Origin of the sequence: Azospirillum lipoferum (genome assembly GCF_024170005.1) — a bacterium.
Classification (GTDB): domain Bacteria; phylum Pseudomonadota; class Alphaproteobacteria; order Azospirillales; family Azospirillaceae; genus Azospirillum; species Azospirillum lipoferum.
Genome location: NZ_JALJXJ010000003.1, coordinates 447,549 through 544,142, shown reverse-complemented (window position 1 = coordinate 544,142; position 96,594 = coordinate 447,549). Strand labels below are relative to the sequence as shown.

104 protein-coding genes, 1 tRNA gene and 1 rRNA gene (1 of these 106 cut by a window edge) are annotated in these 96,594 nt (G+C 67.9%); 66 read left to right on the top strand and 40 right to left on the bottom strand.

Translation table 11 applies throughout. The features are described 5' to 3' along the window. Together J2848_RS10090 and J2848_RS10085 are read right to left on the bottom strand one after the other, a co-directional pair. Positions 1-275, bottom strand: a 16S ribosomal RNA gene (locus J2848_RS10090); the annotation flags it as partial. Between the two features lie 320 nt (positions 276-595). Further along, the gene (locus tag J2848_RS10085) at positions 596-955 is read right to left on the bottom strand and encodes a hypothetical protein (protein ID WP_253568608.1); all 360 of its coding nucleotides are present in this window, start codon (positions 953-955) and stop codon (positions 596-598) included. Positions 956-1,004: 49 nt separating this feature from the next. Here J2848_RS10085 and J2848_RS10080 point away from each other — a divergent pair, with 49 nt between their 5' ends. Further along, positions 1,005-2,387, top strand: a complete 1,383-nt coding sequence (locus J2848_RS10080; protein WP_149229169.1) for a peptidoglycan DD-metalloendopeptidase family protein — start codon at positions 1,005-1,007, stop codon at positions 2,385-2,387. 44 nt (positions 2,388-2,431) lie between these two features. Here the strand turns inward: J2848_RS10080 and J2848_RS10075 are convergent, their stop codons facing one another. From J2848_RS10075 to J2848_RS10060, 4 genes are all read right to left on the bottom strand, one after another. Continuing rightward, the gene (locus J2848_RS10075; RefSeq protein ID WP_170306922.1) at positions 2,432-2,605 is read right to left on the bottom strand and encodes a hypothetical protein; all 174 of its coding nucleotides are present in this window, start codon (positions 2,603-2,605) and stop codon (positions 2,432-2,434) included. 87 nt (positions 2,606-2,692) lie between these two features. Beyond that, positions 2,693-3,652: a lipid II:glycine glycyltransferase FemX gene (locus J2848_RS10070; protein WP_149229170.1), complete on the bottom strand. Its 960-nt coding sequence runs from the start codon at positions 3,650-3,652 to the stop codon at positions 2,693-2,695. A 30-nt stretch (positions 3,653-3,682) separates the two neighbouring features. Further along, complete coding sequence (gene motA, locus J2848_RS10065) at positions 3,683-4,543, bottom strand: flagellar motor stator protein MotA (protein WP_149229171.1); 861 nt, start codon at positions 4,541-4,543, stop codon at positions 3,683-3,685. 376 nt (positions 4,544-4,919) lie between these two features. Further along, positions 4,920-5,306, bottom strand: a complete 387-nt coding sequence (locus J2848_RS10060) for a hypothetical protein (protein ID WP_149229172.1) — start codon at positions 5,304-5,306, stop codon at positions 4,920-4,922. A gap of 372 nt (positions 5,307-5,678) precedes the next feature. On the opposite strand from J2848_RS10060, the gene J2848_RS10055 reads away from it, so the two are divergent. Further along, entirely contained in the window at positions 5,679-6,254 is a 576-nt protein-coding gene (locus tag J2848_RS10055; protein ID WP_149229173.1) for a glutathione peroxidase, read from the top strand. A gap of 44 nt (positions 6,255-6,298) precedes the next feature. Here J2848_RS10055 and ccmB read toward each other — a convergent pair whose 3' ends face one another. Together ccmB and ccmA are read right to left on the bottom strand one after the other, a co-directional pair. Beyond that, positions 6,299-6,964 (bottom strand): heme exporter protein CcmB, encoded by a 666-nt coding sequence (gene ccmB / locus J2848_RS10050; protein ID WP_149229174.1) that lies wholly within the window; start codon positions 6,962-6,964, stop codon positions 6,299-6,301. After that, positions 6,961-7,653 carry a heme ABC exporter ATP-binding protein CcmA gene (gene ccmA, locus J2848_RS10045; RefSeq protein ID WP_149229175.1) on the bottom strand — a complete coding sequence of 231 codons (693 nt, stop codon included), beginning with the start codon at positions 7,651-7,653 and terminating at the stop codon, positions 6,961-6,963. Before ccmA ends, ccmB begins: the two co-directional genes overlap by 4 nt. A gap of 575 nt (positions 7,654-8,228) precedes the next feature. Here ccmA and J2848_RS10040 point away from each other — a divergent pair. From J2848_RS10040 to J2848_RS10020, 5 genes are all read left to right on the top strand, one after another. Next, on the top strand, positions 8,229-9,908 hold the full coding sequence (locus J2848_RS10040) for a putative transporter (RefSeq protein ID WP_246193574.1): 1,680 nt from the start codon (positions 8,229-8,231) through the stop codon (positions 9,906-9,908). A gap of 137 nt (positions 9,909-10,045) precedes the next feature. Beyond that, entirely contained in the window at positions 10,046-10,852 is an 807-nt protein-coding gene (locus J2848_RS10035; protein ID WP_149229176.1) for an ABC transporter ATP-binding protein, read from the top strand. 86 nt (positions 10,853-10,938) lie between these two features. Then, positions 10,939-11,793: a lysine/arginine/ornithine ABC transporter substrate-binding protein gene (locus tag J2848_RS10030; RefSeq protein WP_246193576.1), complete on the top strand. Its 855-nt coding sequence runs from the start codon at positions 10,939-10,941 to the stop codon at positions 11,791-11,793. A gap of 148 nt (positions 11,794-11,941) precedes the next feature. After that, positions 11,942-12,646: an ABC transporter permease gene (locus tag J2848_RS10025; protein WP_149229178.1), complete on the top strand. Its 705-nt coding sequence runs from the start codon at positions 11,942-11,944 to the stop codon at positions 12,644-12,646. A 4-nt stretch (positions 12,647-12,650) separates the two neighbouring features. Beyond that, positions 12,651-13,340, top strand: coding sequence for an ABC transporter permease (locus tag J2848_RS10020; RefSeq protein ID WP_109085124.1), 690 nt, complete (start codon positions 12,651-12,653; stop codon positions 13,338-13,340). A 68-nt stretch (positions 13,341-13,408) separates the two neighbouring features. Here J2848_RS10020 and J2848_RS10015 read toward each other — a convergent pair whose 3' ends face one another. Beyond that, positions 13,409-14,566, bottom strand: coding sequence for a penicillin-binding protein activator (locus J2848_RS10015; RefSeq protein WP_246193577.1), 1,158 nt, complete (start codon positions 14,564-14,566; stop codon positions 13,409-13,411). A gap of 104 nt (positions 14,567-14,670) precedes the next feature. On the opposite strand from J2848_RS10015, the gene rsmI reads away from it, so the two are divergent. The 4 genes from rsmI to gshB are packed head-to-tail and all read left to right on the top strand — an operon-like array spanning position 14,671 to position 17,813. Further along, complete coding sequence (gene rsmI / locus J2848_RS10010) at positions 14,671-15,591, top strand: 16S rRNA (cytidine(1402)-2'-O)-methyltransferase (RefSeq protein WP_246193578.1); 921 nt, start codon at positions 14,671-14,673, stop codon at positions 15,589-15,591. Then, positions 15,588-15,956, top strand: coding sequence for a YraN family protein (locus tag J2848_RS10005; protein ID WP_149229181.1), 369 nt, complete (start codon positions 15,588-15,590; stop codon positions 15,954-15,956). Before rsmI ends, J2848_RS10005 begins: the two co-directional genes overlap by 4 nt. Before the next feature lie 38 nt (positions 15,957-15,994). Beyond that, positions 15,995-16,837 (top strand): SirB1 family protein, encoded by an 843-nt coding sequence (locus J2848_RS10000; RefSeq protein WP_149229182.1) that lies wholly within the window; start codon positions 15,995-15,997, stop codon positions 16,835-16,837. Positions 16,838-16,865: 28 nt separating this feature from the next. Further along, positions 16,866-17,813: a glutathione synthase gene (gshB, locus tag J2848_RS09995; protein WP_149229183.1), complete on the top strand. Its 948-nt coding sequence runs from the start codon at positions 16,866-16,868 to the stop codon at positions 17,811-17,813. A gap of 40 nt (positions 17,814-17,853) precedes the next feature. Here the strand turns inward: gshB and J2848_RS09990 are convergent, their stop codons facing one another. Continuing rightward, positions 17,854-18,723 carry a LysR family transcriptional regulator gene (locus J2848_RS09990; protein WP_149229184.1) on the bottom strand — a complete coding sequence of 290 codons (870 nt, stop codon included), beginning with the start codon at positions 18,721-18,723 and terminating at the stop codon, positions 17,854-17,856. Positions 18,724-18,837: 114 nt separating this feature from the next. On the opposite strand from J2848_RS09990, the gene J2848_RS09985 reads away from it, so the two are divergent. The 3 genes from J2848_RS09985 to J2848_RS09975 all read left to right on the top strand — a co-directional run bounded on the left by J2848_RS09985 (position 18,838) and on the right by J2848_RS09975 (position 21,023). Continuing rightward, entirely contained in the window at positions 18,838-19,206 is a 369-nt protein-coding gene (locus J2848_RS09985; protein WP_149229185.1) for a cupin domain-containing protein, read from the top strand. A 118-nt stretch (positions 19,207-19,324) separates the two neighbouring features. Then, on the top strand, positions 19,325-20,323 hold the full coding sequence (gene trpS / locus J2848_RS09980; RefSeq protein ID WP_149229186.1) for a tryptophan--tRNA ligase: 999 nt from the start codon (positions 19,325-19,327) through the stop codon (positions 20,321-20,323). A gap of 13 nt (positions 20,324-20,336) precedes the next feature. Next, complete coding sequence (locus J2848_RS09975; protein WP_149229187.1) at positions 20,337-21,023, top strand: pyroglutamyl-peptidase I; 687 nt, start codon at positions 20,337-20,339, stop codon at positions 21,021-21,023. Positions 21,024-21,030: 7 nt separating this feature from the next. Here J2848_RS09975 and J2848_RS09970 read toward each other — a convergent pair whose 3' ends face one another. Next, the gene (locus J2848_RS09970) at positions 21,031-21,405 is read right to left on the bottom strand and encodes a MarR family winged helix-turn-helix transcriptional regulator (protein ID WP_149229188.1); all 375 of its coding nucleotides are present in this window, start codon (positions 21,403-21,405) and stop codon (positions 21,031-21,033) included. Between the two features lie 938 nt (positions 21,406-22,343). Between J2848_RS09970 and J2848_RS09965 the strand changes: the two genes are divergently transcribed. Further along, on the top strand, positions 22,344-23,885 hold the full coding sequence (locus tag J2848_RS09965; protein WP_246193580.1) for an alpha/beta fold hydrolase: 1,542 nt from the start codon (positions 22,344-22,346) through the stop codon (positions 23,883-23,885). A gap of 9 nt (positions 23,886-23,894) precedes the next feature. Here the strand turns inward: J2848_RS09965 and J2848_RS09960 are convergent, their stop codons facing one another. Next, positions 23,895-25,427, bottom strand: a complete 1,533-nt coding sequence (locus tag J2848_RS09960) for a YifB family Mg chelatase-like AAA ATPase (protein WP_149229189.1) — start codon at positions 25,425-25,427, stop codon at positions 23,895-23,897. A gap of 232 nt (positions 25,428-25,659) precedes the next feature. Here J2848_RS09960 and J2848_RS09955 point away from each other — a divergent pair, with 232 nt between their 5' ends. The 6 genes from J2848_RS09955 to J2848_RS09930 all read left to right on the top strand — a co-directional run bounded on the left by J2848_RS09955 (position 25,660) and on the right by J2848_RS09930 (position 29,764). Further along, a complete protein-coding gene (locus J2848_RS09955) occupies positions 25,660-26,064 on the top strand; it encodes a YeeE/YedE family protein (RefSeq protein ID WP_149229190.1) in 405 nt (134 codons plus the stop codon). A 10-nt stretch (positions 26,065-26,074) separates the two neighbouring features. After that, a complete protein-coding gene (locus J2848_RS09950) occupies positions 26,075-26,533 on the top strand; it encodes a DUF6691 family protein (RefSeq protein ID WP_149229191.1) in 459 nt (152 codons plus the stop codon). Positions 26,534-26,633: 100 nt separating this feature from the next. Next, positions 26,634-27,380 (top strand): creatininase family protein, encoded by a 747-nt coding sequence (locus J2848_RS09945; RefSeq protein ID WP_149229192.1) that lies wholly within the window; start codon positions 26,634-26,636, stop codon positions 27,378-27,380. A 154-nt stretch (positions 27,381-27,534) separates the two neighbouring features. Further along, a complete protein-coding gene (gene hrcA / locus J2848_RS09940; protein WP_085090505.1) occupies positions 27,535-28,575 on the top strand; it encodes a heat-inducible transcriptional repressor HrcA in 1,041 nt (346 codons plus the stop codon). Between the two features lie 56 nt (positions 28,576-28,631). Next, complete coding sequence (gene grpE / locus J2848_RS09935) at positions 28,632-29,243, top strand: nucleotide exchange factor GrpE (protein WP_149229193.1); 612 nt, start codon at positions 28,632-28,634, stop codon at positions 29,241-29,243. A gap of 155 nt (positions 29,244-29,398) precedes the next feature. Further along, the gene (locus J2848_RS09930) at positions 29,399-29,764 is read left to right on the top strand and encodes a response regulator (RefSeq protein ID WP_109048338.1); all 366 of its coding nucleotides are present in this window, start codon (positions 29,399-29,401) and stop codon (positions 29,762-29,764) included. Between the two features lies 1 nt (position 29,765). On the opposite strand, the gene J2848_RS09925 is transcribed toward J2848_RS09930, so the two are convergent. The 7 genes from J2848_RS09925 to J2848_RS09895 all read right to left on the bottom strand — a co-directional run bounded on the left by J2848_RS09925 (position 29,766) and on the right by J2848_RS09895 (position 35,350). Further along, positions 29,766-30,635 (bottom strand): DUF1848 domain-containing protein, encoded by an 870-nt coding sequence (locus J2848_RS09925; RefSeq protein WP_149229194.1) that lies wholly within the window; start codon positions 30,633-30,635, stop codon positions 29,766-29,768. Between the two features lie 66 nt (positions 30,636-30,701). Next, positions 30,702-31,259 (bottom strand): NifU family protein, encoded by a 558-nt coding sequence (locus tag J2848_RS09920; RefSeq protein WP_149229195.1) that lies wholly within the window; start codon positions 31,257-31,259, stop codon positions 30,702-30,704. Between the two features lie 183 nt (positions 31,260-31,442). Beyond that, positions 31,443-31,952 carry a universal stress protein gene (locus J2848_RS09915; RefSeq protein ID WP_149229196.1) on the bottom strand — a complete coding sequence of 170 codons (510 nt, stop codon included), beginning with the start codon at positions 31,950-31,952 and terminating at the stop codon, positions 31,443-31,445. A gap of 18 nt (positions 31,953-31,970) precedes the next feature. Then, positions 31,971-32,726, bottom strand: coding sequence for a TIGR02186 family protein (locus J2848_RS09910; protein ID WP_246193582.1), 756 nt, complete (start codon positions 32,724-32,726; stop codon positions 31,971-31,973). A gap of 11 nt (positions 32,727-32,737) precedes the next feature. Beyond that, positions 32,738-33,655, bottom strand: a complete 918-nt coding sequence (locus J2848_RS09905) for a sulfite exporter TauE/SafE family protein (protein ID WP_149229198.1) — start codon at positions 33,653-33,655, stop codon at positions 32,738-32,740. A gap of 182 nt (positions 33,656-33,837) precedes the next feature. Beyond that, the gene (locus J2848_RS09900; RefSeq protein ID WP_149229199.1) at positions 33,838-34,548 is read right to left on the bottom strand and encodes a hypothetical protein; all 711 of its coding nucleotides are present in this window, start codon (positions 34,546-34,548) and stop codon (positions 33,838-33,840) included. A gap of 145 nt (positions 34,549-34,693) precedes the next feature. Then, on the bottom strand, positions 34,694-35,350 hold the full coding sequence (locus J2848_RS09895) for a hypothetical protein (RefSeq protein WP_246193583.1): 657 nt from the start codon (positions 35,348-35,350) through the stop codon (positions 34,694-34,696). On the opposite strand from J2848_RS09895, the gene J2848_RS09890 reads away from it, so the two are divergent. Then, positions 35,343-35,822 (top strand): hypothetical protein, encoded by a 480-nt coding sequence (locus J2848_RS09890; RefSeq protein ID WP_149229200.1) that lies wholly within the window; start codon positions 35,343-35,345, stop codon positions 35,820-35,822. The two genes, J2848_RS09895 and J2848_RS09890, sit on opposite strands and share 8 nt — an antisense overlap. A gap of 91 nt (positions 35,823-35,913) precedes the next feature. Here the strand turns inward: J2848_RS09890 and J2848_RS09885 are convergent, their stop codons facing one another. Further along, complete coding sequence (locus J2848_RS09885; protein WP_149229201.1) at positions 35,914-36,909, bottom strand: adenosine kinase; 996 nt, start codon at positions 36,907-36,909, stop codon at positions 35,914-35,916. Between the two features lie 166 nt (positions 36,910-37,075). Here J2848_RS09885 and J2848_RS09880 point away from each other — a divergent pair, with 166 nt between their 5' ends. From J2848_RS09880 to J2848_RS09865, 4 genes are all read left to right on the top strand, one after another. Beyond that, positions 37,076-37,549 (top strand): winged helix-turn-helix transcriptional regulator, encoded by a 474-nt coding sequence (locus J2848_RS09880; protein ID WP_149229202.1) that lies wholly within the window; start codon positions 37,076-37,078, stop codon positions 37,547-37,549. Next, complete coding sequence (gene fabF, locus J2848_RS09875; protein ID WP_149229203.1) at positions 37,546-38,814, top strand: beta-ketoacyl-ACP synthase II; 1,269 nt, start codon at positions 37,546-37,548, stop codon at positions 38,812-38,814. The genes J2848_RS09880 and fabF overlap by 4 nt, the downstream gene beginning before the upstream one ends. A 129-nt stretch (positions 38,815-38,943) precedes the next feature. Beyond that, positions 38,944-39,639 (top strand): EI24 domain-containing protein, encoded by a 696-nt coding sequence (locus tag J2848_RS09870; RefSeq protein ID WP_149229204.1) that lies wholly within the window; start codon positions 38,944-38,946, stop codon positions 39,637-39,639. Positions 39,640-39,761: 122 nt separating this feature from the next. Next, on the top strand, positions 39,762-40,631 hold the full coding sequence (locus J2848_RS09865; protein WP_149229205.1) for a bactofilin family protein: 870 nt from the start codon (positions 39,762-39,764) through the stop codon (positions 40,629-40,631). 88 nt (positions 40,632-40,719) lie between these two features. Here J2848_RS09865 and nth read toward each other — a convergent pair whose 3' ends face one another. Continuing rightward, positions 40,720-41,355 (bottom strand): endonuclease III, encoded by a 636-nt coding sequence (nth, locus tag J2848_RS09860; RefSeq protein WP_149229206.1) that lies wholly within the window; start codon positions 41,353-41,355, stop codon positions 40,720-40,722. Positions 41,356-41,667: 312 nt separating this feature from the next. Here nth and J2848_RS09855 point away from each other — a divergent pair, with 312 nt between their 5' ends. After that, positions 41,668-42,144, top strand: a complete 477-nt coding sequence (locus tag J2848_RS09855) for a hypothetical protein (protein ID WP_149229207.1) — start codon at positions 41,668-41,670, stop codon at positions 42,142-42,144. A 53-nt stretch (positions 42,145-42,197) separates the two neighbouring features. Continuing rightward, positions 42,198-42,770, top strand: a complete 573-nt coding sequence (locus J2848_RS09850; RefSeq protein ID WP_149229208.1) for a DUF2244 domain-containing protein — start codon at positions 42,198-42,200, stop codon at positions 42,768-42,770. 6 nt (positions 42,771-42,776) lie between these two features. Here J2848_RS09850 and J2848_RS09845 read toward each other — a convergent pair whose 3' ends face one another. Both J2848_RS09845 and J2848_RS09840 read right to left on the bottom strand, forming a co-directional pair. Beyond that, positions 42,777-43,256, bottom strand: a complete 480-nt coding sequence (locus tag J2848_RS09845) for a low affinity iron permease family protein (protein WP_149229209.1) — start codon at positions 43,254-43,256, stop codon at positions 42,777-42,779. Between the two features lie 111 nt (positions 43,257-43,367). Next, positions 43,368-45,674 (bottom strand): mechanosensitive ion channel domain-containing protein, encoded by a 2,307-nt coding sequence (locus J2848_RS09840; protein WP_170306923.1) that lies wholly within the window; start codon positions 45,672-45,674, stop codon positions 43,368-43,370. Positions 45,675-45,928: 254 nt separating this feature from the next. On the opposite strand from J2848_RS09840, the gene J2848_RS09835 reads away from it, so the two are divergent. Beyond that, positions 45,929-46,654, top strand: a complete 726-nt coding sequence (locus J2848_RS09835) for a molybdopterin-dependent oxidoreductase (RefSeq protein WP_246193585.1) — start codon at positions 45,929-45,931, stop codon at positions 46,652-46,654. A gap of 62 nt (positions 46,655-46,716) precedes the next feature. On the opposite strand, the gene J2848_RS09830 is transcribed toward J2848_RS09835, so the two are convergent. Next, positions 46,717-47,688, bottom strand: a complete 972-nt coding sequence (locus J2848_RS09830; protein ID WP_149229211.1) for a GlxA family transcriptional regulator — start codon at positions 47,686-47,688, stop codon at positions 46,717-46,719. 83 nt (positions 47,689-47,771) lie between these two features. Between J2848_RS09830 and J2848_RS09825 the strand changes: the two genes are divergently transcribed. After that, on the top strand, positions 47,772-48,578 hold the full coding sequence (locus J2848_RS09825; protein WP_211103040.1) for a DJ-1/PfpI family protein: 807 nt from the start codon (positions 47,772-47,774) through the stop codon (positions 48,576-48,578). A gap of 91 nt (positions 48,579-48,669) precedes the next feature. Beyond that, positions 48,670-48,746: transfer RNA gene (locus J2848_RS09820), tRNA-Arg, on the top strand. Positions 48,747-48,773: 27 nt separating this feature from the next. Here J2848_RS09820 and ybaK read toward each other — a convergent pair. The 3 genes from ybaK to apaG all read right to left on the bottom strand — a co-directional run bounded on the left by ybaK (position 48,774) and on the right by apaG (position 50,801). After that, positions 48,774-49,256: a Cys-tRNA(Pro) deacylase gene (gene ybaK, locus J2848_RS09815; protein ID WP_211103041.1), complete on the bottom strand. Its 483-nt coding sequence runs from the start codon at positions 49,254-49,256 to the stop codon at positions 48,774-48,776. 93 nt (positions 49,257-49,349) lie between these two features. Next, positions 49,350-50,024: a GTP cyclohydrolase I FolE gene (folE, locus tag J2848_RS09810; RefSeq protein ID WP_253568605.1), complete on the bottom strand. Its 675-nt coding sequence runs from the start codon at positions 50,022-50,024 to the stop codon at positions 49,350-49,352. 384 nt (positions 50,025-50,408) lie between these two features. Beyond that, complete coding sequence (apaG, locus tag J2848_RS09805; protein ID WP_149229212.1) at positions 50,409-50,801, bottom strand: Co2+/Mg2+ efflux facilitator ApaG/CorD; 393 nt, start codon at positions 50,799-50,801, stop codon at positions 50,409-50,411. A 445-nt stretch (positions 50,802-51,246) separates the two neighbouring features. Here apaG and J2848_RS09800 point away from each other — a divergent pair, with 445 nt between their 5' ends. The 30 genes from J2848_RS09800 (at position 51,247) to J2848_RS09655 (ending at position 81,501) form a co-directional block, all read left to right on the top strand. Further along, a complete protein-coding gene (locus J2848_RS09800) occupies positions 51,247-51,942 on the top strand; it encodes a GNAT family N-acetyltransferase (RefSeq protein ID WP_149229213.1) in 696 nt (231 codons plus the stop codon). Between the two features lie 192 nt (positions 51,943-52,134). Beyond that, complete coding sequence (miaB, locus tag J2848_RS09795) at positions 52,135-53,529, top strand: tRNA (N6-isopentenyl adenosine(37)-C2)-methylthiotransferase MiaB (protein WP_149229214.1); 1,395 nt, start codon at positions 52,135-52,137, stop codon at positions 53,527-53,529. Beyond that, positions 53,526-54,620 carry a PhoH family protein gene (locus J2848_RS09790; RefSeq protein ID WP_170306924.1) on the top strand — a complete coding sequence of 365 codons (1,095 nt, stop codon included), beginning with the start codon at positions 53,526-53,528 and terminating at the stop codon, positions 54,618-54,620. The genes miaB and J2848_RS09790 overlap by 4 nt, the downstream gene beginning before the upstream one ends. Continuing rightward, entirely contained in the window at positions 54,617-55,123 is a 507-nt protein-coding gene (ybeY, locus tag J2848_RS09785) for an rRNA maturation RNase YbeY (protein WP_149229215.1), read from the top strand. The genes J2848_RS09790 and ybeY overlap by 4 nt, the downstream gene beginning before the upstream one ends. Further along, complete coding sequence (locus tag J2848_RS09780) at positions 55,120-56,076, top strand: hemolysin family protein (RefSeq protein WP_149229216.1); 957 nt, start codon at positions 55,120-55,122, stop codon at positions 56,074-56,076. Before ybeY ends, J2848_RS09780 begins: the two co-directional genes overlap by 4 nt. 142 nt (positions 56,077-56,218) lie before the next feature. Further along, positions 56,219-57,832 (top strand): apolipoprotein N-acyltransferase, encoded by a 1,614-nt coding sequence (gene lnt, locus J2848_RS09775; protein ID WP_246193587.1) that lies wholly within the window; start codon positions 56,219-56,221, stop codon positions 57,830-57,832. 130 nt (positions 57,833-57,962) lie between these two features. After that, positions 57,963-58,457, top strand: a complete 495-nt coding sequence (locus J2848_RS09770) for a helix-turn-helix domain-containing protein (protein ID WP_149229218.1) — start codon at positions 57,963-57,965, stop codon at positions 58,455-58,457. A 255-nt stretch (positions 58,458-58,712) separates the two neighbouring features. Next, positions 58,713-59,894: a methionine adenosyltransferase gene (gene metK, locus J2848_RS09765; RefSeq protein WP_301311583.1), complete on the top strand. Its 1,182-nt coding sequence runs from the start codon at positions 58,713-58,715 to the stop codon at positions 59,892-59,894. 149 nt (positions 59,895-60,043) lie between these two features. Next, positions 60,044-60,781: a tRNA (guanine(46)-N(7))-methyltransferase TrmB gene (trmB, locus tag J2848_RS09760; protein ID WP_149229220.1), complete on the top strand. Its 738-nt coding sequence runs from the start codon at positions 60,044-60,046 to the stop codon at positions 60,779-60,781. A 264-nt stretch (positions 60,782-61,045) separates the two neighbouring features. Beyond that, positions 61,046-61,546, top strand: a complete 501-nt coding sequence (rimP, locus tag J2848_RS09755; RefSeq protein WP_149229221.1) for a ribosome maturation factor RimP — start codon at positions 61,046-61,048, stop codon at positions 61,544-61,546. Between the two features lie 126 nt (positions 61,547-61,672). Beyond that, positions 61,673-63,244 (top strand): transcription termination factor NusA, encoded by a 1,572-nt coding sequence (nusA, locus tag J2848_RS09750; protein ID WP_149229222.1) that lies wholly within the window; start codon positions 61,673-61,675, stop codon positions 63,242-63,244. A 74-nt stretch (positions 63,245-63,318) separates the two neighbouring features. After that, positions 63,319-64,092 carry an RNA-binding protein gene (locus tag J2848_RS09745; RefSeq protein ID WP_149229223.1) on the top strand — a complete coding sequence of 258 codons (774 nt, stop codon included), beginning with the start codon at positions 63,319-63,321 and terminating at the stop codon, positions 64,090-64,092. A gap of 21 nt (positions 64,093-64,113) precedes the next feature. After that, complete coding sequence (gene infB, locus J2848_RS09740) at positions 64,114-66,996, top strand: translation initiation factor IF-2 (RefSeq protein WP_149229224.1); 2,883 nt, start codon at positions 64,114-64,116, stop codon at positions 66,994-66,996. A gap of 194 nt (positions 66,997-67,190) precedes the next feature. Continuing rightward, positions 67,191-67,778, top strand: coding sequence for a 30S ribosome-binding factor RbfA (rbfA, locus tag J2848_RS09735; RefSeq protein WP_149229225.1), 588 nt, complete (start codon positions 67,191-67,193; stop codon positions 67,776-67,778). Beyond that, positions 67,768-68,709, top strand: a complete 942-nt coding sequence (truB, locus tag J2848_RS09730) for a tRNA pseudouridine(55) synthase TruB (protein ID WP_149229226.1) — start codon at positions 67,768-67,770, stop codon at positions 68,707-68,709. Before rbfA ends, truB begins: the two co-directional genes overlap by 11 nt. A 14-nt stretch (positions 68,710-68,723) precedes the next feature. Next, positions 68,724-68,993 (top strand): 30S ribosomal protein S15, encoded by a 270-nt coding sequence (gene rpsO, locus J2848_RS09725; protein ID WP_014249210.1) that lies wholly within the window; start codon positions 68,724-68,726, stop codon positions 68,991-68,993. 362 nt (positions 68,994-69,355) lie between these two features. Beyond that, positions 69,356-71,467 carry a polyribonucleotide nucleotidyltransferase gene (pnp, locus tag J2848_RS09720; RefSeq protein ID WP_149229227.1) on the top strand — a complete coding sequence of 704 codons (2,112 nt, stop codon included), beginning with the start codon at positions 69,356-69,358 and terminating at the stop codon, positions 71,465-71,467. A gap of 122 nt (positions 71,468-71,589) precedes the next feature. Beyond that, on the top strand, positions 71,590-72,279 hold the full coding sequence (locus J2848_RS09715; RefSeq protein ID WP_149229228.1) for a helix-turn-helix transcriptional regulator: 690 nt from the start codon (positions 71,590-71,592) through the stop codon (positions 72,277-72,279). Positions 72,280-72,385: 106 nt separating this feature from the next. After that, positions 72,386-72,820 carry a VOC family protein gene (locus J2848_RS09710; protein WP_149229229.1) on the top strand — a complete coding sequence of 145 codons (435 nt, stop codon included), beginning with the start codon at positions 72,386-72,388 and terminating at the stop codon, positions 72,818-72,820. Beyond that, on the top strand, positions 72,817-73,287 hold the full coding sequence (locus J2848_RS09705) for an EVE domain-containing protein (RefSeq protein ID WP_149229230.1): 471 nt from the start codon (positions 72,817-72,819) through the stop codon (positions 73,285-73,287). Before J2848_RS09710 ends, J2848_RS09705 begins: the two co-directional genes overlap by 4 nt. 233 nt (positions 73,288-73,520) lie before the next feature. After that, positions 73,521-74,279, top strand: a complete 759-nt coding sequence (locus tag J2848_RS09700; RefSeq protein WP_149229231.1) for a heme ABC transporter permease — start codon at positions 73,521-73,523, stop codon at positions 74,277-74,279. Positions 74,280-74,284: 5 nt separating this feature from the next. After that, positions 74,285-74,530 carry a heme exporter protein CcmD gene (gene ccmD, locus J2848_RS09695; RefSeq protein ID WP_149229232.1) on the top strand — a complete coding sequence of 82 codons (246 nt, stop codon included), beginning with the start codon at positions 74,285-74,287 and terminating at the stop codon, positions 74,528-74,530. Further along, positions 74,527-74,991 carry a cytochrome c maturation protein CcmE gene (gene ccmE / locus J2848_RS09690; RefSeq protein ID WP_149229233.1) on the top strand — a complete coding sequence of 155 codons (465 nt, stop codon included), beginning with the start codon at positions 74,527-74,529 and terminating at the stop codon, positions 74,989-74,991. Before ccmD ends, ccmE begins: the two co-directional genes overlap by 4 nt. Before the next feature lie 7 nt (positions 74,992-74,998). Continuing rightward, positions 74,999-77,005 carry a heme lyase CcmF/NrfE family subunit gene (locus J2848_RS09685; protein ID WP_149229234.1) on the top strand — a complete coding sequence of 669 codons (2,007 nt, stop codon included), beginning with the start codon at positions 74,999-75,001 and terminating at the stop codon, positions 77,003-77,005. 13 nt (positions 77,006-77,018) lie between these two features. Further along, positions 77,019-77,573 carry a DsbE family thiol:disulfide interchange protein gene (locus J2848_RS09680; RefSeq protein ID WP_149229235.1) on the top strand — a complete coding sequence of 185 codons (555 nt, stop codon included), beginning with the start codon at positions 77,019-77,021 and terminating at the stop codon, positions 77,571-77,573. Continuing rightward, on the top strand, positions 77,573-78,046 hold the full coding sequence (locus tag J2848_RS09675) for a cytochrome c-type biogenesis protein (RefSeq protein WP_149229236.1): 474 nt from the start codon (positions 77,573-77,575) through the stop codon (positions 78,044-78,046). The genes J2848_RS09680 and J2848_RS09675 overlap by 1 nt, the downstream gene beginning before the upstream one ends. After that, positions 78,046-79,479, top strand: coding sequence for a c-type cytochrome biogenesis protein CcmI (ccmI, locus tag J2848_RS09670; RefSeq protein WP_149229237.1), 1,434 nt, complete (start codon positions 78,046-78,048; stop codon positions 79,477-79,479). Before J2848_RS09675 ends, ccmI begins: the two co-directional genes overlap by 1 nt. 50 nt (positions 79,480-79,529) lie before the next feature. Beyond that, positions 79,530-80,366: a shikimate 5-dehydrogenase gene (locus J2848_RS09665; RefSeq protein ID WP_149229238.1), complete on the top strand. Its 837-nt coding sequence runs from the start codon at positions 79,530-79,532 to the stop codon at positions 80,364-80,366. 136 nt (positions 80,367-80,502) lie between these two features. Continuing rightward, positions 80,503-81,078, top strand: coding sequence for a Smr/MutS family protein (locus J2848_RS09660; RefSeq protein WP_149229239.1), 576 nt, complete (start codon positions 80,503-80,505; stop codon positions 81,076-81,078). 24 nt (positions 81,079-81,102) lie between these two features. After that, entirely contained in the window at positions 81,103-81,501 is a 399-nt protein-coding gene (locus J2848_RS09655) for a helix-turn-helix domain-containing protein (RefSeq protein ID WP_149229240.1), read from the top strand. A 50-nt stretch (positions 81,502-81,551) separates the two neighbouring features. Here the strand turns inward: J2848_RS09655 and J2848_RS09650 are convergent, their stop codons facing one another. The 7 genes from J2848_RS09650 to hisB are packed head-to-tail and all read right to left on the bottom strand — an operon-like array spanning position 81,552 to position 85,729. Further along, positions 81,552-81,920, bottom strand: a complete 369-nt coding sequence (locus J2848_RS09650; protein WP_149229241.1) for a histidine triad nucleotide-binding protein — start codon at positions 81,918-81,920, stop codon at positions 81,552-81,554. Between the two features lie 30 nt (positions 81,921-81,950). Continuing rightward, a complete protein-coding gene (locus J2848_RS09645) occupies positions 81,951-82,304 on the bottom strand; it encodes a phosphoribosyl-ATP diphosphatase (RefSeq protein WP_149229242.1) in 354 nt (117 codons plus the stop codon). Then, the gene (gene hisF, locus J2848_RS09640; RefSeq protein ID WP_149229243.1) at positions 82,297-83,082 is read right to left on the bottom strand and encodes an imidazole glycerol phosphate synthase subunit HisF; all 786 of its coding nucleotides are present in this window, start codon (positions 83,080-83,082) and stop codon (positions 82,297-82,299) included. Before hisF ends, J2848_RS09645 begins: the two co-directional genes overlap by 8 nt. Beyond that, complete coding sequence (gene hisA, locus J2848_RS09635) at positions 83,082-83,828, bottom strand: 1-(5-phosphoribosyl)-5-[(5-phosphoribosylamino)methylideneamino]imidazole-4-carboxamide isomerase (RefSeq protein ID WP_109052244.1); 747 nt, start codon at positions 83,826-83,828, stop codon at positions 83,082-83,084. Before hisA ends, hisF begins: the two co-directional genes overlap by 1 nt. 31 nt (positions 83,829-83,859) lie before the next feature. Next, on the bottom strand, positions 83,860-84,402 hold the full coding sequence (locus J2848_RS09630) for a GNAT family N-acetyltransferase (RefSeq protein ID WP_149229244.1): 543 nt from the start codon (positions 84,400-84,402) through the stop codon (positions 83,860-83,862). A 4-nt stretch (positions 84,403-84,406) separates the two neighbouring features. Continuing rightward, positions 84,407-85,051 carry an imidazole glycerol phosphate synthase subunit HisH gene (gene hisH, locus J2848_RS09625; protein ID WP_149229245.1) on the bottom strand — a complete coding sequence of 215 codons (645 nt, stop codon included), beginning with the start codon at positions 85,049-85,051 and terminating at the stop codon, positions 84,407-84,409. Positions 85,052-85,105: 54 nt separating this feature from the next. After that, entirely contained in the window at positions 85,106-85,729 is a 624-nt protein-coding gene (hisB, locus tag J2848_RS09620) for an imidazoleglycerol-phosphate dehydratase HisB (RefSeq protein ID WP_149229246.1), read from the bottom strand. Between the two features lie 135 nt (positions 85,730-85,864). On the opposite strand from hisB, the gene J2848_RS09615 reads away from it, so the two are divergent. From J2848_RS09615 to hslU, 3 genes are all read left to right on the top strand, one after another. Next, positions 85,865-87,376, top strand: coding sequence for a S1 family serine peptidase (locus J2848_RS09615; RefSeq protein WP_149229247.1), 1,512 nt, complete (start codon positions 85,865-85,867; stop codon positions 87,374-87,376). An 89-nt stretch (positions 87,377-87,465) separates the two neighbouring features. Continuing rightward, a complete protein-coding gene (hslV, locus tag J2848_RS09610; protein WP_149229248.1) occupies positions 87,466-88,029 on the top strand; it encodes an ATP-dependent protease subunit HslV in 564 nt (187 codons plus the stop codon). A gap of 5 nt (positions 88,030-88,034) precedes the next feature. Beyond that, complete coding sequence (hslU, locus tag J2848_RS09605; protein ID WP_149229249.1) at positions 88,035-89,381, top strand: ATP-dependent protease ATPase subunit HslU; 1,347 nt, start codon at positions 88,035-88,037, stop codon at positions 89,379-89,381. A gap of 53 nt (positions 89,382-89,434) precedes the next feature. On the opposite strand, the gene mltA is transcribed toward hslU, so the two are convergent. Then, positions 89,435-90,637: a murein transglycosylase A gene (gene mltA, locus J2848_RS09600; RefSeq protein WP_149229250.1), complete on the bottom strand. Its 1,203-nt coding sequence runs from the start codon at positions 90,635-90,637 to the stop codon at positions 89,435-89,437. Between the two features lie 16 nt (positions 90,638-90,653). Further along, entirely contained in the window at positions 90,654-91,349 is a 696-nt protein-coding gene (locus tag J2848_RS09595; RefSeq protein ID WP_149229251.1) for a Tim44/TimA family putative adaptor protein, read from the bottom strand. Positions 91,350-91,585: 236 nt separating this feature from the next. On the opposite strand from J2848_RS09595, the gene J2848_RS09590 reads away from it, so the two are divergent. Continuing rightward, positions 91,586-92,203 (top strand): FxsA family protein, encoded by a 618-nt coding sequence (locus tag J2848_RS09590; protein ID WP_149229252.1) that lies wholly within the window; start codon positions 91,586-91,588, stop codon positions 92,201-92,203. Positions 92,204-92,389: 186 nt separating this feature from the next. Next, positions 92,390-92,875: a protein-export chaperone SecB gene (secB, locus tag J2848_RS09585; RefSeq protein WP_109084903.1), complete on the top strand. Its 486-nt coding sequence runs from the start codon at positions 92,390-92,392 to the stop codon at positions 92,873-92,875. Between the two features lie 112 nt (positions 92,876-92,987). Here secB and rho read toward each other — a convergent pair whose 3' ends face one another. The 4 genes from rho to hemE all read right to left on the bottom strand — a co-directional run. Continuing rightward, positions 92,988-94,244, bottom strand: a complete 1,257-nt coding sequence (gene rho / locus J2848_RS09580) for a transcription termination factor Rho (RefSeq protein ID WP_014249179.1) — start codon at positions 94,242-94,244, stop codon at positions 92,988-92,990. 380 nt (positions 94,245-94,624) lie between these two features. After that, positions 94,625-95,053, bottom strand: coding sequence for a protoporphyrinogen oxidase HemJ (hemJ, locus tag J2848_RS09575; protein WP_149229253.1), 429 nt, complete (start codon positions 95,051-95,053; stop codon positions 94,625-94,627). 55 nt (positions 95,054-95,108) lie between these two features. Beyond that, positions 95,109-96,230, bottom strand: a complete 1,122-nt coding sequence (hemH, locus tag J2848_RS09570) for a ferrochelatase (RefSeq protein ID WP_149229254.1) — start codon at positions 96,228-96,230, stop codon at positions 95,109-95,111. 82 nt (positions 96,231-96,312) lie between these two features. Continuing rightward, positions 96,313-96,594, bottom strand: partial view of a uroporphyrinogen decarboxylase gene (gene hemE / locus J2848_RS09565; protein WP_149230394.1) — the 3' portion only. It continues 744 nt past the right edge of the window; 282 of the gene's 1,026 nt are visible here — the last part of the coding sequence; its start codon lies beyond the right edge, outside the window — the gene reads right to left on this strand; the stop codon is at positions 96,313-96,315.

The following is a 96,594-nucleotide window of genomic DNA, read 5'->3' as shown; positions in this document are numbered from 1 at the left end:
CTCTCAGACCAGCTACGGATCGCAGGCTTGGTGAGCCATTACCTCACCAACTACCTAATCCGACGCGGGCCCCTCTCTCGGCGTAAACTTTCCCCCATAGGGCGTATCCGGTGTTAGCGTCCGTTTCCAGACGTTATTCCGAACCGAAAGGCAGGTTCCCACGTGTTACTCACCCGTGCGCCACTAAGGCCCCCCGAAGGAAACCCTCGTTCGACTTGCATGTGTTAGGCATGCCGCCAGCGTTCGTTCTGAGCCAGGATCAAACTCTCAGGTTCAGATCGTGACAAAAGCCACGACTGACAGGACCGCCTTAACGATCTCCTGATACGTCGATACTGTTACAGTTTCTCTGCTCAAAAGATGCACAGACGATCCTCATTGCGCCGATCCCCTCAAGAACCTGCACCACAAGGCCGCAACGGCTACCAACTGCCGCCGCCTGCGCATCCCTTCTCACAACACGGTATTAACTTGTCAAAGAGCCCGCAACGCCGAGACGCGCCGCACCGGCCGCTCTTCCGCATCCCCTTTTTTTCGGAGAGGATCGGATCAGAGTGACCGGAGAATTTCGGTCGAAGCCGGAAGAGCCAAACTGCTAAGCTGCTGTTTTCTCTTCCGTTTCTCCGCCGGCGCCGCACTGTCGTTCAGCGCCCCGCCGTCGGTGGAGCGGGTTATAGGCGCCCTCCCCCAAAACGCGCAAGAGCTTTTTTGCTTTTCGATGAAAATTTCCTGACGGTTCGTTTTTCACCAGAGCCTGCACCGGATTCAGTGTAAGGGAACGACCCACCAGCCGCGGCGTGACCGGCGACAGTCCGTGCACGCCAATCGATAGTGTACCCATTGGAAGCCCTGGTGTTTCCAGCGGGCTCATCCCTGCGGTCTTGTGTCGGTTGACAGGGTCGGAGCGGTCCAGCATCGTCCGATCGATAGGCTTAACACCTTCGGTGACGGCCATCGCCGACAACCTGCTGGACGGCCACAGGGGTTACAGGAGGAGGACGACGGTGCGTTCGAGGCTTTCCCGCCTTCCCACGCTCGCCTTGCTTGCCATCATCACGGCCGGTGCGCTGATGCCTGCGACAGGTGTCGCGCGCAACGCCGATGCGCCGAATGGCCGGGCCCCCCATACCTATAAGCCGGCGGTGAAACCGAACACCGGTGCGGAGGGCGCCGCGGAGGCCAAGGACGACAACGAGGATGACGGCCCGGCCACCGGACCGGTCGATCGCCGCATCCTGTCGATCGGCCGCGGCGACACGCTGATGGATCTGCTGGCCACCGCCAACGTTCCGGCCAACGACGCCCACGACGCCGTCGCCGCCCTGCGCGAGGTCTATAACCCGCGCCGTCTCCAGGTCGGCCAGCGTGTGACGGTCCTGTTCGAGCCGCGCCGGAGCGGTGCCCGCAAGTTCGTCGGGTTCGAGTTCGCCCCCGATCCGTTGCGGTCGGTGTCGATCGCACGCAAGGGCGATACCGGCTTCACCTCCAGCCAGACCGAGAAGCCGGTGACGCGCAAGCCGGTGGCGGCACAGGGCGTCATCCGCTCCAGCCTGTTCGAGGCGGGGGCCCAGGCCGGGGTGCCGATCTCGGTCATGATGGCCTTCATCCAGAATTTCTCCTATGACGTCGATTTTCAGCGCGACCTGCAACCGGGCGACCGGTTCGAGATCCTGTATGAGAAGCTGGTCACCGCCGATGGCACCCAGGCGGGCGAGGGCGAACTGCTCTATGCCTCGCTGACGTTGAGCGGCGACGACATGCCGATCTACCGTTTCAAGACCCGCGACGGGCGGGTCGACTATTACAATGGCGACGGCGAGAGCATCCGCCGTGCCCTGCTGCGCACGCCGATCGACGGCGCCCGCATCACATCGGGCTTCGGCATGCGCCACCACCCGATCCTGGGCTTCAGCAAGATGCACAAGGGCGTGGATTTCGGGGCTCCGACCGGAACGCCGATCTATGCGGCCGGCCGCGGCACCATCGAGATCGCCGAGCGCAGCAGCTCCTACGGCAACTATGTCCGTATCCGCCACAACACCGAGATTTCGACCGCCTATGCCCATATGAGCCGCTTCGCCAAGTCGATCCAGCGCGGCGCTCGGGTCGATCAGGGCGACATCATCGGCTATGTCGGCACCACCGGCCGTTCCACCGGGCCGCACCTGCATTACGAGGTTCTGAAGGCCGGGCATCAGGTGAACCCGCGTTCCGTCGATCTGCCGACCGGCGAGAAGCTGGAGGGACGGGAGCTTCAGGCCTTCCAGCAGGCCCGGCGGTCGATTGAGAAGATGTTCGAGGAAAGCCGCAGCGGCATGCAGCTGGCCCGCACCCCGGCGCCGGCTTCGGCCGAGGAGAAGGGCTGCAACAAGGCGAGCAGCTGCTGACCGACAAGTGGACGGAACACCGGCGGCGAGGGCTGCCGGTGCGCCTATTCCTTGTTCATCATGTTGCGGATGGCACCGACGAACTGGCGGGCGGTGTCCTCGTTTTCCAGCATCTTCTGCAGCTTGTCACGGATGATCATCGCCTTCGGCCGCTGCTGCATCGCGCGTTCGATGGCGACGTCGGCTTCGCCGGGCTTCAGGGGTTCGAGGTCTGACATGGCGGATGTCCAGTGCGAAAAAGCTATCGGGTCGGCACGCAGGTAAGGATAGCCGGAACCGCGGCAGCCATCATCAGGCAAAGCATATCAACGGTATTGGCCGACGGTTTCCACCGCTTCACCACCGGTGCCGAGCTTGAATTCGGTGACGCCGGGGGCGGTGTCCGGATTGATGCCGCCGAGGTCGAGTGCGCAGACGCCGCGCTGCTTCAATTCCAGCATCGCCTTCCACAACACCAGCCGCGTGGCGCCGTTCCTGCGGCCCGCCTCGCTGGCCCAACTGATCTGGCTGGTGGCGCAGACGCCATGGCGGAAGAACAGCCAGCAGGCAACCGGCGTGCTGCCATCCAGCGCTGTAATCATCAGCGCCCCGTCGTTGAGCCCGCCGCCTTTGACCATGGCGTTGCGCAGACGGACAGCCAGCGGCCCGGTCATGGCCCGGAAGCCTTTGTCGCGGGCCTGATCATGCTCGAGCTTCATCAGCCAGGGCAGATTGTCGGCCTTCCAATCGACGTCGAGGACGAGACCGGCTTTTTCCGCCCCGCGCAGCCGCTTGCGCCAGTCGCGGGCGAGGCCGGCATGCATCGCCTCCTCGCTCCGGGTCAGATCCAGCCAGATGGTCCGATAGCCGGGGCCGACCTTGCGGAAGCCGCAGCGGGCGAGCAGCGCCTCGTTCTCCGGCCCTGCCGGAAGTTCAGGCAACAGGTTGGCGCGGTTGAGCGGGTTGCCTGGGCAGGCGCGGCGCAGCAGGCGGAACACCGCCTCCAGCGTGTCGGCATCGGGGATCGTACCGTCCAGCCAAAGCGGGCCGCGGTAGCATTGCCGGTCGTGGAACAGCTTCAGCATGCGGCGGTCAAGCATCTGGACGAGGCCGATCGGCTCGCCGTCGCGGCGAATCACGCCCAGGCGCGGGACATGGCCATAGGTGCGCCCCATGGCGCGGCCATAAGCGAAGCTCTGCAACAGGGTGGAGCGGGGAACACGGACGAACAGCGCATCCCAGTCGCCGACCGTACCCTCGTTCCAGGCGATGTCGATATCCGGCATCGGCGTCTTCCGCAGGATCAGGTGGCCGGATCAGGCAGGCGGCAGGGCGGAGGTCGCCTCTTCCACCTGGGCGAAGCTCGGCCGGTATTCCGGTTCCAGCACGTTGCGGGCGTATTCTACCGAGATTGCAGGTGCATAGCCGGACAAATGGGCGATCAGGCCGGTCTTCATCGCCTGAAAATACTTGCCTTCGGCGTGATAGACGTTCTTCAGGCCGCTGGCGATCGGGGCGAGGAAGCCGTAGGCGACCAGAATGCCGGTGAAGGTGCCGACCAGCGCGCCGCCGATCAGCTTGCCCAGCACTTCCGGCGGTTCGGTGATCGAACCCATGGTGTGAATCACACCCAGCACCGCCGCCACGATGCCCAGCGCCGGCACGGCGTCGGCCACCGCCTGGATGGCGTCGGCAATGCGCTGGTGTTCGTGGTGCATCGTCTCGATGTCCTCGTCCATCAGGTCGACCAACTCGTGCGGGTTGTCCGCGCCGAGCGACATCAGACGGAGATAGGTGCAGAGAAAGGCGATGGCATGGTGGTCGCCGTAGAATTTCGGGAATTGCTGGAAGAGCGGCGAGTCTTCCGGTTTCTCGATATGCTGTTCCAGCGCCAACAGGCCCTTGGTCTTCGCGATCTTGAAGACCTGATACATCATGGTCAGGACCTCCAGGAAGTCCTCCTTCTTGTATTTCGGGCCTTTGAACAGGTGGCCCAGCTCCTTGCCGGTGTGGGTGACCACAGACTTCGGGTTGGCGATAAAGAAGGCGCCGGCGCCGGAGCCCAGGATGATCATGAACTCGAACGGCATCCACAGCACGCCCATGTGGCCGCCACCCAGGATGTAGCCACCGAACACGCTGAAGATCACGATGCCGAAGCCGATCATCACGAACATTCGGTCTCTCCCCTCCCCATACCGACCACGGGCCGCAAGATGCTCCCGGCCGACAGATGGCCGGATATCCGTTGAGTTTCCGTGAATCATCCGAACGGCCTACCGCCTTCGCGACAGGCCGCGCGATCCTACCGGTGCGGGCGGGCCCTGTCACGAAAGGACTGAGGAGTCAGGGTTTTCAGCGGGTGCAGGGTGGGTGCAGGGCAGGCAGAGCGTCCAAACGGCCTGGGTGTCGTGGCAAAGTACAGGTGGAGCGCGTCAGAAGAGCACAGGATGGTCACAGCCCGGGTGGGAGCCCGGCGGGCGGTGCCGAAATGCGAAACGCCCCGGCGCCGGGTATGACCGGACCGCCGGGGCGCTTGAAGAGCAACGAACGTTAACGAAGCGGAATGTTCATCTGGACGCTGACGCCCGGCTGCGGAGGCGGCGGGGCGTAGATGACAGGGGGCGGCGCATAGGACGGGGCATAGACGACGCGCGGCGGGGGCGGCGGGGCCGGAACCACGACCACCGGCGGTGGCGCGCCATAGATGACGACCGGACCGTCGTCATGGTGATGCCTCTTATGGTGGCCCCAGGCATGGCCACGGCCATGCTCGCCGGGGTCGGCGAGCGACGGTGTCGACAGCCCGGCGCCGAGCAGCAGAACCGCTCCGACAACACCGGCGGCCCTCGCCGCGGCATGGACCACCCGGCACATCGCCGGCCCCGACGAGCATGGCTGCGGCATCTGGGAGTTCTGCATGATGGCTCCGGCGTTCATCGACCTGTTCTCCTGGGATGGGCTTGCATCGGCGACGGGAAGCGCAGACGCCGGGCGAGCGGCCGCATACCCATTTCGATGGGATAGACTCTTATGCTCAGGCTGAGGCTCGGCCGGGTGGGACATTTTTCGGGCGCTGCGCGGTGGACCGGTTCGAATGAAAGGCCGGCAGCGGGAGACTGCCGTGTACCTTGCCTATGAAGCTGTTGATCGACAGCGGCCGGCGCTACCCGTCCGATGGGGGTAGGCCGGATGTGGCGGGCGGATGGATGGCGCCGCCATGATCCGGTGGGCGCCGGACCTCGTATCAGGCATCGTATGAGTAAGGATGCACCCGCTCCAACCACCCACCCCATTCACCGAGCCGCACCGATGACCGTCCGAGCCAGCCTTCGCACCGTCGCCATGGCGGCGGTCTTCTCCGTGATGGGAGCCGCCAGCGCCATGGCCGCAAGCAGTGCTTACGACTTCACCTTCCAGGGCATCGACGGCAAGCCGCTGCCGCTGTCGCAGTTCAAGGGCAAGGCGATCCTGGTGGTCAACACCGCCTCGCAATGCGGCTTCACCCCGCAATACAAGGGGCTGGAGGCGCTGTGGCAGCGCTACCGCGACCGCGGGCTGGTGGTGGTCGGCGTGCCGTCCGACGACTTCGGCGGGCAAGAGCCGGGGAACGCCAACCAGATCAAGGATTTCTGCGAGGTCAACTACAGCATCGACTTCCCGATGACGGACAAGACGGTGGTGTCGGGCGACAGCGCACACCCCTTCTACCGCTGGGCGGCCGACGAGCTGGGCTTCCTCGCCAAGCCGCGCTGGAACTTCCACAAATATCTGGTGGGGCCGGACGGCAAGCTGGTGTCCTGGTTCTCCACCATGACCGACCCCGAGTCGGACAAGGTGCGCGAGGCGATCGAGACGCTGCTGCCGGAGAAGGCGCCGAAATCGTAAGGGGCGTCGGCGCCTTCCCTCCTTACTCCACCGCCTGCCTCAGGTTACTCAACCGCCTGCCTCAGGGCCGCGGCACTGGCCCAGGGGGCGAGCGGCAGGGCGGCGGCGAGGATGCCGGCAAGCAGCAGCAGGTGCGGGCGCGGCGTCAGTCCGTTGATCGCCGCGTCGATGGCGCCGGCGCCGAAGATCAGCACGGGGATGTAGAGCGGCAGGATCAGCAGCGACAGCAGAACGCCGCCGCGCCGCGCCCCCAGGGTCAGCGCGGCGCCGATGGCGCCGATCAGGCTGAGGATCGGTGTGCCCAGCGTCAGCGTCAGCACCAGGATGCCGAACCCCTCCGCATCCATGTTCAGCAGCACGGCCAGCAGCGGCGCGGCGACGATCAGCGGCACGCCGGTGACCAGCCAGTGCGCCAGCGTCTTCGCCAGCACCGCGGCCTCCAGCGGCAGGGAGGACAGCGACAGCAGTTCCAGCGAACCGTCCTCGTAATCGGTCTGGAACAGACGCTCCAGCGACAGCAGCGAGGCGAGGAGCGCCGCCACCCAGATCACGCCGGCGGCGATGCGGGCGAGGATGTTCGGCTCAGGACCGACGCCGAAGGGGAACAGAACCACGCACAAGACGAAGAACATGACGGCGATGGTGGCATCCGACCCCTGGCGCAGCGCCAGCCGCAGGTCGCGCGCGACAAGGCGCAGGAAACGGCTCATGGCTCGGTCCCCTCTTCCTCATACTCTCCCTCGCCCGCTTCTTCGGCGTCGTCCTCGTCGGCGTAGGGGGTGAAGTCGTCCAGATGCAGTTCCTCGCCGCCGGGGGTGGCGATGTCGGTGTGGGTGGACAGCACCACCATGCCGCCCTGGGCGCGGTGTTCGGCGATCAGACCTTCGAACAGGGCGATGGCGGCACGGTCGAGCGCCACGGTCGGCTCGTCCAGCAGCCACAGCGCCGCCGGTGCGGCGAGAAGCCGCGCCAGGTTCAACCGGCGCTTCTGCCCGGCCGACAGGTAGCGGCCCGGTACCCCGGCGATGTGCGGCACCCCCAGCCGGTCGAGTGCCGCCCGCGCATTGGCGGCCGGGTCGGCGGCACCGGCCAGCGCCGCCCAGAAGGCGAGGTTCTCCACCGCCGTCAGCACCGGTTTCACCGCGTCGAGATGGCCGACATACTGCACCCGCGCCCGGTGGGCGTCGGGGTCGTCGGAAACCGGCACCCCGTCCCAGCCCAGCGTCCCGCGCAGCGGCTTCAGCAGCCCGGCCATCACCCGCAGCAGGCTGGACTTGCCGCTGCCATTGGGGCCGAGCAGCACCAGCGCACCGCCGGGGGCGATGCGGAACTCCAGCCCGGTGAAGACCAGCCGGTCGCCACGCAGGCAGGTCAGTTCTGATCCGGCAAAGACGGGCATGGTGACGGGTCGCGCTTCCGGTTGAGGGAGGCGCTGCTATAGCACAGGGCGGCGGAAAAGCCGGAGCGAGAATGCTGCCGCCACAGCGGTTCAACCGACGCAGCAGTTCAAAGGAAGCGGGCCAAAAGAAAAGGCCACCGCGAGGGGGTTCTCGCGATGGCCTTGCGTCCGGCCGGGTCCGGCCGGTCGATACCTTGTGGAACGGCTTCGTTCGTCGCTGCGATGGCGCTAGGGGGAACGCCGGTGCGCGCGACCTGAGGGGCCGGTTGCTTGGGTTATCGTCTAAGGGAAGAAAGTGGCAAAATTTGGATGGAGTTCGAGGAATTGGACGCCGTGCCATGACGGTCCAAGAACCTCGCAGCGCTGAACCCCCATGCGCACGCCGCAGCACCGGGTGCCGGGATTGTCACGGCTAAAGGCCGGACGCTTGTTCTGAATCAACGCCTTGAGCGCTGTCCTGACGCATCGTGGCTCCGTCTCAGCCCCCGATCGAACGGGGGGCGCCGCATCCATCCGGGGTTCCTCCAGATCGCGGCGGCATCTGCCCCAATTGTGTTCAGGAAGCGAGTTGTCCCATGCCGGCCTTCGCAGACATCCTCCAGGCCATGCCGCCGATCGCGCGGGTGGTTCTCATGCTCGGTCTCGTGTCGGCGGCGGGCGTGGCGCTCGGCCATATCAGGATCCGCGGAGTCGGGCTCGGCATCGGCGGCGTGCTGTTCTCCGGCATCGCCGGCGGCCACATCGCCAAGCAGGCGGGCGTCGCCTTCAACCCGGAGATGATGGACTTCATCCGCGACTTCGGCTTGATCCTGTTCGTCTACACCATCGGCATCCAGGTCGGCCCTGGCTTCTTCGCGGCGTTGCGCCGCACCGGGCTGGCGCTGAACGGACTGGCCCTGCTGATGGTGGGGTCCAGCATCCTGCTGACCGCGGCGCTGGTGTCGTCGGGGGCGCTGTCGCTGGGCTCCTCGCTGGGTGTGTTCGCCGGTGCGGTGACCAACGCCCCGGCATTGGCCGCCACCCAACAGGTTCTGACGGAGGTGGGGGCGGGTGCCGGGGTGATGGCCCTGCCCGGCCTCGCCTTCGCCGTCACCTACCCCTTCGGCATCGCCGGCAACCTGCTGTCGATGGCCGCCGTCCGCATCCTGTTCCGCATCGATCCGGAGGCGGAGGCCGCCCGCTTCGAGGAGTGCCGGCGCGCCGAGGTGTCGACGCTGGAGACCATGGATCTGGCCGTGCGCAATCCGGAACTGGAGGGCCGCCCCCTCGGTTCCATCGACCTGCTGTGCGGCCAGGGAGTGGTCGCCTCTCGCCTGCTGTGCGATGGCAAGCTCTGCGTCCCGCATGACGGGACCTGCCTGAAGCTGGGCGACGTGCTGCATGTGGTCGGCCCGCGGCCGAAGCTGGAGCAGGTTCGGGCATTGTTGGGACAGGAGTTCGACCGGCCGCTGACCACCAAGGGCACCGACCTGAAATGGGAGCGCATCGTCGTCACCAACAACGCGGTGCTCGGCAAGTCGATCGCGGCGCTGAACCTCCAGGACGCTTATGACGTGGTGGTCAGCCGCGTCAACCGGTCGGGCGTGGAGCTGGTGCCGACCCCGGCGCTGAAGCTTCAGTTCGGCGACATCCTGACGGTGATCGGCCGGCCGGACAGCCTCGCCGCCGTCGGGCAGATCTTCGGCAACTCCACCCGCAAGCTTCAGCAGGTGGAAATGATTCCGATATTCCTGGGCATCGCGCTGGGGGCGGCGCTGGGCGCCATCCCGATCTTCCTGCCGGGAATGCCGGCGCCGCTGCGGCTGGGGCTTGCCGGCGGGCCGCTGATCGTCGCACTGATCCTGGGCCGCATCGGCCATGTCGGGCCGCTGGTCTGGTTCATGCCGCCGGCCGCCAACCTGGCGCTGCGCGAAATTGGCATCATCCTGTTCCTGGCCGTGCTGGGCATCGCGTCCGGCGACCGCTTCGTCGCCACGCTGGCCAGCGGCGCCGGCTGGCCCTGGATGATGTGGGGCGTGCTGGTGACGCTGGTGCCGCTGCTGCTGACCGGGCTGGTCGCACGCGGGCTGATGAAGCTGAACTTCCTGACCATCTGCGGCGTCCTGGCCGGCGCCCAGACCAACCCGCCGGGGCTGGCCTATGCCAACGCGCTGGTCGCGTCGGAGGCGCCGGCGCTGGCCTATGCCACCGTCTACCCGCTGGCGATGTGCCTGCGTATCCTGGGGCCCCAGATTCTGGTACTATTGTTGTGGTGACGCACCATTTTCCGACACAAGCGACACAACGTGCGCACTGTGTGAAATCCGCGTTGCGGAACCCCTGCGCCCCGGTCTAGCCTATGCCGCAATGGTCAGACCATGACCAATCCCAACAAGCCAGTTGGTTCCCCCGCATGCATCGCCATCCGCCCGTCAGCGAGTCCGCCCCCGCCGCCGTCGTCGTGGAGGATTTGCACAAGCGGTTCGGCGAGCTGGAGGTTCTGAAGGGCGTGTCCCTGACCGCCCGCGAAGGCGACGTGATCACGCTGATCGGCTCGTCCGGCTCGGGCAAGAGCACGCTGCTCCGCTGCATCAACATGCTGGAGATCCCGGACGACGGCCGCGTGGTGATCGGCGGCGAGGCGATCTCGCTGAAGAAGACGCGCGGCGGCGCCAGCGTCCCCGCCGATGCCCGGCAGGTGGAGCGCATGCGCACCCGGCTCGGCATGGTGTTCCAGAGCTTCAACCTCTGGACCCACATGACCATCCTGCAGAACGTGATCGAGGCGCCGGTCCATGTGCTGGGCGTGCCGAAGGCGGAGGCCGTCGACCGCGCCCGCATGCTGCTGGACAAGGTCGGCATCCTGGCGAAGGCCGACAGCTATCCGGTGCAGCTGTCCGGCGGGCAGCAGCAGCGCGCGGCCATCGCGCGGGCACTCGCCATGCAGCCGAAGGTGATGCTGTTCGACGAGCCGACCTCGGCACTCGACCCCGAGCTGGTCGGCGAGGTTCTGCGCGTCATCCGCCAGCTGGCGGACGAAGGCAACACGATGATCCTGGTGACGCACGAGATGGGCTTCGCCCGCGAAGTGGCGTCCAAGGTGGTATTCCTGCACCAGGGGCGGATCGAGGAGGAGGGGTCACCCGACAAGGTGCTGACCAACCCCGACTCGGACCGGGTGCGGCAGTTCCTCTCGCGCCATCTGTCCGGCGCGGCGTGAGGGGACGAGGCAGAGGGCAGGACCGGACCGTCAGAAACAGCCCGGCTCCCAACAGGGGCCAAAGAACGGGCGAACCGAACAGAGGAGTGTGTTCCTTGAAGAAGATCGTTTCGGCCCTGGCGCTCGGCGCCATGATGGCCGTCGCCGCTGCCGGCGCCGCCGGTGCGAAGGAATGGAAGACGGTCCGCATCGCCAGCGAGGGCGCCTATCCTCCGTGGAACGCCACCGACACCTCGGGCAAGCTGACCGGCTTCGAAGTCGACCTCGGCAACGACCTGTGCAAGCGCATGAAGGTCACCTGCGAGTTCGTCGCCCAGGATTGGGACGGCATCATCCCGGCCCTGCAGCAGGGCAAGTATGACGCCATCATGTCGGCGATGACCATCACCGACGAGCGCAAGAAGGTCATCGACTTCTCGGTCCCCTACGGCACCGAGCCGTCGGTCTTCGCCGTCGTTACCGGCTCGCCGCTGGCCAAGGCGCTGAACCTCGGCGCCGACCGCGTCGACCTGAACGACCAGGGCAAGGCCAAGCCGGTCCTGGACAAGCTGGCCGAGGCGCTGAAGGGCAAGTCCGTCGGCGTCCAGGTGTCGACCATCCAGGCCGACTTCATGGACAAGCATCTGCCGAAGGTGACCATGCGCACCTACGACAAGATCGACAATGCCGGCATCGATCTGGGTTCCGGCCGCGTCGACGCCATGCTGGGCGACCGCTCGGTCGTCGAGGCGGTGGTGAAGGCCACGCCGGGCAAGATGGTCATCGTCGGCCCGAACTTCATCGGCGGCGTGATCGGCGAAGGCATGGGTGTCGGCCTGCGCAAGGACACCGCCGACCTGAAGGCGATGTTCGACAAGGCGATCGCCGAGGCGCTGAAGGACGGCACCGTCAAGAAGCTGAGCACCCAGCATTTCGGCTACGACATCTCGCCCACCAAGTAAGGCGGACCCCAGGTCCGACTGTCTGATCGGTACGGCGCCCGGCGGCCTTCACGGCGACCGGGCGCCAGTCGTTCAGTAACCTCCGTTCGCTGACCCCCGTCCGGCCGGCGCTCCGCGCCGCGCCCGGCGGGCCTTACCGGGCGTGCCAATGCTGGAACTCCTTTCCTTCGGTCCCAACGGCTGGGGCGGACAGCTTCTGATGGGCACCGCGATGACGGTCGCGGTCGCCGTGTCGGCCTTCGCCTTCGGCATCCTCGTCGGATCGCTCGGCGCCTCGGCCAAGCTCAGCCATTCGCTGGCGCTGAACGTCGTGGCCGATGTCTACACCACGATCGTCCGCGGCATCCCCGAACTGCTGGTGATCTACCTGCTGTTCTTCGGCGGCAGCGGGGTCGCCACCTCCATCGCCGCCGCCTTCGGCTATGACGGACGGGTCGACCTGAACGCCTTCACCATCGGCGTGCTGGCGGTCGGGCTGATCTCCGGCGCCTATTCGACCGAGGTGATCCGCGGCGCCGTGCAGTCGGTCCCCTTCGGCCAGATCGAGGCGGCACGCGCCTGCGGGATGAGCCGCTGGCTGATCCTGCGCCGGGTTCTGGTGCCGCAGACCCTGCGCTTCGCCCTGCCCGGCCTCGGCAATGTCTGGCAGCTGACGCTGAAGGACACGGCGCTGGTGTCGGTGACGGCGCTGGCCGAGCTGATGCGCATCACCCATCTGGCGGCCGGTGCCACGCGCCAGCCCTTCCTGTTCTACGGGACCGCCGCCTTGCTGTACCTGATGCTGACCACCGTTTCGACGGCGCTGTTCAACCGCGCCGAAATCTCCGCCAATCGCGGCGTCCGGAGGGCCTGAGGCCATGAACTGGCAACTGATGTGGGACAGCCTGCCCCGCATGCTCGGCGGGCTGTCGCTGACGCTGCAGCTGATCGTCGGCTCGCTGGCGCTGGGCGCGCTGGTCGCCTTCGCCGTGGCGTTGCTGCGGCTGTCGGGCAACCGGGTGGTGGAGACGCTGGCCGCGGCCTATGTCTTCGTCTTCCGCGGCACGCCGCTGCTGGTGCAGATCTTCCTGGTCTATTACGGGCTCGGCCAGTTCGAGTTCATCCGCGACAGCATCCTCTGGCCCTTCCTGCGCGAGCCCTACTGGTGCGCCATCCTGGCGCTGACGCTGAACACCGGCGCCTACACCAGCGAGGTGCTGCGCGGCGCCATCCTGTCGGTTCCCTCAGGACAGGTGGAAGCGGCGCGGGCCTGCGGCATGTCGCGAGCGCTCGCCTTCCGTCGCATCGTCCTGCCGGTGGCGATCCGCCAGATGCTGCCGGCCTACGGCAACGAGGTGATCCTGATGGTCAAGGCGACCTCGCTCGCCAGCACCATCACGCTGATGGAGGTCACCGGCATCGCCCGGCGGATGATCGCCCAGACCTTCGCGGTCTTCGAGCTGTTCATCGTCGCCGGCGCGATCTATCTGGTGCTGAACTTCATCGCCACCCGCCTGATCAAGTTCGCCGAATGGCGCCTGACCCCCTACCTGCGGGCGCGGGCGTAAGTGACGTAAGTAAGGATATCAGTGAAAAGGCCCTCTCCCGGTTCAGGAGAGGGCCTTTTTCTTATCCGTCACTGCCCCAGCATCTCGAAGGACGGCGGCGCCGGGTCGACCACGCGCGATCCGGTCGGGGTGATCTCCATCACCGCCAGACCGCGTTCGACCAAGCCGTCGGTGCGCAGGCGGAACAGGCCGTCCAGCCCTTCGAAGCCGTTCGGGTTGGTCATCGCCATGCGGTCGAAGGGAACCGGACCGCCGGTGCGGGTCAGCACCGCGGCAATGGACGTCGCGTCATAGGCCAGCGTGGCGATGCGCGGCGGCTTGCGGCCATAGACCTGCTCGAACTGCGACTCGAAGCGGGCGCGGGTCTGCGGCGCCGGTGCGGCATAGAGCGCGCCGACCAGCGCCGGCTCCTGCCCCAGTGCCCCTTGCGAGGTGTCATCCCACAGGCCGGTGCCCAGCAGCTTGACCTGCTGCGGCTGCACGCCGTTGGCGGCCAGCGCCTGGGCGATGCCCTGGGCGCGCTGCCCGCCTTCGGCCAGCATCACCGCCTGCGGCTGCGGGGTTTCCTGCGCCACCTGCTTGGCCGGGATCGACAGGTCGGTGACCGCCGGGTCATAGCGTTCGACCTGCGTGGTCATGGCGCCCAGCTTTGGTGCGATCTGCTGCATGGCGTTCACCACCGCATCGCCATAGGGTGAACGCGGCGCCAGCACGGTGAAGCGCGTCGCTCCGCGCGAGCGGGCATAGCCGGCGACGCGGTTGACCTGATCGGCCGGGACGAAGCCCAGCACATAGGTGCCGTTGCCGGCCTGGGTGGCGTCGTTGGTGAAGGCCAGCACGTCGACGCCGGCATTCTGGGCGATCGGCCGCACCGCGGCGACGTCGACGGCGAACAGCGGGCCGATGATCAGCCGGGCGCCCTCGGCCAGCGCCTGACGCGCCGCGTCGGCCGCACCGCTCGGCGTGCCCTTGGTGTCGCGCGGCAGCAGTTGCAGCTGGTCGCCGGCCATGTCGAACAGTGCCATCTGCGCCGAGTCCAGCATGGCCTGCCCGATGGCGGCGCTCTGACCGCTGAGTGGCACCAGGACGGCGACCTTGATCGGGCCCTGCGCTTCCGGCAGGGGAGCCACCGGGGCCGGGGCCGGTTGCGGCGCTTGTGCCACCCGTGGCGGCGCGCTTACAGTCGAACAGGCCGACAACAGGCCGGCGACCAGCAAGGCTGCCACGCCGTGACGTTTCAGACCCTGTGAGAAAGCTGTTGCCAAGCGTGCCACCAATCGTCTCCACATCTGCTGAAACGGCCGCCGATACCGAAGGCGAAACCCAAGGCATGGACCCCAACGGCCCGGACCCCAACGGCCCAGACCAAAGTGGCGCTCAAGGTAGCCCCCTCGCCGCGCCAAGTAAACTCGCGGGCGGACTCCATATCGTCGCTACCCCCATCGGAAACGCCGCCGACATCACGCTGCGGGCGCTCGACACGCTGAAGCGGGCCGACGCCATCGCCTGCGAGGACACGCGCGTCACCGCCAAGCTGATGGGCATCCACGGCATCCACACCCCCTTCGTCTCCTACCACGAACACAACGCCGCAAAGATGCGTCCGGTCCTGATCGGCCGCATGAAAAAGGGCGAGGCTATCGCGCTGGTGACCGACGCCGGCACGCCGCTGGTCTCCGACCCCGGCTACAAGCTGGTGCGGGAATGCGTGGCGGAGGGGGTGGCGGTCACCACCCTGCCCGGCGCCTCCGCCCCGCTGGTGGCGCTGGTGCTGTCCGGCCTGCCGACCGACCGCTTCCTGTTCGCGGGCTTCCTGCCCAACAGGAGCAGCGCGCGGCGCGCCACCGCCGGCGAACTGAAGGGCGTGCCGGCCACGCTGGTCTTCTTCGAATCGCCGCAGCGCCTGCCGGAGTCGCTGGCCGACCTCGCCGACATCCTGGGTCCGCGCGAGGCCGCCGTCGCCCGCGAGCTGACCAAGCTGTACGAGGAGGTGCGGCGCGGCACCCTGCCCGAGCTGGCCGCCCATTATGCCGAGGCAGGTCCGCCGCGCGGCGAGGTCGTGCTGGTCATCGGCCCGCCGGGCGAGGAGGCGACGCCGGGCGAGGCCGACGTCGACGCCCTGCTGCGCGAGGCGCTGATCCGCCTGTCGGTGCGCGACGCCGCCGCCGACGTCGCCGCCCGCACCGGCCAGCACAAGCGTACCGTCTATGCCCGCGCCCTGGAACTGGCGCGGGAGGGAAAAGCGAAATGACCGACCTGGATGCGCGGCGCCTGCGTGCCGAAAACCTGGGCCGCCGGGCGGAGGCGCTGTGCCGCCTGTCGCTGCGGCTGCGCGGTTACCGCATCCTGGCCAGCCGCCTGCGCACACCGATGGGCGAGATCGACATCGTGGCGAAGCGCGGCAAAACCATCGCCATCGTCGAGGTGAAGGCGCGCGGCGACTGGGACACCGCCAACGAGGCACTGAACGCCCGCCAGCGCGGCCGGCTGGCCCGCGCCGCCCATGCCTTCCTGGGCGCCAACCCGCGCTATGCCGGCTATGTCTTGCGCTTCGACGTGATGCTGGTTACCCCTTGGGCCTGGCCCCGTCATCTGGTCGATGCCTGGAGGGCATAAGGGGAGAGCGTGAGGGCCGTTATGAGAGGGCGACAGTCTTGAGCAACCGCGCGGAAGCCCGCGAAATCCTGCGCCGCATCGGCGACCAGCCGGACGACGAGATCGATCTGGCCGAAGCCGCCCTGGCGCTGGGCGCGCTGGAGCTGCCGAACGCGGACCTTGCCCCCTACCGCGCCCATATCCGCGCCATCGTCGAGGATATGGCCGCCCGCGTCGCAGGGCAGGACCCGGCAGCGGACAGCCTGGAGGTGCGCATCGCCCATCTGCATGCGGTGATCGGCGAACGCCACGGCTATTCCGGCGACCACGACACCTACGACGACTTGCAGAACGCCAACCTGTTGCGGGTGATCGACCGCCGGCGCGGGCTGCCGGTGGCGCTCGGCATTCTTTATATGCATGCCGCCCGCTCGCAGGGCTGGCCAATGGTCGGGCTGAACTTTCCCGGCCATTTCCTGGTCCGCATCGAGAAGGACGGCGCCCGCGCCATCCTCGACCCCTTCAACGAGGGGCAGACCCGCAGCGTCGTCGACCTGCGCGACCTGCTGAAGGCCACCGCCGGCAGCGCCGCCGAGCTGGAGCCCGGCCATTACCAGCCGGTGTCGAACCGCGACGTGCTGTTGCGGCTGCAGAACAACATCAAGCTGCGCCACCTGTCGGCGCACGAGGTGCCGAAGGCGCTGGAGGTGCTGGAGGCGATGCGGCTGTTCGCCCCGCACGAGCCGGCACTGTGGCGCGAGACCGGCCTTCTGGAGGCCCATGCCGGCAACCTGAAAGATGCCATCACCGCGCTGGAGACCTTCATGGCGCTGACCGGCGACGACCATCACCGGCACCAGACCGCCTCGCTGATCCAGCAGTTGAAGAACCGCCTGAACTGACCCTGTTGCAGAGGTCCGGAGACCCGCCATGAGCCTCGCCGTCGCCTTCCAGATGGACCCCATCGAGTCGATCAACATCGACACCGACTCCAGCTTCATGATGGCGCTGGAGGCGCAGAAGCGCGGCCATCGCCTGTACCACTACCACCCGCGCGACCTGATCCTGACCGGCAACCGCCTGACCGCGCGCGTGCGCGAGATGACGGTGGTGCGCCAGCGCGGCGCCCACTACACGCTGGGCGAGCCGGTGCTGACCGACCTGTCGACCATGGACGTCATCCTGCTGCGGCAGGACCCGCCCTTCGACATGGCCTACATCACCTCCACCCACCTGCTGGAGCATGTGCAGCCCAAGGTGCTGGTGGTGAACGACCCGGCCGAGGTGCGCAACGCGCCCGAAAAGCTGTTCATCACCAAATTCCCCGACCTGATGCCGCCGACGCTGATCACCAGCGACAAGCAGGCCATCCTGGATTTCCGGGCGGAGCACAAGGACATCATCGTCAAGCCGCTGTTCGGCAACGGCGGCGCCGGCGTCTTCCATCTGAAGCCGGACGACGAGAATCTCGGCTCCCTGCTGGAGCTGTTCACCCAGCTCTACCGCGAACCGGTGATCGTGCAGAAGTACCTGCCGGAGATCCGCCAGGGCGACAAGCGCATCATCCTGGTCGACGGCGAGCCGGTGGGTGCGGTCAGCCGCATGCCGCTGGAGGGCGAGGCCCGCGCCAATTTCCATGCCGGCGGCAGCGCCAAGAAGACCGAACTGACCGCGCGCGAGCGCGAGATGTGCGCCGCCATCGGCCCGGTCCTGCGCGAGAAGGGTCTGGTCTTCGTCGGCATCGACGTCATCGGCGACTACATGACCGAGATCAACGTCACCTCCCCTACCGGCATCCAGGAGATCAACCGCCTGAACGGCGTGCAGCTGGAAGCCCTGCTGTGGGATGCCATCGAACGGCGTCGCGCGGGGAAGTAAGGATATTGTGCCGCGACACGGCCCCAGGGACAGGCCGCCTTCAGGCGGCCAGACGCTGCCGGGCAAAGGCGTCGCGGACATGATGTGCCAGTTCGGCCGCTGCCGGCGTGGGTGGCCGATCCGGCAGATGCAGCGTGACGGCTAAGGATGGCAACTCGGGCAAGCCGCAATCCGTCGGCAGGATTTCAAGGTCGGCGGGCACGGTAAAGGCCAGCCAGGCCGACACCGCAAGATCCATCCGCACGGTGGCGAAGGTGGCATCGAGACCGCCATTCTCGAACACGGTCCGCCAATTCCGGCCTTGCCGTTGCAGAGCCGCCGTCACCACCGGCTTGAAGATGCAACTGTCCACCACCAGTGACAGCGGCAGCGGCAGCTTCGCATGGGCTGTGCCGCCCCTGGCACCGACCCAGACCAAGCGGTCGGCCATCAGATGCTCACCCCGTGCCGTCGCCACCGGCTCCTCAACCACCGCAAGGTCAAGTTCACCGCCGGCGAGCCGCTCGGCCAGTTCCGGCGACGATCCGCAGACCAGCGACAGCTCCACCTGTGGAAAGGCCTCGGCAAAGCCCTTCAGCACCGGGGAAATGCACGGTCCGATCAGGTCATAGGGCGCGCCGATCCGTACCGGCCCGTCCAGGATGCCGCCGTTGATGCCGGCCCAGATTTCGTCGTTCAACGACAACAGCTGCCGGACCTTGGCCAACAGCCGCTCTCCGGACGGCGTCAGACGAAGGTTGCGACGGTCGCGAATGAACAGCGATCCGCCGGTGAGCGCTTCCAGCCGCGCGATTTGCTGACTGACCGCCCCTTGCGTCAGGTTCAATGCCTGGCTTGCCGCCGTCATGCTGCGCAGATCGGCGGCGACAGCGAAGCTGCGCAGAAGCGCGACGTCAAGGTTGCGGGCCATCGGTGCATTATGAATGCTAATGAATTGCTTCACTAGAATTAGTTTTCAGGTTGGAAAGGTGTGCGCGATCCTGCCGCCGCAGCCCCATCGGGCCTAAGCGAAGGGAGAACGCGCATGAGTCCGTCCATCAACATCGAGGCAGCCCTGGCAGGCATCACCGAACATTGGTCACCCAAGGTGGTGGGCCGTGTAAACGACCAGTATGTGAAGGTCGCCAAGCTTCTCGGCCAGTTCGTCTGGCACAAGCATGACGACGAGGACGAACTGTTCCAGGTCATCCGCGGCCGCTTGCGCATCCAGTTCGAGGATGGCAGCGAAACCACGCTGTCGCCCGGCGAGTTCTGCATCGTTCCCCGAGGCGTGATGCACAATCCGGTCGCCGACGAGGAATGCTGCATCCTGCTGATCGAAACGGTCACGACGAAGCACACCGGCGATGTCGAGACCCCGATGACCCGGTCGATCGAGCAACAGCTGGCCTGACGGGAATGGCCCCGGTCGAACGGTCGCAGGCCCTCAGGCCGGCATGCGCCGCGCCTTGACCGGCGGACTTCGGGGGGCGATAACTGCCGCCTCCCAGAGTTTTCGAGCGAGACCACCCGTGAACCGCATTTTCTCCGGCATGCAGCCGACCCGGCAGCTTCACCTCGGCAACTATCTGGGGGCGCTGCGCAACTGGGTGGAACTGCAGAACAGCTACGAGTGCATCTTCTGCGTCGTCGACCTGCACGCGCTGACCATCGACCAGGACCCGGAGGTCCTGCGCAACAACATCCGCGAGGTCGCCGCGGCCTACATCGCCGCCGGCATCGACCCGGACAAGAACATCCTGTTCAACCAGTCGGTCGTGCCGGGCCATGCCGAGCTGGGCTGGATCCTGTCCTGCCACACGCCGCTGGGCTGGCTGAACCGCATGACCCAGTTCAAGGAAAAGGCCGGCAAGCAGAAGGACATGGCCAACCTCGGCCTCTATGCCTACCCGACGCTGATGGCCGCCGACATCCTGCTCTACAAGGCCACCCATGTGCCGGTGGGCGAGGACCAGAAGCAGCATCTGGAACTGGCGCGCGACATCGCCGGTGCCTTCAACCGCCGCTATGAGACCGAGTTCTTCCCGCTGCCCGAGCCGCAGATCCTGGGCGAGGCGACGCGGGTGATGAGCCTGCGCGACGGCAAGAAGAAGATGTCGAAGTCGGACGAGTCCGAATACTCGCGTATCAACATGACCGACGATGCCGACACCATCGCCCAGAAGATCCGCAAGGCCAAGACCGACCCGGAACCCCTGCCGGAAACCGTGACCGAGCTGGAGGCCCGTCCGGAAGCCGACAACCTCGTCACCATCTATGGTGCGCTGGCCGGCCAGTCGCGCGAGCAGGTACTGGCGCAGTTCGCCGGCTCCCAGTTCTCCGACTTCAAGAAGTCGCTGGTCGACCTGTCGGTGGACAAGCTGGCGCCGATCACCACCCGCATGAAGGAGCTGCTGGCCGACAAGGCGGAGATCGACCGGCTGCTGAAGAAGGGCGGCGAGCGTGCCGCAGCCATTGCGGAAAAGAACCTGAACGACGTGAAGGACATCATCGGCCTGCTGCGACCGTAAGGATGCCTTGCCCGTGACGGCCCCCATCCTGATCACCGGCTTCGCGCCGTTCGGGCTCCCCCCGGACGGCGAGCCGGCCTCCGCGTCAGACCATCCCCCTGTCGATCATCCTTCTGCCGATCATCCATGGACGGCCGATCCGACCGCCCTGCTGATGGACCGGCTGGCGGGGGAACCGGGGGTCGTCACCGCCACCCTGGCCCCTCTGTACGACGCCTGCGGCGAGGCTTTCGCCGGGCTGCTGGCGGAATACCGGCCGCTGGCGGCGCTCGGCTTCGCCTATCTGGAATCCAGCGATTACATCCGGCTGGAACGGCTGGCCTGGAACCGCGACGAAAGTCCGCTGGCCGATGCCGCCGGGACGGTGCGCATCGGCATGGACATCGTGCCGGACGGGCCGACTGCCTATGGCAGCACCCTGCCGGTGCCGCGGGTGATGCGGGAACTATCGATGGCCGGGCTGCCGGTGACCTTCGGCGACTTCTCAGGCGGCTTCCTCGGCAACCATCTATTCTACCGGGCGCGCCACATCATCGAAAGCGCCGGGCTGGACGTGCCTTACGGCTTCTTCCACCTGCCGCCGCTGCCCGAACGGGCTGGCCAGTTGCGCCGCTTTGGCGGCCTGAGCCTGGAGCGGCAGGAGCTGGCGGTGCGCACGCTGGTGGGAATGCTGCGCCGGGCGCTGGACGGGATCGCCTGAAAAGGGATCAGGCCGTCCTGGCGGGACGGCGCTGCTCGGGCGGGCTCACGATGGCGCGCAGTGCGTCCAGGAACTCACGGCCCTTGTCGGTCAGGGTGACGATCTTGCGGCGGCGTTCACGCGGGTCTTCCTGCGCCTGCACCAGATCGAGTCCGGCCTTGCCGAAGCTGTGCCAGCGGCTGAGCGCCGCGACGTTGCGCGACGCGGAGGATTGGGCGATGCCCAGGCGTTCCGCCAGTTCGCCGATGGAGATGCCTTCGCTCTGCGCGATGGTCATGAAACTCAGCGCATACTGGATGGGCAGGTCGGGGTCGAGCTTGCGGAACGCCTCAAGCACCTGGACGACGGTAAGGACCTCGTCATGACGAACGCGGGCCGGCATTCAGCAGGTCTCCGCGGCGCCGCGCGCTATGCAGCGCGGGAGGGTGGTCCCCAACGGGCCGGTGTGTAGATGATGTTCAGGCGTCCAAGCCATAGGATGACTTCCCCGTTTTCACGCCTCAGGTCGAAGGACCCGGCCGGCGATGCCCAGCGGGCGTGTTCAACGAAGAGACGGTGACCGCAAAAACCCAGAAAGACACACATGGGATCCTCTCGATATCCGGAATTCACGTTCGAAGGCTGCGGGACAAAGCAGGGCCGGTTGGGCGTGGGTGACGGCCATATGGGCGGCGTTGGTGGCCGGATCGCCCGATCGGCGAGTCCAGGCAGTGGCTACGATGGCTTTCATCGAAACTCTCCAGAGGTTGAGTGATGCCGGCGTGAGAGGCCGACGGATCCGGTATCGCCGGTCAGCGATACGGTTGCAAGGTCAAAAATGTCCGCGCGTCCGATAGGTTCCGATCGCGGATGTGAAAAGGCGGAAGGCGACTGCCGAGTGGAGGCTCTTCGCCGTCCCCAGCCTCTCCATCCGTCAATCCGATATCGCGCCGCAGGTGGTCGCACAGTCGGCCCGGTCCGGAGGATGCTCCGGAATCGAGCCAGCGGCTCCGCAACGCCGTCCACAAGGTCGGCATGATCTGCTCCCATAGAGAAGAGGCTCCGACGGTCGGGCCTCCAGTGGCGAAATAATTCCGCCCACGGATGTGTTCCGTCAACCAGTTCGTCCAGGGAAGGCCGTTCGTCCGTAACAGGCGTTACCTTCGCCGCACGCCTGTTGCAGATCGGCATCGCTTTTCAGCAGTTTCGCCATCGGAGAGGATGGAGCCGGGCACCTCTGGACAAGCGGAGACCGGTCGGTCAAACACAAAGCCGGCGGCAAAAGCCGTCCGCAGTACTCCGCTCATCTGTTTCCTATCCATCAGTTCGGGTCGTCCGTCCGTGTCCATCCTCCCCTCTCCCGCATGGCCGACAGCGGTGCGCTCCGCCCGTATTCTGCTGGTGGCGGCAGCCGTGGGGGCAGCGATGTTGGCGGGTGCCTTGTGGCCTCTGCCGGCAGCGGCGGAGGCGCGCTTCACCCCCGGCCCCTGCTGGTTCACCGTGCCGGATGGCGAAGCGGCTTTGTGCGGAACGGTGGCGGTGCCGGAGCGGCGCGACCGTCCCAACAGCCGCGGCCTGCGCCTGCCGGTCGCCGTGCTGCTCAGCACCGCGCGCCAGCCGGCCCCCGATCCCGTGCTGTTCCTGGAGGGCGGCCCCGGCGCCTCCCCCTTCGGCAGCGGCGAGGCGACGGAAGAGCGGATGGAAGTGTGGTGGGAGCTGTCGGCCCCCTTCCGCCGCACCCGCAACCTGATCCTGTTCGACCCGCGCGGCGTCGGCCGGGCCGAACCCGACACCGATTGCCCGGAGCTGGACGCCGTCGGTTCCACCCGCGGCACCCGGCCGCTGACGCGCGAGCAGCGGGCGGCGGCGGAACGGGCCGCTGTCAGCGCCTGCTCCACGCGGCTGCAGGCGGCCGGGCTGGATACCACACAATTCTCCACCCCCGTCGCCGCCGAGGATGCGCTGGACATCGTCACCGCGCTGGGTGCCCAGCGCGTGAACCTGTTCGCGGTGTCCTACGGCACCCGGGTCGGGCTGGAGATCCTGCGGCGGCAGGGCGGCCGCGTCCGCACCGCCGTCTTCGACAGCGTCTATCCGCCCGACGTCAACGCGCAGGAGGAGATGGCCTGGCTGGCCCAGCGCGCCTACCGCCGGCTGTTCGACGACTGTGCCGCCAACCGGATCTGCCGCTCCGCCTTTCCCGATCTGGAGAAGCGTTTCCTCGCCCTGGTCGAGCGGCTGGACCGCAACCCGGTCGAGATCGTCGTCGGCGACCACGAGACGCACCGCGTCCTGCGGCTGACCGGCGGGGCGGCCATCGCCGCCGGGCTGGAGGCGATGGCGGTCAGCGAGGCGGTGCCGGCCCTGCCGATCATGATCGACCGCGCCGTCCGCGGCCAATACGCCACGCTGGCCGAATGGGCACCGACCAACTGGCTGGGCGATCCGGAGGTCGCCGACGGGCTGGCCTTCTCCGTCGAATGCCGCGAGTCGGTGACCACCGCCGACCCGGTGAAGCGTGCCGATGGCGCCCGCCGCTATACCCCCTACGGGCTGGTCGCCGCCGACGACCCCGGCCAGCGCGTCTGCCGTCTCTGGCCTGCCGGCCACCAGGAGTTGGCCGAACGCCTGCCGGTCGCCAGCCCAGTGCCGGTTCTGCTGCTGTCCGGCGCCTACGACCCGGTCACCCCGCCGGACTGGGGCGACCGCGCCGCCGCCACCCTGCCAAAGAGCCGGCATCTGGTCTTCCGCGCCGCCAGCCACATCGTGACCTCCAGCGAGGATTGCGCCATGGCCGCTGCGGTCGGCTTCGTGGAGCAGGAAACGCTGCCGGCGACCGCCTGTCCGGGAGCGGCCAAGCCGCCGGTGTTCGAGGGGCCTTAACAGGCTCCCTCACCGGCCCGGCGCGATCCGTCGGTAGCTCAGTGCTTCGGCGATGTGGCGACGCCTGACCCCCTCGGCCCCGTCGAGGTCGGCCAGCGTCCGTCCCACCCGCATCACCCGATGATAGCCGCGGGCGGACAGCTTCAGCCGCTCCGCCGCTTCGGTCAGCAGGGCACGGCCGGGGCCGTCGGGGGAGGCGACCTTTTCCAGCAGTTCGCCGTCAGCCTCGGCATTCGTCCGCACCGCCCGGCCGGCCGGGTAAGGACCGAAGCCGCCATAGCGTTCCGCCTGGATGGCGCGGGCAACGGCGACGCGGGCGGCGATGTCGGCGCTGCCCTCCGCCGGCGGCGGCAGGCTGAGGTCGGCGGGGCTGACCGCCGGCACGTCGATGTGGAGGTCGATGCGGTCGAACAGCGGTCCGCTGATCTTCGACTGATAGTCGGCGGCACATTTCGGCGCGCGGGCGCAGGCGAGCGAGGCGTCGTCGAGATGGCCGCAGCGGCAGGGGTTCATCGCCGCCACCAGCTGGACGCGGGCCGGATAGGTCACATGGTGGTTGGCGCGGCTGACCACCGCCTTGCCGGTTTCCAGCGGCTGGCGCAATGCCTCCAGCAAGGCGCGGGGGAACTCCGGCAGCTCGTCGAGGAACAGAACCCCCTGGTGCGCCAGGGAGATCTCCCCCGGTTTGGCCCGGGTGCCGCCGCCGACCAGCGCCGGCAGGCTGGCGGACTGGTGCGGCGCGCGGTAAGGGCGCTGGCGCAGCAGCCGCCCGTCCTCCAGCAACCCGCCGACGCTGTGGATCATCGACACCTCCAGCGCCTCCGCCGGGTCGAGGGGCGGCAACAGGCCGGGCAGACGGGCGGCCAGCATCGACTTGCCGGACCCGGGCGGACCCATCATCAGCAGGTTGTGCGACCCGGCGGCGGCGACCTCCAGCGCGCGCTTGGCGGTCTCGTTGCCCTTCACGTCGCGCAGGTCGGGCGGCGGTGCCTCCTGTTCCTGCATCCGCGGCTTGGGCGGGGTCAGCACCTGGGTGCCTTTGAAGTGGTTGATGAGGGCCAGCAGGTTGGCCGGGGCCAGCACGTCCAGGTCGGGGCCGGCCCATGCCGCCTCCCCGCCGCAGGCCGCCGGACAGATCAGCCCGCGGTCATTGGCCAGCGCATCGATGGCGGCGGGCAGCACGCCGGCCACCGGGGTCAGTGCGCCATCCAGCGCCAGCTCGCCCAGCGCCACATAGCGGGCGATCTCCGCATCCGGCAGCACGCCCATCACCGTCAGCAGGCCGAGCGCGATGGGAAGATCGAAGTGGCTGCCCTCCTTCAGCACGTCGGCGGGGGCGAGATTGACGGTGATGCGCTTGGCCGGCAGCGCCAGCCCCAGCGCATGCAGGGCGGCGCGCACCCGTTCCCGGCTTTCGCCCACCGCCTTGTCGGGCAGGCCGACGACGGTGAAGGCGACGATTCCGCCGGACATCTGGACCTGGACGTCGATCCCCAGCACCTCGATGCCCTGGAACGCGACGGTGTTGATGCGGGCGACCAAGGCAGACCCTCGTTGAATAACGTCTCCGACTGCAAATGTATGACGGGAGCGGACAGGAACGGTCAATCCCGTTCGGCGATGATCCCCGCGCCGGAAACTCTCCATGGCTGTATGGTGGTCGGTAGCCGCCGGATCATTAAGAGGCTTTATATTAGAGAAAATATATGTGAGAATGGATGTCATGACCATGTGAGGCGGCTGCAACTGCCCGGACTCGAGATGAGAGGGTGCGATGGCGGGTCCGATCGAGGCTTTGGCCGGTGGCGCGCTGATTGGCGCGGCGGCGGCGGGAATGCTGCTGGTGAATGGGAGGATCGCCGGCATCAGCGGCATCCTGGCGCGTGCGGTGCGTCCGGGGGTGGCCCCCTGGCAATGGGCGTTCGTCGCCGGTCTGCTGGCCGCCGGTCTGGCCGCCCGCCTGTCGGGGATCGAACCGACGCCGGCCTTCGCGCTGCTGCCGGTGCCGATGCTGATCGCCGCCGGGCTGATCGTCGGCATCGGCACCCGGATCGGGTCGGGCTGCACCAGCGGGCATGGCGTCTGTGGTCTGGCCAACCTGTCGCCGCGATCGCTGGTCGCCACGCTGGTCTTCATGGCGGTCGCCGCGGCGACGGTCTTCGTCACCCGCCATCTGTAGGAGAGCGGCCATGCGCAGCCTCACCGCCGGCCTGTTCGGCTTCGTCTTCGGGCTTGGGCTGATCGTCGCCGGGATGACCGATCCGGCACGGGTTCTCGGCTTTCTCGATGTCGCCACCATCTGGGCCGGCAGCTGGGATCCCAGCCTGGCCTTCGTCATGATCGGCGCCATCGCCGTCGCCGCTCCGGCCTTCGCCATCGCCCGCCGCAAGCCGGTCGCGCTGCTGGGCGACCCCATCGCCCTGCCCGACCGCCGGTTGATCGACGCCCGTCTGGTCGGCGGGGCGGCCCTGTTCGGGCTGGGCTGGGGGCTTGCGGGGATCTGCCCCGGCCCGGCCCTGGTGCTGCTGGGCAACGACGGCCTGTCGGCGCTGCTGTTCGTCGCCTCCCTGCTCGCCGGCGGCTGGCTCGCCGATGTCCTGCTGCCTGTGCTGCAGCGGTCGCGGACCGCGCCGCGCCGGGCCGCATAAGCGTCCGTCGCATGGCTCCCGCCACGCCGGACGGGGTTGGTGGGGAAAATCCGCCGGACTATGTTGGTGAAACCAATCACCCCGGCGAGAAGAGGCTAGCGTGCAACTGCATCTCAGCACCTGGAGCGAGGTCGAGGCCTATCTGAAGACCTCCAAGGGCATCATCATGCCGATCGGCTCGACCGAGCAGCATGGGCCGAACGGGCTGGTCGGCACCGACGCCATCTGCGCCGAATTCATCGCCAAGGGCGTCGGCGACGCCACCGGCGCGCTGGTCGGCCCGACGATTCCGGTCGGCATGGCCGTCCATCATATGGAGTTCCCCGGCTCGATGACTCTGAAGCCGTCGACGCTGATCGCCCTGCTGCGCGACTATGTCGGCTCTCTGGCCGAACACGGGTTCGAGCGCTTCTTCTTCGTCAACGGCCATGGCGGCAACATCGCCACGGTTCGCGCCGCCTTCTACGAGATCTATGCCGAGAACCGGGCGCTGCGCGGCCGTGACGCGCCGGACCTGCGCTGCGCCCTGGTCAATTGGTGGGAGAATGGCGAGGTCGGCCGGCTGTCACGCGAACTGTACCAGGGCAAGGAAGGCTCGCACGCCACGCCCAGCGAGGTGTCGGTCACCCAGTACGCCTACCCCGACTCGATCAAGACCGCGGCGATGGAGCCGGAACAGGCGCCGGCCGGCGGGTTCCACGATGCCCGCGACTTCCGCCGCCGCTACCCGGACGGCCGCATCGGCTCCGCCCCCGGCCTTGCCCGTCCCGAGCACGGCCAGCGCCTGTACGAGGCGGCGGTCGGCGCCATCGCCACCCAGTACCGCGCCTTCCTGGCGGAACAGTAAGGGCGGCCACACGCCTGCATGCCGCCTGCATGACGGTGGGGCTTCTTCGCCCCGCACGTTGATTCGGCGGTCGGACCTGCCTAAATTCGGACCGGTTGACGGGACCAGCGTCCCGCAACCGACCGGCCCGAACAGAGCACGACCGCCCTAGTCCATGATCAACGAGCTGAACCAGCGATCGCGCGAAATCTTCCGGCTGATCGTCGACGCCTATGTGGCGTCGGGCGAACCGGTCGGCTCGCGCACCATCTCGCGGCGGCTTGGCATGGCCCTGTCGCCCGCGACCATCCGCAACGTAATGGCCGATCTGGAGGAGCAGGGGCTGCTCTACGCCCCGCACACCTCCGCCGGCCGCATCCCGACCGACGCCGGCCTGCGCATGTTCGTCGACGGCCTGCTGGAGATCGGGTCGCTGACCGAGGATGAACGCGCCTCGATCGAAGCGAAATGCTCCGCCTCCGGCCGCGCTTTCGCCGACGTGCTGGGCGAGGCGTCGACCATGCTGTCCGGCCTGTCGCACTGTGCAGGCCTGGTGGTGGCGCCGAAGACCGACCGGCCGCTGAAGCACATCGAGTTCGTGTCGCTCGGCCCCGGCCGCGCCCTGGTCGTCCTGGTGAACGAGGACGGGCTGGTCGAGAACCGGGTGATCGAGGTGCCGATGGGGGTGCCGACCTCGACCTTGCAGACCGTGTCGAACTTCCTCAGTGCCAAGCTCGCCGGCCGCACGCTGGACGAAGCGCGACAGGAGGTTCTGCAGGAGATCGAACAGCAGAAGACCCAGCTGGACGAGCTGTCGCGCAAGGTGGTCGCCGCCGGTCTGGCCACCTGGGCCGGCAGCGGCGGGTCGAATGCCGGCCAGCTGATCGTCCGCGGCCAGTCCCGCCTGCTGGAGGACGTCACCGCGCTGTCCGACCTGGAGCGGGTGCGCGGCCTGTTCGAGGCGCTGGAGACCAAGGAGACGATGCTGCGCATGCTGGACGCCACCGGACGCGGCGACGGCGTGCAGATCTTCATCGGCGCCGAGAATGTGCTGTTCAGCCATTCCGGCTGTTCGATGATCATCTCCCCCTTCCAGAACAGCCGGGAACAGGTGATCGGCGCCATCGGCGTCATCGGCCCGACCCGCATCAATTACGCCCGCATCATTCCGCTGGTGGATTACACCGCCAAGGTGGTCAGCCGGCTGATCGGCTGAGCACCGTCCCCGTCTCACTCCCTCCGCCTTTTGACGAAGCAAGAATTGAGAAAACCATGAGCGAAGAGCAGAACAAGCCCTCCGACGCCACGGTGGAGCCGACCGAGGCCACCGCCGACACCGCCAGCCAGACGGATGCCGGCCAGACGGGCTCCGGTTCTCCCGAGGACCGCGTCGCCAAGCTGGAGGCCGAGGTCGCCAGCCTGAAGGACCAGCTTCTGCGTGCCATGGCGGAGACGGAGAACACCCGACGCCGTGCCCAGCGCGACCGCGAGGACGCCAGCAAGTTCGCCGTCTCCAGCTTCGCCAAGGAGCTGGTGTCGGTCGCCGACAACCTGCGCCGCGCGCTGGACGCCGTGCCGGCCGAGGGCCGCGAGCAGGACGAGATGCTGAAGGGCCTCGCCGTCGGCGTCGAGGCGACGGAACGCCAGCTGTTCGCCGCCTTCGACCGCGCCGGCATCAAGAAGCTGGACCCGGCCGGCGAGCCGTTCGACCCGAACTTCCATCAGGTGATGTTCGAGATCGAGAACACCGGCAAGGCCGCCGGCACCGTCGTGCAGGTTCTCCAGCCCGGCTACACCATCCACGGCCGCCTGCTGCGCGAGGCGATGGTCGGTGTTGCCAAGGGCGGTGACGCCGGCGGCCAGCACGTCGATACGAAGGCGTAACCATACCGCTTCTGCAAAGCCCCCGGTTCGGCGGTTCGCCGCCGGGCCGGGGGCTTCGTGTTCTTCGAATACGGAATTCCGACGGTTGACGGTCGGTGGGAAATTGCCTAGGCCTTTCGGACGATCTTTTCGGCCGAGCAACCGGAGCCGCTTCCATGCCCAAAAGCGTCCTGACCGTCGACGATTCCAAGACCATCCGCGACATGGTCGGCTTCACGCTGAAAGGCGCCGGCTATGAGGTGGCGGAGGCGTCGGACGGCAATGCCGGTCTTGCCCTGGTCAACCAGCGCAAGTTCGACTGCATCATCACCGACCTGAACATGCCGGGCCTGGACGGGCTGGCGCTGACCCGCGCCATCCGCGCCTCGGCCACCAACCGCGCCACCCCGGTCCTGCTGCTGACCACCGAAGCCGACCCCGCCAAGAAGTCCGCCGGCCGCGAAGCCGGTGCCACCGGCTGGCTGGTGAAGCCGTTCAACCCGGAAAAGCTGGTGGAGACGGTGAGAAAGGTCTGTCCTTAATTCACCGCGCCACCAGGAACTCACCCTCCGGTTCATGCGCGGCGAACCGCCGCTGCGCCGTGCCGCGGTCGGCGACGGCATAGCAGTAGACGCATCCGTGCGGACAGCTGTCATAGTCGCCGATGTCGCGGCTTTCCGCACACAGGCAGCCGGGCCGGTTGCCTTTCTCCCGCGCCGCGATTGCATGCCCCGCGACGTCCGACAGCCGGACCGCATCGACGCAGCGGGCCGCTGCCGTGCCGGGCGTATCCAAAAGCTCCGGCTGGGTGCAGAGCGTCAGCGCCATCCCCTCCCCCGCCGCGATCCCCGCCAGATCCGCCAGCAGAGCGCGTTTCTCCTCCAGCTCCGGATCGCGCCAGCCGATGCCGGCGGCGGCGAGGTTGCGGGCGGTCTTGCGGTAAGGCTGAAGGAAGGACACCGCCACCTCGTCGGTCACCCCGCGCAAGGCTCGGGCGATCCGGGCGAAGGTCTGGCGGTGCCGGTCCGGCGAGGTGGCGTCGGTCAGCGCGATGGGGTCGTAGCGCCAGACCGCGGCCCGCGCACCCCAGCGCTCGCGCACCTGCGCCATATGGCCGACCGCAGTGTCCCAGGCGGGGACCGAGCGTTCCAGCGCGGTCGGCAACCCGGTGACGCTGTACTGCACGATGAAGGGAAAGCCCCGCTCCGCCACGCTGTCGAGCGCGGGCAGGAAGGGTCCCAGATTCTTGGTCCAGAAGATGAAGCCGTCGACCGCCGGCCGGGTCAGGTCGATGCGGTAGGTCTGGCCGCCGTAAGGATTGACCATCCGGCAGTAACCGGCGTCGAGGCGGTTCAGGAACCAGCGCCCGTAGAAGGCGGGAATGTCGGTCTTGTAGCTGGCGGAGATGATCATGCAACCAGCATGGGAATGCCGGCCCGCCGCATCAAGGGCGGACCGGCATAACCGGGATGGCAGGCCTCACTGGACCGCGCGGACTTCGACCACTTCGGGAATGTAGTGGCGCAGCATGTTCTCGATGCCGTGCTTCAGCGTGGCGGTGGAGCTGGGGCAGCCGGAGCAGGCCCCCTTCATTGCCAGATAGACGACGCCGCGCTCGAAGCCCTGGAAGGTGATGTCGCCGCCATCCTGGGCGACCGACGGGCGGACGCGGGTATCCAGCAGCTCCTTGATCTGCTCGACGATCTCCTCGTCGTCGGCGCTCGCCGCCGCGGCATGGCCGTCGCCGCCATCCTCCAGCAGGACCGGGCGGTCGGCGGTGAAATGCTCCATGATGACGCCGAGGATGGACGGCTTCAGCAGGAACCAGTCGCGCGCGTCGGTCTTGGTGATGGTGATGAAGTCGGCGCCCAGGAAGACGCCGACGACGCCCTCGATCTCGAACAGGCGCTGGGCGAGCGGCGAACGGGCGGCATCCTCGCGGCTGGTGAAGTCGGCGGTGCCGCGTCCGAGCACGTCACGCCCCGGCAGGAACTTGAGAGTCGCCGGGTTGGGCGTCTGCTCGGTCTGAATGAACATGGTCTGGTCCTCCATCGGCGGCGGAATGGAACCGCCGGCGCGCCCGGGATCGGGACGCGGAACGATTGGAGGGAAATCTGGGCCGAAACGCCGGACGGATCAAGGACCCCGGTTGTGTGGGTATTCGGTGTCCGGCATGCGCGGCCTGTTCCCGGCGCCTATCCTTACCTGCGTGCCCCCCGCTTAAGTAATCGCGTCCAGCGCATCGTTGCTGAGGCCGCCGGGGACGATGGTCAGCGGGATGCGCAGCCGCCCCAGCCCGCGGCCGGTATAATAGGAGATCAGCGGGCCGGGACCCTCCGGGTCGGTACCGGCGGCCAGCACCAGGATGGAGATGCTCGGCTCCTCCCCGATCAGGGCCAGCACCTCCTCGGTGCGGTTGCCCTCGCGGACATAGAGCGCCGGCAGGGTGCCGGTCAGCTGGTTGACCTCGCGCGCCAGCTTCTGGAGCATCTGCTCCGCCTCGGCGCGCTGCTCCTCGCGGATCAGGTTCTCCACCGCCAGCCAATGCTGCATCTCGCCCTGTTCCAGGACGGTCAGCAGCGCCACCTTGCCGCCGGACTTGCGGGCGCGCAGGCAGGCATAGCGGAGCGCCACCTTCAGCTCCGGGCTGTCGTCGACCACCACCAGGAAGATGCGCACCGGCTTGGGTGCTTGCGCCTCGGGACTCGTGGACTGCGTCGTGTCGGTCATCTCTGTAACCCTCTCGGCTTAGACCCGGCGGAATGCGGCGCCGGCCGCCCAGCCGGCCGCGATGGCGCCGAGGACGGCGGCCACCCCGTAGACGACCGGGCGGTTGCGGGCGAAGTCGGAGACTTCGGCGCTGAACCCGATCTTGGACACCACCAGCGGCGTGGTCTGGGCGCTGACCACCTCGCCGTCACGAATCAGCAGGGCCTCGACATTGTACAGCCCGGTCGGGACATTGGCCGGGAAATAGATGTTGGTGCGGAACAGCCGTTCGCCCAGGAAGGCGACCTGCCCCATCGAGATGGCGTAGAGCCCCTGGCGCTGCTTGTTGCGGATCAGCGCGCTGCGGTAGGCGGCAAGCTCCTCCGGCGGCAGGGCGGTGTCGACCGGCAGTTGCAGCTGCGGCAGGCCAAGCTGGTGGCGCTCCAGCACCGGACGGCCGACCAGCTGGTCGAGCGGACGGCTGACCGCCACCGTGTAGAAGCTGGGCACCTGATCGAAGCGCAGGCTGTCGGTGTTCATCCACATGCCGGCCACCCGCTGCTTGCGCCGGACGGTGGCGGGGGCGCGCGGGCCGGTGACGACGATGGCGACGTCGCCCGCCCCGTCGGTGGTGCCGAACAGCACGACCTCCGTCCCGGTGAAGCCGGTGGTGATGGCGATCAGGTGGCTGGACAGGTCGGCGACCAGCTGCTGCGCCCACACCGTCGCCGCCAGCGTGCCGCCCAGCAGCAGCCCGGCCAGCGCCGCGGCGGCCTGCACCAGACGGCGTTTCATCACCCCCGCCATCACCGCAGCCCCATGGTCAGGGTGTAGAGGTCGTCGGGGCGGGAGAACAGGTCGAAGGCCAGCTTCAGCGCCACCCCCACCACGATCAGCGAAAGCGCCAGCCGGGCGGTCTCGCCGCGCAGCCTGGTGCCGGCCTTGGTGCCGAACTGGGCACCGATCACGCCGCCGATCAGCAGCAGAAGCGCCAGCATGGCGTCCACCGTCTGGTTGGTGGCGGCCTGCAACATGGTGGCCGCGGCGGTGGTGAAGATGATCTGGAACAGCGAGGTGCCGGCGACCAGACCGGCCGGCATGTTCAGCAGATAGATCATCGCCGGCACCAGGAGGAAGCCGCCGCCGATGCCCATGATCGCCACCAGCATGCCGCCGACCACACCGATCCCCGCCGGCAGCAGGGCGGAGATGTAGAGCTTCGAGCGCTGGAACCGCATCTTGAAGGGCAGGCCGTGCAGCCAGATGTGGCGGTGCAGCTTGCCGCGCTTGGCCGTCGGCGCCCGGCGCCGCAGGATGGCGCGGCTGCTCTCCACCAGCATCATGCCGCCGATGGTGCCGAGGAAGAAGACGTAGGACAGGGTGATGGCGATGTCGATCTGGCCCAGCCGCTGGAGGATGCCGAAGATCCACACCCCCACCGCGGTGCCGAGCACGCCGCCGCCCAGCATCACCACGCCCAGCTTGACGTCGACATTGCCGCGCCGCCAATGGGCCAGCACGCCCGACACGCTGGCGGCGACCAGCTGGTTGGCCTGGGTGCCGACGGCGATGGCGGGGGGCACGCCGATGAAGATCAGCAGCGGCGTCATCAGGAAGCCGCCGCCGACGCCGAACATCCCCGACAGGAAGCCGACGAGCCAGCCCATGCCGAGCACCAGCAGCGCGTTGACCGACATCTCGGCAATCGGCAGGTAGACTTGCATGGAGGAGCGATCTGTCGGGATGTTCAGGATGGGCAGCGGGACCGGCAGCTTACCCGAGCCGGTGCCGTGGCGGAAGACCGCAGCATCAGCCTTCGGGGGGATCGCATCCGGTGAAAGGGGGGCGGTTGAGAGGGGTGGAACAGCGTGGAACGCTTTCCGGCGGATGTTCCATCCCGCCCATCCTACAGACGGCGGGAGAAGGCGGCCTTTCCGCCCTGGCGTTCCAGCGCCGAGCCGAGGTTGGGATAGGGATCGTCGGGGTTGACGGTATAGGGATAGACGCCCTTCGGCCCCGCCGCTTCCGGCCGGGCGAGGATGGCGGCGACGGCGCGCGGATTGGGCGGCGTCCGCTCGCGCAGGGCACCGGGGATGTCGTCGTCGAGTTCGGGCACGGTGACGGCGGGAGGGTCTTCAGGGTGGGGCGGCTGGGGATGGGCTGGTTGCGGCTCAGGGGCCGGGATGTCCCGTGGAGCATTCCTCGCAGTCTCCCTCGTGGTCTCAAGGCCGGCGAACAGGCCGAGGCGTTCGGCCAGCCAGCGGACGGTGGCGGGATCGCCGGAGGAGACTAGCCGCTCGATCTGCTCGGCCACGAGGATGCGCAGCGAAGACAGGCGCAACTCGGCCTCGCGGTTCAGCGCCTGCCGTTCCCACCAGACCCTGTGACGGAAATCCTTGGAGCCGTAATAGGCGCGCCACAGCGTGGTGCGGCTGCATCCCATGGTGCGGGCGACATAAAGGAAGCTGGTTCCGCGCGCCAGCATGCCGGCGGCCATGATCCATTGTTCCTCATGGAACTGCGAACCGGGGACTAGCGAGCCTTCGGAGGGGACTGGCGGCTCTTCCGCCCAGAGGGGGAAATGGTCGTTCTGGAGGGTTCGGCTGTCGAGGGGCATGGCTTCGCTCCGCAGAATGATGGGATCTCTTGCGGAGATTATAGGAATTATTTCTGTTATCGGTGGGCTTTTGCAAAAACGGAAACCGGTCAGGGCGCCGTCCCTTGGAACCCGTCCCTTGGAACCAGGGCGATGCCCATTGGAATTAGGGCGATGCCCCATGGAAGAAGACCTGATAACCACCCTTGTGCGGGAAGATATGCTCCGCCTCGCGCCGGGCGGATTGCAGATCCTGCGCATGCGCCAGCACGCGGTTGTTGTAGCGCCAAGCCGGATTGACCGGCTTGCCGGCGGCGCGGGCCGCGGCGGCGGCATTGGTGTCGTACTGCGCCTCCGCCCGGAAACTGCGCCGGTTGCCGCCGGGGGCGCCGAGGATGTGCAGGAAGACCGGCGGTTCCTTGGTCATCGTGTCGATCTGGCGCTGAAGATGGTCGATCCGCTGTTCGGCGGCGGACAGCCGGCCTTTCGCCTCCTCCAGCCGGCAGGTCAGGTCGGCCAGCGCCTCGGTCTCGGCGCGCCGGCGTTCCTTCAACGGCAGCACCGACCGCCGCAACCGGTCCAGCCCCGCCACCCGTTCCCAGCCGCGCCGGATGCCGACCCAGCACAGATGGCACAACACCGCCAGCGCCGCCACCAGCGGAACCGCCGAGTCGAGGATCGTCCGCACCGCCTCCATCACCACCTCGTTTCCTGATCCACCAGTGCCCGGCCCCAGCACCCGTCCTTGGCACGCCTGTTGCTGAAGCGCCGGCAAGGCTGCACGCAAGGAGCGTGCCGCGGGAGCGGAGAGGACGATGGGCACGCAGACACCGCTGCTGTTCGTGCTGGAGATGGTGATCCTGACGGCCTGCCTCAGCTGGATCACCGTGTCGATCCTGCGGATCGGCCACCGGATCGCCGCTGTGCAGCGCCGCCGGTCGCAGCTGCGTCAGGGACAGGCCGAACTGGCCCGGTCGACCGACGCCCTGCGCCGCGACATGCACCAGCTGGATTCCGAGCTTCGGCAGGTGGAGGAGGCCATCACCGTGCGCAACGCCCAGGCGGTGGACTTGCAGAGCCGGCTGAACGACTTGCGCCGTCAGGGTCCGCGGGAATACACGCTGCTGAACGAACGGTTCGGCGAAAAGGACCGGCTGTGGCTTATGACCGTCCCGCGGCCGGACCGGCCGGAGCGCTGGGCGGTGGCCGCCCCGGACGGCGGAACGGCGATGGCTCTGCTGTGCGCCAGGATCAGCGTGCCGGAACGGCCGGTCTTGGACGGCCAGCTGAATTGAAAAACGGAACCGGCCGCAGTTGCAGAATGCAATGCGGCCGGCGGCGTCTTTGCGATCTGACACGCAGGTCGCGGTTATCGGCAGATCGCGGTTACAGGATGCCCTTCCCGGCGACCAGCTCGCGCAGGTTCACCTCCGGCCGGGCGCCGACATGGCTGATGATCTCCGCCGCGGCGACGGCGCCGAGCCGGCCGCAGACCGCCGGCGACAGGCCGCGGGTGTAGCCGAACAGGAAGCCGGAGGCGTAGAGGTCGCCGGCGCCGGTGGTGTCGACCACCCGCTCCACCGGCTCGGCCGACACCTCGACCACTTCGCCGGCCGACACGATGACGGCGCCCTTCTCGCTGCGGGTCAGCGCCGCGGTCTTGCCCAGCCGCTTCACCGCCGCCAGCGAATCCTCGAATTTTTCGGTGCCGTAGAGGGCGCCGATCTCATGCTCGTTGGCGAACAGGATGTCGACATGACGTTCCACCAGATCGACGAACTCGGCGTGGTGGCGATGGACGCAGAAGCTGTCGGACAGCGACAGCGACACCTTGCGGCCGGCGGCGTGCGCGATCTCCGCCGCCTTGCGGAAGGCCTCCTTGGCGCGGGGCGGATCCCACAGATAGCCTTCCAGATAGGTCACCTGCGAGCCGGCGATCAGCGCCTCGTCGATGTCCTCCGGCCCCAGCTCGACGCAGGCGCCGAGATAGGTGTTCATCGAGCGCTGGGCGTCCGGGGTGACCAGGATCAGGCAGCGGGCGGTCGGCGCCCCGCCCAACAGCGGCGCGCTGTCGAAGGCGACGCCCGACGCGCGGATGTCGTGGCGGAACACGTCGCCCAGCTGGTCCCTGGCGACCTTGCCGATATAGGCGCCGCGGCCGCCCAGCATGGCGATGCCCGCCATGGTGTTGCCGGCCGAGCCGCCGGAGACCTCCACGCCCGGCCCCATCCGGCCATACAGCTCCTCCGCCCGGGCGGCGTCGATCAGCGTCATTGCCCCCTTCTCGATGGTGTTGGCGGCGAGGAAGGCGTCGTCGGCGTGGGCGATCACGTCCACGATGGCGTTGCCGATGCCGGTGACGTCGTAGGCAGACGTGGTCATGGGCTCTCCTGAAAGGTCGTACGGTGAAGGCGATGTTGCGGCGCGAGTATAGCCGCCGCCGCCCGCATCACAAGTGAAGCTCCTGGAAGCACTCCGGATGTTCTCCGGCTGCGGCGATGCTGGTAGTAGCTTGCAAGATGAAAGTCACTGTGGGACAGTCGCCGCCATGCGACGCACCCGACTGACCGACGTTCCCTGCCCGATCGCCCGCAGCCTCGACGAGGTCGGCGAATGGTGGTCGCTGCTGATCCTGCGCGACGCGATGCTGGGCCTGACCCGCTTCGACGAGTTCCAGCGCAGCATCGGACTCGCCACCAACATGCTGACCCGCCGCCTGCACGCTCTGGTCGAGGCCGGGCTGCTGGAAAAGCGGCCTTACCAGGACCGCCCGCTGCGCCATGGCTATCACCTGACCGACAAGGGGCGGGATTTCCTGCCGGTGCTGATCGCCATGGCGGACTGGGGCGGCCGATGGCTGGGGTCCGAAGAGGCGTTCCGGATCATCGACCGCGAGACTGGCCTGCCGGTCGAACCGCTGCTGATCGACCGGACCACAGGGGAAGCAATCCGGCCGGAGCGGCTGCGCCCGGAATTCACGATCCCTGCAAAGACGACATGGGCAAAGGACGAATGCGAATGAGACGAGTCGTGGTCACCGGCCTGGGCGCCGTCACGCCGCTCGGGGCCGGCGTGGCGTCGAGCTGGCGCGCCGTGCTGGACGGACGGAGCGGCATCCGGGCCGTCAGCGGGGTCGATGTCGCCGACCTGCCCTGCCGCATCGCCGGGCAGGTTCCGGAGAGCAGCGACGTCGCCTTCGATGCCCCCTTCGATGCCGATGCGGTGGTGCCGCCCAAGGACCAGCGCAAGATGGACCGCTTCATCCTGCTGGCGCTCGCCGCCGCGGAGGAGGCGGTGGCCGATGCCGGCTGGCACCCGGCGGACGCGGAGGCGCAGGAGCGCACCGGCGTGATGATCGGTTCCGGCATCGGCGGCCTGCCCGGCTTGGCCGAGGCGGCGCTGACCCTGCACGAGAAGGGGCCGCGCCGCATCTCGCCCTTCTTCGTGCCGTCGACCCTCATCAACCTCGCATCCGGCCATGTCTCGATCCGCTACAGCTTCCGCGGTCCGAACCATGCCGCCGTGACCGCCTGCGCGACCGGGGCACACGCCATCGGCGATGCCGCCCGGCTGATCGCCATGGACGACGCCGACGTCATGCTGGCCGGCGGCAGCGAGGCGGCGATCTGCCGGCTCGGGATTGCGGGGTTCTGCGCCGCCCGCGCGATGTCGACCGGCTTCAACGACGACCCGGCCAGCGCGTCGCGCCCCTGGGACCGCGAGCGCGACGGCTTCGTGATGGGCGAAGGCGCCGGCGTGCTGGTGCTGGAGGAGCTGGAACACGCCAAGCGGCGCGGTGCCACCATCTATGCCGAGGTCACCGGCTATGGCCTGTCAGGCGATGCCTACCACATCACCTCCCCGGCGGAGGACGGCAACGGTGCCTTCCGCGCCATGCGCGCCGCGCTGAAGCGGGCGGGGCTGGCACCGGACGCCGTCGACTACGTCAACGCCCATGCCACCTCCACCCCGGCCGGCGACCCGGTGGAGATCGCGGCGGTCAAGCGCCTGTTCGGCGCAGCGGCGGGCGGACTTTCGATGTCCTCGACCAAATCGGCGACCGGCCATCTGCTGGGTGCGGCGGGGGCGGTCGAGGCGATCTTCTCCATCCTGGCGCTGCGCGATCAGGTGGCGCCGCCCACCCTGAACCTGGAGGCGCCGTCGGAAGGCTGCGACCTCGACCTCGTGCCGCTACGGCCGAAGGAACGGCGCATCCGCCACGTCCTGTCGAACAGCTTCGGCTTCGGCGGAACCAACGCCGCGCTGGTGTTCAGCCCGGCGGACTGACGGGTGGCCTGACGGGCGGCGGCCGGAAGAGGGAGAGGGGGAAGAGAGGGGGGACTGGAACCCGGCGCCCGGCGACCGTAGATATGCGGGCGGCTGCGCGCCCTTTCTCCACCGCCTTACGGACCGCCGATGATCCGCGCCCTCGTGCTTGCCTTCGCCCAGCTGTCCGACCCGCGCGTGCGCCGGGTGGTGTGGATCGGGGTGTTCGTCTCGCTGCTCGCCTATGCCCTGCTGGCCGTCGGCGCGTCCTGGGCGCTGGCGGCGACGCCGCTGACCGGCTATGGCTGGGTCGACGCCACCATCGACGTGCTGGGCGGGCTGGGGGTGCTGGTGCTGGCGTGGCTGCTGTTCCCGGCCACCGTCGGCACGGTGTCGAGCTTCTTCCTGGACGAGGTGGTGGAACGGGTCGAGGCGCGGCACTATCCCGCCCTGCCCGCCCCGCGCCATGCCGGCTGGCTGGAGGAGCTGGCGACGGCATTGCGTTTCCTGCTGCTGGTGCTGGCGATCAACCTGCTGGCCCTGCCGGTCTACCTCTTCGCGCCGGGCCTGAACCTGGTCGTCTTCTACACCATCAACGGCTATCTGCTGGGACGGGAGTATTTCGAGATGGTCGCGCACCGGCGGATGGACCGCGCCACCGCCCGGATGATGCGGCGTGCCAGACCGCTGAAACCTTTTTTGGCCGGGGTCGTCATTGCCTTCCTTTCCACCATCCCCTTCGTCAACTTGCTGGTCCCGGTCGTCGCCAGCGCCTTCATGGTTCATGTCCTACAGTCCATGTCGGCGCCCCTTGCGGCAGGCCGGACGACCGTGATACGCCGCTAGGCGGCACGGCCGCACACCGTCGCCTGCCCGGAAACCGGCCGCCCGGAAACCGACTGTGGCGACCGCCTTCCCGGCTTCCAGGCCATCCCGCCACCCGAATGTCCAGATTGGGGGAACCGCTCATGCTGTTCGGACGAAAGACACCGCCCGCCGCTCCCAAGGCCGACAGCCCCGTCCCGCCGCAGCCGGGTGTCCGTCCGTACACCCCGGGCGAGCCCGGCGCCGTCTCGTCGCCGCTCGCCTCCCTCAACAACCCGGCACAGATTCCGGGACAGGGGATGCCTGTTCCTGCATCCGCTGTCGCGGCCGGAGCGGCCGCCCCCAGCATGGCCCATGCCCTGGCCGACACGCAGCACGCCGCCCCGGCCTATCCCGACATGCCTTCCGCCTCGAAGGGACCCGACATGAACAGCATTCCCAAGCCCCCGTCCGCACCGTCCGTGCCGGGTGCCGGCTTCAAGACCGACGTGCCGCGCCGGGTCGTCGACATGCCGGGCTCCGCCCCGCGCCAGCCGTCGATCCCCGTCGCCACCCCGGCCGCCGCTCCCGTCGCCCAGGCTCCGGTAGCCCCCATTGCTCCGGCCATGCCCGAACAGCGCCGCCTGACCGTCGGCCGCGACATCTCCCTGACCGGCGAGATCGGTTCCTGCGACGTGGTGGTGGTCGAAGGCACGGTGGAGGCCAAGCTGCGCGAAGGCCGGCTGGTCGAGATCGCCGAGACCGGCCTGTTCAAGGGATCGGTCGACATCGAGGAGGCCGACATCGCCGGCCGCTTCGAAGGCGACATCGCCGTCCGCGGCCGCCTGACCGTGCGGTCCACCGGCAAGATCACCGGGTCGATCCGCTTCGGCGAACTGGCGGTGGATGCCGGCGGCCAGCTGATCGGCGACATCCAGCTCTACAGCGCCAAGCCCGCCGCCGCTCCGGCCCAGCCGGCTGCGGCACCGGCCCCGGCGCCCGTCGTCGAGCAGGTGGCGGCCGAGACCGTCTGAGCTGAGACCGGCACAAGACGCGAAAACGCCCGGCTGGCTCCCGCCATGCCGGGCGTTTTGCGTTCCGGTCGGGCACGATCAAACCAAGTCAGGCGATGATCTTGTCCTTGAAGGCGCAGAGGTCGGCGACCGGGCAGACCGGGCAGTCGGGCTTGCGCGCCTTGCAGACATAGCGGCCGTGCAGGATCAGCCAGTGGTGGGCGTGGCGGCGGTAGAGCTTCGGCACCGCCTTCAGCAGCTTCGCCTCCACCGCGTCCGGCGTCTTGCCGGGGGCGAGCCCCGTGCGGTTGCCGACGCGGAAGATGTGGGTGTCGACCGCGATGGTCTCCTCCCCGAAGGCGACGTTCAGGACGACGTTGGCGGTCTTGCGGCCGACGCCGGGAAGCTGTTCCAGCGCCTCGCGGTCGCGCGGCACCTCGCCGCCATGGCGCTCGATCAGCAGTTCCGACAGGCGGATGACGTTCTTGGCCTTGGTGTTGAACAGGCCGATCGTCTTGATGTAGCGGCGCAGCCCCTCCTCGCCCAGCGCCACCATCTGCCGGGGCGTGGTGACGATCTGGAACAGCGGACCGGTGGCCCTGTTCACGCCGACGTCGGTGGCCTGGGCCGACAGCACCACGGCGACCAGCAGCGTGTAAGGATTGACGTATTCCAGCTCGCTCCGGGGTTCCGGGTTGGCGGCGGACAGGCGGCGGAAGAATTCCTGGACGGCAGCGGGCTTCATGGCCGCCAGCATAGCCGCAACGGCCCCGCTTGCGCCAGAGGCGGGACGGACCGGAACGGCACCGCCGGCGCCCGACAAGGTCCGATGCAGACGTACGGACAGATGAGCAAACTGCAGCGTTGCGTCGCAAATTGCGACAAAATTTGGAATAAGTGACGCTAATTAAACAGAATTGGTCGCAGGAATACCGCTTTCCGGTCCCTCGGGTGGTGGCGTATGATTTGTTGACTGCCAAGACACCGTTTGAATGCTTCTAAATGAACCATGGATGACCCTGGTCGTGGCGTTCGGATCGGATAAGGGTATTTCGATATGACCGCGTCTTATCTTGTGGAACTGAAGGACTGGGGCCTGCATGTCCGGTTGCAGGGCACCCTGTCGCTGTCCCAGCGCGACGCCATCGCCCGGCAGGTGGAGGTACTGTGCGCCACCCTTGGCGCCCGCGGCACGCCCTGGTGCAGCCTTGTCGAGTTCGACCATTTCGAAGCCGACGGGTTGCGGCCGGACATCCTCGTCGCCCTGATGACGCTGGCGCGGCGCTGCGGACATCAGCGTAGCGCGGTGGTGATGACCGACTGGCACTGGGCCTCGGTGATGGCCGACGCGATGATCGCGGCCGGCATCGACGACCAGGCGCGGATCTTCGTCCTGGCCGAGGGTCTGCAAGCCGGAAGCGGGCTGGATGCGGAGATCGAAGGCCGCCCGGCGGGCGACCTCGCCGGGATGGACAGCGCCATGGCCTGGGTACTGAACGGCGGCGCGGTGCCGATGGTGTCGAAGGCGGCATAACCCCGCCCTCCTCACGGTTTTTTGCCGGGCGGCCCTGGGTTAGAATGGCCGCCATGCCCATCGACATCAGCGGTCCCCAGCCCGACGGCCCTCCCTCCGCGGAAAGCGGCGGCGCAGGCGGGTCCGTGCGCGTTTTCTTCGATGCCATCCTCCACCCGCACCGCAGCCTGGGCCGCAACGGCTTCCGGGTCCTGATGGCGGTGGTGGTGGCGATGAACCTGATCGTCGCCGGCATCTTCGTCGCCCACGGCGCCTGGCCGGTGGTGCCCTTCTGCGGGCTGGACGTGCTGGCGCTGTGGCTGGCCTTCCGCGTCAGCTACCGCTCCGCCCGCCAGTATGAACGGGTGCGGCTGACCGACACCGCGCTGACAGTGCAGCGGGTCCATTGGAAGAGGCCGGAGCGGCGCTGGTCCTTCCATCCCTACTGGCTGCGGATCACCCACAACGAGCCGGCCGACCATGACCGCCGCGGCGCCGCCGGGCAGGTGACGCTGAGTTCGCACGGCCAGTCGGTGGGGGTCGGATCCTTCCTGTCGCCGGACGAACGGTCCACATTCGCCCGTGCGCTGGGCGACGCGCTGCGTTCCTGGCGCCGGCCTCCCTGCCCGCCGGCGCCAGCCGGATAGGGCTGTCTACTGCCGCCGATCCGTGGGATCCGGCAGGCCGCGTTCCTCCAGCTCCTCGTCCACCTCGCGCTCCACTTCGCGTTCGACCGCCCGTTCCACCTTCTCGTCGATACGGTGGTCCAGGCACTCGGCCGTCTTCGCAAGACGTTCGAAGCTGCGCTTCACCTTCGCCAGTTCGTTTTCCGGCATCTCCTCCACGTCGATCATCCCGTTGCGGGCGGAATGGCTGGCGCGGATCAGCTCGTCCAGCTTCAGGTGGATGGCCTGGGTGTCACGGTTCTGGGCGTTCTGGATGATGAAAACCATCAGGAAGGTGACGATGGTGGTGCCGGTGTTGATCACCAGCTGCCACGTGTCGGAGAAGTGGAACAGCGGCCCGGTCAGGCCCCAGACCAGCACGACCGCGAAGGCGGTGACGAAGGCACCCGGCCGGCCGGACTGACGCTCCATCCAGCGGGCGAAACGGGAAAAGGCATCGCTGACCATGGTGCGGCAGGCTCCGGTTCATCCGACATACATAAGGAAAACGCCCGGCAGAGCCGGGCGGTTCCCTTTCCGTACAGTCGGACCCTGCACCTCCGGCCAGGAGGATGCGGGTTACGACCCCTGGCTGAGCGCTTCCGCCAGCGCGCGGTCCTGCGGGTTCTGGCCGACGACCAGCTGCATCGACTGGGTCGGCATGGCGATGCCCAGCTCGTCGAACTTCTTCTTCAGCAGGCGGTTGAACTCGCGGCTCACCCCCCACTGGCGGGTCGGGCGGGTCTTGAACTGGGCCAGGATGATGATGCCGGTGTCGGACAGCTTGTCGACGCCCAGCACCTCCAGCGGGGTCAGGATGTCGGCGGCGAACTGCGGCTGGGCCTGCACCTCGGCCCCCGTCTCCTTCAGGATGGCGATGATGCGGTCGGGGTCCTCGCGGTTCGACACCGTGACGTTGAAGGCGGTGACCGAGAAGTCCTTGCTCATGTTCTTCACGGTGGTGACGGCGCTGAAGGGCACGGAATGGACCGCACCCGCCCCGTCGCGCAGGCGGATGGAGCGGATGGAGATCGCCTCCACCGTGCCGGAATGGCCGCCGCCGACATCCACCACGTCGCCGACCGACACCGTGTCCTCGAACAGGATGAACAGGCCGGTGATGATGTCCTTGACCAGGGTCTGCGATCCGAAACCGATGGCCAGACCGACGACACCGGCACCGGCCAGCAGTGGTGCTATGTTGACGCCCAGTTCCGACAGGGTGATCAGCGACACCATCGTCACCAGCAGGATCAGGAAGGCGTTGCGCAGCAGCGGCAGCAGCGTGCGCATGCGGGCGCTGCGCTCGATCCGGGTGCCGTTGCGGTCGGTGGTGCGCAGGAAATGCTCGATCAGCGCGCTGACCACCTCCCAGGCGACGATGGCGCCGGCCAGCAGCAGGCCGATGGAGATGGCGCTGCCGACGATGCGGCGGCCGGCGGCCGACTCGACCAGCCCCAGCGTGTCGATGCCCCAGCCGTTCAACGCGGCGCCCAGCGCCACCAGCCAGATGATGACCTTGCCGATGCGCTGGACGATGGGGAGATAGTGGAAGGCGCGGGTGTGCAGCTGCGGCAGGTTGCCGGCCAGCTCGCGGTTCATGGTCAGGCCGCGGCGCAGAGTCCGGTTCAGCCCGGTCACCAGCAGTCGCGCCACCACCACCGCCACCATGGTCACCGCCGTGCCGCGGGCCAGATACTCGAAGCCGCCATAGACGTTCAGCACCCAGACGCCCAGCGTCACCACGACATAGAGGATGGCAAGGACGTGCCAGATCTCGGCGAAGCGGCGGCGCGCGGTGCGCAGGACGGCCCCCTGCCCTTCCGCCTCGCGACGCGCGGTCGCCAGCGGGTCGCCGTCGCCCGACAGTGGGTTGCCGCGCATCCAGTCGGCGACGCCGACGCGGTTCTGCAGGATCAGCGCGATCAGCATGCCGGCGATCACCACGCCCAGCAGCTTCAGCAGCGCGCCGTAGGCACCCAGCGGCAGGCCCAGCACATAGGCCCCCTCCGCGACGAAATAGCCGTATACCGCCACCGCGATCAGCCGGCGCGACCAGATGTAGCAGCGGCGCGCCCCGGCCTCGCTGGTCTGGACCAGCCGCAGGTTGGGGGCGTCGGGGGCGAACAGCATGCGCACCAGGATCAGCAGCGCCTGGGTGATGACGGTGGCGTTGACCACCGCCAGCGCCACCAGCCGCACGCGCGGCGCCGGCTCGGTCACCGACAGGATCGTATAGGCGACGACGATGAAGCCGAGGATCGGCGCCAGTTCCAGCACGGCCCGGCCCAGCAGCATCGGGATGCGCAGCAGAGTGGAGTCGACACGGCGGGCGGCCAGTGCCTGGCGCGGCCGGCTGAGCAGCCAGGCAATGCCGCGGGCGGCCACCGCGCCGATGCCGAGGATCATTGCCAATTGGATGGCGATCTGCACCCAGCGTTCGCGGGCGGTGTCGTCCTGCGCCTGCCGCTGCATCCAGGACAGCGCCCCCGGCAGGTCGGAGAAGACGTTGGCGACCTGCACCAGCTGGCGGCTGACCACGTCCATCCGCGCCGCCAGGAAGGCCAGCGCGCGGGCACCGAGGGTCTGCGGCACCGCCGACTCGCCTTCCGCCTCCTTCGCCTGGGCAAGGCCACGCTGGGCGGTGATCAGGTTGCGCAGCTGGGTGACCAGCTGGGTGCGCGCATCCTGGTTCTCCAGCGTGCCGACCAGCGCCTCCAGCTGCTGGACGGTCGCCTCGTCAACCACCACCGGAGCAGCGGCGGCGGCGGGGGCGGCGGCCGGGGCCGGGGCAGCGGGTGCCGGCGAGGCGGCCAGCGCCGGCATTCCCTGCCCGGCGAGCAGAACCGCGAGCAGCAGGACGGCCAGGCCGCCGGACAGGAACAAACGCCAGGCGCGTGCCCAAACATGTGCGGGGGGAGATGCGGCGGGCGTTGCGGACCGGATCATCGGCAAATCACTCGGGTGGTCTTTGGGACAGGATCGGCGGAAAACAGCGCACCGTGGCGCGCAACTGTGGCTCCAATATGCCGGGTTTCGGGAAGTTAGTTCTCCCGCTTCCGCTTGCCAACCCGACTGTCTGTTCCTTTTTTAAGCGGGACCCCTGCCGGAAAGACCGGAATCGGAGAAAAGGCCAAGCCATGAACGACACACCCGCCATACCGGACAAGGATGCGGACAGGACCACCGGGCTGGAGCCCGGCCAGGAGGTGGAGCAGGAGGGCGTGGTCCGCGACAAGCTGGTCGCCACCAAGGAGCAATGGGCGCGCGACGGCCGTGCCCTGACCGGCCATGCCGCCGACCCGGCGCGGGAACGGCTGCCGCCCGGCCAGCGTCTGGTGACCGACTGGCCGGTGCTGGACCTCGGCATCACGCCGAAGGTGACGACCGCCAACTGGACACTGACCGTCGACGGGCTGGTGGAGAACCCGCTGTCCTGGAACTGGCAGGATTTCCAGGCCCAGCCGCAGGAAAGCTTCGTCTCCGACATCCACTGCGTCACCACCTGGTCGCGCTATGACAACCGGTGGGAGGGCGTCAGCGCCCGCCGCCTGTTGGAGCTGGCCCGGCCGAAGCCGGAGGCGCGCTTCGTCGTCTTCCATTCCTTCGACGGCTACACCACCAACGTCGCCCTGTCGGACTTCGACGACGATGGCGTGCTGCTCGCCACCAATTGGGAAGGCCAGCCGATCAGCCGCGAGCATGGCGGACCGGTGCGGATCATCCTGCCCAAGCTGTATCTGTGGAAGAGCGCCAAGTGGGTGAAGCGGATCGAGCTGCTGGCCGGCGACCGCAAGGGCTATTGGGAGGTCCGCGGCTACAACAACCATGCCGATCCGTGGCTGGAGGAGCGCTATTCCGACTGACGGCCCGAAACAGGCCGTGAACTCAGACCTGCCGTGACACCTGACGGAACCGATCTCCCGGGTCAGGCGAAGCGCTTGCGCATCTCGTTCGGTCCGATCCCGAATTGGCGGATCATCGCCCGCCGTAAGCCGACCTCGGAATGGAACCCGGTCTGTGCGGCGATTTGCCCGAAGCCGAGGTCGGTTGTGTGAAGGAGGGATCGGGCCAACTCGCACCTGACCTTTTCGACGGCTTCGGCCGGAGTTGCTCCCGTCGCCGCCTGGAAGCGGCGATGGAAGGTTCGCAACGACTGACCGGCGATTCCGGCCATCCTCTCCACGGTCCAGTCCGCCACGGGATTGCTGACGATGCGCTGAGTCAACTCCCGATAAGGCGATGCGTCGGCGATCTGCAGTGCCAACGGTTCGCTGTATTGTTTTTGTCCGCCCGGCCGCTTCATGTAGACGACGAGCCGCCGCGCGATGCGCGCTGCAAGCGCAGGGTCGTGATCCCGCTGGACCAACTCCAGCGACAGGTCGATCCCGGCGGTGACGCCCGCCGTCGTCCAGATCGGCCCGTCATTCATGAACAACGGGGCCGGGTCGACCCTGATCGAGGGGAATTCCCGAGCGAAGCGCTCGCAGGAGCGCCAATGCGTGACCGCGGTGCGCTTGTCGAGAACACCGGTTTCAGCCAGGAGGAACGCCCCGGTGCACACGGCGCAGACACGCTCCGCGCGTCGAAGCAGGGCCTGGAGAGCGGCAATGAATCCGGGATCCTGGCGGACCTCGTGAACGCCGGGTCCGCCCGGCACCATGACCGTATCGACCGTCTCCACGGCAGGGATTGCGGTCGCGACCAGCCCGACCCCGGACGCGGTTTCGACCGGCCCGTCCGCGAAGGCAACGACCCGCACATCATAGGGCGGCGTCGCCCCTTCCTCGTTCGCCGTGGTGAACACCTGGGTCGGCCCGGCGACGTCGATGATTTGGACGCCGGGAAACGCCAATATCAAGATCAATCGACTTGGCACTTTCTGGTCTGTGTTTGGCATGGACAGAATATCCTTTGTCTGTGAATGATAATCACAGATTTCCCAAAGGAAATGAAGCTGTCAATACATGAGAGGAGATTGCCATGGATTTCACACGTCGGGAAACCTTCGGCATTGCCGCAGCCGTTTCCATGATCGTCGGCGGCGGTCATCTTGCGCGCGGTGCGGAAAATGACGGGGCAGCATCAGGTCCCTCGAAGCAGGGGATGCACTGCAACATCGTCACCGTGCCCGACATGGTGCAACTCGACATCACCGGTCCGTTCGAAGTGTTGGCGCGTACGCCCGGATGGACGGTCGATCTTGTCGCGGCGACCATGGATCCCGTCCGTACGGACCGCGGGCTGCGGCTGCTGCCCAACGCGACGCGCGAGACCGCAAAGCCATGCGACATCATCGTCGTGCCGGGAGGAACCGGTATCGATACGGCGATGCTCGATCCGGCATGGATCGCTTTCGTCCAGCACCAGGCGGCAACAGCCAAGTATGTGTTTGGAGTCTGCACGGGCTCCCTGCTGCTCGGTGCCGCGGGGCTCCTGCGAGGCCGCCGCGCCGGCGGACATTGGCAGGCGCGTGACCTGCTGACGCAATTCGACGCCACGGTCTCGAACGATCGCATGACGAGGGACGGCAACCTCTATACGGCGGGCGGCGTAACCTCCGGCATCGATATGGCGTTGCGGGTTGTCGGCGATCTTGCGGGCGAAGAGGTGGCGATGAAAATCCAGCTCGCCATGGAATACGACCCGGAACCCCCGTTCAAGGGTGGCACACCCTATACGTCGCCGCAGCCTGTGGTGCAGGCCGTGCTTGCCGACACGAAGAAGCGTCGCCTCAAGCGTGAGGAGCAGGTTGCCCTGGCGGCGGCGCGCATGCGCGGATCGAACTGACGCTTTTGCCTGGATACCCCGCGTGCATTTCACAGCCTCACCAAAAGCCGCTTTCCCCTTGCCGGCGAAACCGTTAAGGTGCGGCGCAAGTGGCCCCGTAGCTCATCAGGATAGAGCGCGAGTTTCCTAAACTTGAGGCAGCAGGTTCGAGTCCTGCCGGGGTCACCACCAATTCCGCTTTCAAAGCGCGACGGTTCAGTGTGCAACGATGGCGCAGACCGCCGCCTTCGTCGCCTTGGCCAGATCGGCGGGCGCCAGCACGATCTGCAAGCCGCGCCGGCCGCCATTCACCACCATTTCCGGCAGCGCTTCGGCGCTCGCGTCGATGAAGGTCGGCAACGACTTCTTCTGGCCCAGCGGGCTGATGCCGCCGACCAGGAAGCCGGTGGTCTTTTCCGCCAGTGCCGGGTCGGCCAGATCGGCCTTCTTCGCCTTGGCCGCCGCAGCGATGGCCTTCAAATCCAGCTTGGCCGCGACCGGAATGACGGCGCAGGCCAGCGCCTTGGGCTCCAGCTGGACGATCAGGGTCTTGTAGACGATGGCGGGATCGAGCCCGAGCGATTCGGCGGCATGCAGGCCGATGGCATCGGCCGACGGGTCGTACTCGTATTCCATCAGCCGGAAGGCGACGCCCGCCGCCTTCGCCGCATTGACTGCCGGTGTCACCTTCGCCGCCATGCTCCACACCGCTCACTGGGAAAAAGCGGCGGGAGCTTGGCAGGCAGCGCTTTGGGTGTAAAGACCTCTCCCCGGAGGGGAGGAGCGAGATCCTCACTCCATCCCGCGCGAGGACGGGTTGCCGATCATCGTCAGGAATTCGCGGCGGGTCGACGGGTCGGTGCGGAAGGCGCCCAGCATGCGGCTGGTCACCATGGTCACGCCGGTCTTGTGGACACCGCGGGTGGTCATGCACTGGTGCTGCGCCTCGACCACCACGGCGACACCCTCGGGCTGGAGGACCTCGTCGATGGTGTTGGCGATCTGCGCCGTCATCTTCTCCTGGATCTGCAGGCGCTTGCCATAGGCCTCGACCAGGCGCGCCAGCTTGGAGATGCCGACGACGCGGCGGCGCGGCAGATAGGCGACATGGGCCTTGCCGATGATCGGCACCATGTGGTGCTCGCAATAGGACTCCACCCGGATGTCGCGCAGCACGACCATCTCGTCGTAGCCGTCGGTCTCCTCGAAGGTGCGCGACAGGATCTCGACCGGGTCGATGCCGTAGCCGGCGAAGAATTCCTCGTAGGAGCGGACGACGCGGTCCGGCGTGCCGACCAGCCCTTCGCGCGCCGGGTCGTCGCCGGCCCAGCGGATCAGGGTGCGCACCGCCTCTTCCGCCTCGGCGCGGGACGGACGGGCGGCGGCATCCGGCCGGGACAGGCCGGGGCCGCGGAGCACGTTGTCGACCACCGGAGGCTTGGCGTGCGGGGTCTTGGTAGCCGTCACGGGAAACATCCTTTCCATAACTGGGAAAACGCCCTGCGTGGGTCATCGGCCGCGAACCGACGGCTGCCGCGCAATACGCCCATCGTCTCTATCGTCACTCGTGTCTGGCGTCAGTACGGAGCCGACGCCTCGGCGGATCAACCGAACGGCCCGCAAGACGGAAAGAAGCCATCTATGCACGGAGTGGCGGCGCCCGCCTTCCCGTTTCCGCCCGGTTTCTGTCGCCAAGCGCCATTTGGAAGCTCTTAGATAGCGCCGGCCCCATGGCCTTCAAGCGATGGGCAAAGTACGGGCAGCCATGCGGATTGTCAAAGCCGCGTGTTAATTTCTTCCAATATCCACACAAATCCTATTGTATTATTTGCTTACGTTCGGATTTTCCGGTCAGTTCAGCTGCATCGGCTGGTGCGGGCTGTCGAGCGAGAAGGCCGGGATCGTCACGTCGAAGGCGCGGCCGTCCTTCCCCTCCATGCCATAGGTGCCGGCCATGATGCCGGACGGCGTGCCGAGCGGGGTGCCGCTGGTGTATTCGAAATGGTCGCCCGGCTCCAGAACCGGCTGTTCGCCGACGACGCCGGGGCCCCTCACCTCCTGCACGCGGCCCATGGCGTCGGTGATGCGCCAGTGGCGGGTGCGCAGCTGCACCGTCTCGTTGCCCTCATTCTCGATGCGGACATGATAGGCCCAGACGAAGCGACCCTCGGCCGGAGCGGACTGGTCCTCCAGGAACACGGGCTGGACGGTGACGCGGATGTCGTGGGTGACGGCGGTGTACATGACGGAAGATCCGAATGAACGGCACTGGCCTGAAACGGGCCGGCGGCCGGGGAGTCCGGGTAGCCGGGCGGCGGTTGGCCACAGAATAAAGTCCCCCCTCCGCACTGTCCAGAAGCGGTCCGGACAATCCTGCGACAGGACCGCATCCAGATGGACACAGTCATGCATCGCATCAGGGTCTCCACGGTCTTGCGACGGGGGGGCGACGATGATATATGCGCAAGTCCCAGCAACGGCCGAAGAGCCTTGTCCATGTCTCGTTCGCACGCCCTTCGCATCCGACGACGGAGCCTCGCACCGCGCATCGCGGTTGCGGCCGTCCTTGGGTCGCGTGCGAACGCCAAAGGCACATCGGGGACCTGACACCCCCGGCCTTCCGGCGGCGGCGCGATCCGCCCTTCAGAAGCCTTCTGAGAAGACCTTCTTCCCGCCGGGAGCCCCACGCATGATCATCACCGTCGAAGAGCCCAAGCACGCCGCCGCCATCGAAGCCCTGCTGGACGCCTCCTTCGGTCCCGACCGCTTCGGCAAGACCGCCTACCGGCTGCGCGACGGCGTCGACTCCATCCCCGCCCTGAACCTCGTCGCCATCGAGCATGACGAGCATGGGCACGAGGTGGTGGTGGGCACCATCCGCTACTGGCCGATCCTGGTCGGCGGCACCACCCCGTCCATCCTGCTGGGGCCCATCGCGGTCGCCGCCCACCTCCAGGGCAGCGGGCTGGGCAGCAAGATGATCCGGATGAGCCTGAACAAGGCGGTGGCGCTGGGCCACAAGTCGGTGATCCTGGTCGGCGACGCCCCCTATTACGAGCGGTTCGGCTTCTCCCGCGCCCTGACCCTGGGCATGGAGATGCCGGGTCCGGTCGACATGAACCGGCTGCTGGGCCTGGAACTGGTCGAAGGCTCGCTGGCCGGTGCCGCCGGCATGATCGGCAAGCCGGAACAGGCGGATACGCGGGATGTCGCCATCGGCGCCACCCCGGTGCTGACGCCGGTCATGACTCCGGTGCTGGCGGGAGACACCCCCGCCCCTTTCAGCGCCCTGTTCAGCCGGACGGCGGCGGAGCGACTTTGGACTGACCGGGTGCGCCGGACCGACTGGTTCTGGCGCGACGGCCTTCAGGCCGGGGCGGCGTGACCTTTCCGGCCCTTGGTCCGAAGTGCGGAAAGCATAGGCTTGCAAACATGGGTGGGGCGAAGCGGGATTGACTCGATTCGCCCCACACGCGATACCATCTTTTCAGGAGCGACGCCGGACCGACGGCGTGCCGCGCGCCACGCATCATCGTGAGCGCGCTATTCGTTTTTGTTCCAAGCGGAAGGGTGCGGGTTGACCAAGAAGCTGTTCATCAAGACCTGGGGCTGCCAGATGAACGTGTACGACTCCGCCCGGATGGCGGACGTCCTGGCACCGCTGGGCTACCAACCGGTCGATGAGCCGGACGGCGCCGACATGGTGATCCTGAACACCTGCCACATCCGCGAGAAGGCGGCCGAGAAGGTCTTCTCCGAACTGGGCCGGCTGCGCCAGATGAAAGACCGCAAGGCGGAGGCCGAGGACGGCCGGATGATCCTGGCGGTCGCCGGCTGCGTCGCCCAGGCCGAGGGCGAGGAGATCGTCGCCCGCGCCCCCTTCGTCGACATGGTCTTCGGCCCGCAGACCTACCACACCCTGCCGGAGATGGTGGCGAAGGCCAGCCGTGCCGCCGGCAGCGTGCTGAACACCGATTTCCCCGCCGAATCCAAGTTCGACCTGCTGCCGGAGGAATCCGGTGCCCAGGGCGTCACCGCCTTCCTGGCGGTGCAGGAGGGCTGCGACAAGTTCTGCACCTTCTGCGTGGTGCCCTACACCCGTGGTGCGGAGTTCTCCCGCCCCGCCGGCCAGATCCTGGCCGAGGCGAAGCGGCTGGTCGCCGGCGGCACGCGCGAGATCACCCTGCTGGGCCAGAACGTCAACGCCTGGCACGGCGACGGGCCGGACGGCAAGAGCTGGGGCCTCGGCCGGCTGATCCGCGAGCTGGCGGAGATCGACGGGCTGGAACGCATCCGCTACACCACCTCGCACCCGCGCGACATGGCCGACGACCTGATCCGCGCCCATGCCGAAGTGCCGCAGCTGATGCCCTACCTGCATCTGCCGGTGCAGGCCGGGTCGGACCGCATCCTGGCGGCGATGAACCGCAAGCACAGCGCCGACGACTACCGCCGGCTGGTCGACCGGCTGCGCGCGGCCAAGCCCGATCTGGCGATGTCCGGCGACTTCATCGTCGGCTTCCCCGGCGAGAGCGACGCCGATTTCGCCCAGACGCTGAAGCTGGTCACCGACATCGGCTATGCCCAGGCCTACTCCTTCAAATACAGTTCGCGCCCCGGCACCCCGGCTTCGGTCGAGGGATCCCAACTGCCGGAAGAGGTGAAGGAGGCGCGGCTGGAGGCGCTGCGCCAGCTGCTGGACGCCCAGCAGATCGCCTTCAATCATGGTTTCGTCGGCCGCAGCGTGCCGGTTCTGTTCGACCGGGTCGGCCGCCGCGACGGCCAGCTGCTGGGCCGCAGCCCGTGGATGCAGTCGGTCCATGCCGAGGCGAACGAACGGCTGCTCGGCCGCATCGTCGAGGTGCGGGTCGACGCCGCGCGGGCCAACAGCCTCGCCGGCACCGTCGTCACGGGTGAACACACCACTGCTTTTCCCTTCCAGCCTGCCGTAACCTTGGAGGCAAGCGCTTGAACGGTCTGCCCGAACGGCGCATCGACGTTCAATTCGATGACAACCGTCTTCTGCCGATGCTGTACGGGGAGCATGACCGCCACCTCGCCCGCATCGAATCCCTTCTCGGCGTGTCGCTGATCTCGCGCGGCAACACCCTGACCATCTCCGGGCCGGCCGAGGCCGCCGAGACGGCGCGGACGGCGCTGAACGGCCTGTATGGCCGGCTGAGCCGCGGCCAGACCATCGACGGCGGCGAGGTCGACGGCGCCGTCCGCATGGCGACCGCCGAGGCCGGCTTCTCCGGTATTGCAAGCGGCGAGGAGCCGCGCGCGCCCGGCCCGCAGGCGACCATCACCCGCGCCGAGATCGCGCTGCGCACCCGCCGGCGCGGCCCGATCACCCCGCGCACCCCGACCCAGGCCGCCTATCTGCAAGCCCTGGCGGAGAGCGAGCTGGTCTTCGGCCTCGGCCCGGCCGGCACCGGCAAGACCTATCTGGCGGTGGCGCAGGCGGTGGCCCTGCTGACCACCGGGCAGGTCGACCGCATCGTGCTGTCGCGCCCGGCGGTCGAGGCCGGCGAGCGGCTGGGCTTCCTGCCCGGCGATTTGAAGGAGAAGGTCGATCCTTACCTGCGTCCGCTCTACGACGCGCTGCACGACATGCTGCCGGCGGAACAGGTGAAGAAGCGGCTGGAGTCCGGCGAGATCGAGATCGCGCCGCTGGCCTTCATGCGCGGCCGGACGCTGGGCAACGCCTTCGTCATCCTGGACGAGGCGCAGAACACCACGCCGATGCAGATGAAGATGTTCCTGACCCGCCTCGGCGAGGGCGGGCGGATGGTGGTGACCGGCGACATCTCGCAGATCGACCTGCCGTCGGGCACCCGGTCAGGCCTGCGCGACGCGCTGGACATCCTGCGCGGGGTGGAGGGCGTGCGCTTCGTCCGCTTCACCGATGCCGATGTGGTCCGCCATCCGATGGTGGCCCGCATCATCCGCGCCTATGATCAGGCCGATGCCCGCGAGGCGGAACGCAGGCAGGCCCGTCGCTCTGGTTCCGTACCCGAAACGACCATCGGTAACACCGGGATCATTGGAGAACCGGAATGACCACCGCGGTCGACATCACTGTTTCACGTGAAGCCGGCGACTGGGCCGAGGATGCCGAATGGCTGGCGGAGCGCGCGGCGCTCGCCGCGCTGGGTGCCGCCTATGACGACGAGGAAGGCCCGGCCGAGCTTTCGGTGGTTCTGGCCGACGATGAACTGGTCCACCGGCTCAACCGCGAGTATCGCGGCAAGGACAAGCCGACCAACGTGCTGTCCTTCGCCCTGACCGAGGCGGAGGAGCCGGAGGCCCAGGAGGGCGTGCCGGTTATGCTGGGCGACGTCATCCTCGCCTATGAAACGGTTGCACGCGAAGCCGCCGAACAGCGGAAAAGCTTGCAGGACCACATGACTCACCTTGTGATGCATGGTGTTCTGCATCTGCTGGGGTATGATCACGAGACGGACGACGAGGCCGAGGAGATGGAGGCGCTGGAAACCCGGTTGCTCGCCACGCTCGGAATCGCCGATCCATACGCCGCCAACCACCAACCGCCGGACCGATGAGCGATATATCCGACAGTCGCACGCCCCGTGATGACCACGGGGCCGAAGACCATTCCCTGGGCCACCTGTTCAAGGGGTGGCTCCGCACCGTCTGGGGCGGCCGCGAGGATACGTCCCTGCGCGGCACCATCGAAGAGCTGATCTCCGGCCTGGACGATGCGGCCAGCGAGGACGGCGAGGATTCGCTGGGTGCCGGTGAGCGGGCGCTGCTGACCAACATCCTGAAGCTGCGCGACCGCACCGTCGCCGACGTCATGGTGCCGCGCGCCGACATCATCGCCGTCGACATCGACACCCCCTTCCCCGCCCTGGTCCAGCGCGTCGCCGAGGAAGGCCATTCCCGCCTGCCGGTGTTCCGCGAGACCCTGGACGACGTGGTCGGCATCATCCACATCAAGGATGTGATGACCCTGATGGCCAGACAGGCCGTCTCCGCCGAAGGACTGCGCCAGAAGCCGGACCTGACCGGCATCATCCGCGAGGCAAAGATCGTCGCCCCCTCCATGCATGTGCTCGACCTGCTGGTGCAGATGCGCCAGACCCGCCAGCACATGGCGCTGGTGGTGGACGAGTTCGGCGGCATCGACGGCCTCGTCACCATCGAGGATCTGGTGGAGGAGATCGTCGGCGAGATCGAGGACGAGCATGACGAGGCCGCGGCCCCGCGACTGGTCGAACGTCCCGACGGCAGCCTGATCGCCGACGCCCGCCTGCCGATCGAGGATTTCGAGATCCGTGTCGGGCCGGTCCTGACCGAGGAGGAGCGCGAGGACATCGACACGCTCGGCGGTCTGGTCGTCTCCATCGCCGGCCGCGTGCCGGGGCTGGGTGAACGGCTGGTCCATCCCTCGGGCCTGGAGTTCGAGATCGTCGATGCCGATTCCCGCCGCCTGAAACGTCTGCGGGTTCACAACGTGCCGGCCAACAGTTCGGAGCTGGCGGAGACGGCATAAGGGGATGGGGGGCCGGCCTCCCCACCCCCACAACACAGTCCCGCCCACAAGCACCTTGGCACCCCTGCCCGGCCACATTACCTATGGCGCCGCCCGCCCTGCACCTATGGCGCCGCCCCCCGCCGCTGCCGGAGTTTCCGCCTTGACCGCCACCGACACCCTGCCCGTCCCGGCCCGGCTGGGCCGCGTTTCCGCGCGGCTGGCCGCGCTGAGCGGCTGGCGCAGGCCGGCCGCCGCGGCGCTGCTCGGCGGGCTCGCCACGCTGGCGCTGCCGCCGGCCGACCTGATGCCGGTGGTGCTGGTCGCCTTTCCCGGCCTGATCTGGCTGCTTGAGGGCGTGGAGACGAAGAAGGGCGCCTTCGCTGTCGGCTGGTTCTTCGGCTTCGGTCATCACCTGCTGGGTCTCTACTGGATCAGCGCCGCGCTGTTCACCGACATCGAACGCTTCTGGTGGGCCCTGCCGCTGTCGGCGGTCGGCCTGCCGATCCTGCTGGCTATGTTCAGCGGCGGCGCCACCCTGACCTTCCAGCTGCTGCGCCGCCGCGGCTTCGGCGCCGGGCTGGGACGGCCGCTGCTGTTCGCCGCCTGCTGGTGCCTGTGGGAGTGGCTGCGCGGCCATGTCTTCACCGGCTTCCCGTGGAACCTGATCGGCTATGGCTGGGTCGGGGTCCTGCCGGTGCTGCAAACCGCCTCGCTGGTCGGCATCTATGGGCTGACGCTGGTCACGGTGCTGGTGGCATCGCTGCCCGCCGCCCTGCCCGACCGCGACACCACGCCCGGCCGTGCCCGTGCCGCCGTTGCCGCCGGTCTGGCGCTGCTGGCGGTCCTCGGCGGCTGGGGCGCCTGGAGGCTGGCCGGCGCGGTCGACGAGCCGGTGCCGGGCATCCGGCTGCGGTTGGTCCAGGCGGCGATCGACCAGCGGCTGAAATGGGCACCGGCCGAGCGGGTGCAGAATTTCCAGAGCCATCTGGCCTTGTCGGCCGCCCCGCCGACCGATCCCGCCACCCCGCCGCCCAATGTCATCATCTGGCCGGAAACCGCCGTGCCCTTCTTCGTGGAGGAGGATGCGCGGGTGCGGCAGGCCATGGGGTCGGTCACGCCGCCGGGCGGGCTGCTGATCACCGGCGCGCCGCGCACGACGGTCGATGCCGACGGCGAGCGCCGCTATTTCAACGGCATGGTGGCGGTGGACGGCAGCGGCGCCGTGGCCGCCGACTACGACAAGTTCCACCTCGTGCCGTTCGGCGAGTATATGCCGCTGCGGCAATGGCTGCCGGTCGGCGCCATCGCCGGCAATGGGGCGGAGTTCTCCCCCGGCCCCGGTCCGCGCACCCTGCATCTGGCGGACAGGGTGGCCGGCCTGCCTCCCTTCAGCCCGCTGATCTGCTACGAGAGCATCTTCCCCGGCGCCGTGGTCGACAGTGCCGACCGGCCGCAATGGCTGCTGAACCTGACCAATGACGCTTGGTACGGCCGCACCGCCGGTCCGCACCAGCATTTCGCCATCAATCAGGTGCGTGCGGTGGAGGAGGGACTGCCCCTCGTCCGGGTGGCGAATACGGGAATATCCGGGGTGGTGGATTCCTACGGTCGTGTGCGACAATTGCTCGGACTGGGTGAGCGTGGCTTTATCGATACCACATTGCCGAAAGCTTCTGTCGGTGTCACAGCCTATGCCCGCATGGGCGACTGGATCTTCGGCATAGTGCTTCTGGGCTGTTTTATCGCGGCCCTGGCCTCGCGATATCACCGGTGACGCAGCAATACGGGCAATCCGCCCTCCACCGGCAGAACAATTTCGTGTAACCGGCTTGACCGGAGCGGGCTTGACTGCATACGTGGATATGTCGTAACTAGGTTGCACAACCGTTACAGGGATAAACGAGATGCAGACTGAAACTGGGGCGCCGCGCGGGCGCCGTGCGGGTGCGGGCCGTCCGAAGACCGGAAAGCCGAATCCCATCGACGTCCATGTCGGATCCCGCGTCCGTCTCCGCCGCACGCTGCTCGGCATGAGCCAGGAAAAGCTGGGCGAGGCCATCGGCCTGACCTTCCAGCAGGTGCAGAAGTACGAGCGTGGCGCCAACCGCATCGGCGCGTCGCGTCTGTTCGATCTCAGCCGAGTCCTGGACGTGCCGGTTTCCTTCTTCTTCGACGACATGCCGGCCGAAGCGGCCGCCGCCCGCGTCGAGGACGACGATGAGTCCGGTGCCTCGGAGGAGCGGTCCGCCAGCACCTACGAGCCCGACCCGATGGCCAAGCGCGAGACGCTGGAACTGGTCCGCGCCTACTACAAGATCAACGATCCGTCGGTGCGCAAGCGCCTGTTCGAGCTGACCAAGGCTGTGGCCAGCGCCGCCATTGCGGAAGCCGCAGAGTAACCAGAGAGCAACAGCCGGCAACTCCCGTCAGTACCTCCTGCCGGCCGCCACGGCATGTGATACCCACCGAACGGGGAAGGCACGGCGCGTCCGTGTCCCCCCCTTCGTGTGGTGCCTGCGGTGATAGGCCCGAGGCCTTACCGCCGGTAGTCTGCTTGACCCCGGCATGATTCCTTGTCAAAACCGGTTTTGGACCGGTGTCTGCGGCCGCTGTACCGGTCTGCCGTTTCGGCTCATGAAATAGCGCGCCGCCGAATGCCGAGGTTTCCCGTGGCAAAGCTGAACTACGTCTTCACCAGCGAGTCCGTGTCGGAAGGTCATCCCGACAAGGTCTGCGACCGCATTTCCGACGCCATCGTCGATCTTTATCTTTCGCACGACCCGCAGGCCCGCGTGGCCGTCGAGACGCTGGCGACCACCAATCAGGTCGTCCTCGCCGGCGAGGTGCGCGGCCCCGACAGCATCAAGGCCGACCAGCTGGTCGAGGTCGCCCGCGCCGCGGTGAAGGACATCGGTTACGAGCAGGACGGCTTCCATTGGGAGAAGATGGACGTCAAGTGCTTCGTCCATTCCCAGTCCGCCGACATCGCCGTCGGCGTCGACGCCGCCGGCAACAAGGACGAGGGTGCCGGCGACCAGGGCATCATGTTCGGCTATGCCTGCCGCGAGACCCCGGCGCTGATGCCGGCGCCGATCTACTACAGCCATGCCATCCTGAAGTCGCTGGCCGAGGCGCGCCATTCCGGTGCCGCCCCGCAGCTCGGCCCGGATGCCAAGAGCCAGGTCACCCTTCAGTACGTCAACGGCCGCCCGACCCGCGCCACCGCCATTGTGCTGTCGACCCAGCACGCCGAGGGGCTGGACCAGGACGCCGTGCGCGAGATCGTCCTGCCGCACATCGTCAATTGCCTGCCGGACGGCTGGATGTGCGATCCGAAGCACCTCTACGTGAACCCGACCGGCCGCTTCGTCATCGGCGGCCCGGACGGTGACGCCGGCCTGACCGGCCGCAAGATCATCGTCGACACCTACGGCGGTGCGGCCCCGCACGGCGGCGGCGCCTTCTCCGGCAAGGACCCGACGAAGGTCGACCGCTCGGCCGCCTACGCCGCCCGCTATCTCGCCAAGAACGTCGTCGCGGCGGAACTGGCGGAGAAGTGCACGATCCAGGTCTCCTACGCGATCGGCGTGTCGAAGCCGCTGTCGGTCTATGTCGACACCCACGGCACCGGCAATGTCGACGAGGACCGTCTGTCCGACATCCTCCAGCAGCTGGTGGACCTGTCCCCGCGCGGCATCCGCACGCATCTCGGCCTGAACAAGCCGATCTACGCCCGCACCGCGGCCTACGGCCATTTCGGCCGCGAGCCCGAGGCGGACGGCGGCTTCTCGTGGGAGAAGACCGATCTGGTCGACGCCCTGCGCGGCGCCTTCTGATCGGCCGAACCGGCGGATCAGGAACCTGAACGGGACGGCGGGGGCTGGAAACGGCCCCCGCCGTCTTTTTTTGTAAGCCCGTTTTTCGCCGGCACCGCGCCCCGCACCGCCGATTTTCGAGCAGCACCGGCCACCCATACCAAATTGCCATGACCGACAGCAAAACCGCCCAACCGACCGACGACGCTCCGCAGACCGAAACCGGAAACCGGCTGTTCGGCCGGCGCAAGGGCCGTCCCCTGCGCAAGCGCCGGACGAGCCTGATCGAGGATCTGCTGCCGCAACTCCAGATCCCGCTGCCGAAGCCGGGCGACCGCCTGGACCCCGCCGGTCTGTTCGACACGCCGAAGCGGGAGGTCTGGCTGGAGATCGGCTTCGGCATGGGCCATCACCTCGCCTGGCAGGCCGCGCACAATCCGGATGTCGGCATCATCGGCGCCGAACCCTTCCTCAACGGCATCGCCGGCCTGCTGGGCATGGTCGATGACGAGAGCCTGAACAACGTCCGCATCCAGCCCGACGATGCCCGGCCGCTGCTCGACGCCCTGCCCGACGCCTCGGTCGGCCGCGCCTTCGTGCTGTTCGCCGACCCCTGGCCGAAGAAGCGCCACGCCGACCGCCGCTTCATCGGGCCGGAAAACCTGCCGCGGCTGGCCCGCGTGCTGAAGGACGGCGCAGAGCTGCGGCTGGCCAGCGACGACATGGGTCTGGTGCGCTGGATGCTTGAACACACGGTGAAGCATCCCGATTTCGAATGGACGGCACGCCGCCCCTCCGACTGGCGCATCCGCCCCGACGACTGGCCGGCGACGCGCTACGAGGAGAAGGCCATCGCCGCCGGCCGCAAGCCGGTCTTCATGCGGTTCGTCCGCCGCCCGCGGGGCTGACGCATACCCGTTCCGCTTGAGATTCCGGCCGGTCACAGCGATCAGGCCGGAAAAGGCTTGCGGCATCGGGCGGAATGACTATATTCACCCTCTGAGAACCCATACGGATCGGCGGCCCGGGCAACCGGGCCGGCGAGACGCTTTGCGGGTGGGCTTTTGCCCACTTATTTTTTTATGAGCGTGTGGAACCACGCGCTTGTTGAACCTTTTGTTGTGGAAACCTCGTCCGGTTCGATCCCGGCCGCAGGCTTTGGGTCAGGTGGAATGGACGCTACAGGTCGCATCGAACAGATCATCACGCCGTCGGTCGAAGCCATGGGCTATGAGGTCGTGCGCGTTCAGATCTCCGGCGGCCAGCGGTCGGTTCTCCAGATCATGGCGGAGCGCGCCGACGGCGCGCCCATGACTGTCGAGGATTGCGCCGACATCAGCCGTTCCGTCTCGGCCCTGCTGGACGTGGAAGACCCGATCCGCGAGGCCTACACGCTGGAGGTCAGCTCGCCCGGCATCGACCGGCCGCTGACCCGGCTCAAGGATTTCGAGCGCTTCGCCGGCTTCGAAGCCCGGCTGGAAAGCCGCATGGCCATCGACGGCCGCAAGCGCTTCAAGGGCATGCTGAAGGGCGTCGAGGACGGCCTCGTGTGCATCGACACCGAACAGGGAGCCGCCCGGCTGGAGTTCGACAACATCCTGCGCGCCAAGCTGGTGCTGACGGACGAATTGATCCGCGCCAGCCAGGAGCAGCAGGAGGGCCTGGAACACTGACGGACCCGTCCAATCAGGACGCGTTGTCAGTAATGCCTGGCCTGGATTGACTGCCCCACCCCGCCGACCCGACCGGACATCACGCAAGACCGGCATCACACAAGACCGACTCAGGAAGTGTAACGGATGGAACTGCTGCAAGTCGCTGACGCGGTCGCCCGCGAAAAGAACATCGACCGGGACGAAGTCCTGGAGGCGATGGAGCAGGCGATTCAGAAGGCCGGCCGCTCCAAGTACGGCCACGAGCACGACATCCGCGCCCGCATCGACCGCAAGACCGGCGACATCCATCTGACGCGCCACCTGGAGGTGGTCGAGACGGTGGAGAACGAGGCGACGCAGGTCACCCTGCCCTACGCCCAGCGCCGCAAGGCCGGCGCCAAGATCGGCGATTTCCTGGTCGACCCGCTGCCGCCGATCGATTTCGGCCGCATCGCCGCCCAGACCGCCAAGCAGGTGATCGTGCAGAAGGTGCGCGACGCCGAGCGCAAGCGCCAGTTCAACGAGTACAAGGACCGCAACGGCGAGATCGTCAACGGTCTGGTCAAGCGCGTCGAATACGGCAACGTCACCGTCGACCTGGGCCGCGCCGAAGCGATCCTGCGCCGCGACGAGCTGCTGCCGCGCGAGCATTTCAAGAACGGCGACCGCGTCCGCGCCTATATCTTCGACGTCCGCGAGGAACCGCGCGGCCCGCAGATCTTCCTGTCGCGCACGCATCCGATGTTCATGGCGAAGCTGTTCGCCCAGGAAGTGCCGGAAATCTACGACGGCATCATCGAGATCAAGGCGGTCGCCCGTGACCCGGGTTCGCGCGCCAAGATCGCGGTGCTGAGCCACGACAGCTCCATCGACCCGGTCGGCGCCTGCGTCGGCATGCGCGGCAGCCGCGTCCAGGCGGTCGTCGGCGAGCTGCAGGGCGAGAAGATCGACATCATCCCGTGGTCGGGCGAGGCGGCGACCTTCGTCGTCAATGCGCTCGCCCCGGCCGAGGTCGCCAAGGTCGTGCTCGACGACGACAACCACCGCATCGAGGTGGTGGTGCCCGACGACCAGCTGTCGCTGGCCATCGGCCGCCGCGGCCAGAATGTGCGCCTCGCCTCGATGCTGACCGGCTGGGACATCGACATCCTGACCGAGCAGGAAGAGTCTGAGCGCCGGTCGGAGGAAATCCACAACCGCTCCGCCCTGTTCATGCAGGCGCTGGACGTCGACGACGTGATCGCCCACCTGCTGGTCGCCGAAGGCTTCACCTCGGTCGAGGAGATCGCCTTCGTCGAGACCGAGGAACTGGCCGAGATCGAAGGCTTCGACGAGTCGGTCGCCGACGAGCTGAAGCAGCGCGCCCTCGCCTTCCTGGAAGTGCAGGACGAGCAGGCCAACGAGCGCCGGCTGGAGCTGGGCGTCGAGGACATCGTCGCCGAGCTGACCGGCTTCAGCGCCACCCAGCTGGTGAAGCTGGGTGAGAACGGCGTGAAGACGCTGGACGACCTGGCCGACCTCGCCGGCGACGAGCTGGTCGAGATCCTGAGCAAGGACGGCGCCAAGGACGCCCCCTCGGAAGAGGAGGCGAACGCGATCATCATGGCCGCGCGCGCCCACTGGTTCGAGGGTGAGGAACAGGACGGCGCCGCTGCGGCTCCGGCCACCAACGGTTCGGCCGACGGCACTGCCGATGGTCAGGGCGCGCAGGCCTGACCGGCAGCAATGCCGGTTGGAACTGCGCCCGACAGGAACGATTATTCGGGACCGCGCGGGCGGATGACGATCGGATGACCGAACGGAACGACGAACGGACACCGACCGCCGCCGCGGATGCGGTGCCGGATCAGGAATTGGCACAGGACGAGGGTGCCGGGACGGACCGCCTGCCGGCCGACGACGAGAAGGGGCCTCTGCGCCGCTGCATCGCGTCGGGTACGGTCGGGCCGAAAGAGGGCATGATCCGCTTCGTGATCGGCCCCGACGGCGAGGTGGTACCGGACCTGGAGGAACGTCTGCCCGGCCGCGGCCTTTGGGTCACGGCCGACCGGGATGCTCTGGCGAAAGCCATGGGTAAATCCGTTTTCGCCAAAGCGGCCCGCCGGGCGGTGAAAGTACCGCCCGATCTGGCCGAACGGCTGGAACGGCTGCTGGAACGGCGTTGTCTGCACGCGTTGGGCCTTGCCCGCCGTGCCGGCCACGTCCTGGCGGGATACGAGAAGGTGCGCGAGGCGTTGAGGGCCAACCAGGTCGGCCGTGCGGGTCCCCCGCCGGCCCTGCTGGTCGAAGCCGCGGACGGCTCGCTGGACCAGCGCGGCAAGGTGACGGCGCTCGCGCCGTCGCTGCCGGTGATCGATCTGTTCGAGTCTTCGGCCCTGGCCGCGGCGCTCGGGCGCGATCACGCGGTGCACGCCGTGGTGGCGCGGGGCAGGCTGGCCGCTGGGCTGGCCCGTGAAGCGGCACGCCTGAGGGGGCTGAAAGGTCCCCAAGGGGACCAGAATGCGCACCAGGACTCTGATAAGGGCTGGGGAGTCGGCGATACGGCCGGCCGGCCTGCGATGTAACGTCTGACCATTCGGGAACCGATGACCGACAGCAACGACCAGGACCAGAAGAAAGTCTTGCACCTAACCGGCGCCAGCAAAGGAAAGCTGGAGTCGAAGAAGCCGGTCGAGACCCAGGTCCGGCAGAGCTTCTCCCATGGCCGGTCAAAAGCGGTGACCGTAGAGGTCAAGCGCAAGCGTCATGTTGAAAAGGGCGCCGTGCCCGGCGTTGCCGACGGCGGTGCCGCCGCGCGTCAAGCTGCCCAGGGCCTGCCCATGCGCGGTGCGCAGGGCCAGCGTCCCCGCGGCGGCGGTGCCCCTGCCGGGCGCCAGCTGACCCGCGAGGAGCTGGAATCCCGCCTGCGCGCGCTTCGTGGCGCCGCGGCGTTCGAAGAGCAGCGCCGGATCGATGCCGAGGAAGAAGCGGCCCGCGCCGAAGCCCGCGCCGCCGAGGCCGCCGCCCGTGCCGCCGAAGAGGCAGCCGCCGCTCCGGCCGCCCCCTCCGAAGCCGATGCCCCGGCTGCCGCCCCCGCCGCTTCCGATGCTCCGGCATCGGCCGCGCCGGAAATGCCGCCGATCATTCTGGATGCCGAGACCTTGCGCCAGCGCGAGCTGGACGAGATGCGCGCCATCCAGGAGGAGGAGCGCAAGATCGCCGCCGAGGCCGAACGCCGCCGCAAGGAGGAGGAGGCCAAGCGCAAGGAAGCCGAGGACGCCAAGCGCCGCGAGGCCGAACCGGCGCCGCGCCGTGACGGTGCAGGCCGTGACGGTGCCCGCGAAGGTGCGGGCCGTGACGGCGCGCGTCCGGCCGGCGCCCGTCCGGGTACCGACCAGCGCCCCGGCGGTACTTCCGCCCGTCCCGCCGCCGACACCGCTCCCGGCCGCACCCTGCCGGGTGCCGGCGCCCCGCCGGCCCGCGCCGTCGAGGAGGAGGACGACAACCGCCGCAAGGGTGGTCGTGGCGGTGCTCCCGCCAAGGCCGCGCCGGCCCGTCCGGCCGCCAAGGCTCCCGCCGGCGCCGACCGCCGCAAGGGTACCAAGCTGACCGTCTCGCAGGCGCTCAGCGACGATGGCGGCGACCGCACCCGGTCGCTGGCCGCCGTCCGCCGTGCCCGCGAGCGTGAACGCCTGCGCCAGATGAGCCGTCAGGAGACGACGAAGGTCACCCGCGACGTCGTGCTGCCGGAAGTCATCACCGTCCAGGAACTGGCCAACCGCATGGCCGAGCGTGGCGCCGACGTCATCAAGGCGCTGATGCGCATGGGCGTGATGGCGACCATCAACCAGACCATCGACGCCGACACCGCCGAACTGGTCATCACCGAGTTCGGCCACCGCGTCCGCCGCGTGTCGGAGTCCGACGTCGAGATCGGCCTGCGTGCCACCGAGGAAGAGGGCGCCATCCTGGTGCCGCGTCCGCCGGTGGTCACCATCATGGGCCACGTCGACCACGGCAAGACCTCGCTGCTCGACGCGCTGCGCCAGACCGACGTGGTGTCGGGCGAGGCCGGCGGCATCACCCAGCACATCGGCGCCTATCAGGTGCAGCTGGAGTCGGGTGCGAAGATCACCTTCATCGACACGCCGGGCCACGCCGCCTTCACCGAGATGCGTGCCCGCGGCGCCAACGTCACCGACGTGGTCGTGCTGGTGGTCGCCGCCAATGACGGCGTCATGCCGCAGACGATCGAGGCCATCCGCCACGCCAAGGCGGCCAAGGTTCCGATCATCGTCGCCATCAACAAGTGCGACCTGCCCGATGCCAAGCCGGAGCGCGTCCGCCAGGAACTGCTCCAGCACGAGCTGGTGGTCGAGGAGATGGGCGGCGACGTCCTCGACGTCGAGGTGTCGGCCAAGGCCAAGCGCAACCTGAGCAAGCTGGAAGAGGCCATCCTCCTCCAGGCCGAAATCCTGGAGCTGCGGGCCAACCCCGAGCGGGCCGCCGAAGGCGTCGTCATCGAGGCGAAGCTGGAACGTGGCCGCGGTTCGGTCGCCACCGTGCTGGTCCAGCGCGGCACGCTGAAGGTCGGCGACGTGTTCGTGACCGGCGCCGAATGGGGCCGCGTCCGCGCCCTGATCAACGACCGCGGCCAGACCGTCAACGAGGCGGCCCCGGCCGTCCCGGTCGAGGTCCTGGGCCTGAACGGCACGCCGATGGCCGGCGACGACTTCACCGTCGTCGAGTCCGAGGCCCGTGCCCGCGAGATCGCCGAGTTCCGCCAGCGCAAGAAGCGCGAAGCGGTGGTGGCGGCCTCGGCCCGCGGTTCGCTGCAGGACATGTTCAGCCGCATCCAGGCCGGCGAGGCCAAGGAACTGCCGGTCGTCATCAAGGGCGACGTGCAGGGCTCGATCGAAGCCATCGCCAGTTCGCTGGAGAAGCTCACGGCCGAGAACACCGAGGTCAAGGTCCGCGTCCTGCACAACTCGGTCGGTGCGATCAACGAGTCCGACATCACGCTGGCCAATGCGTCCAACGCGATGATCATCGGCTTCAACGTCCGCGCCAACCCGCAGGCCCGCGACCTCGCCAAGCGCGACGGCGTCGAAATCCGCTACTACTCGATCATCTACAACGTGATCGACGACGTGAAGGCGGCGCTGACCGGTCTGTTGTCTCCGACGCTGCGGGAACGCTTCATCGGCTACGCGACCATCCGCGAGGTGTTCAACATCACGAAGGTCGGCAAGGTCGCCGGTTGTATGGTCACGCAGGGCACCGTCAAGCGCGGCGCCGGCGTCCGCCTGCTGCGCGACAACGTCGTCATTCACGAAGGCACGCTCAAGACGCTCAAGCGCTTCAAGGACGAAGTCAAGGAAGTGCGCGAGGGTTACGAGTGCGGCATGGCCTTCGAGAATTACGACAACATCCAGGCCGGCGATCAGATCGAAGCCTTCGAGATCGAGGAAATCGCTCGCGAGCTGTGACCTGTCCGGTTCGCCCGATCCCTTCCGGCATCCGCCGGGATGGATCGGGTGGCCTTTTTGACTTTCAGGGGCGCGGGATCAATCCTGCGCCCTGTTCCTATATTGGGGTGGGAGACCGTATTCCCCCGACCCCTTGTGATCGGCTGGAGAGCTGAAGCAGCCCGGCCAAGTGACATCGACGAAAGAAACGTACCATGGCCAGCAAGAAGCGCGGCGCGTTCATCGCCGGCAAGCCCCCGTCCCAACGGCAACTGCGTGTCGGCGAGGAGTTGCGCCACGCGCTTGCCGACCTGTTCCGCCGCGGGGATTTCCACGATCCGGAGCTGGCCTCGCTGAACGTCACGGTCACCGAGGTGCGGATCAGTCCCGACCTGTCCAACGCCACCGTCTTCTATTCGACGCTGGGCGGCGAGCGGATGGAGGAGGCCCAGGTCGCCCTCCGCCGTGCCGCCGCCTTCCTGCGCGGGCAGGTCGCGCGCATGGTCAACCTGCGCCATGCCCCGACGCTGAGCTTCGAGGGCGACACCTCCTTCGACTACGCCCACCGCATCGACAGCATCCTGCACAGCCCGGAGGTCGCCCGCGACCTGAGCGGCCATCCGCTGGGCCGCGTCAACGGCGACGACGACCATGACGAGGATGAGGACGAGGACGACGCCTGGGACGAAGAGGGGGACGAGGACGACGACCTCGAAGACAACGACAGCGCCATGCTTGACGACGAGGACAAGGGCGAAGGCGAGGGCAAGGACGAGAGCCGGGGCGGCCGTCGTGGCTCGTAAGCGCAAGGGCACGCCGATCCATGGTTGGATCGTGCTGGACAAGCCGGAAGGCATGACCTCCACCCAGGCGCTGTCGAAGGTGCGCCGTCTGCTGAACGCCGAGAAGGCCGGGCATGGCGGCACGCTGGACCCGCTGGCGACCGGCATCCTGCCGATCGCGCTGGGCGAGGCGACCAAGACCGTCTCCTATGCCATGGACGGGGCCAAGACCTATCGTTTCTCCATCCGCTGGGGCGAGCGCACCACCACCGACGACCGCGAGGGCGCGGTGATCGACCGCTCCGACCGGCGGCCGACGACGGACGAAATCCGCGCCGCCCTGCCCGCCTTCCTGGGCGAGATCCAGCAGGTGCCGCCGCAGTTCTGTGCCATCAAGATCGATGGCGAGCGTGCCTACGACATCGCGCGCGAAGGCGACGCGGTCGATCTGGCCGCCCGCACCGTGCGCATCGACCGCTTCGAGCTGGTCGAGGAACCGGATGCCGACCATGCGGTGTTCGAGGTCGATTGCGGCAAGGGCACCTATGTCCGCTCGCTGGCCCGCGACCTGTCGGAGGCGTTGGGCACGGTCGGCCATGTCGGGCTTCTGCGCCGTCTGCGCGTCGGGTCCTTCACGCTGGAGCGCGCGATTTCCCTGGACGAACTGGCCGCCATGGAGCAAGGTGCGGCCGTCGAACGACTTCTGTTGCCGATCGAGACCGCGCTGGACGACATCCCGGCGTTGGCCCTGACGGAAGCGGAAGCGCACCGACTGAGGCACGGCCAGACGGTCGCTCTCCTCACCCGGCAGGATCGTGACCGCCTGATGGCGGTTCAGGGTGCTGACGGTGGGGATGGCACCGTCATTGCGCTTTTCGGCGGAACGCCGGTGGCGTTGGCCCGTGTCGAGGGGGCGGAGGTCCGTCCGGTGCGCGTACTCAACCTCACGTGATTTAGGAGACCCCGATGTCGATTACGCCCGAGCGCAAGCAGGAGCTGATCAAGGAATTTTCCCGCGGCACCAACGACACCGGTTCGCCCGAGGTCCAGGTGTCGATCCTGACGGAGCGCATCAGCAACCTGACGGAGCACCTGAAGGGCCACAAGAAGGACTTCCACTCCCGCCGTGGTCTGCTGGTGATGGTCGGTCAGCGCCGCCGTCTGCTCGACTACCTGAAGAAGAAGGATCAGTCGCGCTACGCCGCTCTGATCGAGCGTCTGGGCCTGCGCCGCTAACGGCTGCGCCGTCCCGCTGACGGGTTCGGGTTCCCCTGGCCGGCCACCGGCCGGGGGTGTCCCCTGAAATCGGGCGGGAACAAAAAGTCAAACATCAAAGCCGTCGTTCACCTGTATCGTTCCGGAACACCTCATTGGTTATTGGCAATAGAAACTGGATCTTGAGCGTTTCGTGACGGACAGGCCGGCCCGATCATTCGGGGACCGGCCTTTTTTGCATTCACGCCACCTCTATCTTGATTCGTTTAGTGCTGTTGTCGACCATCATATCTCCAGTTTTCTCGCGGGGTCCTACGACCGATGGCCCCGGCCTTGGGCGGCAATCCGGCCGTTGCAGGGTGTCGGATGGAAGGAAAGAATCCATGTTTACTGTTCATCGCAAGGAAATCGAGTGGGGCGGCCGCAAGCTGGTCCTGGAGACGGGCAAGATCGCCCGTCAGGCCAACGGCGCGGTTCTGGTCACCTATGGTGACACCACCGTCCTGTGCACCGCCGTCGCCGCCAAGGCGCCGAAGCCGGGCGTCGATTTCTTCCCGCTGACCGTCAATTACCAGGAAAAGGCATTCGCGGCCGGCAAGATCCCCGGCGGCTTCTTCAAGCGCGAAGGCCGTCCGACCGAGAAGGAAACGCTGGTCAGCCGCCTGATCGACCGTCCGATCCGTCCGCTGTTCGCCGATGGCTTCCGCAACGAGACGCAGGTCGTCTGCACCGTGCTGAGCCATGACCTGGAGAACGATCCGGACATCGTGGCGATGGTCGGCGCCTCGGCCGCCCTGACGATTTCCGGCATTCCGTTCCTGGGCCCGATCGGCGCCGCCCGCGTCGGCTACAAGAACGGCCAGTACATCCTGAACCCGACCATGGACCAGGTCGAGGACACCGACCTGGATCTGGTCGTCGCCGGCACCGTCGAAGGCGTGCTGATGGTCGAATCGGAAGCCAAGGAGCTGACCGAAGAGGTCATGCTGGGCGCCGTCATGTTCGGCCACAGCAACTTCCAGCCGGTGATCAACATGATCATCGATCTGGCCGAGGAATGCGCCAAGGAGCCGTGGGACCTGCCGGAGCCGGCCTACGACCGCAAGGCCCTGAAGGCCCGCCTGCGCGAGACCGTCGGTTCGGACGTCGAGGCCGCCTACACCGAGACGGTGAAGCAGAGCCGCTACGAGAAGGTCGGCGCCGCCAAGGCGAAGGCGCTCGAGACGCTGGCCGAGGAATTCGACGCCCAGTCGATCGGGTTCGAGTTCAAGGAGCTGGAGGCCGACATCCTGCGCGGCGCCGTCCTGAAGACCGGCCGCCGCATCGACGGCCGCGACACCAAGACCGTGCGCCCGATCGTGTCGGAAGTCGGCGTGCTGCCGCGCGCCCATGGCTCGGCCCTGTTCACCCGCGGCGAGACCCAGGCGCTGGTCGTCACCACGCTGGGCACCAGCCAGGACGAGCAGATCATCGACGCGCTCGAGGGCGAGTACCGCGAGCACTTCATGCTGCACTACAACTTCCCCCCGTACTCGGTGGGTGAAGCCGGCCGCATGGGCAGCCCGGGCCGCCGCGAGATCGGCCACGGCAAGCTGGCGTGGCGCGCCATCCACCCGCTGCTGCCGAAGAAGGAAGACTTCCCCTACACGCTGCGCGTCGTGTCGGAAGTCACGGAGTCCAACGGCTCCTCCTCGATGGCCACCGTCTGCGGCACCTCGCTGTCGCTGATGGACGCCGGTGCGCCGCTGGCCCGTCCGGTCGCCGGCATCGCCATGGGCCTGATCAAGGAAGACCACGGCTTCGCCGTCCTGTCGGACATCCTGGGTGACGAAGACCATCTCGGCGACATGGACTTCAAGGTCGCCGGCACCGAGGTCGGCGTCACCGCGCTGCAGATGGACATCAAGATCACCTCGATCACCGAGGAGATCATGAAGATCGCGCTGGGTCAGGCCAAGGACGGCCGCCTGCACATCCTGGGCGAGATGGCGAAGGCGCTGACCGGCGCCCGCGAAGGCGTCAACGAGAACGCCCCGCGCATCACCGTCATCAACATCCCGAAGGAGAAGATCCGCGACGTGATCGGCTCCGGCGGCAAGGTGATCCGCGAGATCGTCGAGCAGACCGGCGCCAAGATCGACATCGACGATGACGGCACCGTCAAGGTCTCGGCCGTCGACCAGAAGAAGTCGGACGCCGCCATCGAGTGGATCAAGGGCATCGTCGCCGAGCCGGAGATGGGCGTCGTCTACACCGGCAAGGTGGTGAAGGTCGTCGATTTCGGCGCCTTCGTGAACTTCCTGGGTTCGCGCGACGGCCTCGTCCACATCTCCGAACTGGCGCAGCAGCGCGTCGGCAAGGTGTCGGACGTCGTGTCGCAGGGTGACTCGGTGAAGGTCAAGGTCATCGGCTTCGACGACCGCGGCAAGGTCAAGCTGTCGATGAAGCAGGTCGACCAGGCCACCGGCGAGGACCTGACCAAGAAGGCGGAGTGATCCGTCGATAGGGTTCGGGAACGCCGGGCAACCGCCCGGCGGGACCTGCCATGAACAGGGGCGCTTCCCATCGGGGAGCGCCCCTGTTCATTATGAGCACCCTTCCTTTTTCGCAGCTCCCCATGTCGCGCGCCGAACGTCTCCTCGATCTGATGCAGGTTCTGCGGCGGCATCGGCAGCCGGTCAGCGGCAAGTCGCTTGCCGACGAGCTGGGGGTCAGCCTGCGCACGCTCTACCGCGACATCGCCACGCTCCAGGCGCAGGGCGCGATGATCGAGGGGGAGCCGGGGGTCGGCTATCTGCTGCGCGCCGGCTTCCTGCTGCCGCCGCTGATGTTCACCGAGGAGGAGGTCGAGGCGCTGGTGCTGGGGTCGCGCTGGGTGGTGGACCGCGGCGACAGCCGGCTGGGCGGGGCGGCGCGCAACGCGCTCGCCAAGATCGCCGCGGTGTTGCCGCCGGACAAGCGGGAGGAGCTGGACGGCTCGACACTGCTGGTCGGTCCGGGCGAGCCCATCCCGGCCGGGGATGCGGAACTGGCGACCATCCGTACCGCGATCAGGACGGAGCGCAAGCTGGAGATCGCCTACCGCGACCGCGACGGGTCGGAGAGCAGGCGCACCGTCTGGCCCTTTGCGTTGGGCTTCTTCGACCGGGTGCGGGTAATGGTGGCGTGGTGCGAGCTGCGCCAGTCCTTCCGCCATTTCCGTACCGACCGCATCCTGGCGCTGACTGCCAGCGAGGCCCGCTATCCCCGGCGCCGGCAGGCAATGCTGAAGGAGTGGCGCGCGGCGGAGGGCATTCCGCAACGATGACGGCATGCTGACGGAAACTGTCAGCATGTCGGCCTAGTCTTGGCTTTGCCGGTGAGGGCGGCGAATGGAACCGCCCCACCCCAACCGCTCAAGACCGGAGCCGACCATGACCGCCACCCAGACCGCCACCCAGACCGCTGCCGCCGCCCTCGCCCTCGATTTCGTCCTGCTCTATGTCGACAGCCCGGCCGCCAGCGCCGCCTTCTACGCCGATCTGCTGGGCCGGCCGCCGGTCGAGGCCTCCCCCACCTTCGCCATGTTCAAGGCGGGCGACGGGCTGATGCTGGGGCTGTGGTCGCGTCACACGGTGGAGCCGGCGGCGACCGCACCGGGAGGCGGCGAGATCGCCTTCACCGTCGCCAGCGAGGTGGCGGTCCGCGGCCTCCACGCCGACTGGAGCGCCCGTGGCCTGACCATCCTGCAACCGCCGACGGCGATGGATTTCGGTCATACCTTCGTTGCACAGGATCCGGACGGCCACCGCCTGCGCGTGTTCGCCCCCAACCAGGACGAGGCTCAGCCGGAACAGGTGCGGTCGTGAGCGGGGGCGGAACGTACACCGGCACCCGGTTCGCAGCTTGGATCGCCGTCGCCAGCGCCGAGCATGTCCGGCGCGGACGGGCCGGCGGCTTCATGCAGGTCTGCCACGGCAAGGCGGCCCCGCTGCGGCGGATCCAGGCGGGCGACCGGGTCGTCTACTACTCCCCCACCGACAGGTTCGGGGCGGCGGACGGGCTGAAGTCCTTCACCGCCATCGGCACCATCCTGCCGGGCGAGCCCTACCGGTTCGACATGGGCGGCGGCTTCGTCCCCTTCCGGCGCGACGTGTCCTGGTGGCCGGCGGAAGAGGCGCCGATCCAGCCGCTGCTGAACCGGCTGGAGCTGACCGCCGGGGTGCGGAACTGGGGCTATCCCTTCCGCTTCGGCCTGCTGCCGGTGAGCCTGCGCGATTTCGACCTGATCGCTGGGGAGATGCGGGCGGCGGTGCGGGAGGGTATGGCAGCCTGATCCGGAGAAAATCACCGGCGGGCGGGGATGAAAATCTCCGCCGCCGGCGTCCTGCAACAAGCAGAACAGCCGCTGCCCAAGGTCCGAGCCGCCTCATACCTTGGTGTCAGAGTACGAACGAATGGCGGATCTTCCTGACCGAGATCAAGGCGAAACCCCTCGCAGTCCGCCATACATGCGCTTATATCGTCCGCAAGCCTGACCAAGGTCACCTGTACCGGGGCCATCGTTCTATGCATCGCTTCGCCAACCCCGCCCGCTTCCTGCGCCTGTCGGCCCTGCTGCTGCCGTGGTGCGCCGGGGCGACCGTGATCCTGACGATCCTCGGTCTGTGGTTCAGCCTGTTCAGCTCGCCGCCCGACTATCAGCAGGGCGAGACGGTGCGGATCATGTACATCCATGTCCCCGCCGCCTGGATGAGCCTGTTCGTCTACACCAACATGGCCATCGCCGCGGCTTGTGGCCTGGTGTGGAAGCACCCGCTGGCCGACCTGTTCGCCAAGGCCGCCGCCCCGATCGGCGCCGGCTTCACTTTCGTCTGCCTGGTGACCGGGTCGCTGTGGGGCGCGCCGATGTGGGGAACCTGGTGGGTGTGGGACGCGCGGCTGACCAGCGTGCTGATCCTGTTCTTCCTCTATCTCGGCTACATGGCCCTGGTGAACGCCTTCGACGATCCGCAGCGCGGCATGAAGGCCGGCAACGTCCTGCTGCTGGTAGGCATCGTCAATGTGCCGATCATCAAATTCTCGGTCGACTGGTGGAACACGCTGCACCAGCCGGCCAGCGTCGTGCGCATGGGCGGACCCAGCATCGACCCCAGCATGCTGACGCCGCTGCTGGTGATGGCCGGCGCCTTCACCGCCTATTTCCTGTCGGTCGTCATGCTGCGCGTGCGCACCGAGATCGCCCAGCGCAAGATACAGACGCTGCGGCTTTCGGTGGCCAGCGGAGTTGCCGGTGATGGCGCCGTGTCGGACGGGATGCAGGGGTAAGCGCCATGAACGAATTTCTCCATATGGGCGGGTACGCCGCCTATGTCTGGCCGGCCTACGGCATCGCCACCCTCGTCCTGCTGGGGCTGCTGGTCGCCACCTGGAAGGGGTTGCGCAATGCCGAGGCGACGCTGAAGGCGCTGGAAAGCGCCCGCCCGGCCCGCCGCCGCACCCGCAATGGCTCCAATAGCACTGGCCGTAAAGCGGCCGATCAGACCGCCGGAACTCCGGCGGAAGCGAGCGAAGGATGACCCGCAAGAAACGCCGCCTCTACATGCTGGGCCTCGCCCTTCTCGGGCTGGGTTCGGCGACCGCCCTGGCGCTGACCGCTTTCCAGGACAACATCGTCTTCTTCTACAGCCCGAGCCAGCTGCAGACGCAGCAGGTCGGCGACCGCAATTTCCGCCTGGGCGGGCTGGTGGAGGAAGGCAGCGTCAAGAAGCAGCCCGACGGCGTCACCACCGTCTTCCGCGTCACCGACACCGCCCACACGGTGGACGTGCGCTACCGCGGCCAGCTGCCCGACCTGTTCCGCGAGGGCCAGGGCGTGGTGGCGGAGGGCCGGATGACCGGCGGCGTCTTCGTCGCGCGCGAAGTGCTGGCCAAGCATGACGAGAACTACATGCCGCCCGAGGTGTCGGAAGCCTTGAAGCAGGCCGGCGTCTACAAGAACCCGGCGGACTCCGCGACGAAGACCGCGAAGAAGGAGTAGCGGGACCGTGATCCCCGAACTCGGCCATTACGCGCTGGTGCTGGCGCTGTTCGTGGCGCTGGTGCAGTCGGTGCCGCCGCTGGTCGGCGCTGCCACCCGCAACGGCGCCTGGATGAACGTCGCGGTGCCCGCGGCCATCGCCCAGATGCTGCTGGTGCTGATCGCCTACGCGGCACTGACCTGGGCGCATGTGGTGTCCGATTTCAGCGTGCTGAACGTCGTGCAGAACAGCCACTCGGCCAAGCCGATGCTCTACAAGGTGTCGGGCGTCTGGGGCAACCACGAGGGATCGATGATGCTGTGGATCGTCATGCTGACGATCTTCGGCGCCGCGGTGGCCGCGTTCGGGCGCAACCTGCCGCCGACGCTGAAGGCACGGGTGCTGGCGGTCCAGGGGCTGATCGGGGTCGGCTTCCTGCTGTTCATCCTGATCACGTCGAACCCCTTCATCCGCGTGGTGCCGGCGCCGATCGACGGCAACGATCTGAACCCGCTGCTGCAGGATCCCGGCTTGGCATTCCACCCGCCCTTCCTCTATGCGGGCTATGTCGGCTTCTCGATGGCCTTCTCCTTCGCCGTCGCCGCGCTGATCGAGGGGCGGGTCGATCCCGCCTGGGCGCGCTGGGTGCGGCCCTGGACGCTCGCGGCGTGGTCGACCCTGACCATGGGCATCGCCATGGGCTCCTGGTGGGCCTATTACGAGCTGGGCTGGGGCGGCTGGTGGTACTGGGACCCGGTGGAGAACGCCTCCTTCATGCCCTGGCTGGCCGGCACCGCGCTGCTGCATTCCGCCATCGTGGTGGAGAAGCGCGACGCGCTGAAGAGCTGGACCATCCTGCTGGCCATCGTCACCTTCTCGCTGTCGCTGATGGGCACCTTCCTGGTGCGCTCCGGCATCCTGACCTCGGTGCATGCCTTCGCCGTCGATCCCAAGCGCGGCATCTTCATCCTGGTGCTGCTGGCGGTCGCCACCGGCGGCTCGCTGCTGCTCTACAGCCTGCGGGCGCCGACGCTGAAGGCGGGCGGGCTGTTCGCGCCGATCAGCCGTGAAGGGGCGCTGGTGCTGAACAACCTGCTGCTGTCGACCGCGACGGCGACGGTGTTCATCGGCACGCTCTATCCGCTGTTCCTCGACATCATGAAGCTGGGCAAGGTGTCGGTCGGCGCCCCCTTCTTCAACGCCACCTTCCTGCCGGTCGCCATCCCGATGGTGGTCGCCATGGTCGTCGGACCCTTCCTGTCCTGGAAGCGGGCGGATCTGGGAGCGGCGCTGTCCCGGCTGTGGGTGGCCGGCGTCGCCGTGGTGATCGCCGTCGCCGTCACCGCCTATGTCAAGGCGGGCGGCGGGCCGCTGCTGGCACTCGTCGGCATCGGCCTTGCCGCCTGGGCCTTCGTCGGCTCGCTGGTGGAGTTCGCCGACCGCATCGCCCTGTTCCGCACCCCGTTCCGCAACAGCTGGAACCGGGCGGTGCATCTGCCGCGCAGCGCCTGGGGCATGACCATCGCCCACGCCTGTCTCGGCCTGTCGATCCTCGGCATGACCGGCACCTCGGCGTGGCAGACGGAATCGATCACGGCGATGAAGCCGGGCGACCGGGCCAGCGTCGCCGGTTACGAGTTCCGTTTCGACAGCGTCGGGCTGGTCGACGGGCCGAACTTCAAGGCAGAGCGCGGCGTCTTCACCGTCACCAGGGACGGCCAGCGCGTCGCCACGCTGGAGCCGGAACGCCGCAGCTACAGCACCACCCGCATGACCACCACGGAATCGGCCATCCACACCACGGTCTTCTCCGACCTGTATGTGGCGCTGGGCGACCCGACGCAGAACGGCACCGCCTGGATCGTCCGCATCTACCACCACCCGCTGGTGCCGTGGATCTGGATCGGCGGCGTCGGGATGATGCTGGGCGGGCTGGTGAGCCTGACCGACCGCCGCTTCCGCATCGGTGCGCCCGAACGCCGCCGTGCGGCCGGCAAGACCGGTGGAAAATCGGCCCCGCTGCCGGCCGAATGAGGACCAAGACACGATGCGCCGCCTTCTGTACCTGCTGCCCTTCCTGCTGTTCATCGGGGTGGGCATCGCCTTCTACCTGGGGTTCGAGCGTGACCCGCGCGACATCCCGTCGGCCCTGATCGACAAGCCGGCGCCGACCTTCGACCTGCCCGCCATCCCGGGCCAGATGGTCCAGGGCCAGCCGGCTAGCTCCGGCTTGTCCTCGGCCAAGCTGGCCGGCGACGTGACGCTGGTGAACGTCTTCGCGTCCTGGTGCATCCCCTGCAAGGCGGAGCATCCCGTCATCACCCGCCTGTCGCGGGAACAGGGGGTGACGGTCTACGGCATCAACTACAAGGACAAGCCGGAGGACGCCCTGACCTGGCTGTCGCGCAACGGCAACCCCTATGCCGCAATCGGCGCCGACCAGGATGGCCGGGTGTCGATCGACTGGGGCGTCTATGGCGTGCCGGAAAGCTATCTGATCGACCGCAAGGGCCGCATCCGCTTCAAGCATGTCGGCCCGCTGACCCCGCAGGTGGTGGAGGAGCAGATCCTTCCCATGGTCAAGCATCTGAGGCAGGGCTGATGAAGCGCATCCTCCTCGCCGCCCTGCTGGCGCTGTCCGCGCTCTCCTCCCCTGCCCTGGCCGTCCAGCCCGACGAGGTGCTGCCGGATCCGGCGCTGGAGACCCGTGCCCGTGCCATCAGCCAGGAGCTGCGCTGCCTCGTCTGCCAGAACCAGTCGATCGACGACAGCAACGCCCCGCTGGCCCGCGACCTGCGCCTGCTGGTGCGCGACCGGCTGAAGGCCGGCGACAGCGACACCAAGGTGATGGAGTACGTCACCGACCGCTACGGCGACTATGTGCTGCTGCGGCCGCCCTTCAAGGCGACCACGCTGGTGCTGTGGATCGGCCCCTTCGCCGTGCTGCTGCTGGGTGCTGTCGGCACCTTCCTGTTCCTGCGCGGGCGGCGCGGCGTGGCCGCCGGCGCCGACACCGCCCCCCTGAGCGCGGATGAGCGGCGGCGGCTGGATGCCCTGTTGCGGAAAGACGACTGATGCTGTTCTGGATTTTCGCCGCCGTCCTGACCGCAGGCGTGCTGCTGCTGCTCGTGCCGCCGCTGCTGCGCTCCGCCGGATCCGGCCCCGACCGCGAGGAGTTCGACCGCGAGGTCTACCGCGACCAGCTGGACGAGCTGGAGCGCGACCGGGCGCGCGGCCTGATCAACGACGCCCAGGCCGAGGCCGCCAAGGCGGAGATCGCCCGGCGCATGCTGGCAACCGCCGAGAAGGGCAGCAAAGGAGGCGCCGCCGTCACCCCGCGCAGCGCCCGCGTGCTGGCCGTTCTGCTGGCGCTGGTGCTGCCGGTCGGCGCACTTGCCGTCTATGGTTCGGTCGGCCGCCCGGATCTGCCGGCCCAGCCGCTGGCCTCGCGCAATCTGGAGCAGGAGCGCGGCGGCCCGCCGAAGAGCGTGCTGGCCGCCATGGACAAGCTGAAGGCCCAGCTGGCGGAGAACCCCAACGACCTGCAAGGCTGGCTGATCCTGGGTCAGGCCTATGTCAAGATGAACCGCAACGCCGAGGCCGCCGACGCGCTGCGCCATGCCGTCGCCCTGAACAAGGACGATGCCGAGGTGCAGGGCCTGTTCGGCGAGACGCTGGTCTCCGCCAACGACGGCATGGTGCCGGAGGAGGCGGTGGCCGCCTTTGACGCCGTGCTGGCGAAGGAACCCAAGGACCCGCGCGCCCGCTTCTTCGCGGCGCTCGCCCGCTTCCAAGCCGGCGACCAGCAGGGCGCGCTGGACCGCTGGAGCGCGCTGATGGCGGAATCGCCGGCCGATGCGCCGTGGGTGCCGGTGGTCCGCGACCAGATCCGCGAGGCCGCGGTGGCGCTGAACCTCGACCCCGCCAAGGTCACGCCGCAGCCGCTACCGCCGGAGCGGAGGGAGCAGGCGGCGCAAGAGCAACAAGCGGCTCCGAATGCGCAAGCCAATGGGCAGGGCAATGCTGCGGCCGGCGCCCAAGGAAATGGGGCGGGCCAGGACGAGATGATCCGCGGCATGGTCGCCAACCTCGCCGCCCGGCTGGAGGCCGATCCGTCGGACGTCGACGGCTGGCTGAAGCTCGCCCGTTCCTACGGCGTGCTGGGCGAGACGACCAAGGCGCTGGACGCCGCCCGCAAGGCGCGCGAGCGGGCACCGGACCGCGCCGATGTGCAGGTCGCCTACGCCAATGCCGTGCTGCAGACCCAGCCGCGCAACGACACGCCGAAGCCCCTGCCGGAGGAGGCCACCTCCGCCCTGCGTCTGGCGCTGAAGGCGGAGCCGGAGAACAAGGACGCGCTGTGGCTGCTCGGCCTCGACGCCATGATGTCGGGCCGCAGGGACGAGGCCGCCGCCCATTGGGGTAAGCTGATCGCCCAGTTCAAGCCGAGCGATCCTGAATACACTCTGCTGAAAGGACGCTTGGACGCGTTGAAGGCGGGCGGCTGACCTACGAAGCAGGAAGGCCCCGCAAGGCATATAGGCAAGGAGAGGTCAGGTTGCCCCACAAGATCGACAGAGACACGCGCCTGTGCATCTCGCTCTCGGGCCGCCCGAGCAACATCGGCACGCGTTTCCACAATCACCTCTATGACGCCCTCGCTCTGAACTACGTCTACAAGGCGTTCACCACGAACGATCTTCCGGGCGCCATCACCGGCATCCGGGCGCTGAACATCCGCGGCTGCGGCGTGTCGATGCCCTTCAAGGAAGCCTGCATCCCCTTTCTCGACGAGCTGGACCCGTCGGCCGCCGGGTTGCAGTCGGTCAACACCATCGTCAACGACACCGCCGAAGATGGCGGCAGCCGGCTGCGCGGCTACAACACCGACTATCTCGCGGTCCGCACGCTGCTGGACCGCCACGACGTCTCGCCCGGCCTGCCCTTCGCGCTCCGCGGCAGCGGCGGCATGGCCCGCGCGGTCCTGTGCGCGCTGCGCGATTCCGGCTTCACCAACGGCACGCTGATCGCCCGCAACGAGGTGACCGGCCGCCGGCTGGCCGATGAGTACAGCCTGCCCTGGCAGCCGGACACCGCCGGCATCGCCGAGGGATCGCTGCTGGTCAACGTCACGCCGCTCGGCATGGCGGGAGCGCCGGAGGCCGATGCCCTCGCCTTCGAGCCGGCACTGATCGCCTCGGCGGCGCAGGTGTTCGACGTCGTCGCCATGCCGGCCGAAACCCCGCTGATCCGCGCCGCGCGCGAGGCCGGCAAGCCGGTGATCACCGGCGCCGAAGTCATCGCCCTGCAGGCGCTCGAACAGTTCGTGCTCTACACCGGCGTGCGGCCGACCGACGAGCAGGTCGCGGCGGCAGCGGCCTATTCGCAGGCGTAAGCCGGGCCTGATTTCCTAGGCAGCCTTTTTCTGCGCGCCCTTTTTCTTTGCAGCGCGGCGACACACATTGACAGGGGCGGGCCGACGGGCTTTATCCGTTGGTACCGCCCTTTTCATTTCCGCAGAAGGTTCCCCGATGACCCGCAGACGACTGCCCACGCCCGACGAGCGGCGCCTGTGGCGGATCGCCATGCGCGACGCCGAACCGATGCCCGGACGACAGGTCGAGGCGGAGCCGGAACCCGTAGCGACCATGGCGGAGCTGGTCGAGGAGCCGGTGGCGACCAGCCTCGCCCCGCCGCCGACCGCCAAGCAGTTCCCCTCCCCGGCCCGGCCGTCGCGGGCGGCCCAGCCGCCGCTGACGCCCGGATCGACCGCCAACATTGACCGCCGCACCGGCGACCGGTTCCGCCGCGGCGAGTTGGAGATCGACGGCCGCATCGACCTGCACGGCATGACCCAGGCCCAGGCCCACCACGCGCTCGCCGGCTTCGTCCACCGTGCCTGGAACGAGGGGCGGCGCTGCGTGCTGGTGATCACCGGCAAGGGCAGTTTCGGCAGCCTGGGCGTGCTGCGCCAGGCGACCCCCCGCTGGCTGGCGGATCCGGCCCTGCGCCCGATGGTTCTGGCGATCCAGCCGGCCCAGCCCAAGCATGGCGGCGACGGTGCGCTGTATGTCTTGATCAAACGGCGGCGCGACCGTAAGGACTAGGTCCCAAACAGTCAGGGACTCCACATGACCCCGTTCGGCGAACGGGTCCGGTCGCTGCGCGACGCCAGGGGCGTGACGCTCAAGCAGATGGCGACCGACCTGTCCATCTCGTCCGCCTACCTGTCGGCCCTGGAGCATGGCAAGCGCGGCCAGCCTTCCCCCCAGCTGGTCCGGCAGATCTGCGCCTATTTCGGCATCATCTGGGACGAGGCGGAAGAACTGGAACGGCTGGCGGATCTGTCCCACCCGCGCGTGACGGTCGACACATCGGGCCTGAGCGCCCGGGCGACCGAGCTTGCCAACCGGCTGTCGGAACGGATCGGCGATCTGGACGAGGAACGGATCGACGCGATCCTGGCGATCCTGGACGCGGTGCCGCCGAAGAAGGGAACGCGGCGGCGGGTGTGGGTGCGGCGGAGATAGATGTTTCCCCTCTCCCCCTTGTGCACCCTGGGGGAGAGGGGTTTCTGATCTCAAGCCTTCCCGATCATACGCCCCAGATCGCGCCCGGCGAACAGGTGGATGTGCAGGTGGGGCACTTCCTGATGCGCGTCCTCGCCGCAGTTGGACAGGATGCGGTAGCCGGGACCGTCGGCGCCGACCATGCGGGCGACCTCACCCACCGCGCGGAACAGGCCGGCGATCTCCGCTTCCGACGCCTTGGCGGTGAAGTCGTCCATGTCCGTGTAGGCGCCCTTCGGGATCACCAGCACATGGGTCGGGGTCTGCGGCTCGATGTCGTGGAAAGCGAGTGCGTGGTCGGTCTCATGCACCTTCTTGCACGGGATTTCGCCGCGCAGGATGCGGGCGAACACGTTGTTGGCGTCGTAGCTCTTGGCCATCGCATGCGTCCTCTTGGTGGGGAGTCCCGCTCAGGCCTTGCGGGACTTCTTTTCGTCGATGCCGCTGGTGCCCTCGCGCTGGGCGAGCTTGCTCCAGACGTCCGCCGGATCCAGCCCGGTGTCGGCCCACAGCACCAGTAGGTGATAGAGCAGGTCGGCCGATTCCGCGGCCAGCGCGGCCTTGTCGCCACGCACGGCCTCCAGGATCGCCTCCACCGCCTCCTCGCCCACCTTCTGGGCGATCTTGGCGGTGCCGCGGCTGTAGAGCTTGGCGGTGTAGGAGCTTTCCGGATCCGCGCCCTTGCGGGCCTGCACGGTGACGAACAGGCGGTCGAGTATCTCGGCCGAAGGCTGGACCGGGGCGGCAGGCTTCTTATCACCCATTCGCCGTCTCCAGCGCCTTGGCCGGGCGCACCGGGATGCCGGCGGCGCTCAGCGCGGCCTTGGCATGCCCGATGGTGTAGGTGCCGAAATGGAAGATCGAGGCGGCGAGCACCGCAGTCGCGTGCCCTTCGCGGATGCCCTCCACCAGATGGTCGAGCGTGCCGACACCGCCGGACGCGATCACCGGGACGCGGATCGAGTCCGCCACCTTGCGCGTCAGCTCCAGGTCGAAGCCGCTCTTGGTGCCGTCACGGTCCATCGAGGTCAGCAGGATTTCGCCCGCTCCCAGCGATTCCATCCGCTTGGCCCACTCCACCGCGTCGATGCCGGTGGCGTTGCGGCCGCCGTGGGTGAAGACCTCCCACTTGCCTGGAGCGACCTTCTTGGCATCGATGGCAACGACGATGCACTGGGCGCCGAACTTCTCGGCGCCCTCGCGCACGAACTCCGGACGGTGGATCGCCGCGGTGTTGATCGACACCTTGTCGGCACCGGCCAGCAGCAGCTTGCGGATGTCGTCCACCGTGCGCACGCCGCCGCCGACGGTCAGCGGCATGAAGACCTGCTCCGCCGTCCGCCGCACCACGTCGAAGATGGTGTCGCGGTTCTCGTGGCTGGCGGTGATGTCGAGGAAGGTCAGCTCGTCCGCCCCCTCGCGGTCATAGACGCGGGCCTGCTCCACCGGATCGCCGGCATCGACCAGATCGACGAAATTGACCCCCTTCACCACCCGGCCGTCCTTGACGTCCAGGCAGGGGATGACACGCATCTTCAGCATCAGTCGGCGTCCTCGACGGCGGGGGCGGACAGCAGGGCGAGCGCTTCCTTGGGATCGATCCGGCCGTCATACAGCGCCCGGCCGCAAATCACGCCCTCGATCCCTGTGTCCTCCTCGACCTTCAGCGCCTTCAGGTCCTCGATGGAGGAGACGCCGCCCGAGGCGATGACCGGCGTGGTCAGGTGGAAGGCGAGATCGGAGGTGGACTCGACGTTGACGCCGCCCATGGCGCCGTCGCGGTTGATGTCGGTGTAGATGATGGCGGCGACGCCGCAATCCTCGAACTTCAGCGCCAGATCCAGCGCCTTGATGTCGGAGGTCTCGGCCCAGCCCGCCACCGCGACATAGCCTTCGCGCGCGTCGATGCCGACGGCGATCTTGCCGGGGAACTCGCGGCAGGCCGCCTTGACCAGCTCCGGATCGCGCAGCGCCACCGTGCCCAGGATGACGCGGCTGATGCCCTTTTCCAGCCACATGCCGATGGTGTTCAGGTCGCGGATGCCGCCGCCGAGCTGCACCGGGATGGTCACCGACTTCAGGATGCTCTCGACCGCCGCTCCGTTCACCGGCTTGCCTTCGAAGGCGCCGTTGAGGTCGACCAGATGCAGCCATTCGAAGCCCTGGCTCTGGAACAGGCGGGCCTGTTCGCCGGGATCGGTGTTGAAGACCGTGGCCTGGCTCATCTCGCCGCGCAGCAGGCGGACGCAGGCACCGTCCTTGAGGTCGATGGCGGGATAGATGATCATCGCGGGCGTCTTCCTATGGCGTTGCTGGCGGTTATTGGGCTGGCGGCTGTTGGGCAGGCTCGAGGTCCTTGCAGTAGAAATGTCCGGCAAGCGGCTTTCCCTGCACCAGCGCATAGAAGGGATGGGTGCCCCAGCGCTTGAAGCCGAGCGATTCGTAGAGCGCAATGGCCGCTTCCTGCGTCGCCCGGACGTCGAGGTTCAGCACCTTGAAGCCGACGGCGCGCGCCTCGTCCAGCACCGCCATGGTCAGGCGGCGGGCAAGGCCGTGGCCGCGTGCCCAGGGGGCGACGAAGCTGGTGGTCAGCTGGGCGGCGTGGGCCTGTGCCTCGTTGTTGCGCGGCGGCTTGACCAGCTGGGCGGATCCGGCCACCACGCCGTCGAGGCGGGCGACGAACAGCACCCGTTCCGGCACCACCAGAACGCCCTTCCAATAGCGCTCCATCACGTCGCGCGGCGGCGGCTCGACCCAGCCGAAGCCGCCGCCGGCGCGGATAGCGTCATCGGCCGCGTCGCACAGGTCGTGCAGCTCGGCGGTCTTCAGCGCCTCGACCTTGTCGATGGCGATCTCGGCCATCGCGTCAGACCTTCCAGCGCAGGAAATTGGCGATCAGGGCCAGACCGGTGGCCTGGCTCTTTTCCGGGTGGAACTGGGTGCCGACCAGATTGTCGCGCCCGACCACCGCGGCGAAAGGGCCCCCATATTCCGCCGACGCGATCAGCGTGTCGGGATCGGCCAGCCTGAACTGGTAGGAATGGACGAAATAGGCGTGTGCCCCCTCCGGCAGGCCGGCCAGAACCGGGTGCGGGTGGCGGACATTCAGTTCGTTCCAGCCCATGTGCGGGATTTTCAGGGTCGGGTCGGACGGCTCCAGCTTCACCACCTCGCCCGGGATCCAGCCCAGCCCCTCGGTCACGCCATACTCGCGCCCGCGTTCGGCCATCAGCTGCATGCCGACGCAGATGCCGAGGAAGGGACGGCCGCGGCGGTGCACCACCTCCTCCAGCGCGTCGAGCATGCCGGGGACTTCCGACAGGCCGCGCTTGCAGTCGGCGAAGGCGCCGACGCCGGGCAGCACCACGCGGTCGGCCTGACGGACCGCATCGGCATCGGAGGTGACAAGGACATTATACGAAGCCTCGGCTTCACCGGCCGCGCGCTCGATCGCCTTGGCGGCGGAGCGCAGGTTGCCGGAGCCGTAATCGATCAGCGCGACCGTTTCCATGGACGTGACAAACCTTCCGAAAGGACGGCGGAGCGGGACTTCAGGTCCCCGCCGTCAGAGCGATCCGCCGAGCGTGCCCTTGGTGGAGGGAACCGCATCGCGCTTGCGCGGGTCGATCTCCACCCCGGCGCGCAGCGCGCGGGCAAGCGCCTTGTAGCAGCTTTCCACGATATGGTGGTTGTTCTCGCCATACAGGTTCTCGACATGCAGCGTCACGCCGGCGGCCATGGCGAAGGCCTGGAACCATTCGCGGAACAGCTCGGTGTCGAAATCGCCGATCTTGTCGCGGGTGAAGGTCACCTTCCAGATCAGGTAGGGCCGGTTGGAGAAGTCCAGCGCCACCCGCGTCAGCGTCTCGTCCATCGGGACATAGGAATGGCCGTAGCGCTGGATGCCCTTGCGGTCGCCCAGAGCCTTCGCCACCGCCATGCCGATGGCGATGCCGGTGTCCTCGGTCGTGTGGTGATAGTCGATGTGCAGGTCGCCGTCGGCCAGGACCGTCAGGTCCATCAGGCTGTGGCGCGACAGCTGTTCCAGCATATGGTCGAGGAAGCCGACCCCCGTCTTGACGTCGTAGACGCCGGTGCCGTCAAGGTTCAGCGCGACCCGGATCCGGGTCTCCGTGGTGTTCCGCTCGATCGAGGCGCGGCGGCCGCCATTCGTGGGGGTCTGGTCCATGGCGGTTTTGTAGCAGGAAGCATCCCCACACGCCAGCATCCGGCACGATTGATGCGCGTCCTGTCCATTCCGACGATTGTCCTACAAAGGTGTGCAGGGTAGAGTTCGTTACACTTCCTGCGTGCATATCCGCTTATGATGACCCACCCGCACCCCTTCGCCGCAGTTCTGATTCTCCTTTTCGGCCTGCTGCCGGCCGGTTGCGGCGGCATGTCGCCGACACCGCCGGTCGGCAAGACGCCGCCGCCGGTGGCTGCCGGGACCACGGCGCCCTTCCGCTTCGGCGAACTGACCATCGGGTCGATGCGGCGCGGGATGCAGATCGGGCGTTACGTCTGGGGCATCGACTGTGCTCCGCCCTATGACGACGTCTATTGGACCAGCGGCGTCAACATGCGGCGCGGTTCCACCTTCGACGAGCGCTTCGCCGAGGTGATGACCGCCGCAGGTTTCGACGTGGTCGGCCGGCCCGGCGGTCCCGACAATCCCGACGGCAACCGCAGCCGCGCCCGCTTCACCGTACAGGGCGATCTGCGCGACGTTCAGCTGGAGCTGTGTCACCGCACCAACTGGTTGACCGGCAGCAGCAAGGGAAGCTCCGGCACCGGCAGCGTCAGGGTGGAGTGGACGGTCTACGACGCGCGCGGCGGCGGGCTGGTCCACCGTGTGGTCACCACCGGCGCCACCGCGCGGGAGAGCGGCGTGCCGCAGGGCGACACCATGCTGGTGGAGGAAGCTTTCGCCGCGGCAGTCGAGGCACTCGCCGCCGATACGGGTTTCCGCAACTTGGTGTCGGGCGGTACCCTGTCCGCTCCGTCTGCCGCTGTGCCGCCGGTGGTTCCTGTGCCAGCACCGGCCGGATCCGGCCCTACGCCGCTGACGCCGGCCGCCACATCCCCTGCCCTGACGGCCACAGCACCCGCTGCGGGCAGCCGCTTGCTGTTGCGGAGCGGTGCCGGATCCGGCCGGCTCGCATCGGCACGGATACCGGTCGGTGGCTCACACGGCTTGGTGATCGGCGAGACCGATGTGTCGGGCGAGGTGCAGGCGGTACTGCTGGTTCCGCTGCCCGGATCCGACCCTACCGTCACCGTTCGGCCGGCCCGCGGGGTGGAGCTGACCGGCTGGGTGGTCGGGCGCGACGCGGCCAGCGGATTCGCCCTGGTTCGGGTGCCGGCGCGGCTGCCCGCCCTGCCCATCCGCACCGCGTCTCTGCGCGTCAGCGAGCCGGTGCGGGCAATCCCGGACGGACGCGGCAAGGAGATTACCGGCATCGTCGGCGGCCTGCCGGCCGACGAAGGGCCCGGCGCCGCTCTGATCCAGGCGGATCTGGGCTCCGCCGCCCTGTTCACCGCGATGACCGAAGCAGGCGACCCGCTGCTGGACGGCAGTGGCGCACTGATCGGCGTCGCACCGTCCGCCGGCCGCTCGGCCGCCACGCCGCCCGGGCTGGTGGAGTTCTTGACACTCGGTCCGCTGCTCGACCGGCTGGGGGCGGATCCGGGCGGTCCCGCGTTGGGTGCCGCGCCGCCCGCCACACCGTCCAAACCGGGCAAAACGCGCCGCAACGTCCCGGCCGATCCAGCCTGGGAGGATGAGGCGCCTGACGGCGACATGCTTGACGGCGACATCGCCCCTCCCACATAGACCGGATGTCCTGGAACCACGAATCACGGGGTCTTGTGCTCCTGCATCGGGTCAGCAGGACATTTCCCATTCTCCAGCGTGGTTTCCGCATGACCTACCCAGCGTCCAATCCTCATGATCCCATCCAGTGGCACGGCACCACGATCCTGTCGGTGCGCAAGAACGGGCAGGTGGTGATCGCCGGCGACGGGCAGGTCTCGGTCGGCCCGACGGTGATGAAGGCCAATGCACGCAAGGTCCGCTGGCTGGCCGGCGGCACGGTGATGGCGGGCTTCGCCGGGGCCACCGCCGACGCGATGACCCTGTTCGAGCGTCTGGAAGGCAAGCTGGAGCAGTATCCCGGCCAGCTGACCCGCGCCTGCGTCGAGATGGCCAAGGACTGGCGCACCGACCGCTACCTGCGCCGGCTTGAGGCGATGATGGCGGTGGCCGACAAGACCGTCAGCCTGGTGCTGACCGGCAACGGCGACGTGCTGGAACCGGAGGATGGGCTGATCGGCATCGGCTCCGGCGGATCCTACGCCCTGTCGGCGGCGCGGGCGCTGATCGACATCGACGGGATGGATGCGGAAGCCGTGGCACGCAAGGCGATGAAGATCGCCGCCGGCATCTGCGTCTACACCAACGAAAACGTCACCCTGGAAAAGCTGTGACCGCCATGACGACTCAATCCGCTTCCGTCTCCGCCGACACCGCCGCCTTCAGCCCGCGCGAGATCGTCTCCGAACTCGACCGCTACATCGTCGGCCAGAACGAGGCCAAGCGCGCCGTCGCCATCGCCCTGCGCAACCGCTGGCGCCGGCAGCAGCTGCCCGAAGGGCTGCGGGAAGAGGTGTTGCCGAAGAACATCCTGATGATCGGCCCGACCGGCGTCGGCAAGACCGAGATCGCCCGCCGCCTTGCCCGGCTGGCCCAGGCGCCCTTCCTGAAGGTGGAAGCCACCAAGTTCACCGAGGTCGGCTATGTCGGCCGTGATGTCGAGCAGATCGTCCGCGATCTGGTCGAGGCCGCCATCGGCCTGACCCGCGAGCGCCTGCGCAAGGAGGTCGCCGCCAAGGCGGAGCTGCGGGCGGAGGAACGGGTGCTCGACGCATTGTGCGGCGACAGCGCCAGTGCCGAGACGCGCGCCAAGTTCCGCAAGATGCTGCGCGAAGGCACGCTGAACGACAAGGAGATCGAAATCCAGGTCGCCGACACCGGTGCGCCGGCCGGCATGCCGACCTTCGACATTCCCGGCATGCCGGGTGCCCAGATGGGCATGCTGAACCTCAACGACATGTTCGGCAAGATGATGGGAGGCCGCACCAAGACCCGCCGGATGACGGTGTCCGAGAGCCATGGTGTGCTGATGGCCGAGGAGTCCGACAAGCTGCTGGACCAGGAGAAGGTGGTGGCGGAGGCGATCCGCGCCGTGGAGCAGAACGGCATCGTCTTCCTCGACGAGATCGACAAGATCTCCGCCCGCTCCGATGCGCGTGGTGCCGATGTCAGCCGCGAGGGCGTCCAGCGCGACCTGCTGCCGCTGATTGAAGGCACGACGGTGTCGACCAAGCACGGCCCGGTGAAGACCGACCATATCCTATTCATCGCCTCGGGCGCCTTCCACGTCGCCAAGCCGTCGGACCTGCTGCCTGAGCTGCAAGGCCGCCTGCCGATCCGCGTCGAGCTGAAGGCGCTAAGCCAGGACGATTTCAAGCGCATCCTGACCGAACCGGAAGCCAGCCTGATCCGCCAGTACAAGGCGCTGATGAAGACCGAGGAGATCGATCTGGTCTTCACCGACGACAGCATCGACGAACTGGCGCGGCTGGCGGCGGAGATCAACAGCTCCGTCGAGAACATCGGCGCGCGCCGCCTGCACACGGTGCTGGAACGCCTGCTGGAGGAGATCAGCTTCGCCGCCAGCGACCGCGCCGGGGAGACCGTCACCATCGACGCCGCCCTGGTGCGTGAGCGGGTCGGCGGGCTGGCGAAGAACGCCGATCTGTCGAAGTTCATCCTGTGACGGGTGCGGGGGCGCTCGCCTTGGGTGCCCCCCGCTTCACGTGAAACATTCCGCTAGCTGCCTGCCGCCACCTTCACGCTCTTCGGCAGCAGCAGCACATAGGTGCCCCGGCTCTTCATCACCCCGGCCCTGCGCTCCGCCTCGGCCCCATGGCCCCAGAAGACGTCGCCGCGTACCGGGCCGCGGATCGCTCCGCCGGTGTCCTGGGCGACCAGCAGCCGTTGCAGGCGCTGACCGGGCTCGACCGGATCCTCGGCATCCAGCCACACCGGCACGCCATAGGGCATGAACTTGGAATCCACCGCCAAACTGCGGCCGGGCGTCAGCGCCACGCCCTGGGCGCCATTCGGACCGTCGCCGGTCAGCGGCTGGAAGAAGACATAGGACGGGTTGACGTTCATCACCGCCGCCGCCTGATCGGGATGCGCCAGCAGCCAGTCGCGGATGGTCTGGAGCGAGACCTCCTCCCGCTTCAAGGCTCCGCGGTCGATCAACTCCTTGCCGATGGCGACGTATCTGTGGCCGTTCTGGGCGGCGTAGCCGATGCGCGTCTCGCTGCCGTCGGCGAGGCGGATCCGGCCTGACCCCTGGATTTGCAGGAAGAAGGCACCGATGGGATCCTTCACCCACACCAGTTCCAGACCCTTGCCCTTCAGCGAGCCGGTGACGATGGCGGCGCGATCCTCGTAAGGCTTCAGTTTGCCGTCGACCACACGGCCGGCCGTGCGCTCCCCCTTCCAGCGGTCGGAGAAGTCGCCGAGATCGACCATCACCAGATCGGGCGGCCGGCGGTAGAGCGGCACCGGATAGGCCGGATCCGGCCGCAGGCTGCCCTCCAGCTCGGCTTCGTAATAGCCGGTGAACAGACCCTCGCGCGTGCCGTTGTTGCCGGCGGCATAAGGGGTGAAGTTGGCCTCGAAGAAAGCGCGGGCGGCGGCATCGTCGCCGGAAGGCAGATCCACCAGCCGGGCGCAAGGACCCTGCCAGTCGCCGATGGTCCCGGCCACCCCGTTCGGCCCGACCGGCCGGTCCGCGGGTTGGCCCTTGAAGCGGGCACAGGAGCGGGCGAGCGCCGGTACCGCCTGCGCCACCGGATCGCTGCGCCAACCGGCCAAGTCGGCGAAGGACAGCGACGCCAGGGTCAGGGCGTCGGGCGGCGGCTTGGCCTCCTCCTTGGGGGTGCAGGCCGAAAACAGCAACGCCACCGCCCCGAAGAGGGCGATGGCGCTAAAACCGGTACGGTGATTGAGAGCCATTACTGGTGGTCGTTCGTCACTGGACGGGACGCACCTCGACCAGCGCCCAGTTCGGATCGCGGGAACGGAGATTGCGGGCGAAGGTCCAGACGTCGGTGTTCTCCACCAGCGCCTTCGGATCGCCGTCGACGATGGTGCCGTTGCGGTCGCGCACCACATTCACCTGATCGGAGACCAGACGCACGGTGATACGGGCGGTGCGGCCAGCGTCCAGCTTCGCTTCCACTACCTCGGCCTCGCGCACCTGTTCGATGCGGGTCTCGTGCTGTTCGCCGGCGGCCTGACGGTCGCGAATGACGCGGGCGAAGCTGTCATAGACGTCGTCGGCCAGCAGCGGGCGCAGTGTCGCCGTGTCGCCGCGGGCGAAGGCGTCGACGATCATGCTGAAGGCGGCCTTGGCGCCTTCCAGGAAATGCTTCTCGTCGAAATTCGGGTCGGCGGCCCGGATCTGGTCGATGGAGGCGGCCAGCGACAGCGGCTCGTCCGACGCCGGCAGGTCGGCACCCGGTGCGACATCGGGCCGCGGCCGGTTGCGCTCCGGCAGGGTCACGACATTGTCGGGTTTCGCAGCACCGGGAGCGGACGTGAAGGGGTTGGAGCGCTGCCGCTCCTCCCCCGTCCGGCGGCCGAGAACGCTGCGCAGCCGATAGACGAGGAAGGCCGCGATCATCGCGAAGATCACGATCTCGATGAACACGAACCCGTCTCCCATCATCCGTTCCTTCCAAAACACCGAGCCAAAACGACGTATCGTAAACTGTGTGCCGAGAACTGTGTGCCGAGGCGAAATCGCCGGTGGATCCGGCCCACCTCTGGACCTTGCCACCGGTCGGCATTACGTGTTGCTTGCCCGGCAGTGACAGCCAATTGGATGAAGTCGGCGGCCTTTCGACCGGACGACCTATCCAAACCTAGATAGGGGCAGCGAGCCCGAAGAGCAAGGACACCATGAATCCCCTGTTGTTGATCCTTCTTCTGCCGATCCTGGAGATCGTCGGATTCATCCAGGTCGGCGATTGGATCGGCGCCGGGCCGACCATCGGGCTGCTGGCCCTGTCGGCGGTGGTGGGCGTGCTGCTGGTCCGCCACCAGGGTCTGGCTTCGCTGAGCCGGGCGCAGGCGGCGGCGGCGCGCGGCGAGGCGCCGATCGGCACGGTGCTGGACGGCTTCTGTGCCGTGCTCGCCGGCATCCTGCTGATCATCCCCGGCTTCCTGACCGACATCCTTGGGATCATGCTGCTGATCCGGCCCTTGCGCCGCGGCATCGGCCGTTGGCTGCTCGGCCGCCTCGGCGCCGGGATGCCGGTCTTCACCACCACCGGCAAAGGCGGGTTCGGAGCAGCAGGCTTCGGCCAGGATTTCAGCCGGGATTTTGGCCAGAATGTTGGCGATGTTGACTTCGGCGCCGACGGCCCCCGCCGTACGGACGACCCGTTCCATCCCGCCCCCGGCGTGATCGACGGCGATTACCGCGACGTCACTCCCGGAGAGAAGACGGACGATAGGGATGCCCCGCGGCTGACCGACTCCCAATGGGGGAAGCACCGTCCGGATGAGCAGCGCTGAGCGGCCGGCCAGTAGCTGGTTTCCCGCCGGTGGTTTCCGTTGGCAGGACGGCCGATCCGTGATAGCCAGCCCCTTGGGCGAAGGCACAACCGTCGCGAACCAACCCCTGTCACCTCACATCCGGGTCGGCCTGCCGCCCCTGCCCTGTTCGGGGCCGGGACGCGGGCCGGCGATTAGGAGTCCGTTATGTCCGATCAGATGAGCAACGGCGCCGAGCAGCAGCAGACGTCCTCGCTGCCGATGCATGTCCTCGCGCAGTATGTGAAGGACTTCTCGTTCGAGAACCCCAACGCCCCGCAGAGCCTGCTGCCCAACCAGCCGCAGCCGCAGGTCAACATCGGCGTCGACGTCCAGGGCCAGAAGGTCGGTGACGACCTCTATGAGCTGACGCTGAACCTGCGCTGCGAAGCCCGCCAGGGCGAGTCCGTCGCATTCCTGGTCGAGCTGGCCTATGGCGCGCTGTTCCAGTTCCCCGGCCTGCCGGAAGAGCATCACCGCCCGGTCCTGATGATCGAAGGCGCCCGGATGATCTTCCCGTTCGCCCGCGCCATCATCTCCAGCGCGACCCGCGAAGGCGGCTTCCCGCCGCTGATGATCAACCCGATCGACTTCGCCGAGCTGTATCACCGCCAGTCGGCCCAGGAGGCCGCGCCGCAGCAGCCGCCCTTCTGATCCAAAGCGGATCGGGCGGAGTTAAAAAGGAAAAGGGCGGGTGGCCGAAAGGCCCCCGCCCTTTTTTCGTGCCGCCCCCTCACCGAGGGGAGAGGGCGGATCCGGCATGACCTTACTGGTTCATGCTTTCGAAGAACTCGTTGTTCGACTTGGTGTGCTTCAGCTTGTCGACCAGGAAGTCGACCGCGTCGGTCACGCCCATCGGCATCAGGATGCGGCGCAGGATCCACATCTTCGACATGGTGCCCTTGTCGACCAGCAATTCCTCCTTGCGGGTGCCCGACTTGGAAATGTCGATGGCCGGGAAGGTGCGCTTGTCGGAGAGCTTGCGGTCCAGCACGATTTCCGAGTTGCCGGTACCCTTGAACTCTTCGAAGATCACCTCGTCCATGCGGCTGCCGGTATCGATCAGCGCGGTGGCGATGATGGTCAGCGACCCGCCCTCTTCCACGTTGCGGGCGGCACCGAAGAAGCGCTTGGGCCGTTGCAGCGCGTTGGCGTCGACACCGCCGGTCAGCACCTTGCCCGATGACGGAACGACGGTGTTGTAGGCGCGGGCCAGACGGGTGATGCTGTCCAGCAGGATGACCACGTCGCGCTTGTGCTCGACCAGCCGCTTGGCCTTCTCGATCACCATTTCCGCGACCTGGACGTGGCGGGTCGCCGGTTCGTCGAAGGTGGAGCTGATGACCTCGCCGCGGACCGAACGGGCCATGTCCGTCACTTCTTCCGGACGCTCGTCGATCAGCAGGACGATCAGGTAGGCTTCGGGATGGTTGGTGGCGACCGAGTGGGCGATGTTCTGCAGCATCACCGTCTTGCCGGTGCGCGGCGGCGCCACGATCAGCCCGCGCTGTCCCTTGCCCAGCGGTGCCACCAGGTCGACGATGCGGCCGGTGAGGTTCTTCTTGGTCGGGTCCTCGACCTCCATCCGGATGCGTTCTTCCGGATAGAGCGGCGTCAGATTGTCGAAGTTGATGCGGTGACGGACCTTGTCGGGCGCGTCGAAATTGATGGTGTTGACCTTCAGCAGGGCGAAATAGCGCTCACCATCCTTGGGCGAGCGGATCTGCCCTTCCACCGTGTCGCCGGTACGCAGGCCGAAGCGGCGCACCTGGCTGGGACTGACATAGATGTCGTCGGGACCCGGCAGATAGTTGGCCTCCGGCGAACGCAGGAAGCCGAACCCGTCCTGCAACACCTCCAGCACGCCGTCGCCGAAGATCGGAATGTCGTTCTCGGCCAGCTGCTTCAGGATCGCGAACATCATGTCCTGCTTGCGCAGCGTGCTCGCATTCTCGATCTGCAGCTCCTCCGCGAACGCCAGCAGTTCGGCGGGGCTTTTGCACTTCAGCTCTTGGAGATGCATCGGATTGCCTGTGAAATCGTCATGCGGGGGAGTGGCCTTGGGGGTGGGGAGTGCCGGAGGGTCCGGCCGACGGCAGCTGGGGGCGGCGGACGCCGCAACGCAGTCGCGTCGGGTGGGCAGCGGGTGGCGCTTCGGCGAAGGCGCGCCAGGGCGTCCGGAACATGGTCGCACGGGAGCGATTCGCCAGCCACCAGGCCCGGCTCAAGATCAGAGCGTCGGATCGGCAGATGTGGGCGTGGGAGGCCGCGGGGCGAAAACCCCGTGGTCCTGACATGGTTATCGGATCGGCGGGCGCAAGTCAAACGAAAGCGAAACCGGCAAAGGTCGCGGATTCCGCTTTTTCCGGGAGGTGGAAGACCGGGGATTCACCGGCGCGCCGGTCAGAAGGGCTTCACGACGACGAAGATGACGATGCCGATCATCAGCAGCGTCGGCACCTCGTTGGCGATGCGGTAGAAGCGCTGCGGCCGGGTGTTGCGGTCCTCGGCGAAGTCGCGGCGCCAGCGGGCCATCATCATGTGGCTGGCGGTCAGCAGCAGCACGAACAGCAGCTTGGCATGCAGCCAGCCCTGCTTCATCCATTCCGGCGTCAGCACGATCATGGTGATGCCGAATACGTACGCCGCGATCATCGCCGGGTTCATGATGGCGCGCAGCAGGCGGCGTTCCATAACCTTGAAGGTCTCCGACGTCTCGGATCCGGCCGGTACCTGGCAATGGTAGACGAACAGGCGCGGCAGATAGAGCAGCCCCGCCATCCAGGCGATGATGCTGATGACGTGCAGCGCCTTGATCCATTCGTACAGCACCGGGCGTGTCCCCTCTTTCCTTGCGGTTCGGCGGTTGCGATTCAGCCGTTGCGGTTCAGGGCCGCGCCTGCGGGCAGCCGGAGAAGTTGGAGGGGCAGATCCGGTCGCCCTTCTGCGAGCAGATCGCCGCCCTGCCCGCGACAGTCTGCCGCACCAGCCTGGCCAGCCCGTCGATGAAGCCGGGATGCACCCCCACCGTCGGCACGCGGGTGAAGTGCGGCACGCCCGCTTGCCTGGCGAGGTGGCGGTATTCCACCTCGATCTCCACCAGCGTCTCGGAATGCTCCGACACGAAGGCCATCGGCACCACCAGGATCGGCACGCCGTCCTGGCCGGCGCGGCGGATTTCAGCGTCGGTGCTGGGACCGATCCACTCCATCGGACCGACGCGGCTCTGATAACAGTTGATCCAGTCCAGATCGTCGATGCCCAGCGCCGCGGCGATGGACTCGGCCGTCCGCTCGCACTGCCACTGATAGGGGTCGCCGGCGGTCACCACCTTCTTCGGCAGCCCGTGGGCGGAAAACAGGACGCGCGGCCTGCCATGGGCCTTGGCAGCCTCGTAGAGCGGGCGGATTAGGTCCGCCGTCGCGTCGATGAAGCCGGCCTGGGTCGGGTAGCAGCACAGCAGTTTCGTCGGCGCCGTCAGCCCGACGGTGCGCGCCGCCTCATGCCACGCCTTGGCGCTCGACGCCGTGGTGGTGGTCGAGAATTGCGGGTAGAGCGGCAGAAGCACGACCAGATCCGGGTCGTAGGCCTTCACCCGGGCGGCCGTCTCGGCACTCATCGGGTGCCAGTAGCGCATGGCGATGAAGACCTTGGTCTCCGCCCCAGCGGTCGCCGGATCTGCCCCCAGAATGCCTTCCAGCGCCGCCGCCTGGGCTTCCGTGTTCTCCAGCAGCGGCGACTTGCCACCGAGCTGCGCATAGATCGCGGTCGCCGGCTTCGCCCGCCGACCGCTGATCAGGCTGGCGATCAGGAAACGGAAGGGGTTCGGCAGCCGGATGATGGCCGGATCCGCGAACAGGTTGAACAGGAAGGGCCGCACCGCCTCCGGCGCATCCGGACCGCCGAGGTTGAACAGCACGACGGCGACACGTCGCGGCCGGCCCCCAGACATTTGATTGCCGGGCGTTGCGGTGGTCGAGGCGGAGGTCTGGGGGAATTGCTGGCTCATGGTGCCCGCTAAACTGGAGCGTCGCCGCCGCTCTGTCCAGACCCCCTCCGTCGCTTTTCCAGCCGCTTGAGGCGCAGGCGGGTCAGCCCTGCCCCGGCCATTCGCGCAGGATGCGGGTCAGCGCGGCGACATGGTCGGGCGGCGTCGACTGGATGACGCCATGGCCCAGGTTGAACACGAAGGGTCCACCGGCCAACGCCGCCAGGATGTCGTGCGTCGCCGTCTCCAGCGCCTTGCCGCCGGCCGCCAGCATGATCGGGTCGAGGTTGCCCTGCACCGGCAGCCGGGTCTGGAGGGTCTGCGCCGCCCACACCGGCGGGACGGTGGTGTCAAGCCCGACGGCATCCACCCCAGACCCGGCGAC

Coding starts and splice junctions, on each gene's coding strand:
- J2848_RS10085 (WP_253568608.1), bottom strand. CDS start 955: ATGGCCGTCACCGAAGGTGTTAAGCCTATCGATCGGACGATGCTGGAC.
- J2848_RS10075 (WP_170306922.1), bottom strand. CDS start 2,605: ATGTCAGACCTCGAACCCCTGAAGCCCGGCGAAGCCGACGTCGCCATC.
- J2848_RS10070 (WP_149229170.1), bottom strand. CDS start 3,652: ATGCCGGATATCGACATCGCCTGGAACGAGGGTACGGTCGGCGACTGG.
- motA (WP_149229171.1), bottom strand. CDS start 4,543: ATGTTCGTGATGATCGGCTTCGGCATCGTGATCTTCAGCGTGTTCGGT.
- J2848_RS10060 (WP_149229172.1), bottom strand. CDS start 5,306: ATGAACGCCGGAGCCATCATGCAGAACTCCCAGATGCCGCAGCCATGC.
- J2848_RS10055 (WP_149229173.1), top strand. CDS start 5,679: ATGACCGTCCGAGCCAGCCTTCGCACCGTCGCCATGGCGGCGGTCTTC.
- ccmB (WP_149229174.1), bottom strand. CDS start 6,964: ATGAGCCGTTTCCTGCGCCTTGTCGCGCGCGACCTGCGGCTGGCGCTG.
- ccmA (WP_149229175.1), bottom strand. CDS start 7,653: ATGCCCGTCTTTGCCGGATCAGAACTGACCTGCCTGCGTGGCGACCGG.
- J2848_RS10040 (WP_246193574.1), top strand. CDS start 8,229: ATGCCGGCCTTCGCAGACATCCTCCAGGCCATGCCGCCGATCGCGCGG.
- J2848_RS10035 (WP_149229176.1), top strand. CDS start 10,046: ATGCATCGCCATCCGCCCGTCAGCGAGTCCGCCCCCGCCGCCGTCGTC.
- J2848_RS10025 (WP_149229178.1), top strand. CDS start 11,942: ATGCTGGAACTCCTTTCCTTCGGTCCCAACGGCTGGGGCGGACAGCTT.
- J2848_RS10020 (WP_109085124.1), top strand. CDS start 12,651: ATGAACTGGCAACTGATGTGGGACAGCCTGCCCCGCATGCTCGGCGGG.
- rsmI (WP_246193578.1), top strand. CDS start 14,671: ATGGACCCCAACGGCCCGGACCCCAACGGCCCAGACCAAAGTGGCGCT.
- J2848_RS10005 (WP_149229181.1), top strand. CDS start 15,588: ATGACCGACCTGGATGCGCGGCGCCTGCGTGCCGAAAACCTGGGCCGC.
- gshB (WP_149229183.1), top strand. CDS start 16,866: ATGAGCCTCGCCGTCGCCTTCCAGATGGACCCCATCGAGTCGATCAAC.
- J2848_RS09990 (WP_149229184.1), bottom strand. CDS start 18,723: ATGGCCCGCAACCTTGACGTCGCGCTTCTGCGCAGCTTCGCTGTCGCC.
- J2848_RS09985 (WP_149229185.1), top strand. CDS start 18,838: ATGAGTCCGTCCATCAACATCGAGGCAGCCCTGGCAGGCATCACCGAA.
- J2848_RS09970 (WP_149229188.1), bottom strand. CDS start 21,405: ATGCCGGCCCGCGTTCGTCATGACGAGGTCCTTACCGTCGTCCAGGTG.
- J2848_RS09955 (WP_149229190.1), top strand. CDS start 25,660: ATGGCGGGTCCGATCGAGGCTTTGGCCGGTGGCGCGCTGATTGGCGCG.
- J2848_RS09950 (WP_149229191.1), top strand. CDS start 26,075: ATGCGCAGCCTCACCGCCGGCCTGTTCGGCTTCGTCTTCGGGCTTGGG.
- hrcA (WP_085090505.1), top strand. CDS start 27,535: ATGATCAACGAGCTGAACCAGCGATCGCGCGAAATCTTCCGGCTGATC.
- grpE (WP_149229193.1), top strand. CDS start 28,632: ATGAGCGAAGAGCAGAACAAGCCCTCCGACGCCACGGTGGAGCCGACC.
- J2848_RS09930 (WP_109048338.1), top strand. CDS start 29,399: ATGCCCAAAAGCGTCCTGACCGTCGACGATTCCAAGACCATCCGCGAC.
- J2848_RS09925 (WP_149229194.1), bottom strand. CDS start 30,635: ATGATCATCTCCGCCAGCTACAAGACCGACATTCCCGCCTTCTACGGG.
- J2848_RS09920 (WP_149229195.1), bottom strand. CDS start 31,259: ATGTTCATTCAGACCGAGCAGACGCCCAACCCGGCGACTCTCAAGTTC.
- J2848_RS09915 (WP_149229196.1), bottom strand. CDS start 31,952: ATGACCGACACGACGCAGTCCACGAGTCCCGAGGCGCAAGCACCCAAG.
- J2848_RS09910 (WP_246193582.1), bottom strand. CDS start 32,726: ATGAAACGCCGTCTGGTGCAGGCCGCCGCGGCGCTGGCCGGGCTGCTG.
- J2848_RS09905 (WP_149229198.1), bottom strand. CDS start 33,655: ATGCAAGTCTACCTGCCGATTGCCGAGATGTCGGTCAACGCGCTGCTG.
- J2848_RS09900 (WP_149229199.1), bottom strand. CDS start 34,548: ATGCCCCTCGACAGCCGAACCCTCCAGAACGACCATTTCCCCCTCTGG.
- J2848_RS09890 (WP_149229200.1), top strand. CDS start 35,343: ATGGGCACGCAGACACCGCTGCTGTTCGTGCTGGAGATGGTGATCCTG.
- J2848_RS09885 (WP_149229201.1), bottom strand. CDS start 36,909: ATGACCACGTCTGCCTACGACGTCACCGGCATCGGCAACGCCATCGTG.
- J2848_RS09880 (WP_149229202.1), top strand. CDS start 37,076: ATGCGACGCACCCGACTGACCGACGTTCCCTGCCCGATCGCCCGCAGC.
- fabF (WP_149229203.1), top strand. CDS start 37,546: ATGAGACGAGTCGTGGTCACCGGCCTGGGCGCCGTCACGCCGCTCGGG.
- J2848_RS09870 (WP_149229204.1), top strand. CDS start 38,944: ATGATCCGCGCCCTCGTGCTTGCCTTCGCCCAGCTGTCCGACCCGCGC.
- J2848_RS09865 (WP_149229205.1), top strand. CDS start 39,762: ATGCTGTTCGGACGAAAGACACCGCCCGCCGCTCCCAAGGCCGACAGC.
- nth (WP_149229206.1), bottom strand. CDS start 41,355: ATGAAGCCCGCTGCCGTCCAGGAATTCTTCCGCCGCCTGTCCGCCGCC.
- J2848_RS09855 (WP_149229207.1), top strand. CDS start 41,668: ATGACCGCGTCTTATCTTGTGGAACTGAAGGACTGGGGCCTGCATGTC.
- J2848_RS09850 (WP_149229208.1), top strand. CDS start 42,198: ATGCCCATCGACATCAGCGGTCCCCAGCCCGACGGCCCTCCCTCCGCG.
- J2848_RS09845 (WP_149229209.1), bottom strand. CDS start 43,256: ATGGTCAGCGATGCCTTTTCCCGTTTCGCCCGCTGGATGGAGCGTCAG.
- J2848_RS09835 (WP_246193585.1), top strand. CDS start 45,929: ATGAACGACACACCCGCCATACCGGACAAGGATGCGGACAGGACCACC.
- J2848_RS09830 (WP_149229211.1), bottom strand. CDS start 47,688: ATGCCAAACACAGACCAGAAAGTGCCAAGTCGATTGATCTTGATATTG.
- J2848_RS09825 (WP_211103040.1), top strand. CDS start 47,772: ATGGATTTCACACGTCGGGAAACCTTCGGCATTGCCGCAGCCGTTTCC.
- ybaK (WP_211103041.1), bottom strand. CDS start 49,256: ATGGCGGCGAAGGTGACACCGGCAGTCAATGCGGCGAAGGCGGCGGGC.
- apaG (WP_149229212.1), bottom strand. CDS start 50,801: ATGTACACCGCCGTCACCCACGACATCCGCGTCACCGTCCAGCCCGTG.
- J2848_RS09800 (WP_149229213.1), top strand. CDS start 51,247: ATGATCATCACCGTCGAAGAGCCCAAGCACGCCGCCGCCATCGAAGCC.
- ybeY (WP_149229215.1), top strand. CDS start 54,617: ATGACCACCGCGGTCGACATCACTGTTTCACGTGAAGCCGGCGACTGG.
- J2848_RS09780 (WP_149229216.1), top strand. CDS start 55,120: ATGAGCGATATATCCGACAGTCGCACGCCCCGTGATGACCACGGGGCC.
- J2848_RS09770 (WP_149229218.1), top strand. CDS start 57,963: ATGCAGACTGAAACTGGGGCGCCGCGCGGGCGCCGTGCGGGTGCGGGC.
- metK (WP_301311583.1), top strand. CDS start 58,713: ATGCCGAGGTTTCCCGTGGCAAAGCTGAACTACGTCTTCACCAGCGAG.
- trmB (WP_149229220.1), top strand. CDS start 60,044: ATGACCGACAGCAAAACCGCCCAACCGACCGACGACGCTCCGCAGACC.
- rimP (WP_149229221.1), top strand. CDS start 61,046: ATGGACGCTACAGGTCGCATCGAACAGATCATCACGCCGTCGGTCGAA.
- nusA (WP_149229222.1), top strand. CDS start 61,673: ATGGAACTGCTGCAAGTCGCTGACGCGGTCGCCCGCGAAAAGAACATC.
- J2848_RS09745 (WP_149229223.1), top strand. CDS start 63,319: ATGACCGAACGGAACGACGAACGGACACCGACCGCCGCCGCGGATGCG.
- infB (WP_149229224.1), top strand. CDS start 64,114: ATGACCGACAGCAACGACCAGGACCAGAAGAAAGTCTTGCACCTAACC.
- rbfA (WP_149229225.1), top strand. CDS start 67,191: ATGGCCAGCAAGAAGCGCGGCGCGTTCATCGCCGGCAAGCCCCCGTCC.
- rpsO (WP_014249210.1), top strand. CDS start 68,724: ATGTCGATTACGCCCGAGCGCAAGCAGGAGCTGATCAAGGAATTTTCC.
- pnp (WP_149229227.1), top strand. CDS start 69,356: ATGTTTACTGTTCATCGCAAGGAAATCGAGTGGGGCGGCCGCAAGCTG.
- J2848_RS09715 (WP_149229228.1), top strand. CDS start 71,590: ATGTCGCGCGCCGAACGTCTCCTCGATCTGATGCAGGTTCTGCGGCGG.
- J2848_RS09710 (WP_149229229.1), top strand. CDS start 72,386: ATGACCGCCACCCAGACCGCCACCCAGACCGCTGCCGCCGCCCTCGCC.
- J2848_RS09700 (WP_149229231.1), top strand. CDS start 73,521: ATGCATCGCTTCGCCAACCCCGCCCGCTTCCTGCGCCTGTCGGCCCTG.
- ccmD (WP_149229232.1), top strand. CDS start 74,285: ATGAACGAATTTCTCCATATGGGCGGGTACGCCGCCTATGTCTGGCCG.
- ccmE (WP_149229233.1), top strand. CDS start 74,527: ATGACCCGCAAGAAACGCCGCCTCTACATGCTGGGCCTCGCCCTTCTC.
- J2848_RS09680 (WP_149229235.1), top strand. CDS start 77,019: ATGCGCCGCCTTCTGTACCTGCTGCCCTTCCTGCTGTTCATCGGGGTG.
- J2848_RS09675 (WP_149229236.1), top strand. CDS start 77,573: ATGAAGCGCATCCTCCTCGCCGCCCTGCTGGCGCTGTCCGCGCTCTCC.
- ccmI (WP_149229237.1), top strand. CDS start 78,046: ATGCTGTTCTGGATTTTCGCCGCCGTCCTGACCGCAGGCGTGCTGCTG.
- J2848_RS09660 (WP_149229239.1), top strand. CDS start 80,503: ATGACCCGCAGACGACTGCCCACGCCCGACGAGCGGCGCCTGTGGCGG.
- J2848_RS09655 (WP_149229240.1), top strand. CDS start 81,103: ATGACCCCGTTCGGCGAACGGGTCCGGTCGCTGCGCGACGCCAGGGGC.
- J2848_RS09650 (WP_149229241.1), bottom strand. CDS start 81,920: ATGGCCAAGAGCTACGACGCCAACAACGTGTTCGCCCGCATCCTGCGC.
- J2848_RS09645 (WP_149229242.1), bottom strand. CDS start 82,304: ATGGGTGATAAGAAGCCTGCCGCCCCGGTCCAGCCTTCGGCCGAGATA.
- hisF (WP_149229243.1), bottom strand. CDS start 83,082: ATGCTGAAGATGCGTGTCATCCCCTGCCTGGACGTCAAGGACGGCCGG.
- hisA (WP_109052244.1), bottom strand. CDS start 83,828: ATGATCATCTATCCCGCCATCGACCTCAAGGACGGTGCCTGCGTCCGC.
- J2848_RS09630 (WP_149229244.1), bottom strand. CDS start 84,402: ATGGCCGAGATCGCCATCGACAAGGTCGAGGCGCTGAAGACCGCCGAG.
- hisH (WP_149229245.1), bottom strand. CDS start 85,051: ATGGAAACGGTCGCGCTGATCGATTACGGCTCCGGCAACCTGCGCTCC.
- hisB (WP_149229246.1), bottom strand. CDS start 85,729: ATGGACCAGACCCCCACGAATGGCGGCCGCCGCGCCTCGATCGAGCGG.
- J2848_RS09615 (WP_149229247.1), top strand. CDS start 85,865: ATGATGACCCACCCGCACCCCTTCGCCGCAGTTCTGATTCTCCTTTTC.
- hslV (WP_149229248.1), top strand. CDS start 87,466: ATGACCTACCCAGCGTCCAATCCTCATGATCCCATCCAGTGGCACGGC.
- hslU (WP_149229249.1), top strand. CDS start 88,035: ATGACGACTCAATCCGCTTCCGTCTCCGCCGACACCGCCGCCTTCAGC.
- mltA (WP_149229250.1), bottom strand. CDS start 90,637: ATGGCTCTCAATCACCGTACCGGTTTTAGCGCCATCGCCCTCTTCGGG.
- J2848_RS09595 (WP_149229251.1), bottom strand. CDS start 91,349: ATGGGAGACGGGTTCGTGTTCATCGAGATCGTGATCTTCGCGATGATC.
- J2848_RS09590 (WP_149229252.1), top strand. CDS start 91,586: ATGAATCCCCTGTTGTTGATCCTTCTTCTGCCGATCCTGGAGATCGTC.
- secB (WP_109084903.1), top strand. CDS start 92,390: ATGTCCGATCAGATGAGCAACGGCGCCGAGCAGCAGCAGACGTCCTCG.
- rho (WP_014249179.1), bottom strand. CDS start 94,244: ATGCATCTCCAAGAGCTGAAGTGCAAAAGCCCCGCCGAACTGCTGGCG.
- hemH (WP_149229254.1), bottom strand. CDS start 96,230: ATGAGCCAGCAATTCCCCCAGACCTCCGCCTCGACCACCGCAACGCCC.